Here is a 115,343-nt window from a genome sequence, read left to right on the forward strand (position 1 = left end):
ATCGACAACTGCCAATTTAAAAGTCAGCGTGTAATCGCGCTGACTGCGTTTCGAGCCCGTATCCATTGCACCCTCCTGATAAAAGGTCAGAAGGTGTAAACCTTATTCAGGACGAGACAAAAGATACAAAAAAGCCGCAGCTGACTGCGGCTTTTGTTTTTCGGTTGTTCCCCCAAACACCTCAAAATCAGTCGGACGGCAGTTTTGGGAGCCTGCTTGGCGATGCTCTTCTCCTGTGATTTGACCCGGTGCCCCAAGTGCCTCAAACCCCAAGCCGTGACATAAACACCCAGTACTGAGACCCCTTCAGTCAGACCTGAAGCTTTCTCGACGCCACTACCGGGTATTCGAGCCTGCCGAGCGACAATTCAAACTCACTCAAAAAATCACTCAACTCGGACTTCTTCAGAGACAAAACAAAACGAAATTGCGCGCCGTCATTTCGCTCAATGACCACGCCGCGATCGCGCAAACCTAGCCAGCCATGCTGAACATAGCCGGAAATGGCTTTGATGTCCGAGCGGGGTATCACGCTGGAATAACGCTCTGAACCCATCTGTTTCTCGACCGTGACACCCAACGCATCAAAGCCTACGCGCACATTGCCTTCGTCAGGACTGTCGGTATCGACTTGAGCGTTAGCCTCCGATTTTTCTACCAGTTTGATGATCACTATCACAAACACAACAACGGCCACCACACCGAGCAGCACGTAAACAACAGGATCGGAAAATGCAGACCGTCCAAACACATTCGCGAGCACGGTACCCACGACAATAACGGCGGACATCCACGCTGTACTCGACTCCATCAGCTTCCAGACCTTACCGAATGGTTTGATGTACTCCTCATCAGGATGCACATAAACCGTCTGGATAATATTCGCCGGAATTAACTCACTCACAGTTGACACTCCCTTTCTTCGAATCCATTTCGCAACACGTGATAACCAGCATTCGCCAGGGGGCCTTCCAGGCCGCTTGAGGCAAGCAGAGAGAATTCGTCCTGTACGAAAAAAGTCATTCAACGACCATTAGAAAAAGCCGCGATCACCGCGGATTTTTCACACCAACCCCGATTTATTTAGGCTCCGGTTTCTGAAACGCATACAGATGCTGACGCACTATCCCGCCGGGCAACTCCTTGCCAAACACGCCATAACGCACCGGCCACTCCTTCGGCGGCAGCTTGAACGTGCCGAACAGCATGTCCACCAGCGGCGTGTGGATCGCGTAGTTCTTGTAGATGTAATCCTTGTGCCGCGCGTGGTGCCAATGGTGATAGCGCGGCAGCACGATCACGTAGTTCAGCCAGCCGCCATCAATCCGCACGTTGGCATGGGCCAGCACTGCCTGCACGCCGACGAGGATTACATAGGCATTCAATGCTTGCGGCGCGAAGCCCAGCAGCATCAACGGCACCAGCACGCCGGTTCGGGTCAGCAGGATTTCAATGAAGTGCACGCGCGAACCGGCGAGCCAGTCCATGTGCGTGCTCGAGTGATGCACGGCGTGCACGCGCCACAGCCACGGCACCACGTGATACAGGCGATGCAGCCAGTATTGGCCAAGGTCGGCCACCAGCACCGCGAGGAAAAATTGCAGCACAATCGGCAAGCTCTGCACGCTCGCCTGCAAGTCCGGCGACATCGCCCAACCGGCGACGTAACTCGACGATGCGGTGATGAAGATCAGGATGAATTGCACCAGCATATGGCTGACGAAAAAGTAGGTCAGATCGGTGCGCCAGTGTGGGCGCAGGATGTTCTGCTGGGGATCCTTGGAGTAGAGCTTTTCCAGCGGAATGAAGACGATGGCAGACACCAGCAAGGCCAGGACGAACCAGTCCAGCCCCAGCGAATAAGGCGTCTGGCCGATCGCGTTGATCTGCACATCGGTGCCGCCGAGAAACACCGCCAGGCCCGATGCAACCAACCCGGTGATCCCCAGGCGTTTGCGCTTGTTCAGCAGAATGTTCAGCGTGCCGAGGCTGAACGACAGCACCAGCCCGAGCAGCAAGGTCGTGCGCGCGAACTGCTCGTCGTAGACCTTGCGCAGTTCGGCGGTGGTCAACCACTCAGGGAACAGAAAGCACAACACCGCCAGCAGGCTCAACAGGCCGAGAGTCGCGGAGATATAGCCGCTGACCCGCCCCTCACCGAATTTGAAAGGCGCGTTGCCATGCCGCTGAAAATAAGACTTGAGTCTTTCCATTACTGATCTTCCATGATTCAAAGAAACGTTGTGCAGTGAGTGACGCAGGCACACACAAAAAAGCCACGAATGTCGTGGCTTTTTTGCGGGTTATTGCTTGGGCGGTTCAGCCGGTTTGGCTGGGTCACCCGGCTTCGGCGCCGCGTCGTCGAACAGGTTCAACCGTTCGCGCAACTCGTGCGCTGGCACCGGTTGCTGATCGGCCGGCAGGGCGTTCGGGTCGACCGGGGTGGCCGGAGCCGCGCCGTTCTGGCCGTCTTCTGCCGGCTTCGCGGCGTCGGCACCTTGTGCACCTTCGATGGCCGCCTGAGCCTTCTTGGTCAGCACCACGATGTCGATGCGGCGGTTGACCGGGTTGAACGGGTTTTCCTTGTCGAAAAGCGCCGACGAGGCGTAACCGACAACACGCGCCACTTGCGCATCCGGATAACTGCCGGCAATCAGCGCGCGGCGTGCAGCGTTGGCACGGTTGGCCGAAAGCTCCCAGTTACCGAAATCACCGCTGCCAGTGTAAGGCTTGGCATCGGTGTGGCCGCTGATGCTGATCTTGTTCGGCACTGCTTTGATGGTGTCAGCCATGGCCAGCAGGATGTCTTCGAAGTACGGCTTCAGACGCGCAGAACCTGAGTCGAACATCGGCCGGTTTTCTGCGTCCATGATCTGGATGCGCAAACCGTTCGGGGTGATTTCGAACAGGATCTGATCCTTGAATTTCTGTAGCTGCGGGTTCTCGTCGACCTTGTTCTGCAATTCTTGCAGCAGCAGTTCCAGGCGTTCCTTCTCGACCATTTCGGCCATGCCTTCAACTTGCTCGGTATCGACCGTGACCTTGTCCGGTTGCGGCTGGGACTTCACCTCAGGGTTGAGGGTGTTTTCCGGCGCCAGGGTCGGCGTGCCGCCCAGGTCGATGATGTACGGCGTGCCGCTCTCGGAGAAACCGACCGGGTCTTTGAAGTAGCCGGCGATCGCGATCTTCTGTTCCGGGGTCGCGGTGGACAGCAGCCACAACACCAGGAAGAACGCCATCATCGCCGTGGCGAAGTCGGCGAAGGCGATTTTCCACGCCCCGCCGTGATGCCCGGCAGCAATGCGCTTGACGCGCTTGATGATTATCGGCTGGTTATTTTCCATGACTTAGCGACCGCGAACCGCTTGTTCCAGCTCGGCGAAGCTTGGACGGTGCGCCGGGTACAGAACCTTGCGCCCGAACTCGACGGCCAGCGACGGCGGCATGCCGGAGGCCGAAGCCACCAGCGAAGCTTTAATAGCTTCGTACACGTTCAGCTCTTCCTTGGCATCGTGCGCCAGGGAATGCGCCAGCGGGCCGAAGAAACCGTACGCCGCGAGAATACCGAAGAAGGTACCGACCAGTGCCGCACCTACGTGCAGACCGATGGACTTCTGATCGCCTTCACCGAGGGAGGCCATGGTTACCACGATACCCAGTACCGCCGCGACGATACCGAAACCGGGCATGGCGTCGGCAATGCCGTTGACCGCGTGGGACGGATGCTCGAGATCTTCCTTGAGGCTGTACAGCTCCATGTCGAACAAGCCTTCCAGCTCGTGCGGAGCCATGTTGCCGGAGGACATGATGCGCAGGTAATCGCAGATGAACGCGGTCATGCGTTCGTCTTTGAGCACTGCCGGGTACTTGGCGAAGATCGGGCTCGCAGCGGCATCTTCGATGTCGCCCTCGATGGCCATCATGCCTTCGCGACGGCTCTTGTTGAGGATCTCGTAAATCAGACCCAGCACTTCCAGGTAGAACGTGTGGCTGAAACGCGAACTGAACATGCTCAGGGATTTCTTGAGCACGTGCATCGTCATATAACTGGGGTTGGCCTGGAGGAAAGCGCCGAGCGCGGCACCGCCGATGATCAACACCTCGAAAGGCTGGATCAGAGCAGCAATCTTGCCGTGGGAAAGCACGTATCCGCCGAGCACGCTCGCGAATACGACGATGATGCCGATAATTTTAGCCATAGGTAGAAAGTACTTATTTAAGTCGGGTTCAAGGTCATATTCGGAAGTTAAAAAATCTCTTCTTCTACTTATCGGCAAAACTGCGCCAGACTATAGCCAGTTCAGGCGAAAAGCCAATTTAGCCCGTGCCGGGCGCGTCTACAGCAGATGAAGATCCCGTCCAGACATGGCTAATGAAACGAACGTCCCACACCCGACACCGACCACGCTCGAAGGCTGGGTCAAGCTGCTCGACAGTGTTCACTTGCCAGTGCCGCAAGAAGCGCATGACCGGGTTTGCCGGGCAATCCGCGATGACCGCAGCTCGCTGCGCGACATCGCCGATCTGATGCAGGACAGCCCAGCGTTAGCCTTGAGCATCATCCGTGAGGCCAATCGTCACACCCACGGCAGCATGAGCGGACCGGCGGAAAATCTCGAAGTAGCGATTAATCGCCTCGGCCTGGCGCGCACCGAAGAGCTGCTCGCACGCCTGCCCGCAGAACCCAACAAACAGATTCCCCAAGCCCTGCGCCAATTGCAGATGGTCAGCCAGCACGCCACGCAACAGGCCAACGGTTTTTTCGCCAGTCGCCTGGCGCGGCTGTGGCAGGACATTCATTGGGGCAGTTTGCTGTTTCTCTCGCCGCTGTGGCCATTGGCACTGACCCACCCCAGGTTGCTGGAAGAATGGGAGCTGCGGGTTATCCACAAGGGCGAATCGGCGCACACGGTGGAAAAGCAGTTGTTTGGCGTGCGTCTGCTGAAGATCGCCGAGGCGCTGGTCGAAATCTGGCGTCTGCCGATCTGGGTCCAGCAAGGCTACAAACTGTTGCTCAGTGAACAACGGGAACTGGTCAAAGTGCTGCGCATCGCCCGGGATGTCGATCACCCGTTGCGCCAGCAAAATCGCCTTGACGACGATCCGACCCTGCGCCGCTGGCTCAATCAGCCGGCCAACACTGTGCTGCTGGCCAACGGTCTGGCGCTGTCGGCGCAACAGGCTTGGGACAGTCCGCACAGTGAGCGCTGGCAATATCTGACCAGTCTCTATCTGCAGATCTCGATGGATGAGGTGCAACAACAGTTGCACCAGCAAGCCGCCAACAGTGCCCGTCAGCACGCCATGCCGGACCTGTGGCACCCGGCGGTTGCGCTGCTGTGGCCGTTGGGTGTTCGACGCCTGCCCGCCGGGATGTTGCCCGCTGCCGCGCCGACTGCCGACGATTTGAGCGCGTGGCGCAAGCAATGCGCCGAACTGCTGGCCGAGCCAAGCCGCTTCACCAATGCCATGAGCCTGACCGTCGCTGCGCGCGATGCACTGGTCGCCAGCGGCATGCGCCGCGTGATGATCCTGATGGCCGACCGCACCCATTCCAATCTGCGCGTGCATCAAACCTCGGGTTTGCCCAAGGACGCAGCGGCGCTGAATTTTGTCGTCAGCCAGAGCAAGGTCCTGCAACGGCTGCTCGCACAACAGGCGCAGGTACGGATCACCCCCGAGAACAACGCCCAGTTTTCCGCGCTGCTGCCGCCGAGCCTGCGTACGCTGTTTCGTGGCGAGCATCTGTTTCTGCGCTCACTGGTCAATAACGGTCGAGTGATCATGATCGTGGTTGCCGATCAGGGCGGCGGGCCGTTTGCCGACATCAGCGTGCAAGCCTTCGGCAAAACCGCGCAGTGCATCGAGAAAGCCCTGCACAGCTTTAGCCAGCGCGGCCAATGACAGCTACAATCGTTCCCCTTTGTGCTCTGGAGACCTCACATGTCTGACTTCTCTGGCCTGTCGCTGGTGATCGAGCCGAGCGACCTGCTCGCGCGCCTCGACGCCCGCAACCTGATTCTGGTCGATCTGACCAGCCCGGCGCGCTATGCCGAAGGGCATCTGCCCGGCGCGCGGTTTGTCGATCCCAAGCGCACCCAGCTCGGCCAGCCGCCGGCGCCGGGCTTGCTGCCGAGCAAGGAAAAACTCGAAGAACTGTTCGGCGAACTCGGCCATCACAAAGACGCCGTGTACGTGGTCTATGACGACGAGGGCGGCGGCTGGGCCGGGCGCTTCATCTGGCTGCTCGACGTGATCGGTCACGACAAATATCACTACATCGACGGTGGTCTGCCGGCATGGCTGGCGGAAGGTTCGCCGATGTCGATCCAGATTCCTCCTGCGGTTGGCGGCCCCGTAGCCCTGACCCTGCACGACGAACCGACCGCCACCCGCGAATACTTGCAAAGCCGTCTCGGCGCCGCCGATCTGGCGATCTGGGATGCGCGCGGACCACTGGAATACTCGGGCGAAAAAGTCCTCGCCGCCAAGGCTGGACACATCCCCGGCGCGGTCAATTTCGAATGGACGGCAGGCATGGATCAGGCCCAGCAGTTGCGCATCCGCAGCGACATGCCGCAGATCCTCGAGAAACTCGGGATCACCAAGGACAAAGAAATCATTACCCACTGCCAGACCCATCACCGGTCCGGTTTCACTTATCTGGTGGCCAAATCCCTCGGTTATCCGCGGGTCAAGGGCTACGCTGGTTCCTGGGGCGAATGGGGCAACCACCCCGACACGCCCGTCGAGCTTTAAGGATTTTCAAGGACAGTCATGAAAGAGCGTTTATTTATCATCAGCCAATACCTGCTGCCGCATCACCTGCTGTCGCGCCTCGCCGGCTGCGTTGCCGAGTGCCGTGTGCGCTGGTTCAAGAATGCCTTCACCACCTGGTTTGCCAAGCGTTATCAAGTGGACATGTCGCTGGCGCTGGTTGAAGACGTGACGGCTTACGAGCACTTCAACGCCTTCTTCACTCGCGCACTGAAAGACGGCGCACGTCCACTGGACCAGACGCCGGGCGCGATCCTCAGCCCTGCCGACGGCGCGATCAGCCAGCGCGGTCCGATTGAACACGGCCGCGTGTTCCAGGCCAAGGGCCACAGCTTCAGCGTGCTGGAATTGCTCGGCGGTGATGCGGCAAATGCCGCGCCGTTCATGGGCGGCGAGTTCGCCACTGTCTATCTGTCGCCAAAGGACTACCACCGCGTGCACATGCCGCTGGCCGGCACCCTGCGCGAAATGGTCTACATCCCCGGCCGGATCTTCTCGGTGAACAAGACCACCGCGGAAAACGTCCCGGAGCTGTTCGCGCGCAACGAGCGTGTGGCGTGCATTTTCGACACCGAGCGTGGGCCGATGGCCGTGGTGCTGGTGGGCGCGATGATCGTGGCATCGATTGAAACCGTATGGGCCGGGCTGGTCACGCCGCCGAAGCGCGAACTGAAAACCTTCCGCTACGACGAAGCCGCGCGGGCGCCGATTCATCTGGAAAAAGGCGCGGAGCTCGGTCGCTTCAAGCTGGGATCCACCGCGATCGTGCTGTTCGGGCCGGATCAGGTGAAATGGGTTGAAGAACTGGGCGCAGGTGCGCCAGTACAAATGGGTCAAGCCTTGGCACTGCCAAGCGCCTGAGCCTGTTGATCCGCCCCGGCGCACGTCTGCGCCGGGGCGGACACGACCTGAGTGGCGCCGTTACTCTATCTGTCCACGGAAGCCGATTGGCCCTTCGTTGGCGTAGGTATTGGTGCCGCTGAGGTTTTTACCGCCGTCACTCGAGGTGACGCTCAACGCGATAACGTTCTGGTTATCCCGTCCGCCGATCACCCACTTGCCGCCCGGATGCCATGGAGCATCGTTGCCGCCCCACTGATTCTCGACCGTGTACTGGTTCTGGCCGGTGCGTTGCGCCTTGAAGCCAATGGGACCTTCGCCGGCGTAAGTCATGGTGCCGGTGAAGCTTTTGCCGCCATCGCCAGACTTGATATCAATCGCGACGACTTTCTGGTTGTCCCGCGCGCCCAGCACCCAGTCTCCGCCCGGATGCCAAGGTGCCGAACTACCGCCCCATTGATTTGCCACTACGTATTTAGACATGAACCTCATCTCCTTGAAGTTTTCCGAAACCTGCCCGAAGTAGCGGCAGGCCGTGCAACCGTGCGTTTCCGATCGCACGCCTGAAAGCCTAGTAGCGCTCGCCGACTGGCATCCGGCCAGCAGACCAACGGTTAGAATGTCTGACAATATCCGGCGAACCAGACCACAACTGCTAGAGTTTCCAGCAATGCCCAATTCGCCGCCGGAGCCTTGCACGGCATGAGTGAGCCTAAATTCCAACCCGCGCTACGCGCCCCCACTCCGACGCAGTTGCGCCTGTCTTTCTGTGAAGCTACCCCGCGCGACCTCAAGCGCTGGATCGCCCAACTGCCCAAGGCCAACATCGGCGAAACCGCGCGCCAGCTCTACCAGGGGCTGGGCGAACTCAATCAACTGCTCACGCCTAGCGACAATCGCCTGCATCTGCTGGAACTGTTGCGACCCGAGGTTTATTACGTCTGCCAGCATCTGGAGCGGCATTTTTTGCATCAGGCGATTGTGCTGGACGAGCGCTCGCGCAAGATCAGTAACCTGTGTCAGGCGCTGCAAAGTCATCTGGCGATTGGCTACAAGCAGATCGTCATGCGCATTGCGCCGAAGTATTCCAAGGACCGCGCCGCGCTGGTGAGTGAGGCATTGCAACGCGCGGCGCATGCGCTCAAGGGCCAACTGGTGCGCGCCACTCAGCTATATACCTCAGCGCCAGAGCATCTGTGGTTTGAGCTGCATCAGTTGTATCGCACAGCATGCGGCTTGCAGTTGCAACATCGCCGGGTGCGCGACGAGTTGGCCAGCCTGACCGGCGAACTGAGCCTTGAGCAAACCTATATCGCCGCCCTGCTGCTCGGCAGTGCGCGCTGCAATCAGCTACGGCAGAACCAGATCGCGCGCCTCGCCGAAGTGCTGGAACCGTGGAGTGGCTGGCTCAAGCTGTATCCGGGCAATCCGGGTGACGGCTTGTTCGCCATTTCGTGGGAGATCGATGCAGGTCCGCGTTATCGCAGCATGTTCCGCAGCGAGCAGTTGCCGGGGTTGCTCGGTCTCGATCCGCAGCCGCTGGTGAATGCCATCGAAGCGCATTTATTGCATCAGGACACGACTACGCCGCTGCCAGTGCCGAATGGCCTGAGCCTCGACACCCTGCAACACCTGCACGCGACTTGGGGTCAGGCCGCCGAGCGCAGTTTTCAGCGCACCGTCGGCCAAGGCAGCCTGACCGTGTGCGTCGGCATGAGCGCCCTGCACTTCTACCTCGGCGGCGAACGCAGCTTCAGCGACACGCTCAAACATCCCGGCGCCCGCCCCGCGAACTTCAGCCAAACGGTGACCCAAGGCGAGAAGGACAGTTGGAGTCAGGCGTTCGACGCCGCGCCGCAGAGCAAAACCGATGAGTTTTTGCCCTACGAAGAAATTCAGTACGAACAACTGATCGACAACGAAGGCAACGCCGACAGCCCGGCGCACTATCCGACCTATGCCTTGCCGGTGCTCAATCACAGCCCCGGCGGGTATTGCGTGGGTTGGCCGAACGAAGTACCGGCCGAATTGCAGGCCGGGGAAATGCTCGGGATTCAGGACACGGTCAGTCAGGGCTGGAGCATTGCCGTGGTGCGCTGGATTCGTCAGGTGCGCGGTGGCGGGACGCAAATGGGTATCGAACTGGTGGCACCGCATGCCCAGCCCTGCGGGTTGCAGCTTGTGCGGTCGAGGGATGATCACAGTCAGTACTTACGGGGTTTGTTGTTGCCGGAGATTAGTGCGATTGACTTGCCGACGACGTTATTAGCGCCACGTTTGCCGTTTCAGGAGGGCAGCAAGGTGTTGATCAATACCTTGGGAGAGGAGCACCGCGCGGGGCTGGATCGACGGGTGTCGAGCACGCACAGTTTCAATCAGTTCGCCTATCGCTCGCTGGAGGCCGCGCAGAATGGCGCAAGCGAGGAGGATTTTGATTCGTTGTGGAAATCACTTTAAAGCGTAAACACGAATTATGTGGCGAGGGAGCTTGCTCCCGCTGGACTGCGCAGCAGTCCCCTTCTTTGAATTGAAGAGTGGGGCCGCTTCGCGACCCAGCGGGAGCAAGCTCCCTCGCCACAGAGGCCAGCTCAGATCTCAGAGCTGCCCGTCACGATCGCGAAAACCCAGCAGATACAACACGCCATCCAGCCCCAAGGTCGAAATCGCCTGCTTCGCCGACTGCTTGACCAATGGCTTGGCGCGGAACGCCACACCCAACCCGGCAATCGCCAGCATCGGCAAATCATTCGCACCGTCGCCGACCGCGATGGTCTGCTCCAGACGCAAGCCTTCCTTGTGCGCCAGCTCTCTCAGCAGATCAGCCTTGCGCTGTGCATCGACAATCGGCTCCACCGCGACGCCCGTGACCTTGCCATCGACCACTTCCAGTTCATTGGCGAACACATAGTCAATGCCGAGTTTGGCCTGCAATTGCTTGGCGAAATAGGTGAAGCCGCCGGACAGGATCGCCGTCTTGTAACCGAGGCGCTTGAGTTCAGCGAACAGCGTTTCCGCACCTTCGGTCAAACGCAGCGACGCGCCAATCGAATCGAGCACGCCGACGTCCAGACCTTTGAGCAGCGCCAGACGTTCTTTGAAACTGGCACGGAAATCCAGTTCGCCGGCCATGGCCCGCTCGGTGATTTCCGAGACCTGGTCGCCGACGCCGGCGGCCTTGGCCAGTTCATCGATGACTTCGGCTTCGATCAGGGTCGAGTCCATGTCGAATACCGCCAGACGGCGGTTTCGGCGGAACAGCGAATCTTCCTGGAACGCGATATCGACGTTCAATTCCTGCGCCACGCTGAGGAATTCGGCACGCAGCGCCTGCGGATCAGCCGCTTCGCCACGCACGGAAAACTCGATGCAGCCCTTGCCCTGGTCAGCCGGAGTGTCCAGCGGCATGCGTCCCGACAAACGGTCGATATGGTCGATGTTCAGCCCGTATTTGGCGGTGATTGAGCTCACAGCCTGCAGTTGGCCGGCAGTCACTTTGCGCGTCAGCAGGGTGACGATGTGACGCTTTTTGCCCTGATTGCCCACCCATTGCTGGTAATCCTCTTCGGACACCGGGGTGAAGCGCACTTGCTGATCCAGCTCGTAGCCCTTGAACAGGATGTCCTTGAGCACCGACTTGCCTTGCTCGGAGTCAGGGATTTCCACGAGGATGCCAAACGACAAGGTGTCGTGAATTACCGCCTGACCGATGTCTAGGATGTTCACACCACCCTGGGCCAGAACGCCGGTAATGGCCGCAGTCAGACCCGGACGGTCGACTCCCGTGATGTTAATCAGGACGATTTCGCGCAACGCGCACCCCCGCAACTGGAAAAAAACCGCATTCTACCCACTTTCAGTGACCATCGGGCACCGCCAGCGCTTTGCCGGTCTAGGGCCTGTCGCTATACTGCGCGTCAACTTCACGGACAAGAGCCGAGCTCAGTGAACCGGCCCACGCCAGTTAAAACCGATAACTTCTTTCTGCTGATCTTCCGTGCACTGCGTCATCGCCGTGTACCGATTGCATTACGCATTGCCAGCCATAACGTGATCCTGGTCGCTCTGGCCCTGGTGATCTATGCCTGCGTGATGGGCTTGCAGTTCAAGCAGGCCATGCACGAGCAGGCCGATGCGCTGGGCGAAAGCCTGACCACGCAGACCGCCACCTCCGCCACTGAGCTGCTGGTGTCCAACGACATCCTCAGCCTCAACGTGCTGCTCAACAACCTGACCAAGAACAAGCTGGTGGCCCACGCCGCCATCTATAGCGTGGATAACCGCATCCTCGCCGAATCCGGTCAGCGCCCCAAGCACAGCCTGCTGGGCGAAGCCGAGGGCATGTACGAGAGCAAGATCACTTTTCAGGACGTGACTGCCGGGCAACTGCGCATCAGCCTGGACATGGATCAGTTCCAGCAGCCGATGACCATCAGCCTGCAAAGCATGGGCATCCTCAGTGCGATTCTGTTGGCGCTGTCGCTGGCCCTGAGCCTGCGTCTGGGCCGGCACATCTCCACGCCGCTGCTGCAATTGCGCGTCTGGCTGCGGCGGATCGACGAATACACGCCGGGCATTGAACGCCAGGACGAAATCGGCGATCTCGCCCGTCAGTTGCACGCCAACTACGCACCGGAACCGACGGTAGTAGAGCCCGAACCGGAACCGGAATTCGAAGATGACGACGTCGAGCCGGAATTCGAAGTGCGCAACCTGCGCGACCCGAGTTTCGACGAGAGCCGCCCGCTGGCCGCGAAGAAGCCTGCACCGCGGCATGTGGTCAGCACCGTTGAGGACGACGATGACGAAGACCCGTTCGCCGATCTGCGCGACGAGTCGCTGAACAGCACGCCGCAACCGGCTGTGCGCCGCCCGACACCGAGCGTACCGCAACACACGGCGGTGCTGGCGGTGCAACTGGGTTCGCAGGAGCAACTGCGCCGTCTGCCGCGCGCACGCCTGGATGAGTTGCAGGAGCGTTATCGCGACTGCCTGGAACAGGCTGCTTCGCTGTATCAGGGCGAGATCGAAACCCTGAACGACGGCAGCACGCTGATGCTGTTCCACACCGAAGACAGCGGCGACGATTACCTGACCAACGCGATTTGCTGCGGCGAACTGCTGCGGGCGCTGGGCCATCAGTTGCAGATCGAAGTCGCGGACAGCGGCATTACCCTGCAATTGCAGTTGGGCCTGACCCTTGGCGATGAGTTGTTTGGCATGAGTCAGATTGACCTGCTGCTGACTGACTCTGCGCAGGATGCCCTGGCGCTGTCGCAACACAGCCGCAATCTGCTGCTGGTCGAGCGCAAGATCGGTGACGACGCGCTGATCCGTCAGCGTGCGCGGATCCGGCCGATTGCCAGCCCTGAAGGGGCTTGCTGTGTGGAGCGGTTGATGGAGCCTTATCCGTCGATGCTGGAGCGGCAGTTGGCGCGCATGCACGAGCGCCGGGCCTGACGGTTTGCCCTGTATGTGAAGAAGCCCGCAGATGAGTGATTGTCTGCGGGCTTTTTTGCGTAGTGGGTTTGAGATTGTGCTCGACCTTGAACAGCCCCTCACCCTAGCCCTCTCCCATAGGGAGAGGGGACTGACCGAGGTGTCTCGCGTCATACATCGACCTGAAAGATCGTGTCGATTATGGATTCGGCACAGCACATCCAGGTCGATGAATTTCTAAAGCATACCCCATTCAGTCCCCTCTCCCTCTGGGCGGTCCGACGTTTCGGGAGGGCTAGGGTGAGGGTAGCTCTTGATCTTCAATCCCCAGAAACAACAAAGCCCGCACAAGGCGGGCTCTGGTTTGACTCGATCAACGCTTAGAAGCGAAACACTTCCATATCCGTGCGAATCGGCGAAGCCATCGGAATCTTCGGCTGCTTCTCGGCTTCCGCCGCCGGCGCTGCCGGTTTCGGTGCCGATTTACGTGGGGCTTCAGCAATTGGAGGCTGATTGGCCAACGGCTTCAGCGCCACCGACAACTGTTCGGCCAGACGCTGCAACAATACGCCTTGCGCCTGAACCTGAGCCGCCGTTGTACCGGCGTGCTGCTCCTGCAAATGGATAATGCGGTTATCGCGCACCTTTCCACGACGATCGATCAAGCGCCACTGGGCGTCGAGAATCGCCGGTTGCTTCTGGCCCGAATCCAGACGCGTGATCGTCAGCAATACCTGCACATCCGGAGTGAATCCCGGCGTAGCCGGCGACAGCACAACGCGTTGGCTGTCCAGATGACCAGACACCTGACGCAGCAACAGCTGATCGATATCCGACGACAGGCTACCCGCCCAACGACCGTCCATCGAAGCTTGCAAACTGCCGTCCGGCTGACGCTGCAACAGGGTTTCGCGCTGCAGATAGTCGGCCAATACCACTGGCCCCAACAAAACTGCCATGCCCGCGCTTTGCGCAGGCTGAACCGGACTTCCGCTGTCCAGTTGATACAGCGACACCGGCTGGTGAACGCTGCAACCCGCCAGGCCAAGAACGCCCGCGAGCAACAAAATAAGTGGAAGGCGCAGCGCAGTCATCATCCCGTCCAGGTGGCCGCCACAAAGCTGACCACAGTGAAAATACTCAATAAATATGAAGAACGCTCGGCCACGCCGGCGCTTGAAAGGCCATATCATCCGTGAATATGCGTTCCGACTCCAGCGCCAAAGCGTCGATCTACGCGTTAAATCGTAGATCGAGCCGTCTAGGACGCCTGATTGAGGTTTTCGACGAGCAGCGCATCGACTCGCTGGAAGCCACGTGGGAGTTTATTACCACGTCGACCGCGCTCACCTTTGTAGTGCTCGAGGTCGTCGGCCTTCAGCGACAAGGTACGTTTACCGGCCTGCAGCACCAGCGTGGCGCCTTCCGGCAGGACCGCGATGTCCGTGACATATTCTTCGCGACTGGCCACCCGCTCACCGGAAATGCCGATGATCTTGTTGCCTTTGCCTTTACCCAATTGTGGCAGGTCGCTGATTTTGAAGATCAGCAGGCGACCTTCGGTCGTGACCGAGGCCAGCCAGTTGTGTTCACGATCAGCCACTGGGCGCGGCGCAATCACTTTGGCGTTGTTCGGCAGGCTCAACAGGGCTTTACCCGCCTTGTTTTTGGCTTGCAGATCTTCGCCTTTAACCACGAAGCCGTAACCGGCGTCGGAGGCGATCACGTACAACGAGTCCTCTTCCGGCATCAGCACGCACTCGAACGTCGCGCCCGGCGGCGGCGTCAGACGGCCGGTCAAAGGCTCGCCCTGACCGCGTGCCGATGGCAGGGTGTGAGTGGCCAGCGAGTAACTGCGACCTGTGGAGTCGATGACCACGGCGGACTGGTTGGAGCGCCCCGCCGCCGAGGTCTTGAAGCCGTCACCGGCCTTGTACGACAGGCCAGTGGCGTCGATTTCGTGGCCCTTGGCCGAGCGGATCCAGCCTTTTTCCGAGAGCACAACGGTTACTTTCTCGTTCGGCAGCAGATCGTGCTCGGTCAGCGCTTTGGCTTCGGCGCGCTCAACGATTGGCGAGCGACGGTCGTCGCCATAGGTTTCGGCGTCCTTGATCAGCTCGGTACGCACCAGTTTCTTCAGCTTGGCTTCGCTGCCCAGCAGGGCTTGGAGTTTGGCTTGTTCCTTGAGCAGTTCATCCTGCTCGCCGCGCAGCTTCATTTCTTCCAGTCGTGCCAACTGACGCAGACGGGTTTCAAGAATGTATTCGGCCTGGATATCGCTGAGGGCGAAACGCGCGATCAGCGCGCTTTTCGGATGTTCCTCGGTACGGATCAGGTGGATCACCTCATCCAGGTTGAGGTAGGCAATCAGCAAACCGTCCAACAGGTGCAGGCGGCGCTCGACCTTGTCGAGGCGGAATTGCAGGCGCCGGCGCACGGTCTGCACCCGGAATTCCAGCCACTCGACCAGCAACGCGCGCAGATTTTTCAGCTGCGGCTTGCCGTCCAGACCGATGATGTTGACGTTGACCCGGTAGGTCGACTCCAGCTCGGTGCTGGCGAACAGGTGCTGCATCAGCGCTTCGTGATCGACGCGGCTGTTGACCGGAATGATCACGATGCGGCACGGGTTTTCGTGGTCGGATTCATCGCGCAGGTCGGCGATCTGCGGCGCTTTCGACGGTTTGGCCTGCATCAGCGCGGCGATTTGCTCGAGCACTTTGGCCCCGGAGACCTGATGCGGCAGCGCAGTGACGATGATGTCGCCGTCCTCGACGTGGTACACGGCGCGCATGCGCACCGAGCCCTTGCCGGTTTCGTACATTTTCAGCAGGTCGGCGCGCGGGGTGATGATTTCCGCTTCGGTCGGATAATCCGGCCCTTGAATGTGTTCGCAGAGCTGTTCGACCGTGGCTTTCGGCTCATCGAGCAGGCGCACGCAAGCGGTGGCGACTTCGCGCAGGTTGTGCGGCGGCACATCAGTGGCCATACCCACAGCGATGCCAGTGGTGCCATTGAGCAGGATGTTCGGCAAACGTGCCGGCAACACCAGTGGTTCCTGCAGGGTGCCGTCGAAGTTCGGCCCCCAGTCTGCGGTGCCTTGGCCGAGCTCGCTGAGCAGCACTTCGGAATAACGCGACAGGCGTGCTTCGGTGTAACGCATGGCGGCGAAGGACTTGGGATCGTCCGGCGCACCCCAGTTGCCCTGGCCGTCGACCAGCGTGTAGCGATAGCTGAACGGCTGGGCCATCAGCACCATCGCTTCGTAGCACGCCGAGTCACCGTGCGGGTGGAACTTGCCGAGCACGTCGCCGACGGTACGCGCCGACTTCTTGTGCTTGGAATCGGCATCCAGCCCCAACTCGCTCATGGCGTAGATGATACGCCGCTGTACCGGTTTCAGACCGTCGCCGATATGCGGCAGGGCACGGTCCATGATCACGTACATGGAGTAGTTGAGGTAGGCACTTTCGGTGAAGTCAGCCAGCGATCGGCGTTCTACGCCATCCAGGCTGAGATCAAGGGAGTCGCTCATGCGGGCCTCATCGGTTCGTTGTCTGGCGCAGCAGCATGGTGCCACCGCGCTGGGTAAATTCAAGTTTGTTCAGGGCGCTCATGCCGAGCAGCACCTGATCGCCATGCAGGCCGGGCGCGACCAGTGCGCGGACATCCCGCAGCACGATGTCGCCCAGTTGCAGGCGGTCGATACGGGTGCGATAGCCCTGGCTCAGGCCATTGGCCGTGCTCAGGGTCACACCGAAACCTTCTTCCAGCTTGAGGCTCTTGGCCACATCCGCCGGGATTGCCACGTCGGTCGCGCCGGTGTCGAGCATGAACTCGACCGGCTGACCGTTGATCTTGCCACTGGCGACAAAATGCCCTTGGGCATTGCCCACCAGTTTCACTTCGATAAAACCTGCGCCCTGCTGCGAACTGACCACCTCGTTCGGATTTTGCTGGCGCTGCTCCCAGTCACCGAAAAACCGCGTGGCGAGAAACAGCCCTGCGCACCATGCCAGAATCATCAGCACCCGACCGGCGCGCTTGCCCGGCGGTTGCTGGCTCATGGCTTGGCGCTCCAGCCACCATCGGGGGCGGCGAAACGCCAGACAATCGGCCGGACCTCGCCATCGGCGCGCGGGCCGAAATTGTTGTCGACGCCGATCCACGCGCCGTCAGCATCGACGATCAGCGCTTCTTCCAGCCCGTAGTTCTGTTTATAGCGGCGATTTTCCTGCAACAGCTCGGCGGCGTACGACCAGCAACGCTCGACCTTGGCGGTTTGCGCATCGCGCCGGCAAATCTGGAACGCGTTGCGGTCAAGGGTGAACAGCTTGCCGTTGAACAACGAAATATCGGAAAAATCCCGGTCGACCGCTTTGGCATTGGGGAACTGCGGCGGCTGCATTTCCTTGCCGCCCTCGCTGAGCAGTACACAACGTCCGTCGCAATCCCACACTGTCTGCTGGCGCTTGATCAGCAACACGCCACGACTTTGCCGTTCGGCGGCCAGCCACATCTGATCACCAGCCGGGTTGATCGCCAGTCCTTCGAATATTGCATTGAATTTCAGCAGCATGCCGCTGGCCCGCGCTTCGCGCACCAGCATCGGCGAGATCTTCAGCCAGTTGACCGGGCCGCTGACCGGCACTTGCAAAACCGCCGCCTGGCCTTCGCTGACGATGTAGCGATTGCCGGCGCTGTCGCAGCTGATGCCTTCGAAATCCAGATCACCGCCACGCACGAACGACGCCGCCCAGTTGCGCGAACGCAACCCCCACGGCAAACCGGTTTCCGGCACTTCGGGAACGTCGATGTGCACGGTTTCGGCCTGCCAGGTGGTTTGCCGGGTGTCGAGACGATAGATCTGATCATCGTCGCGGTCGGACACCGTCCACAACTCGTTGCCGCACAGCGCAAGCCCCGAAAGATTGCCGCCGCGCATGCCGTCCACCGGGTGCTCGGACAGCACGCGCAACTCCGGCAGCGGTTCGGCCAGTGCCGAAACCGAGGTCAGAAGTAACGCACACGCCAGGGCCAGGCCAACCCGCATCAACCAAGAACCTCGGCCAGGTTGCCTTTGGATTCCAGCCACGACTTGCGATCACCGGCGCGTTTCTTCGCCAGCAGCATGTCCATCATTTCCGCAGTCGCCGGGTAGTCTTCCAGGGTCAGCTGCACCAGACGCCGGGTGTTCGGGTCCATGGTGGTTTCGCGCAGTTGCGGCGGGTTCATTTCACCCAGACCTTTGAATCGGGTGACTTGCGGCTTGCCGCGTTTTTTCTCGGCCACCAGCCGGTCGAGAATGCCGTCGCGCTCGGCTTCGTCGAGGGCGTAGTAAATTTCTTTGCCCAGGTCGATGCGGTACAGCGGTGGCATGGCGACGTAGACGTGACCGGCATCCACCAGTGGACGGAAATGCTGGACGAACAGCGCGCAAAGCAAGGTTGCGATGTGCAGACCGTCGGAGTCGGCGTCGGCGAGGATGCAGATCTTGCCGTAGCGCAGTTGGGCGATGTCGGCTGAGCCTGGATCAACGCCGATGGCCACGGCGATGTTGTGCACTTCCTGGCTGGCGAGCACTTCGCTGCCGTCGACTTCCCAGGTATTGAGGATCTTGCCGCGCAACGGCAGGATCGCCTGAAACTCTTTGTCCCGCGCCTGTTTCGCCGAGCCGCCGGCGGAATCACCTTCGACCAGGAACAGTTCGGAGCGCATCGGATCCTGTCCGGCGCAGTCCGCCAGTTTGCCCGGCAATGCTGGCCCGGCGGTGACGCGCTTGCGCTCGACCTTCTTGCTCGCCTTGAGACGGCGACCGGCGTTGTTGATCGCCAGTTCGGCCAGCGCCAGACCGGTTTCCGGGTTGGCATTGAGCCACAGGCTGAACGCGTCCTTGACCACACCGGAGACGAACGCCGCCGCCTCACGCGACGACAGACGTTCTTTGGTCTGGCCGGAGAATTGCGGTTCCTGCATTTTCATCGACAAGACGAAGGCAATGCGTTCCCAAACGTCTTCCGGCGCCAGCTTGACGCCGCGCGGCAGCAGGCTGCGGAATTCGCAGAACTCGCGCATTGCATCGAGCAGGCCCTGACGCAGGCCGTTGACGTGAGTACCGCCCTGCGCGGTCGGGATCAGGTTGACGTAGCTTTCCTGCACCGCGTCGCCACCTTCCGGCAGCCACAGCAGCGCCCAGTCGACGGCTTCTTTATTACCGGCGAAAACCCCACAGAACGGCTCGTTCGGCAGACGCTCGAATTCGCTGACCGCGTCCACCAGATACGAGCGCAGACCATCTTCGTAATGCCACTCGATTTTCTCGCCGGTGCTCTTGTCTTCGAAGCTGACCAGCAGGCCCGGGCACAAAACCGCCTTGGCCTTGAGCACATGCTTGAGGCGGCTGATGGAGAATTTTGGCGAATCGAAATACTTCGGGTCCGGCGCGAAGTACACGCTGGTGCCGGTGTTGCGCTTGCCCACCGCGCCCACCACTTCCAGCTCGGTGGCCTTGTAGCCGTCGGCGAAAGTCATCTGGTATTCGTTGCCGTCGCGTTTCACCCGCACGCGGACTTCGGTGGACAAGGCGTTGACCACCGAAATACCCACCCCGTGCAGACCGCCGGAGAACTGGTAGTTCTTGTTGGAAAACTTGCCACCCGCATGCAGCTTGGTGAGGATCAGCTCGACGCCCGACACACCTTCTTCGGGGTGGATGTCGACGGGCATGCCACGGCCATCGTCGCTGACTTCCAGCGAGTGGTCGGCATGCAGGATGACCTGCACCGATCTGGCGTGGCCGGCCAGCGCTTCGTCGACACTGTTGTCGATGACTTCCTGGGCAAGGTGGTTCGGCCGGCTGGTGTCGGTGTACATGCCCGGGCGTTTGCGCACCGGGTCGAGGCCCGAGAGGACTTCGATGGCGTCGGCGTTATAGGAGCTAGCGCTGGGAGTGGCCATAGGGTCTCGTCGTCAATGATTCAGTGAAATTGGGGCAAGATTTCACAGTGCGGTGAAATCGATTGCCTGATACAGATCGGCGCCAATGCCGGCAAAACTCAGCAGCGCCGGAATTTGTCCGGCGAAATTTTGAAAACTGTGGTCGCCGCCGGCCTGAATGCGCAAGGCACATGCCCGGTAATACTGCTGGGCGAGGCGATAATCGAGGGTTTCGTCCCCGGTCTGCAACCACACCTGAAACCGCTGCGGATCCTGCGGCGCCGGCACTTCCAGTTCGGCCAGAGCCGTAACGTGGTCGTGGGTCAATTCCCAGGTTTCATCGGTATACAGGTTTTTCTGCGTGCCCAGATAGCCGTCGAACATCCGGTGCGGGCTGACCGCCGGGTTGACCAGCAAAGCTTTCAGGCCATGGCGCTCGGCCAGGCAGGTCGCATAGTAGCCGCCGAGGGAGCTTCCCACCAGTAATGGCCGGTCGAGCTCGGTGATTGCTTGTTCTAACTGACCGATGGCTTCGCGCGGATGGTGATGCAGCGCCGGGATGCGCAATTGATCGCTCAAACCCAGCTGCTTCATCACCTCGACCAACTGACAAGCCTTCTTCGATGTCGGGGCGCTATTGAAACCATGGATGTAGAGGATCGAACCGGACATTTGAGCTCCCTGGGCGTCGGTTGGAAAGAGCGGAGTTTACAGGGAGTCGCGCCAGGATGGGCCATGCAAATGATGCGTGGGGCAGCTCCTACATGGAGGCGTCAGTAACCGTTGGAACCGTAATCGACGGTAAATTCGAAATCGGTCACGCGCTCGACGCCGGTTTCGATTCGGCCATCGGGCATCAGACGCAACCAGCGATACCCTGGTTTCTGATCGCCGACCTTGAAATCCTCACTCCCCGGCTCGAACTGAATACAGGTCGAAGGTGAAGCCATCAAGCGCACGCCATTGCGCTCGCAGTCAATCTCCTGATGCACATGCCCCCACAACACCGCCCGCGCCTGCGGAAAGCGATCCAATACTTCGAAAAATGCCTCGGGATTGCGCAGGCCGATCGGCTCCATCCATGCGCAGCCGATCGACACCGGATGATGATGAAAGCACACCAGATGATGGCGCTCCGGCGCCTCACTCAGCGAACGCGCGAGCAATTGCAGCTGTTCATCCTGCAAATACCCCGGCACCGAACCCGGCACCGCCGAATCAAGCAAAGTCACACGCCAGTTGCCGATATCCACAACCGACTCGAGCAATGCGCTGTGCACGGCGGCGACTTCCATGATCTGTGGTTCGTCGTGGTTACCGGGGATCCAGCGGGCGGGAGCGTCGATCTGTGCAGTCAATTCTCGAAACAGCTGGTAAGACTCCAGCGTGCCGTCTTGCGACAGATCACCGGTGGCCAGAATCAGATCAATCTGCGGTTGTTGCGCAAGCACCAGCTCAATGACCTTTTGCAGGCTGTCGCGGGTGTTCATGCCCAGCAGCGTACCGTCCGGCTCGGCATACAAATGGCTGTCAGAGATTTGCACCAGCAACGCGGCATCGGCGGTGGTCAACGTGGATACGCTCGGCAAGGCGCTCTCCCAAGGCTGCAACGGGTCTGGATAGGTGCGGCAATTATGCTGGGCGACAAGCGAAAGAGGAAACCACCGAACCGGGCACAGTTCACAACTCGCAGTTATCGAACCGCCGCGTACTCATGCCCGCAGGCCAGGCAGTGACTCAGCCATTCCCCGAGGAACAGATTGAGCTGTGCCTTTTCATCCGGCTGGTGCATCGCCGCGTTCGGGTAAGGATAGACGCCGCGAAAGCGTCGTGCATGCTCGGCGCTGACCACTTCGGCCATGCGTGCGTCGTGATAGACCTGCACTTCCAGTCGTGGCACCGGCAGCCATGGCAGGCTGTGTTCCTGACGCACTTGCAAAGTGGTGGTGTACGGGCAGGTTTGCAGCACTTCGAGGGCCAGCACGCCGAGCATTTGCTCGCCTTGGGAAACGGCAATGCGCCGCGCTTCGGGATCGCTGCGCATGTCCGGCAACAGTCGCATCAGGCGCGCGTAATTAGCCTCGCAGGCGGCTTGCAGCCCCACGAGGTCAACCCGATAGCGATCGCGCAACTTGTTTACAACCATAGCCCCCTCACTTCGGCGCGATTGAGCGCCAGCCACTGCAAGGCGATGATGCTCGCCGCGTTGGCAATCCGGCCGTCGCGTACGGCCTGCAAGGCATCTTCGAATGCCCAGACCGTGACGCGGATATCTTCTGCCTCTTCCTCCAGCCCATGCAGGCCGCCAACGCCGGTGGTCTCGCAACGCCCCAGGTACAAATGCACGAATTCGTTGCTGCCGCCCGGCGACGGGAAATATTTGGTCATCGGCCACAGGGCCTTGATGTTCAGCCCAGCTTCCTCCTGCGCCTCGCGGTGAGCAACTTCTTCCGGCTCTTCATCCTTGTCGATCAGACCGGCGACCAGCTCGATCAGCCAGGGGTTGGCCGTCTTGCCCATCGCGCCGACACGAAACTGCTCGATCAGCACCACTTCGTCGCGCTGCGGATCGTAAGGCAGCATGCACACCGCATCGTGACGCACGAACACTTCACGGTTGATCTCGCGGCTCATGCCGCCGTCAAACAACTCGTGGCGCAAGTGCAGGCGATCGAGCTTGTAGAAGCCCTGATAGCAATTCTCGCGGCGCACGATGTCGATGGTGGTCGGAGTAGCGTTGGCAAAATCAGTCATGAGCATCCTCGTTTACTGCAAATCCGTGACGCGGCTGCCTGGTGTTGCTGGCAACCTCGACTTCGCGCCATCCTAACGCGCCCGAACCGTTTGATGCAGCCCCTTTACCGTGATCGGGATGGACGGTGGAGCCGAAACCCACTCTAATTAGCTTAGTGGCGAACTGACTGCTTCGTTGAGAGTCGAAGCGGTAACTTTTTGCCTTCCCCTGCTTCAGAAAGGACGCCCATGTCGCTTTTCAAAATTGCCTCCGTGGCCGCCATCGCCCTGACCCTGGGCGCCTGCGCCAGCCTGTTTCAGCCCAATCTGCGCACGCCGCTGGAAACCACCCGCGATGCGTCGGAACAACTCAAACCTGGCTGCTCAAACCCTGATTGCCCGCTGGTGAATATCGATACCCTGCGCTTCCCGGCCGAACCTGCGCTGGACGGCATCATCGAAAAACGCCTGCTGCAAATGACCCGCACCGACGCCAATGCTCCGGTTGCGCCGACACTGGCTGCCTATCGCGAGCAGTTTCTGGCGAACGCCGGCCCGCGCAACAGCATTTATCTGCAAGCGAAAGTACGTGAGCAGCATGACGGTCTGGTGATCATCGAACTGTCGAGCTACCTCGACACCGGCGGTGCGCATGGCACGCCGGGCCGCGGCTTCATCAACTATTCGCGCCAGCAGCACAAGGTGCTGAACCTGTCGGACATGTTGCTGCCGGGTCAGGAAGAGGCGTTCTGGAAAGCTGCGCAGGTTGCGCACAACAGCTGGCTGATCAGCACCAAGCTCGATCAGGAAGCCGAGTTCATCAAGAGCTGGCCGTTCGTGAAAACCCCGCACGTGGCACTGACCTACGGCGGAGTGATCCTCAAGTACGAAGTGTCGACTATCGCGCCTTACGCGCTGGGCCACATCGAACTGAAGATCCCTTATCCACGTCTGAACGGCATCCTCAAGCCTGAGCTGTTCCCCGGCCGTAACTGAAGGCTCGACCGAGCACAAGTTGCAGCAGCCCTGCCAGCACCAGCGCCGGCAGGGTTGCGCCGACATCCGGATACAGATTGGCCAGCACGTGATAGGTGCTTACCCCACCCAGCCAGGCCAACAGCGCCGGCCAGCGCAATGCGGCCGATGCGACCTGACCGCTGCGTTTGCGCAAGATGAAGTGATCCACCAGCACCACGCCGAACAGCGGCGCAAACACCGAACCGATCAACAGCAGGAAATTCTGGTACTGCGCCAGTGGCGCCAGCAGCGCGATCAAGGTGCAGATCACGCCGATGGCCAACGCCAGATGTTCAACTTTCGCGCGCAACAGAATCCCGCTGGAAACCGCTGCCGAGTGAATGTCGGCGAAGGCGTTTTCCGACTCGTCGAGCAGGATCAACAACAACGGAATCCCCAGCCCCGCACCGGCCAGTGCCAGTAGCAGCGCGTTGACTTCACCGCTCGGCGCAAACGCCAGCGTGTAGGCCACGCCGAGGCTCATCAGCCAGAAGTTGCCGATGAAGAAACCGATGGCGGTGCCACCGAAAACATTCTTCGCACGTTTGCCGAAACGCGAGTAATCAGCGATCAGCGGCAGCCACGACAGCGGCATCGCAATCGCAATGTCGAAGCCCACGGCGAACGGCATCGAACCGTCACCGGAGCGCGCCCAGATTGCGGCCAGGTCAGCTTTGGCAAACAGGTTCCAGGTCAGCCAGATGCACGCGCCCAGCAGCAGCCAGATACCCCACTTGCGCAGGATCTGCCGCACGAATGTCAGCGGGCCGCTGACGGCGAGCAAGGTCGCCAGCGCGCCGAAAAACAATGTCCACAGCACTGGGTTCGACCACAGCGAACCTTCGCTGAACGCACGGGTGCCGAGCAGGCTGGCGGCGTCGCGCATGACGATGATCTCGAACGAGCCCCAACCGATCAGTTGCAGCAGGTTGAGCACGGCCGGCAGGCTCGCGCCTTTTGCACCTAGACTGAGTTTCAGTGCGGCCATCGACGACAGGCCGGTGTCGCTGCCGATCACGCCGACGGCGGCCAGCAGCAATACGCCGACCAGCGTGCCGAGGAAAATCGCCAGCAACGAACCCGACAGGCCCAGACCCGGCGCCAACAACGCGCCGGTCTGCAATACCATCAGGCCGATGCCGAGGGAAAACCATAGGGAAAACAGATCTCGACCGCCGAATACCCGCTTGGCGGCGGGCACGGCGAGATCGGGGGAATAAGTGCTGGGTTGAATGCTCAAGGGTGTTATCTCAGAGGGACATTTGTTGTTTTTTTCAATCGCCATCGCGGGCAAGCCCGCTCCCACAGGGTCCTCGCTGATCACAAATTTTGTGGCCAACGCGGAACACTGTGGGAGCGGGCTTGCCCGCGATGACGGCGGTGATGTCACCGCCGCACGCAGGTCAGATCAAACCTTCTTGTACAACTGACTACCTTCCTTTTTAAACCGCTCAGCCTGCTCTGCCAGTCCCTGGGCAACCTCGGCGTCGACGGTTTCGATACGCTGGTTGGCCGCGTACTCGCGGACTTCCTGAGTGATCTTCATCGAGCAGAATTTCGGCCCGCACATCGAACAGAAATGCGCGACCTTGGCCGAGTCCTTCGGCAGGGTTTCATCGTGATACGAGCGCGCGGTGTCCGGATCCAGGCCGAGGTTGAACTGGTCTTCCCAACGGAATTCGAAACGCGCCTTGCTCAAGGCGTTGTCGCGGATCTGCGCGCCCGGGTGCCCTTTGGCCAAGTCCGCGGCGTGGGCGGCGATCTTGTAAGTGATGATCCCGGTCTTTACGTCATCCTTGTTCGGCAGGCCCAAGTGCTCCTTCGGCGTCACGTAGCAAAGCATCGCGCAACCGAACCAGCCGATCATCGCCGCGCCGATACCCGAAGTGATGTGGTCGTAACCCGGCGCAATGTCGGTGGTCAGCGGGCCGAGGGTGTAGAACGGTGCCTCGTCGCAGCACTCGAGCTGCTTGTCCATGTTCTCTTTGATCAACTGCATCGGCACGTGGCCCGGGCCTTCGATCATGCATTGCACGTCGTGCTTCCAGGCGATCTTGGTCAGCTCGCCGAGGGTTTCCAGTTCACCGAATTGCGCTTCGTCGTTAGCGTCGGCAATCGAGCCCGGACGCAGGCCATCGCCCAGCGAGAAGCTGACGTCGTAGGCCTTCATGATTTCGCAGATGTCGTCGAAGTGGGTGTAGAGGAAGTTCTCTTTGTGGTGCGCCAGGCACCACTTGGCCATGATCGAACCACCACGCGAAACAATGCCGGTCACGCGCTTGGCGGTCAGCGGCACGTAGCGCAGCAACACGCCGGCGTGGATGGTGAAGTAGTCGACGCCCTGCTCTGCCTGCTCGATCAGCGTGTCGCGAAACAGCTCCCATGTCAGGTCTTCGGCAACGCCGTTAACTTTTTCCAGCGCCTGATAAATCGGCACGGTGCCGATCGGCACTGGCGAGTTGCGGATGATCCACTCGCGGGTTTCGTGAATGTGTTTGCCAGTGGACAAATCCATCACCGTGTCCGAACCCCAGCGAATGCCCCAGGTCAGTTTCGCCACTTCTTCTTCGATGGAAGAACCGAGCGCACTGTTGCCGATGTTGCCGTTGATCTTCACCAGGAAGTTACGGCCGATGATCATCGGTTCCAGTTCGGTGTGGTTGATGTTGGCCGGAATGATCGCGCGACCGCGGGCGATCTCGTCACGGACAAATTCGGGTGTGATGATTTTCGGCACGCTGGCGCCGAAGCTGTGGCCGGCGTGTTGCTGGTCCAGCAGCCCGGCAGCGCGGGCCTCTTGCAGCTTCATGTTTTCGCGGATGGCGACGTATTCCATCTCGGCGGTGATGATGCCCTTGCGGGCGTAGTGCATCTGGCTGACGTTGGCCCCGGCTTTGGCGCGGCGCGGGTTGTTGACGTGGGCGAAACGCAGCTTGGTCAGTTCGGCATCGGCGAGGCGTTGCTGGCCGAAGTTCGAGCTCAAGCCGGGCAGACGCTCGGTGTCGCCACGGTCGTCGATCCACGCCGAACGCACATCGCCCAGGCCTTTGCGCACGTCGATCACCACGTTGGGATCGGTGTACGGGCCGGAGGTGTCGTAGACGGTGACCGGCGCGTTGATTTCGCCGCCGAAGTCGGTCGGGGTCACATCAAGGGAAATTTCGCGCATCGGTACGCGGATGTCCGGGCGAGAACCCTGAACGTAGACTTTTTGCGAACGGGTGAACGGCTTGACCGATTGTTCGTCGACCTTGGCCGAGTCACTCAGGTTGATCGCGTTTTTAGAATTTGTAGTCATCACGGGCTCTCCAGACAGCATCCAGGCAGTGGATTGTCGGAGCAGAACCTGAAAGGCACGGACGCACCAGGACTGGTGCTGTGCATCGTCGTCGAGCGTTCGATTGTCGAACAATTTCCCGGACGAAGCACAAGAGGACTCGCCGGGTGACGAGAAATCTTGTTCCCTACGCAGGCGCTAACCTGATCAGGTTCAACGGGATCCGAAATTATTCGATCTCAGCCTCATAGCAAGGCACCCCGACAAGAACCCGGCCAGTCTAGACACAACCGGCAAAGAACGCCAACACCGTGGCATACACCATGATGAATGGCGCAATTAGCGGATTGTTGCGATGCGCGCGCGCAACTACACTCGCTACGCCATGCTGCGCCTTGACGCTGCGCGGGCCGCGTCTTACCTTTGGCGCGCGGATTACTTCCATAATATTCATGCTAGGGATCGCCTCATGCTGCGCAAACTTTCACTGGCTGTTGCCGTGTCGTGTGCCTCCACCGCAACGGTCTGGGCAGCAGAAGCGCCTTTATCGACCAAGACCGATCTGGTCAGCGTTTATCAGGAAGCGGTCGACAACAACGCCGACCTCGCTGCCGCCCGCGCGCAGTACGGCGCACAGAAAGAAATCGTGCCGCAGGCACGCGCCGGGTTGCTGCCGAATCTGTCTGGCGGTGCCGAAGTTGCCGACGTGCGCACCGCCATCGATCAGCCCTCGGCTGTGGCAAATCGCAGCGCGCATTCGTATCAGGCGACCCTCGCCCAACCATTGTTCCGTGCAGACCGCTGGTTCCAGTATCAGGCGGCCAAGGACGTCAACGAACAGGCTGCGCTGCAACTCTCGGCCACCGAGCAGAACCTGATCCTGCAAAGTGCTGAAAGCTATTTCAACGTGCTGCGCAGCCAGGACAACCTGGCCTCGACCAAGGCCGAAGAAGCCGCGTTCAAACGTCAGCTCGATCAGTCCAACGAACGCTTCGATGTGGGCCTGTCGGACAAGACCGACGTGCTGCAATCGCAGGCCAGTTACGACACCGCGCGGGCCAACCGGATCGTTGCCCAGCGTCAGGTTGATGATGCGTTTCAAGCGCTGATCACTCTGACCAACCGTCAGTACAACTCGATTCAGGGCATCGTCCACACCCTGCCGATCTTGCCGCCGGTACCGAACGACGCCAAGTCGTGGGTCGACACCGCTGCCAGACAGAATCTCAATCTGCTCGCCAGCAACTACGCGGTCGCCTCCGCCGAACAGACGTTGAAGCAGCGCAAGGCCGGGCACTTGCCGACCCTTGATGCAGTGGCGAAGTACGAGAAAGGTGACAACGATAATTTCGGCTTCAGCAACCCGAATGCATTCGGCACGCCGTATGGCGGCAACGTCGAACAGCGCACGCTGGCCTTGCAAGTGAACATCCCGATCTACAGCGGCGGCCTGACCAGCTCGCAAGTGCGCGAGTCCTACTCACGCCTTGATCAGACCGAGCAGCAGCGCGAAGGTCTGCGCCGTCAGATTGTCGAGAACACGCGCAATCTGCATCGCGCGGTCAACACCGATGTCGAACAGGTGCAGGCGCGCCGCCAGTCGATCATCTCCAACCAGAGCGCGGTCGAAGCCACGGAAATCGGTTATCAGGTGGGTACGCGCAACGTCGTCGACGTACTCGATGCGCAGCGTCAGCTCTACACTTCGGTGCGCAACTACAACAACACCCGCTACGACTATATCCTCGACAACCTGCGGCTGAAGCAGGCGGCGGGCACGTTGAATCCGGGGGACTTGCAGGATCTGGCGCGCTATCTGAAAGCCGACTACAACCCGGACAAAGACTTCCTGCCACCGGATCTGGCCAAGGCTGCAGCCGAACAGCTCAAGGCCCGACCTTAAAAGCAAATTGCGAACGGCATCCTGTGGCGAGGGAGCTTGCTCCCGCTGGGCTGCGAAGCGGCCCCATTATCTAAGACACCGCGTCGTCAAGTTTTGCGACTGCTGCGCAGCCGAGCGGGAGCAAGCTCCCTCGCCACAATAAGCGTTTCAAGCGGTTATTTGATCAACCTGCCCAACCCATCCAGCAAGCGCTGCAACGCGCCCTGATTGCGGCGCATCACGCTCAGTCCGGCTTCGGCCATGCGCTGCGCATCGCGTGGCAGTTCGAACAGCCGCTGCACTTCCACCGCCAAACCTTCGGCATCATCCACTTCAACCAACGCCCCGGCGCTGCGCAGTTGCGCGGCGATGTCGAGGAAGTTGAACAGGTGCGGGCCGCAGATCACCGGTTTCGCCAGTGCCGCCGGCTCCAGCAGATTGTGCCCGCCGTTCGGCACCAGGCTGCCGCCGACGAATGCGCTGTCGGCCAAGGCATACAGAAACAGCAACTCGCCCATGGTGTCGCCGAGCAGCACCGAAGTGCCGGCCTCGACGTTAACGCCGGTCGAACGACGCACCGTCGCAAAGCCTTCGCGCTGGCACAACTCAAACACCGAGTTGAAACGCTCCGGATGACGTGGCACCAGAATCAGCAGCGCATCGGGATGATTGGTCAGCAAACGACGATGCGCCGCCAGCACCACTTCGTCTTCACCTTCGTGAGTACTCGCGGCAATCCACACCGGGCGCTCCTGCGCCTGCCACTGCCCGCGCAATTCAGCAGCGCGTTGCAACAGTTGCGGGTCGATGGTCAGGTCGAACTTGATCGAACCGGTAACCTCGACCGTTTCCGTGCGTGCGCCCAAATCGCGGAAGCGCTGGGCCTCGGCTTCGGTCTGCACGGCAAACAGGCTCATCTCGGCGAGCATCGGCGCGGTGAGTTTGCTGAAGCGGCCATAGCCTTTGGCTGAACGCTCGGACAAGCGACCGTTGGCCAGCGCCACCGGAATTCCGCGTTTGGCGCACTGATGAATGTGGTTGGGCCAGAGTTCGGTTTCCATGATCACCGCGAGTTTCGGCTGCGCACGATCGAGAAAACGCGCCGCCGCACACGGCAAGTCGTACGGCAGATAGCAATGTTGAATGCGTGGCTCGTTGGCGAACAACGCCTGAATCCGCTCCGAGCCGGTCGGGGTCATGCAGGTCACGGTGATCGGCAACTGTGGATAACGTTGCAGCAAGGCGCGAATCATCGGCGCCGCCGCGATGCTTTCGCCGACCGACACCGCGTGCACCCAGATGCCGCCCGGTTGAAGCGCCGGCATCCCGTAGGAAAAGCGTTCGCCAATCCGCTTGGCGTAGGCCGGCGCCTTGCGCGAGCGCAGCCACAGCCGAATCGCCACCAATGGCAGCCCCAGATAAAACAGCGCGGTGTACAGAGTTCTATTCATGGCGGCGGAGTTTATCGACTTTTCTCGCCAATCGCGCGCAAGTGCACGGCAAAACGCTCAGCCAGCCAACGGGCGGCTGGGCCCAGCGGCTCGTCACGGCGCCAGACCAGTTCGACCACCAGCGCCGGCGGCGTCCATTCGCTGTCCAGTTCGACCATCAAGCCCTGATACGCCGAATACTGCACCACATGCCGTGGCAGCCACGCCCAACCCAGATCGCGCACCAGCCATTCGGCCATCACGTAAAAACTGTCGGCACGCCAGACTTGCGGGCTGGCCGGCTCGCTGCCGGGGTAGACGCTGGTCTGGGTCGACATCAACAGTTGCCGATGTTGCGCCAGTTGCTGGCAATTGACCGCCGACTGCTTGGCCAACGGGTGATTGATGCCACACACCGTGACCATCTCCACACTGCCCAACACGCGACGCTCCAGCGCTTCGGGAATTTGGTCGTGATAGAACAGCAGCCCGAGATCGGCGCGGCGCTCGACCAGTTTGCGCGCGACTTCACCCTGCGCGGCGCTGGTCAGTTGCACTTCCAGGCTGGGAAACTGCTCGGCCAGCGCGCCGAAGCTTTCCACCAGCGCCTGATACGGCATCGCTTCGTCTTGCGCGACGCGCAACTGCGCTTCCTGGCCGCGCAGCATCGCCATCGCCCGGCCATTGAGACGCTCGCACTGGCGCAGCACCTCGCGCGCTTCTTCGAGCAATGCTTCGCCCGCTTCGGTAAGGCTAGGCTGACGCCCGCTGCTACGCTCAAACAGGCTGACACCCAGATCGTCCTCGAGCATGGCAATCGCGCTGCTGATCGCCGACTGCGCTTTGCGTTGCTGACGCGCCACGGCAGAAAACGAACGCTGCTCGGCGACGGCGATGAATACGCGTATCTGATCGAGATTCCACTGCATGCTCATGCGACAACCCATCTTTCAAACAGATAGGTAATGACTTTACCGCATCTGAACAATCTCTAGAATGCCGACCTCAGAAAGCAACGTTTCACACGAGGATTGAACATGAACGCTTACGCCTACCTGGCCATCGCCATCTGCGCCGAAGTAATGGCCACCGTTTCGATGAAAGCGGTCAAAGGCTTCAGCACGCCGCTGCCGCTGCTGGTGGTGATTGTCGGCTACGCCATCGCGTTCTGGATGCTGATCCTGGTGGTGCGCACGGTGCCGGTGGGTGTCGCTTACGCGGTGTGGGCCGGGATGGGGATTGTGATGGTCAGTATTGCGGCTCTGTTTATTTACGGGCAGAAGCTGGATGTGCCGGCGATGTTGGGCATGGGGCTGATCGTGCTTGGCGTGGTCGTCATCCAGCTGTTCTCGAAAACCGCGGGGCATTAAAAGCAGCTTCGGGTTGCAGCTTGCAGCTTGAAGCTTGAAACTTGCGACTTCTTCAAATCCCGAGGTCGCTGCATGCCATCCGTTATTTCCACCGACGTGCTGATTGTCGGCGCTGGTGTCGCCGGCCTCTGGCTGAATGCGCGCCTGCGCCGTCAGGGTTTTTCGACCGTGCTGGTGGAAAGCGCCAGCCTCGGCGGCGGGCAGAGCGTGAAGTCCCAGGGGATTATTCATGGCGGCGCCAAGTACGCGCTGCACGGCGCGTTGACCGGCGCATCCGAAGCCATCGCCGACATGCCACGCCGCTGGCGTGAAGCGCTGGCCGGCGACGGCGAACTCGACCTGAGTGGCGTGCGTCTGTTGTCTGAAGCGCATTATCTGTGGTCGCCGGGCACGCTGGCCGGCAATCTCACCAGTTTCTTCGCCAGTAAAGCCGTGCGCGGGCGGGTCGATCAGGTCAAGGGCGAGCAACTGCCGCCAGCGCTGCAAGACAAGCGTTTCAAGGGCAAGGTCTACCGACTCGCTGAACTGGTGGTCGACGTGCCGAGCCTGATCGAGCGCCTGGCGGATCTGGCCGGTGACGGTTTACTCGCAGGGCAAAATATCGAACCGTTGCTTGATGGCGGTTTATTGGTCGGCCTCAGAGTCGACGGCCGCGAAATCCGCGCGCAACGTATCGTCCTCAGTGCCGGCGCTGGTACCGCAGCGCTGCTGGAGGCGCTGGGCTTGACGCACCCGGCGATGCAACGCCGACCGCTGCACATGATCATCGCCAAAGGCCCGAGCCTGAAACCGCTGTACGCGCATTGCCTGGGTGGCGGTACCAAACCGCGCATCACCGTGACCACGCACCCGGCCGCCGACGGCCAGTGGGTCTGGTATCTGGGCGGCGACATCGCCGAGTCCGACGGTGTGGCGCGCACGCCTGCCGAACAAATCGCCACCGCGCAAAAAGAGCTCGGCCAGTTGCTGCCGTGGATCGACCTGAGCACCGCGCAATGGGCAACCTTGCGCGTCGACCGTGCCGAGCCGCTGCAAACCGGCCTGACCCGCCCCGACAACGCATTCCTCGCCGAAGAAGGCCGACTGCTGGTCGGCTGGCCAACCAAACTGGCGCTGGCGCCGGACTTCGCTGATCGAGTCTTCGCATCCTTGCAACGCGACGGTATCCAGCCGAGCCAGCCGACCCCGCTGCCGGATCTGCCAAAACCACCAATGGGCGTTCCTGCCTGGGATCAATTACTGCCATGAGCCTGCCAACCCTGCACGAACTGCATCGCCCGTTGGGCAGCACCGGTCTGCTGGTTTCGCCGCTGGGTCTGGGCACGGTCAAACTCGGTCGCGACCAAGGCGTGAAATACCCCAATGGTTTTCAGATCCCCGACGACGACACCGCGCGCATGCTGCTCAGACAGGCGCGCGAACTCGGCATCAACCTGATCGACACTGCGCCGGCTTATGGCCGCAGCGAAGAACGCCTCGGCCCGCTGTTGCGCGATCAGCGTCAGGACTGGGTGATCGTCAGCAAGGTCGGCGAAGAGTTTACCGATGGGTTGTCCAGCCACGACTTCAGCGCTGCCCATACACGGATGTCGGTGGAGCGCAGCCTGCAACGTCTTGAAACCGATTTTATCGACCTGGTGCTGGTGCATTCCGATGGCAACGACCTGGCGATTCTGAATGACAGCGAGGTCTACGCGACCCTCGCTGCACTGAAGGCCGAAGGCAAGATCCGTGGCTTCGGTTTCTCCGGGAAAACCGTCGAAGGTGGCTTGAAAGCACTGGAGCAGGGCGATTGCGCGATGGTCACCTACAATCTGAACGAACAGAGCGAGAAGGCAGTCATTGACTATGCTGCTGCCCACGGCAAGGCCATTCTGGTGAAGAAAGCCTTGGCCAGCGGTCACGTTTGTCTGAGCCCCGGTGTCGATCCGGTGCGCGCCAGTTTCGAGTTGTTGTTCCAACAGCCCGGCGTAGCCAGTGCTATTGTCGGCACGATCAATCCGCTGCACCTCGCCCACAACGTTGCGACCGTTGCTCAAGTCCTTCGTGGTCACTGACGCCGCTTCGCGGCCTTAAGCTGGAGCCGACATGCCGCGCACGCTCATCAGAAAGAACCCGAGCAACTTCAAGACCCTGCCACTGTTCGTCGAAGCGACCCCCGAAGGCCTGACTTACCAGAGCGTCGGCATGCCGCTGAATTTCTCCCAGACTTTGCAACGCAGGCGTCCGGTCACGGTGCCGGACGCCGAGCGTTTTGCGCTGGAACTGGCCAACCTCGGCGTTTCGGTACGCCTGACCCTGCATTGGCAGAATCGCGATTATTGGGTGCTGGTGCGCCAGCGCCGGCAGGATCGCGGCGACGTGGTGTTGAAGCTGATTTCCGGTTACGTGCCGGCGCATGAACTCAATCTGCCGTTGCACACGGCGATCCAGGAGGTCGCTGAAGAATGCCTGCTGGAAACCCCGGAAGGCTGGCTCGGCGGGCGCTTCAAAGACACCTGGCTGCCAGCGCCCTACGCCACCGCCCTGCACTATCGCGAGGCGTTGCCGTTTCGCCTGACGCCGCTGTCCGGCTCGGCGCGTCCGGTGCGCTGTGCCAATTTGCAATTGATCGAGCGGCCGCGTGCCTATGTGCACTTGCCGACCGCGTCATTGCAGTTGATCTACGACTTGCGGCTGGACGTACCCAAGGAAGCCAAGAACCTCAGTCTGTTCCACGTCGATGAGCGACTGGAGGGCGACCAACTGGTCGCACGGCTTGATCGCAAGCGGCCGGATCTGTATCTGATGCCCTTGCAGGACGGTCAACCGCTGGCCGAGCTGTACACCCTCAAGCGCGACAAGCTCACGCCGGCCAGCACCCGTGGGCTGTATCTGGCCGAGAGCTTCGCCGCTCAGCAAGGCTGGGTGGTGCGCGAGGAGCGCATTCGCTGGAAAGACTGGCTGGTGCAACAAGGTTTCGCCGCGCCCAAAGTCACACGCCCGGGACTCAAGCAACTGAGCATCAAGGCGTTGCGAATGGTGGGGCTGGTCAAGAAGTGACGCGGCTTGACGCTAGCCGTTGCGCAGCTTGTCGAGGCCGGTACGTAACCGGGCAAACAAGTGGAAATAGCGATTCTCGCGCTTGCCCATGCCACGTTTGGGCGAGAACGATTCCTCGGCAAACGCGCCAGTAATGCGCACCCGCGAGGCCTGGGTGGCCATGGTGCAGACCTTGGCGTCAGCCTGTTGCAGCGCATATTTGAGCAAGCGTTCGGAGTGCAGCTTTCTGCCAGTGGCTTTGCAGAATTCGAATATTTTCTCGACGCGTTTGCCATACGCAACGTAGGTGTCGCGACCGCAAATGGCAAAACGGTCGTTGAGCCCGCCCCACCACTGCCAGTCCGGAATGTAGGCATTCAGCCGCCGGGCTTCCGGCTGCTTGAAGACATACGCCGGAAGCGCTGTATGGAAGAAATTGTCCGGCCGTACGAACACGACGAAATCCGGATTGAACGACTCCATCATGGTGGTCACGGCGTGCAAAGAATTGAGTTGGTAGATCAGGTTGCGTAGCGATGCGTAATCATCCGCCCAGGTATCGCCCTGCGCCTTGACCTGTTCAAAGTCCCAACGCTCCAGCACGCCGTCGGTTGAGGTCAGCGTGCCAGTCATCGACTCGAAGACCTGATAGTTGTCAGCGCTCAGCTCGCCGCGCTCATCGGAGCGGGTGTTCTGAATCTGGTCGATTTTGTACAGGTGATAAAAGCATTTGACGTTGCTGTCCGCAGGCAGTGACGCCAACACCTTCTCTTGAATGGAAGGGAAACATATCTGCGAATTTCTCGGAATCCCGAAAAAAGCCACCGCAATATTCAACACTGCACAGCACCTTGATCACGTCATTCGGGCCGGTTTTCGATGCCTTGCCAGGCGCGAACCGGGGATTGTCTATTTGCGGCGAAACAGCTTCTGCCACCAGCGTCGCGGTTGCAGCGGAACAACGATCACATCGGATTTCTGCAGCCAGTCGCGCTCGTAATCCCAGGCATGTCCGCCCCAGAGTTTGCCGGCCTCGTTGGAGAATCCGAGCGTCATCAACTGATAGGCATAACCGCTGTGACTGCGTAGCCAGTTGAGCAACACCAGCGTATTGAAGCCGGTTGACGGGCCGACGTAGCGCTTGCCGCCTGGCCGCTCGACCGGGTAGTTCCACAGCGGCGGCAACGGAATGCGATCCCAGTACATGGCCACTCGCGGCAACGGACACATCGGTGCAGCACAACCGACCACCAGCGTGAAGCAACGCTCGGCCGCCCGCTCGAAGAGCTGCTGCACATCCGGCGCGTAAGGCAGACCAAAAAAATACGCGTCTGGCGCGTTGAAACCATGCACGAACAGATTGACGCTCTGCTCATTGAGCAAAGGTGCCTTGATACAGTTGTTGAAGCTGACCACTACGTCGTTAGCACCGATGTCGAGCGCCTGAAAGTCCGCGAGGGTAATTGCAGGATTATTGGCGATCAGCACCACGCGAGCAGCTCGCTGCAAGCATGCCCGCAATTCTTGCGGCAATGCTTCCAACACCGACTGGTGACCGCCGGGCAGTGCATCCAGCGCCATGTGTTCGGCAGCCTGCGGCGATAGCTCCGTCATCTAGACCGGAACCTTCATGCCGTAACGCCACTTCACCCACAACCGCACGAGCGCGGAAGGCGGCTGCCACGGACGCATTTCGCGCTGGATCTCGCGGGCAAGCGTCTGACCGACGCGGGCGAAAGAGTAGCGGCTTTGCGCGAACGCCTGACCATTGGCGGCGATCCGCTGTGCGAGCTCGGGATCGTCCTGGAGCATTTTGATCTTTTCCACAGCCTCGGCTTCGCTGCGATAGAACACCGTGTTGTGCATGTCTTCAAAACCGAGCAGGCGGTCTTCCTCGCCCTGGCTCCAGGCCAACAGCACGCAACCGCAAGCCATCGCTTCGAAGTTCTTGATCATGAACTCGTTCATGCCGATATCGGCACTGACGAAAATCTTGATGCGATTGAGCGTTTCCAGATACTCGGTACCCGACTTGGTGCGGGTCACCAGCATGCCGGTACGCCGGGAAAGCGCCTCCAGCAACGCCTTGCGCTGGGCGTACTCGGTGCTTTTCAGGCTGCCAAGGAAACCGATGGGGATGTCGCGCTCGACGCCGGTATTGCGCAGCATCTGCTCGTCGTAGCCCTTGGAAACGAACACCGTGTCGATGCCTTCAGCCTGCATCCGCTGCGCCACGACCGCCCCGGAAACCACGGCGCGGCAGCTCGGCAGGCGCTTGTACAGACGCGAGTAAACACGCCGGTACTTACTCGCTGGCATGTAGTTCTGGTAGGCATCGTGTTCAAGAAAGACCAGACCGGGGATGCACTTGAGCACCCGCAGTTGCGGGGCCAGGCGTTTGACCCGGGAGAAAATCACCACACGATCGAAGGTCTGATAATCAACCGAGGCAAGAAATGGCCCCAGGTTCATCTGCTGCTGTTTGCTCAAACGGAAGATCAAACATTCGTCACAGTTCTGCTGCGCAATTTCGTAGAGCCGATCCAGAATCACACGCTGTTCGTCCATGACCAGAAGCATGACTTTCATAGTTTATTGACCACGCTACAGAGGCAAGCAGGTGCGCCGCCGCCGAAATTGCCTACATGGCGATTCCCGAGGCGAATCTGATTCGCACGCTGCGCGCTGTGGTAAAGATCCATGAGATCAACGACTGCGAATTTTTTCGACGATCGCAGTCGTCGAGCTGTTTGCTACAAGCCCGAGCACCGCAACGGTACCACCATAGGCTGTCACGATATCCGCACCCACTACCTGATCGACGCCATAGTCTCCGCCCTTGACCAATACATCGGGTTTTACTTCGCGCAGCAGATTTTCCGGGGTGCCTTCCGGGAAGCTGATGACCCAGTCCACGGCGCCCAGACCTGCCAGAACGGCCATGCGCCGGTCGACGCTATTGATCGGTCGGCCTGGCCCTTTCAGGCGGCTGACCGAGGCATCGTCGTTGACCGCGACAATCAATCGATCGCCTTGGGCCCGAGCCTGCTCGAGGTAGGTCACATGACCGGCATGGAGGATGTCGAAACAACCGTTGGTGAACACGATGCGCTCGTTGTGCGCACGGGCATCGGCCACTGCCTGCAGCAGTTGCTCCAGACCCAGCACGCCACGCTCGGAACCTTCTTCGCGCTGAATCGCACGGCGCAGTTCCGGAGCGCTGATCGCCGCCGTACCGAGCTTGCCGACCACGATGCCCGCCGCGAGATTGGCCAAGGCCACCGCATGCGGCAGTTCTTCGCCAGCGGCAATCGCTGCGGCCAGAGTGGAAATCACTGTATCGCCAGCACCGGTCACGTCGAATACTTCACGCGCACGTGCCGGCAAGTGCAGAGCGGGATGATCCGGACGCAGCAAAGTCATACCGTGTTCGCCACGCGTAACCAGCAGCGCGCCGAGGTCGAGATCGTGCATCAGCGTTGCGCCCTTGCTCACCAGTTCGTGTTCATCGGCGCAACCGCCGACGATGGCTTCGAACTCGCTGAGATTGGGGGTGATCAGGCTGGCACCACGGTAGATCGAGAAGTCCTTGCCCTTCGGATCGGCCAGCACCGGAATGCCTTTGGCGCGGGCAACCTGAATCAGCGCCTGATGGTTTTTCAGAGCGCCCTTGCCGTAATCGGACAACACCAACACTTTGATGCCTTCGAGCAGTTCGTCAACCTGTGCACCAAGTGCCAGCGCGTCAGTGGCGAACGGTTCTTCAAAGTCGATACGCAGCAATTGCTGGTGCCGGCTCATGACCCGCAGCTTGACGATGGTCGGCTGGTGCGCAATGCGCTGGAACAACGCGCGCACGCCCGCGCCCTTGAGACTGTTGCTCAGGCTGTCGGCGGCTTCGTCATCGCCGGTCACACCGACCAGCGAGGCCGGCGCACCCAGCGCGGCAATGTTCAAGGCAACGTTGGCGGCACCGCCTGGACGATCTTCGATTTGCTCGACTTTAACGACCGGAACCGGCGCCTCAGGGGAAATCCGTGAGGTTCCACCATGCCAGTAACGGTCGAGCATGACATCGCCGACCACCAAGACAGGGGCTTGATCGAATCGCGGCATGGACAACTTCATGGAGCAACCCACATACAAAATGAACAGGGGCGCGATATTAACACAGGGTGGGCGCAGGCTTGCGTGCTGGCTGCAACAGGATGAAACAGGTGGTTTTTTTGTGCACTTTTTGAGCACGGAGCGTCTTGGAAAGAATCGCCGGGCGCATTGCACGCCCGGTGATTTCGGGTCGGATCAGGCGATATCTACGGCAGGAGCGTCGAGGCCCATGGCATTTAGCCGCGCGTAATAGCCGTTTTGTGCCAGCAGTTCATCATGGGTGCCGCGTTCGACGATCCGGCCCTGATCCATGACCAGAATCAGATCGGCCTTTTCGATGGTCGACAGACGGTGGGCAATCACCAGCGTGGTGCGGCCCTTCATCACTTGATCGAGTGCAGCCTGAATGTGCCGCTCGGATTCAGTGTCGAGGGCCGAGGTGGCCTCGTCGAGAATCAGCAGCGGGGCATTCTTGAGCAGCGCGCGGGCAATCGCCAGACGCTGACGCTGACCACCGGAGAGCAATACACCGTTCTCGCCGACCTGAGTATCCAGGCCTTCCGGCAGTTGCGCGATGAAATCCATGGCGTAGGCATCACGCGCGGCTTTTTCGATGTCTTCGCGCGGTGCACCGGCCAGATCGCCATAGGCGATGTTGTTGGCCACGGTGTCGCTGAACAGCGTGACGTGCTGGGTCACTTGCGAGATGTGGCGGCGCAGGTTGAGCAGCTTGTATTGCTCGACTTCCACACCATCGATCAGGATCTCGCCCTTGTCGTGGTGGTAGAAACGCGGAATCAGGTTGGCCAGGGTCGATTTACCGCTGCCCGAACGTCCGACCAGCGCGACCATCTGCCCCGGTTCGACCGAGAAGCTGATGTCGTCGAGCACCTGCCGCTCGGTGTCCGGATAGGTGAAGCTCAGATTGCGCACCTCGAGACGACCGGTCACCGCATCGCGCTCGACCGTACCGGTGTCGACTTCCGGGGCCACGTCCAGTTGCTCGAAAATGCTTTCCGCCCCGGCCACGCCTTTCTGGATGGTCGAACTGACTTCGGACAACTGGCGGATCGGTTTCGGCAACAGGCCGGCCAATGTGATGTAGGCAACCATGTCACCCGCCGAAGCGTCGCCACGCAGATACAGCACGAGGAACATCAGCACCGCCATGGCGCTGTAGATCACCAGTTGCAGCAGCGGCGTATAGATCGCCCCGGTGCGGGTCATGCGCAGCTGTTTATCGGTGTTGCCCTGGCTGGCGTCGAAGAAGCGCTTCTCTTCATAGACTTCGCCGCCGAAGCTGCGCACCACGCGATAACCCTGAATGGTTTCCGATGCGACGTGGGTCACATCGCCCATGGCCGCCTGGATTTTCTTGCTCTGTTTGCGGAATTTCTTGCTCGCGGTGCGCACCATTATCGCAATCAGCGGCAGGATCGCGACCATCACCAGCGTCAGCTTCCAGTTCATGAACAGCAACGAGGCGAACAGGAAGATCACCGTCATGCCTTCACGAATCACGACCTTGATCGCATCCGTTGCCGCCCCCGTGACCATTGTCACGTTGAAGGTGATACGGGAAATCAGATGACCGGAGTTATGCTTGTCGAAGTAGCGGTTCGGCAGCACCAGCAGGTTGTTGAACAACTGCACCCGCAAGTCGTGCACCAGACCGAGAGAAACCTTGGCGAGGAAATAGTTGCCCAGATAAGATCCCAGCCCCTGCCACGCGGCAATCAGGATGATCAGCAGCGGAACGGCCTGCAACAGTTGCAGATCACGCAGGTACGGCACGCTCGGGAACAGCACCGCTTCGGGATTGGACAGGCCATCGACAAAGTACTTGAGGATGTAGCCGAGCATCGGCTGCGTCGAAGCGAAAATCAGGAAACCGACGATGCTGATCAGGAACAGACTGATGTACGGCCGGACATAGCCGAGCAGGCGGAAGTAGATTTTCAAGCTCGAAGGGCTTGCAGCGGGACTGGAGTCGGTCATATCACGCGAAAGGTCGAGAAAAAGGACGCTGACTTTAGCACAGCTTCTTCGGGGTTCTGGCAATCGGGCAAAGGCTGTTATTGTTAGACGTCTTTTTCAGCATCAAATAGCCATCATCGAAATGGCCGATCAACTTCAGGATTGAATCTCACAGCATGCAATCTCGCGGCTTCAGCAATACGTCCAATCGAGTTTTCGATTTCATCAGCCTGTGGATTCTGCCCATCGGTTATTTCTTGCTCTTGTGCGCGCTGTTCTTTCTGCCGGGCCGCAGCCTGCATCACAAGCTGTTTTATGGCTTGTTCAGCATCCCGACGCTGATTGCCCTGTGCCTGCGCCCGCGGGCGTTGAAAGAGTTGTTGCGCGAACCGATCTTCATCGCGTTGCTGACCTTCGCCGCATGGGCTTTGCTCAGCCTTGCCTGGGGGCCGAGTGAAGAATCGGTCAGCGGCATGGTCAAAGCGCCCTTGCACACCATCATGCTGTTCGTCGGCTGCTACCTGCTGGTGCGCTATTGCAATGACATCCTCGCGCCCTTGCTGTTCAGCGCCGCGCTGGTCGCATTGATCGCCACGATCTGCTTTATCACCCAATTCATCTACCACCACGAACCCGGCACGCGCCTGGTCGGCGGCGGGGCGTTCGACAATCCACTGCTCAGTTCGCACATGTTCGGGTTTTTCTGTGCCTACTGGCTCAGCCTGAGCATGACCTGCAAGCACAGCCGTGTGCTGTGGCTGAGCGTGCCGGCGATGCTGATCATGTTTGCCGCAGTCATCGGCACCGGCTCAAGAACCCCGCTGGTAGCACTGACCATGGCCGCGCTCTGGCTCGGCTTTATCTGCTGGAATCGTCGCTCTCTGCTGCTGTTGGGTACATTGGCCGCCAGCGGCATCGCGGTGATCGCGCTGTTCTCGAAAATGCTCATCGAGCGCGGTGACTCCTATCGCTTCGAAATCTGGCAGATCGCCCTGCAAAAGATTGCCGAACATCCATGGATCGGACATGGCTACAACGCCAGCCTGGCGATTGATCCCGGCGTCGGTTACAGCTTTGAAGAGCCACACAGCTTTGCGCTGGGCGTGCTCTATTACGTGGGCATCCTCGGCCTGCTGCCGTGGTTGTTTTTCCAGGCTTGGGGTTTGCTCAGCAGTTGGCGCCAGCGTGTGCAACCGTTGCTGATCATTGCCTCGACCTGGCTGGTGTTCGGCATCGGCGCCGGTCTGACCGAGGGCGGCGGGATCATTTCGCGGCCCAAGGAGCACTGGTTTCTGCTGTGGATTCCACTGGCGCTGATCGCAGCGCTGAGCATCAATCAGCGCGCACGGCGCTTGCTGGCAATGCCGGTACAAAAGCTTGCGCCGGCCGATCTGCAACGCCTGAACAGCGATGCCCAGGTGATCGAAGAAGACGGCCTCGGCCCCAAAGTGCTGCGCCTGGTTGACGGCAGTTTCCTCAAACTGTTCCGCCGCCGCCGCTGGTACACGTCGGGCAGTTTCAACCCGTATTCCGAGCGTTTTGCCGTTAACAGCGAGCAGCTGCGGACCATGGGCATTCCGACGCCACAGGTGCTGAATCTGTATCGCCTCGAGGACGGCAGCAGCGCGGTCCATTACCAGCCACTGCCGGGCCACACGTTGCGCCAGGTTCTGCAAAGCATCACAGCACCAGCGGTGCGCGGCGCGCTGGTGGAACGCTTCGGCAAATTCATGGCGCAGTTGCATGAGCAAGGCGTGTATTTCCGCTCGCTGCATCTGGGCAATGTGCTGGTTCTGGAGGATGGTGAGTTCGGTCTGATTGATCTGGCCGACCTGCGGGTCTACCCGTCCCCCCTGAGCCTTTCGTTGCGCCAACGCAATCTGCGCCACATGCAACGCTACACCGTGGACAAACGCTGGCTGTTCGAAGAACACCTTGATGCGTTGCTTGAAGGGTATGCCGTAACGGCGTCGAAATCAGCTGTGGATAACTTGCGCAGGCAAGTCCTGGCTGGCAGCACCCCAGCCCCCGTCAACTGATCGCGCGCGGGGTTAGCCTCAGTCCTTTTCCAGTGGTGAAAAGTACAGGCGCCCCAATCCACGCCAGGTCTTCTTGTTCCACGCGCGAAACGGAATCTGCGCCAGCAGTTCACGCGCCATTGCGCGGTCGCGGTTGGCGAGTTTGAGGAACATCGAACTGAGAAACTTGTAGCGCACTTCGTCGTACAGCGGATGATCGCTGAACAACGCGTAGGTGCGCAGAATGTTGTCAGTCATGAAACGGTGATTCTTGTAGGAGTTGGAGGCGTGCTTGCGATAGCGCGCCATCACCACGCTCAAGCCATCAATGAAATACCCGGCGCGAGTGACCTTCAATTCGATCAGCAAGTCCTCCAGGCGAATCGTCGGATCAAAACCGCCGACCTTTTCCAGCGCTTCACGACGGATCATCAGCGTCGGCGCCGGCGGATAGGGTTTGCGCTCGAGAAACATGTCGTCGAAATCGATGCGGCGGAACGGCACGTCACGGCGCTGACGCTTCTCCGGATACAAGTTGCCTTCGGCGTCAATCAGCTCGATGTTACCGGCACAAATGCCCACCTCAGGCTTGCCGTCCATATGCGCGACCTGGATGGCGATGCGGTCTGGGTACATGATGTCGTCCGAACCGAAGGGGACGATCAGGCTGCCTTTGGCACGTGCGATTGCACCGTTGAGCGTGTTGGTCAGGCCCTGATTCTCTTGCACTCGAAAATCGAATCCGTGCAACGCCTGCAAAGCCGTGATGCGCTCGACGCTGTCGTCCTGCGAACCATCGTCGACCACCAGCAACTCGATGTTTTTGTAGCTCTGGTTGATGACGCTGAGGATGCTTTCTTCGATATACGGGCCATGGTTGTACGACGCAATGATGACCGTAACGATGGGTTGTGTGTCGCTCATGGGCGTTCCTTGCGAGCTTGCTCGAGGCCGGAGTCAATCAGATCCAGGTACTCCTGACGGAACACCTCTATGTCGTGCTGTTCCTGCAGATAGCGGTAGGCTTGAGCGCCCTTGGCCTTGAGCTCTTCGTCAGAGAGCGCCAGATATGTGTCCAGCGCTGCGACCAGACTCGGTACGTCTTTGGGCGTAATCGCCAGACCGCCAGCGCCTTCGATCAACGGCACCATTGCCGGCACATTCGAAGCGATCACCGGCAAGTGCCCGCTCATGCCTTCCAGCAACGCCAACCCCAGGCCTTCAGCCAGCGACGGCATGGTCCAGATATCGAATGCGCGCACGTATTGCAGGGCGTTTTCCTTGAAGCCCAGCAAGTGCGCACGTCCCACCAGACCAAGCTGCTCGATCTCGGCCGCCAGCGGCGCCTGCAGGCGCCCGGCACCGATTATCGCCAACTGCGTGTCGGGGTATTTGTCTTTAAGTGCGGCGAAAGCCTGCAACAGATAGGTATGACCTTTGACCGACACCAATCGCCCCAGCGCGCCGATCAGACGCACATTCGGATCGATGCCGAGCAACTCGCGAGCGCGCTCACGGCTGTGCTGCAAACCTTCGGCCTGCTCGATATCAATGGCGTTGGTGATGGCCCAGGTGTTGGCGTCGGTGAAACCGCACTTGCAGTCCAGCAGGTACTGCTTGACCGCGGGCGAGACGCCGACGAAACGCCAGTGCCGATCAATCAGACGTTGCGTCTGACGGCGCCGGTAGAAGCGGTCGTATTCGCCAAAGCCGTGGGAAATGCCGATGCACAGCGGCACTTTCAGCCAGCGATTGAGCGTGAGCATCATGTTCACCGGTTTGAAGCGATTGCAGATGACTACGTCGAATTTTTCCTGACGACAGAATTTGTACAGCGCCCACATCGCGCGCAAACGCAGGCCCTTGAGCGACTTGTCGGAAAACTCGAAATACACCGAACGGTCGGCCCGGCTGACAGCCTCGCCCGGCCCTGGTTTGCCGCGCAGAAACGCTGCGGTTACCTCAAAGCGATCAGCCGGCAGGGCTTTGACAATCTGCTCCGCGAGGTCGGCGAAATCATGGGCTTTGACGTTGTAGTCTGGCTGCAGCTGCAGAACCTTTGACCGTTGACTCATAAATCTCCCCGGTGAAAACCCGTTGCATCAATGATCCAGGCGGGATCGGCAGCAATGCGCCTGATCTCGGCCGGATCGGGTTGAGGTAACCGCGACCATTCGTTGCGCTTCCAGCAGACGAAATGGAAATACGGAAACCGGCGATCGCCATCGCGATCGTTGCTCAAATTGCCATTGCGCCAAAACCAGCGGCGCGGAAAATCATCGGTGCCATCGTGCCACTTGATGCAGCCCCCGGGTGTACTGAATGCCTCAGTGAACTCGCTGCGGCGACGCCACGGATTGAACTTGCCCACCAGAGTGAACAGCGGCTCGGGAAAATTCTTGCGCCAGAGAAAAATTCGACTGAATGCTCCTTCATCCAGCGCATGGTGCTCTTGATCGGTAAACCGCAGCCGCCAATTCTTTATCTTCATGAACAGCTCACGCTTGCGCGCCGTGTTGCGCATCAGGCACAGATGCCCGGCAACCCGTCGTTCATGGGTCGAAAACAGGTCATATCCGGCCAGTCGATCAGGCGTGAAGTAACTTCGCAGGTCACCGTATACGAGGTCAATATCGCCGAATGCCCAAAAGTCATAGCCTTGCAGTCGATCGGCATGGATGTGGCCAAGCGCAGGCTTGATGTCGCACAGCTTGTAAGCCGCCCGAGGGGCGAAATCAATCCCCAGCCGTTTTGACACCAAGCCGCAGTAATCGTCGAACGTCATGGCCTCGACCGTGACGTTGGGCGGCAGATTCGGCGGTGTACCGCAGTCACTGAACAGCAGCCAATCAATGTCGGCATTGTGCCGGCAACTTTCAAGGAAGAACGGCATCCAGAATGGCCACTGGCCAAAATACGGAATCAGAAACAGAATCCGAGGGTATGGACTAATCACAGTAAATCACCGGCGCTATCAAACACACGTCAATGCTAAGCCGCGAATGGCTTCAATTCTGCTTCACAGGTGTTTCACCATGCTTCAAAAGCCAGAACAATTCATGGCGTCTGACGGCTTTTCTGAAGAATTCGTTCTCGCCGTACACCGACGGTGCCCTGCAAGCCAGAAAACGCTGGAATAACCGGCGCAAGCGGCGCTTGAAAGGTGCCGGCGGTTGCAGGTCATGCATCATGCCCAGCGCCATGGCTTTATCGCGTTGCTGCTCGATTGATAACGGCAAACACAACGGCTGCATCGCTACCGATGCGTCAAACGCCGGTGGCAGTGCGATGCCTTGCCCGGAATCACCCATCGGCCAGCGGTCGTTGTCGTGCAAATGATTGGCGTAACCCAGCAGCGTCGGCTGCCAGTCGAGACCGCTGAGGGCTTCGAGCACAGCTTGTCGGGCACAGATATGGTCGGGGTGCGGATCAAGTGTCGGGTGCGGCAACACGAGCACATCCGGACGTGCCCGGATCAGCACTTCGCGCAAGTCGGCCAGCAGATTGTTCCAGGTCGGTGCGCCGTCGGCATCGCCGGGCAAGATGAACGGATTGAGTTGGCGAAACAGTCGCGTGTCGTTCAAATCGGCTTCGCGCGAGCCCACTGCTTGATTCGGCGCGGCCTGCATCGCCGCCAGTTGCAGGCAGAAATAGCCAAGCTGTACGCAGTTCTCCGGCGGCACACCGGCCCAGCGCGGCACCGCAAGGCTGTCCCAGGCACGCAGCCGGCCCTTGAGCCGTGCCGCCTCGACCTGGTTCAGGCCGAGCTTTTGGTAGTGCTCGGCTTCGATCTCGCCGGCCGTCAGGGTGACGATCCAGGCGTCATCGGCCTGGCTGTACAAACCGTAAGCGGCGAGCTCGGCATCGTCGGCGTGGGGTGCGATGACCATGACTCGCTGACGGCGGTAGTCCGGCTGTTCCAGCGCCCACAGGACGGGTTCGCCAGAGACTCGGCAATAGCGCCCGCGCAGGCGCAGCTGACCTTGCGACAAGGCCTGCGCCTGACCGCTGAGGTTCAGATAACGCAAACCGTTAACGCCTCGCTCGAAGGTCTGCACGTCGGAATTGGTTCCGCCGATCAACTCGACGCGCGGATCGAGAAAACGTCCGAGCCAAGAGCTTTTCACCCGCACGGCGAGAATCAGCGTGGCATCGTCGACCAGCATCACGCCCTCGTCCAGGCGCAATTGCTCACCGCTCAAATGCACTTTCGGCTGCGGGGTATAGGGAGGAAAGCTGTATTGGTAATCGTCTTTAGGCGAATAGAACAAATGGTCGGCAAACCACGCTTCATGGGCGATCCAGCCGACGACTGCCAGCACCAGCGGCAACCACCAGACGACCAACACACCGAGGGCAATCAACCCGACCAGCGCAATCAACAGACCGATACGCTTGTTGCGACGGTGACGCTTGAGCAGTTGCTGTTTGCGGCTCATGGGCTGACTCATACGGTGAACACCGGCACAGGATTGCACCAGCGATCCTTGTATTCACGGTCGGCGCGACCAAAGGAAAAACGCAGCGGCTTGTTCAGCGCGCGGGCATGTTCCCAGGCGCTTTGCGTGTTGAGGAAACTCAGTACGCTGCCGGGGCTGAACTCACGGGTTTCGGGATCGACGCCGCCATTGATGTACTCGACGCTGATCCACTCGGCGGCTTCGACGCGATACACCAATTGGATCGCAATCGGCACATCGTTGAGGAAAATCACCGAACCGATCAACAGTTCGCGCAACAGCTCGATGACTTCAGCCATGCGCGCCGCGCCAGTGGCAGGAAAGCCCCAACGACGCTGAAACAGATCGCAGTAGATCGCTGCCAGTTCACTGCTGGAAAATTCGCTGACCGGTCGCACCACACCGCCGGCCTCTTCCAGCAGACGCAATTCGCGGCGCTGGTTGTAGCGAAACTTCTTCGACAGTTCTTCGGGAGTTCGGGCCATCGCCAGTTGTTCGGTCTGCGGTTTGAGACCGCTGAAGCGAGTTTCGTTGAGTTGCGACAGGTAGCGCCCGCGATGACGCAGCGGTGCCTGAGCGTCAGCGGCGGCCGGCAGGATCAGCTCGGCGTTACCGAGATCAAACAGCCCCTTTTTGCCATTGCGCTTGAGCACGTCCTTGGACAGTGCCAGATCGCGGCCCCAGGTCGGGATCGCGGCTTGCATTTCGCCCTGCAGCTCCCAGGCCAGATAACGCACCGGAATGCCGGCCAGATCCGCCAGACGCTCAACCACCATAGGATGGGTCGCGACGCTGCCGCCAAAACGCTGCCAGGCCTGCGCATAAGTTGAGGCGTCGACGAGCGACCAGCCACGTTCACGCCAGCCTTGAAATCGGTTGAGCATCAGCCCCTCGGTGCCAGATCGGTAACTTGTGGCAAATGCCAGAAGATTTCGCGCACCGCGCGGTCGGAAAAGCGCTCACGCAGGCGATCGAGCATCATTTCGGCACACTGCCGACGTTGATGATCGTCCATCGCGGCCAGATGCTGCAGCCCCTGAGCCAGGCGTTCGGCATCGCCGACCGGGAACAGAATGCCCACGCCTTCGGCCACTTCCCTGGCCCCGGAGCACGCCGTGGCGAGCAACGGCACACCGGCGGCCATGGCCTCCAGCAGCACCATACCGAACGGTTCGTGATCGGAGCTCAGAGCGAATACATCGAAGGCGCGGAAGTAGATGCGCGCTTCCGGTACCTGACCGAGAAACAGCACCCGGTCACCGATACCCAACTCGCGAGCCAGCTCTTTGAGGTCCTGCTCCAGACGTCCGATGCCAAGGATCACCAGTTGGCTATTGGCCGGCAGACCGGGCAATGCCGCGGCGAAACCATGCAGCAACGTGGTCTGATCCTTGTCCGGATGCAGGCGACCGACGTTGCCGACAATCCACGCATCCGCTGCCAGACCGAGGGTCTCGCGCGCTTCGCGAACTGACACCTGACGGGTCTGCAGCGCTAGCACATCGATGCGGTTGTACAGGGTCTGGATACGCTCCGCCGGCCACTTCGGCAAGCAGCGCCGCATGTTGTCGCGCACCGAATCGGACACGCCCAGCAGGCTCAGACGCTTGCGAAAGAACTGCGCGAACAATCTGCGCGTGCCGCGTTTGTAGTCGTCAAACGCGTGATGCACGCCAATCACCGGCAGCGAGGTGCCGAGCAAGGCGATGTAGGTCGGCTTGAAGCGATGGGCGATGCAGAAACTGAAATTGCGTGAAGCGGCGATCTTGCGCAGATCGCCAATGGCCCCCAGCTTCAGGCCACGAATGGCCTTGGAGCTGTATTCCATGAATAACACTTCATCGGAAGCGCAGGCCGCGGCCACCTCGCTATCAGCCGCCCCCGTCAGGAAGACCGTGGTGACCCGATAGCCGGTGCCGACAAACAGGCTGGCATACTGCCGCGCGCAGTCCAGGAACGGCCCGTCATAGCCGTGGCAGAACTGCAACACATGGCGTTCAGCCGAGCGTGTCATAAGCGTTTGCGCCCTCTTTGACCACCAAGATGTCTTCCATGATCAGATACTGTAGATCGGAACCGAAGAACATGTTCAGCGCATCGGTCGGTGAGCAGATCATCGGCTCGCCACGGCGGTTGAGCGAGGTGTTCAGCGACACGCCGTTACCGGTCAGCACTTCGAGCGCTTTCATCATGTCGTAGTAGCGCGGATTGTATTCGCGCTTGAGCACCTGAGCCCGGGACGTACCGTCTTCATGGACAACTTCCGGCACGCGGGTCTTCCACTCTTCGGCCACTTCGAACGTGAAGGTCATGAACGGTGCAGGATGATCGATCTTGATCATCTGTGGAGCAACGGTGTCGAGCATCGACGGGCAGAAAGGCCTCCAGCGCTCGCGGAACTTGATCTGGTGGTTGATGCGGTCAGCCACACCGATTGCGCTCGGGCAACCAATGATCGAGCGACCGCCCAAGGCACGCGGACCGAACTCCATGCGGCCCTGGAACCAGGCTACCGGGTTGCCGTCGACCATGATTTTGGCGATGTTTTCCGGCATGTTGTCGAGCTTGCGCCAGGCCGGCTTGCTCGCATGACGCGCGCAGGCAGCGATCACGTCTTCGTTGCTGTACGACGGGCCGAGGTAGACGTGTTCCATCTTCTCTACCGGTACTCCGCGAGCGTGCGACACGTAAGCTGCCGCGCCAACCGCAGTGCCGGCATCGCCGGACGCCGGTTGCACGAACAGTTCTTTTACGTCGTCACGCGCGATGATTTTCTGGTTGAGCTTGACGTTCAACGCGCAGCCGCCGGCGTAGGCCAGCTTGCCGGTTTCCTTGAGCACGTCGCCCAGGTAGTGATCGATCATCTGCAACGAAATTTTTTCGAACAGCGCCTGAATGCTCGCCGCGTAGTGGATGTACGGCTCGTCGGCGATGTCGCCTTCGCGCTTCGGTCCCAGCCACTCGATCAGCTTCGGCGAGAAGTAATAGCCTTTGCCCTTCTCTTTGTAACGACGCAGGCCGATGACGTTGGCGTAGTCGGTGTTGATCACCAGCTCGCCGTTTTCGAACGAGGCCAGACGCGAAAAGTCATATTTGCTGGCGTCGCCGTACGGCGCCATGCCCATGACCTTGAACTCGCCATCGAGCATATCGAAACCGAGGAACTCGGTGATTGCGCCGTAGAGGCCGCCGAGGGAGTCCGGATCAAAGAATTCCTTGATCTTGTGGATCTTGCCGTTCTCGCCGTAACCGAAGAAGGTCGTGGCGTATTCGCCCTTGCCGTCGATACCGAGAATCGCGGTTTTCTCTTTGAAACCCGAGCAGTGGTAGGCGCTGGAAGCGTGAGCCAAGTGGTGTTCAACTGGCTCGATCTTGATTTTTTTCGGATCGAAGCCCAGTTGCTCAAGGCAGAAGACGATCTTGTTGCGATAGCGCTTGTAGCGACGATTGCCCATCAGGATCGCATCGAGGGCGCGATCCGGGGCGTACCAGTAACGCTTGGCGTACTGCCAGCGCGCCTTGCCGAACAGGCTGATCGGGGCGAAAGGAATCGCCACCACGTCAACGTCGGAAGGCTTGATGCCGGCTTGTTCCAGGCAGAACTTTGCCGATTCGTAGGGCATGCGGTTCTTTGCATGTTTATCGCGTACGAAGCGCTCTTCCTCAGCCGCCGCGACCAGCTTGCCGTCGATGTACAAGGCTGCGGAAGGATCATGGCTAAGGGCGCCGGACAGGCCAAGAATCGTCAATGCCACAGGGGTCTAGCCTCTTTAGTCTGCATTCAGGCGCAAGGCGCCTCGAAAAATAATGTGCCCTCGCACCGGGCGAGTGACAGCTAAAGGGCGGGATTATAGCGTAAACGTGGCTGGAATAATCCTGTGCGAATTGACCCAGGCTCTTCAATCCGGCGAACCCCGTCCTAGCGGGCTATCCGCGACCCACGCGCCAATAAATGCTGATGCTCCCATCCACCGTCTGGCGATAGATTGTGTACGGCAGGCACGCCGTGTCGAGTACCCCGGACAGGGTCAGGTCAAGCAGGACGACGGGGACCAGAATGCCCGTGGGATCGGGAGGCGCATGCAGCAGACAGAAACCGTGGGCCAGACCGCTGTAAACGCGCGGAATGGATTGGCAGTAGGTTTTTTGTTTTCTCAGACTTCGCGTAGCGCCTTCATCATCCTGCAACACCGTGACGGCGGTGCCGCAGCCGGATAAAGCCCAGGAAAAAGCGCCGATGGTTACAGCCGTTTTTATGCTCAAGATTTGCCCTCCACAAACGTTGGGGCAAATTAGCATCGGGCCTGAAGGAGGGGCAGTTCATGGGTTCTGTAGAGGCTGTAGGACAAGTCACAAGGATTTGTCGCCACATGCCCCATCAGAATTTTTTGCGGAATGGCCCTACAGGCATGCGAGATAAATCACGCAGCGCCCGACACATCCTTGGGCAAACGCTGATCAATCAGTTGATACAACGCGCTGCTCTCCGGCCAGTTACGCATGAACCGCGCGCGATCCCTGGCATACGCCGGGGCAAAGCTGCCAACGGAGCCGTGCTGGCACATCGAATCCAGATCGATAAGCGCCCAGCGATCCTCGTGCCAGAACAGGTTGTGGCCCTTGAAATCGCCATGGCTGATGCGCTCGGCAATCAGCCGCGCGAACAAGTTATCCAGCGCCAGCAATTCATTTTCCGGGGCATCGCCGTTTTCCACGTACGGCGCAAACCGCTCGATGATGTCCGGCCCCGGCAGATATTCCGTCACCAGGTAAGCCTTGCAGCGCAGCCAGAAAAACCGCGTCTCCAGCACCGCCAGCGGTTTCGGCGTGGCGATCCCGAGGAAGGCCAGGCGATTGCCTTCACGCCACGAATGCCAGGCGCGGCTCGGACGCCAGAAACGTTTGAGCCAATGGGCGAACCCCTTGATGTTGTAACGTTTGATCACCAGCGCGCGACCGGCCACTTCGACCTTTCCGACGCTCGCCGCGCCGCCAGTCTTGTACAGGTGGCCCTGATCGAGCAAGGCATCGGCCTGCTCGAGCACCGGCAGCATCGCCGCTTGCTCTTCGCGGCGAATCGCGCGCAATCCGAACGCGCCGCGCTGGACACTGAACAGCGTGCATTCACGCCCGACCTTGATCAGGTAGTCGCGCAAACGCCAGGCGCGGACTTTGTCGATCTGCTTCTGCAAGGCTTCCAGCGGCAATGCATGCTCGGCGTTGCTCAGCAGGTAATGCACGAGCAGTTCTTCGGTGAACGGTTCCAGCGCCTTGGGCAACTGGGCGAAAAACACCCCGAGGTTTTCCAGCACTTTCTGTCGCGACAACGGTTGGCCAGCGCTTTCGGCGCAGATACCGGCACCGTCGATCAAGTACAACTGACCGCCGTGGCGCAGCAAGTTATCCAGATGCAGATCTTCCTGCCACAACCCTTTGCCGTGCAGTTGAGCAATAGCGCCAAGGGCTTCGGCCAATACGGCTGTTTGCTCATCTGCCAGCACCGGCAATGCTTCGACTTGCTGCCAGGCATCACCCAGACTTTCCGCGTTTTCGAGGAATTCGAACAGCAGCCAGCCGCCCTCACCGTCCTTCAAACCATCGGCCAATAGCAGCGGCGTGGTCAGGCCCTGCGCGGCCAGCAGTTTCACGCCTTGCAGTTCACGCTGAAAATGCCGCGCGGCTTTGCCGCCCACTAGCAACTTGGCCAGCACCGGGCGCCCGCGCCACACGCCGGCACCGACGTAACGCTGGCCCGGCAATACCCGCAGCAGGCTGAGCAACTGCAAATCCGCCGTGCCCGCCGCATCCGCCAACGAGACAGTCAGCGGCAGACTCGGCGTGCGCCCGGCGTTTTTCAGGTCGGACAGCTGCATCAGCGCGCCCTCTTGTAGCTGCGGCGCGCGGTCAGCCGCGTGATCCAGCTGTCGACCAGCGAACTGTCGGTCGATTGCTCGAGGTACACCGCCAGCAGCTCACGCTGCTGCGCTTCGCTCCACTGCGGCGCACGCCGCAGTAGCGGTTCAAGATCCTTGACCCGATCACGCTGACCGAACAGCAATGGCCGGGTTTTCTCCAGATCGATCAGCTGCGCCCGATAGCCCGCGCCATCGGCCTGCAAGAAAATGTGCTTGGGATAAAAACAGCCATGCACCTGACGCACACCGTGCAGATACCGCGCCAGTTGACCGCAGGCCGTGAGAATCGCCGATTGCTGCGCAGCGCTCAGACTCGACCAGCGCTGCAACAGCGAATCAAGATCGTCCCAGCCATCGAGGGCACGGGTCAGCAGGATCGCGCGGACTTCGCCTTCGACTTTGCGCTGACCGAAGAACACCGCTTGCAACGCTGGAATCCCGAGCTTTTTGTAGCGACTGATGTTGCGAAATTCCCGGGCAAAGGTCGGCTCGCCGAACGGCGCATGCAAGGTGCGGGTCAGATAATTGCTCTGGCGCTTGAGGTAATAGGCGTGACCTTCAACCTCGAGGCGAAACACGCTGCTCCAGCCTCCGCCGGCGGTGTTCGGCTCATCCACCGCTTCGAGCTGTTTGGCCCAGAGTGCGTCGAAGGAACCGAGGCCGTGGCGCTCAAGCAGCGCTCGGTCTTCAGCGGCGAGAAAATCAGTCATTCGCGTCCCTCGAAAAATCTCACTACGTGACGAATGCGTTTCTTGTCGGCGGCATTCAGTCGGTCACGCTGGCGATATTGCAGGTAAAAGCGCAGGCGCTGGGTACTCGACAGGTGATATTTGGCCACCTTGTCGAGGCAGGCCAGATCCTTGGTGATCCGGTACTTGAGCCAGAACCCGCGCCAGAAATCGCCGTTCGGGCAGTCGATCAGAAACAGCTGTGCCTGATCGTCGATCAGCAAATTGCGCCATTTCAGATCGTTGTGCGTGAAGCGATGGTCATGCATCACGCGGGTATACGCGGCCAACTGGCGGCTGACACCATCGACCCAGGCCCGATCCTTGAGTTTCGGATCATTGCGGTCGGCCAGCGCCGACAGGTCTTCGGTACGCGGCAATTCGCGGGTGATCATCGCCCCACGGTCATACGCCATGCCGTTGCGTTCCAGGCCCCAGGCGACAACCTCGGCTGTGGGAATGCCCCATTTGGCGAAACGCTTGAGATTCTGCCACTCCATCTTCACCCGAGGTTTGCCCAGATAACGGCGCAAGCCTTTGCCGGCACCGACGTAGCGCTTGACGTAATAATTGACGCCATTGCGCTGTACGCGAATCACCTCGGACAGCGGATCCCAGGTCAGGCGCTCGCCCTGCAACGCGAACACCGCTTCAAGGCTACCGAAATCTTCCGCGAGGTCGCTGTACTCAGGCTCTAAAGTCCAACCGGCCATCAGAGCGCATCCCCATAACGCTGTTTGCGCGCATAAAGCTTGTTGGCCTTGCCTTCGAGCCAGCTCAGCAGCGCTGCTTCTTCCGCCAGAATCTGGCGTAGCGGCTGCTGGAAATAGCCTTGGAGAAAACGCAGTTTGTCGCGGCGAGTCAGACCGATGTCCAGCGCGGAAAAGTACAGCGCGGCCAGATCCTTGTTGCGCCAGCGCTGTGTGATCTTCGTGCGGGTCTGGGCACGGTGCAGGTCGATCACCGAAAGCTTGAAGTCTTCAGCCGTCACCGGTTTGTCGGTGTGCAGCAGGAAGTGGCAGATGTAGCAGTCGCGATGGTTGACCCCGGCGCGGTGCATCATGCCGGTCATGCGTGCGACTTCGGCGATCAGTGCGCGCTTGAGTTTCGGCTGCGGCGGCTGCTTGATCCAGTCGATGCTGAAGTCTTCGAGGCTGACGGTCGGTGCCAGTTCTTCGGTGACAATGAACGAATGCTGATCCGCCGGGTTGCTGCCCTTCTCGCCGTATGCAACGGCGGTCATGGTCGGCACGCCGACTTCCTGCAAACGCTGGATCGCCTTCCACTCCTGGCCCGCGCCGAGCACCGGCAGCTTGGCGGTCAGCAGATTTTTGAAGATTTCGCCCCAGCCAATGCCCCGGTGGATCTTGACGAAAAATCCGTTGCCGTCGACTTCCGTGCGCAAAGTCCGCCGAGCTTCCAGCTCGCGGTACACCTCGCCCTGCAAGCCCTCGACTTCCGCGAACGGATCGCGGCCAGCCCAGAGGCTCTTGAACGGTTCAGCCAGCATCAACTTCATTTAAGCGTGCTCCGCCAGAATCACATCGGCCGCGTGCTGCGGCATGCTGTAGAGGTCGGCCGTCTCGGCAAAAGCCAGACCGTTGCGGCTCCAGGCCGCCCGTGCAGCGTCGTCGTGCAGCATTTCGCTCAGGTATTGCGTGAGCTGTGCCTGATCGAACGGTTCGTCCAGCACTCGCCCGGCGTCGGCCTCGGCGATGTAATGGGCGTAACCGCAGACCGCGCTGACCAGTACCGGCAACCCGGCGACCAGCGCTTCGAGCAGCACGGTACCGGTGTTTTCGTTGTACGCCGGGTGGATCAACAGATCGGCGCCGAGCAGAAAACGCGGGATATCGCTACGGCCCTTGAGGAACGTCACGTTATCGCCGAGCCCCAGCGTGGCGCTCTGCATCTGGAACAATTTGGGGTCATCCTGGCCGATTACAAACAGCCGGGTGCGTTTCTTCAGTTCAGCAGGCAGCGCGGCCAGTGCTTTGAGGCTGCGATCAACGCCTTTGGTCTTGAACCCGGAGCCGATCTGCACCAGCAGCAGCTCGTCGTCTTTCAGATTGAATTCGGCACGGAACCCGGCACGAATCTCGTCGGCATCCGCTGGACGGCGACGATCCTGAGCGATGCCCGGCGGCAGCAAATGGAAGCGTTCCAGCGGCGTGTCGTAATGCTTGATGAACAGCGGCTGCTGCACTTCGGAAATCATCAGCACTTCGGTCTTCGCGTCTTTGGCGAACACCGCGCGCTCGTACTCGGCGAAATGCCGGTAGCGGCCCCAGCGACGGTACAGCGAGTTACGCAGATTCTGTGCCTTGTCTTCGAAGCAGCCGTCGGCGGCGTAATACACGTCCAGTCCCGGCATCTTGTTGAAGCCGATCAGACGATCCACCGGACGCTTGGCCAGATCAGCCTCCATCCACGCGCTGAGTTTTTCGTTACGGCGGTGATTGAAGAACGCCTTGACCGGCGCCACCAGCACTTCGAAACCGGGCGGCACGTCGCCCTCCCAGATCAGCGTGTAGACGCGAATCTTGTGGCCGCGCTGTTGGCATTCGAGGGCGATGCGCATGAAATCGCGCTGCAGACCACCGAACGGGAAATATTTGTACAGGACAAAAGCCAATTGCATCAGCGCAGCTCCTCAGCCATTAACAACCTGCTCAGACGGCTGGCGACACGCTCGGGATTCAGACGCGTGAAGCACAGAGGCCACTCGCGTTTCAGGTCAAACTGACTGGCATCCTGCGTGGTCGGTTGATACGTACATTTCTTTTGCAGGCACGGCGCGCACGGTAAGTCACTGCCGAGATGAATCTGCAGCTTGCCATAGGCGCCGGTCAGGCCCGGATTGGTCGGGCCGAACAGGGAAATCGTCGGCACATCCAGCGCAGCAGCCAAGTGGCCCAGACCGGTGTCCACCGCCACGCAAGCCTGCGCGCCGGCCAAGACTTTACCGACCCCGGCCAGATTGAGTTTCGGCAGCACTTCGGCGTGTTTGAAACCGGCAGCGATGCGGTCGGCGCGGGCCTTCTCCAGCGGATTGCCCCACGGCAACTTGATGCCGACGCCGAGGTAGCCGACGCGTTCGGTCAGCTCGCGCCAGTAGGCTTCCGGCCAGTGTTTGGTGTCCCACGTGGTGCCGTGCAGGAACACCACGTAGGCACTCTTGCGTGGCAACTCGACCAGAGGTTCGACGTTGAGGCCGTAATCGCCCAAGCCTTTCGGCAAGTCATAGCCCAAGGCAATGGCGAACAACTGACGCACACGTTCAACCGCGTGCTGACCACGCGCCACTGCCAGTTTGCGGTCGTAGAACCGCGCAGCGATTGGCTCCCGCGCCGAGCCTTTATCCAGACCGGCCACCGGGGCTTTGACGTAGCGCGTCAGCCAGGCGCTTTTCAGCAGGCCCTGGGCGTCGATTACCAAGTCATATTTCTGCGCGCGTACCGCTTGCTTGAAGCGCTTCCACTCGCCGCTGGTGATGGTTTTCCAGAGGTTCTTGCGCCAGCGGCGGATCGCCACCGGAATCACTTTGCCCACGGCCGGGTGCCAGGTCGGAATCTCGGCGAAGCCTTCTTCCACCACCCAGTCGAACTTGATTCCGGGAATGGCCCGGGCGGCGTCGGTCAGCGCCGGCAACGCGTGAATCACGTCGCCCAGCGATGAAGTCTTGATCAGCAATATGCGCAAACTATTGAACCTCGACCACAGAGCCCTGCAAACGCTGCAAGGCTTCGTTGACCGCGTCCGGCATCAGCTGGCGCAGGCAGTTGTAATGGCCGAAACGGCAAGTGCGCTCGAAGCACGGGCTGCAATCGAGACCCAGGCGCACGATCTCGACGTGCTCGGCCAGCGGCGGGGTGAAGCCCGGCGAAGTCGAACCGTAGACCGCCACCAACGGACGATTCAGCGCAGCGGCAACGTGCATCAGCCCGGAGTCGTTGGAGACTACCGCGTCGGCGCAGGACAGCAGATCGATCGCCTCGGCCATCGATGTATCGCCACTGAGGTTGACCGATTCTTCACGCAAGCCAGGAATCAGCCGCGCGCGGATTTCTTCACCAACCGCGTGATCGTTCTTCGAACCGAACAGCCACACCTGCCAACCCTCGCGAATGCGCGCTTCGGCAACCTTGGCGTAATGCTCGGACGGCCAGCGCTTGGAAATACCAAACTCGGCGCCGGGACACAGGGCCAACACCGGACGGTCGAGGCTCAGACCGAACTTGGCCAGCGCGGCCTCGCGGCTCACCGGATCGATTTGCAGGCTTGGACGCGGATACGGTTTCGGCAGCTCGGCGTTCGGCTCATACGCCAATGCCATGAAGCGTTCGATCATCAGCGGATAGCGCTCTTTGTCGAGGGTGCGCACGTCATTCAGCAAGCCGTAACGGAATTCGCCGCGCCAGCCGGTGCGTTTGGGGATACCGGCGAAGAACGGCACCAGCGCCGATTTCAGCGAGTTCGGCAGCAGAATCGCCTGGTCATACTGGCCGCGCAGGGACTTGCCGATGCGTCGACGCGTCGCCAGTTCCAGCGCGCCGTGGCCGAGCGGGAAGCTCAAGGCCTTGCGCACTTCAGGCATGCGCTCGAGGATCGGCCGGCTCCACTCGGGGGCCAGTACGTCGATCTCGCACTGCGGGTGGCGTTGCTTGAGACACTGAAACAGTGTCTGCGCCATCACCATGTCACCGACCCAACTGGGCCCAACGATCAGAATATTCATGTGGTTTCCAAAAACGAACCGGGGAGGCCAATGCCTCCCCGCCGCGAAAATCAGCTTAGCCCCAGCTCACGCCAGATTCGCATTACCTGGCGCCGTTCGTCCGCGAACTGGTCGCCCGGTATTACCCCGGGATCCTTCTGCAAGGCCTGTCGGTGCGCGGCGGAGCGGTAGGCTTTGTAGGCCTCGCGCAACAGACTGGCATCTTCGGCAGGCATCAGCCCTTCGTGTTCCAGCTCTTCCAGAATGCGGATATTGTCGCTCCAGCGCAGTAACGCCGGGTGGGTCTGCGACCACGCCAGGGCCGCGTATTGCACCATAAATTCAATATCGACGATACCTCCGGCATCCTGCTTGAGGTCGAACGGCGCCGTGGCCTCGAAGGCGTTCGCCGCCGTACCGGCAGCGGTGCTCTTGCTACCGAGGTTGCCGCGCATCTTGGCGCGCATCTCGCTGACCTCCTGTTGCAGCTTGGCCAGATCGCGCGCCTTGCCCAACACTTGCGCGCGAACCTTCTCGAACGCCTGGCCGACATCCTGACTGCCGACCAGCACCCGCGCCCGCACCAGCGCCTGATGTTCCCAGGTCCACGCTTCGTTTTCCTGATAGCGCGCAAACGCGCCGAGCGAACTCACCAGCAACCCGGACGCCCCGGACGGGCGCAGACGCATGTCCACTTCATACAACTGCCCGGAGTTGGTCTGCGCCGTCAGCAAGTGAATGATCCGCTGCCCCAGACGCGTGAAGAACTGCGCGCCGTCGATAGGCTTGGCCCCGTCGGTTTCCGCCTGCGGATCGCCATCGTGGATAAACACCAGGTCCAGATCCGAACCATGCCCCAACTCCAGACCGCCGACTTTGCCGTAACCGACAATGATGAAGCCGGGGTCGCACAAGGTGCCGTCGGTGCGCAGCGGCGTGCCGTACTTGGCCACGGTCTGACGCCAGGCCAAGGCCAGCACTTGCTCGAGTATCGCTTCGGCGAGCCAGGTCAGGTAATCGCTGACTTTCATCAACGGCAGGCTGCCGGCGATTTCCGACGCGGCGACGCGCAAACGGTGCGCCAGTTTGAAATGGCGCAGCGCTTCCATCTGTTGTTCGAGGTCGTCTTCGGGAATCCGCGTCAGGCGTTCGCGCAACTCGGCGGCCAGTTCCGGCGCCAATGGTGGCTTGAACAGCCGACCTTCATTGAGCAACTCATCGAGCAGCAGCGGGAAGCGAGTGATTTGTTCGGCGATCCACGGACTGGCCGCACACAGCGTCAGCAAACGCCGTAGCGCACCGGGGTTTTCCGTGAGCAGCACCAGGTAAGCCGAACGCCGCGCGACCGCTTCGACCAGCGGCAACACGCGCTCGAGCACCAGATCCGGGTTGTCATGCTCAACCGCTTGAGCAAGCAGACGCGGGATAAACGCATCGAGACGCTCACGCCCCAGCCGCTGCATCGCGCGCAATTGCGGACTGCCGCGCAGGCCCGCCAACGCTTTCAGCGCCTTGCTCGCATCAGCGAAACCGCCCTCCTCCAGTTGTCGGCAAGCGGCCCCTTCGTCCTGCGCTTCTTCCCACAGCGGCAGCCATTCGCCGCCGACCACCACTTCGCTTTCGGTGCCTTGTTCCTCGTCGGGATCAGCGATCACCTGAGCGAAGTGCCAGGCCACGCGCCCGCGCCAGAACATCAGTTTTTCGTGGAACGCATCCCAGCTGTCGAAGCCGAGCATGAAAGCGATACGCGCCTGATCCTGCGCGCCGTCCGGCAGCATTTGCGTCTGCCGGTCAGCAATCGCCTGAATCGCGTGTTCGGTGTAACGCAGAAACTCGTAACCTTCGCGCAACTCGCTGATCACCGCCGGCGGCAGATAACCCTGCCCCTCCAGCGTGCTCAATACCTTTAATAGCGGACGCTGTTGCAGACTCAGATCGCGTCCGCCGTGGATCAACTGGAACGCTTGGGCGATGAATTCAACTTCACGAATGCCGCCAGAACCCAGCTTGATGTTGTCGGCCATGCCTTTGCGCCGCACTTCCTGCTGGATCAATTGCTTCATGGTGCGCAGTGCTTCGATAGCCGAGAAGTCCAGATAGCGCCGATAAACGAACGGTCGCAGCATCTCTTGCAACTGCGCACCGGCGACTTGATCACCGGCCACCACCCGCGACTTGATCATCGCGTAGCGTTCCCAGTCGCGCCCTTGATCCTGGTAATACTGCTCCAGCGCGTTGAAGCTCAACACCAGCGCACCGGAAGACCCGTACGGCCGCAGGCGCATGTCGACGCGGAATACAAAGCCATCGACGGTGATCGGATCGAGCGCTTTGATCAGGCGCTGGCCGAGACGAATGAAGAATTCCTGATTATCCAGCGCACGTTTGACGCCGACGGTTTCGCCACCCTCGGGGTAGGCGAAAATCAGGTCGATATCCGAAGAAAGATTCAGCTCGACCGCGCCGAGCTTGCCCATGCCGAGGATGACCATTTGCTGTGGCTCACCGCTGCGGCGGCCGGTCGGTGTGCCGAATTGCTGGCAATGGCGGCTGTACAACCACTTATAGGCTTGATCGATGCTGGCGTCGGCCATGTCCGAGAGATCACGGCAGGTCTGCACCAGATCGGCCTGGCGCGTCAGGTCGCGCCAGATGATCCGCACCTGATGCCGGGCGCGCTGACGGCGCAGGACGCGACCGAGTTCGTCTTCGGTCTGCGCGGCACTCACCGCAGCAGCGATCTGGCCGCACAACTCACCGGGCGCGAACGGCCGGTCAAGTTCGCCGGACTGCACCAGCGCGAGCAACATCAAAGGGTCACGAACACTCTGTTCAATCACGAAATCGCTCGCAGCGGTGACACGCTCGAATTGCGCCCAGCGCTCAGGCGTCCACAATGCGAAGCCATGATCGTCGTCCAGCGCGGAAACCGCCGCGTGGAACGACTGCGCAGATCGGCTGACCAATGGCAGGAGAATGGCGGGCAGTTCGGCAAGCACGGGCAGGGTCATGGTCTATCCTTGATCGGCGTGTAAATGGCCGCTTGTAGTGAATGGCGGAAACCCGCTACGCGATGGACTGTCGAACAAAAGTTAGAAATAGCTGATTTTTCTTCTTCTTTGGCAGCCAGCATCAATCTTTCACCTTTTGCGGATGGAAAACGACCAACCTTAACGATTATTCTCACAACGCAGTTGGAGGCCAGAAGCCTTTCATCTGTAGTTTTACTACTCGTCTATACATGCGAAAGGCTGAAATGCCGGAAGATTTGTAGTAAAACTACACGCCGCCGGAACAACCAGTCGGCAATCCAAGAATTTTAAATCGTCTGCCCACAAGGCCAGTCGCAAACTCAGGCAACCGATTCTGGAAGCCTTTCCGCCCTGGAGCAAGCCATGCAAGACCTCGATCCCGTCGAAACCCAGGAATGGCTGGACGCCCTGGAATCGGTTCTCGATAAAGAAGGCGAAGACCGCGCTCATTATCTGATGACCCGTATGGGTGAGCTAGCAACCCGCAGCGGTTCGCAACTCCCGTACGCCATCACCACGCCTTACCGCAACACCATCCCCGTTACCCACGAAGCACGCATGCCTGGCGACCTGTTCATGGAACGCCGCATTCGCTCGTTGGTGCGCTGGAACGCGATGGCCATGGTAATGCGCACGAACCTGAAAGATTCTGACCTGGGCGGTCACATCTCCAGCTTCGCTTCCAGTGCGACCCTGTATGACATCGGCTTCAACTACTTCTTCCAGGCCCCGACCGAAGAACACGGCGGCGACCTGATCTACTTCCAGGGCCACACCTCGCCAGGCGTTTACGCCCGTGCATTCATGGAAGGCCGCATCACCGAAGACCAGATGAACAACTTCCGTCAGGAAGTTGATGGCAATGGTCTGTCGTCCTACCCGCACCCATGGCTGATGCCTGATTTCTGGCAGTTCCCGACCGTTTCGATGGGTCTGGGCCCGATCCAGGCGATCTACCAGGCACGCTTCATGAAGTACCTCGAAGCCCGTGGTTTCATCCCTGAAGGCAAGCAGAAAGTCTGGTGCTTCCTCGGTGATGGCGAGTGCGACGAGCCGGAATCGCTGGGTGCAATCTCCCTGGCCGGCCGCGAGAAGCTCGACAACCTGATCTTCGTCATCAACTGCAACCTGCAGCGCCTCGACGGCCCGGTTCGCGGCAACGGCAAGATCATCCAGGAACTCGAAGGCGTGTTCCGTGGTGCTCAATGGAACGTGACCAAAGTCATCTGGGGCCGTTTCTGGGACCCTCTGCTGGCCAAAGACGTCGACGGTATCCTGCAACGTCGCATGGACGAAGTCATCGACGGCGAGTACCAGAACTACAAAGCCAAAGACGGCGCGTTCGTCCGTGAACATTTCTTCAACACGCCAGAACTCAAGGCGATGGTTGCTGATCTGTCCGACGACGAGATCTGGAAACTCAACCGTGGCGGCCACGACCCGTACAAGGTCTACGCGGCGTACCACGAAGCGGTCAACCACAAAGAACAACCGACCGTCATCCTGGCCAAGACCATCAAGGGTTATGGCACCGGTGCCGGCGAAGCGAAAAACACTGCGCACAACACCAAGAAAGTCGATGTCGACAGCCTGAAGTTGTTCCGTGATCGTTTCGACATCCCGGTCAAGGATGAGGAGCTGGAAAACCTGCCGTTCTTCAAGCCGGAAGTCGGCAGCGCAGAAGCTCGCTATCTGAGCGAGCGCCGCACGGCCCTCGGCGGTTTCGTGCCACAGCGCCGCGCCAAGAGCTTCAACATCCCGACGCCGCCACTGGATACCCTCAAGGCTATCCTCGACGGTTCGGGCGACCGTGAAATTTCCACCACCATGGCTTTCGTGCGGATTCTCGCGCAACTGGTCAAGGACAAGGAAATCGGCCAGCGCATCGTACCGATCATCCCGGACGAAGCCCGTACCTTCGGTATGGAAGGCATGTTCCGTCAGTTGGGCATTTACTCCTCCGTCGGCCAGCTCTACGAGCCAGTCGATAAAGACCAGGTGATGTTCTACAAGGAAGACAAGAAGGGCCAGATTCTCGAAGAAGGCATCAACGAAGCGGGCGCCATGAGCTCCTTCATCGCTGCCGGTACTTCGTACTCCAGCCACAACCAGCCAATGCTGCCGTTCTACATCTTCTACTCGATGTTCGGCTTCCAGCGCATTGGCGATCTGGCATGGGCCGCTGGCGACAGCCGTACCCGTGGTTTCCTGATCGGCGGCACCGCCGGCCGTACCACCCTGAACGGTGAAGGCCTGCAACACGAAGACGGTCACAGCCACATGCTGGCCGCGACCATCCCGAACTGCCGCACCTATGATCCGACCTACGGCTACGAGCTGGCGGTGATCATTCAGGACGGCATGAAGAAGATGACCGAAGAGCAACAGGACGTCTTCTACTACATCACCGTGATGAACGAGTCGTACCAGCAGCCAGCCATGCCGGCCGGTGCCGAAGAAGGCATCAAGAAAGGCATGTATCTGCTGGAAGAAGACACCCGCGAAGCCGCGCACCACGTGCAACTGATGGGCTCCGGCACCATCCTGCGTGAAGTGCGTGAAGCAGCGAAGATCCTGCGTGAAGAGTTCAACATCGGTGCCGACGTATGGAGCGTTACCAGCTTCAACGAACTGCGTCGCGACGGCCTTGCCGTTGAACGCAGCAACCGTCTGCACCCGGGCCAGAAGCCGCAGCTGAGCTACGTCGAAGAGTGCCTGAACGGCCGTAAAGGTCCGGTCATCGCCTCCACCGACTACATGAAACTGTTCGCCGAGCAGATTCGTCAGTGGGTACCGTCCAAGGAATTCAAAGTCCTGGGCACCGACGGCTACGGCCGCAGCGACAGCCGCAAGAAACTGCGTCATTTCTTCGAAGTTGACCGTCATTTCGTGGTGTTGGCAGCCCTGGAAGCACTGGCTGACCGTGGTGATATCGAACCTAAGGTGGTGGCTGAAGCCATCGTCAAGTTCGGCATCGACCCGGAAAAACGCAACCCACTGGACTGCTGAGGAGAACCCCTGTGAGCGAACTCATTCGCGTACCTGACATCGGCAGCGGTGAAGGTGAAGTAATCGAATTGTTTGTGAAGGTCGGCGACCGTATCGAAGCCGACCAGAGCATCCTGACCCTGGAATCGGACAAGGCCAGCATGGAAGTGCCGGCCCCGAAGGCCGGTATCGTCAAGAGCCTGAAAGTGAAGCTGGGCGATCGCCTGAAAGAAGGCGACGAACTGCTTGAACTGGAAGTCGAGGGCGCCGCTGAAGCGGCTCCGGCGGCCAAGGCGGAAGCAGCTCCGGCTGCTGCACCTGCACCGGCCGCGCCTGCTGCTGCACCTGCTACCGCTTCGGTTCAGCAAGTGCACGTGCCGGACATCGGCTCGGCCGGCAAGGCACAGATCATCGAGATTCAGGTCAAGGTCGGCGACACCGTCGCAGCTGATCAATCGCTGATCACTCTTGAATCCGACAAGGCCAGCATGGAAATTCCATCGCCAGCCGCTGGCGTGATCAAGGCCATCAGCGTCAAGCTCAACGATGAAGTCGGCACTGGCGACCTGATTCTGGATCTGGAAGTGGCGGGTGCTGCGGCGCCTGCTGCGGCCGCTCCGGCTCAGGCTGCTGCTCCGGCTGCTGCTGCCGCGCCGGCTCAAGCTGCCGCGCCTGCTGCACCGGTTGCCGACAGCGTTCAGGACATCCACGTCCCGGACATCGGTTCGGCTGGCAAAGCCAAGATCATCGAAGTTCTGGTCAAGGCTGGCGACAGCGTGACAGCCGATCAGTCGCTGATCACCCTGGAATCCGACAAGGCCAGCATGGAAATTCCATCGCCTGCCGCCGGCGTGGTGGAAAGCATTTCCGTCAAACTGGATGACGAAGTCGGCACCGGCGACCTGATTCTGAAACTGAAAGTCAAAGGCGCCGCTCCGGCTGCTGCTCCGGCACCTGCCGCGGCTGCACCGAGCGCACCTGCGCCAGCCGCTGCTGCTCCTGCTGCCGCCGCACCTGCGGCTTCCGCTGCGGTTGCTGCTCCTGCCAAGCCAGGCGCCAAAGTTCACGCCGGCCCAGCCGTGCGTCAACTGGCGCGTGAGTTCGGCGTTGAGCTGAACGCTGTCGGCGCAAGCGGTCCACACGGTCGCATCTTGAAAGAAGACGTGCAGGCTTACGTCAAGGCCATGATGCAGAAGGCCAAGGAAGCACCGGCCGCTGCTGCCGGCGCAACCGGTGGCGCAGGCATCCCGCCGATTCCGGTCGTCGACTTCAGCCGTTTCGGCGAAATCGAAGAAGTGCCGATGACTCGTCTGATGCAGATCGGCGCGTCGAGTCTGCACCGCAGCTGGCTGAACATTCCGCACGTAACGCAGTTCGATTCGGCTGATATCACCGAATTGGAAGCGTTCCGTATCGCGCAGAAAGCCGTTGCAGAGAAGGCTGGCGTCAAGCTGACCATCCTGCCGCTGCTGCTCAAGTCTTGCGCGCATATGCTCAAGGAACTGCCGGACTTCAACAGTTCGCTGGCGCCAAGCGGCAAAGCGATCATCCGCAAGAAATACGTGAACATCGGCTTCGCCGTCGACACGCCGGATGGCCTGCTGGTACCGGTGATCAAGAACGTCGATCAGAAAAGCCTGCTGCAGCTTGCGGCTGAGGCTGCTGCGCTGGCTGCAAAGGCCCGCGACAAGAAGCTCACCGCTGACGACATGCAAGGCGCCTGCTTCACCATTTCCAGCCTCGGCCACATTGGCGGCACCGGCTTCACGCCGATCGTCAACGCGCCGGAAGTGGCGATCCTCGGTGTTTCCAAGGCAACCATCCAGCCAGTCTGGGACGGCAAAGCCTTCCAGCCGAAACTGATGCTGCCGCTGTCGCTGTCTTACGATCACCGTGTGATCAACGGCGCGGCTGCCGCACGCTTCACTCAGCGTCTGAGCAGCCTGCTGGCGGACATTCGTACGATCCTGCTGTAAGCCGATCGGCCCTCCGGCAACGGAGGGCCAATCGCGTTCCACGTTTTCGAGCGCCACACGCTCGCACCTCAACCCCGCCAGTTTGGCGGGGCTTTTTTTGCCTGTAATAAAGACCGATCGAATTTTTCCCACAAGCTGTGCTGAATTCGGCCACAGCCCAAGTCCCCTTCGCGTCGATATTTTTCATGCGCACACAACTAACCTTGGCGCAACTAAGTTACCGCCGACAATAGTTGGGAAACTGTAACTTTAACTTATATCAATTCGAATGGATTCGAACATGCTCAAGCCCACCGTCGGCCCGATTATTGGCCACACCACAACTAATCAATCGCGAATTTTTATACGCGGTGAGTTTCAATTAAATACCGCAGTGTTCGGTGGAATTCGTTACCGGGTATCCGGAACGCAACAGTGGCTGAAAGCCCCGTTCGCAAAACTTGAGTTACTGCGCGACATGTCAGCCGTTATCCTGCTCGACAAATTAACCGCCGACACCGACTACGAATACCAGGCAGGCTGGTTTAGCCCGATGAGTCCGACCCACACTGTGGACAGCGTGATGGAGCTGCCGCTGCAATGGCCTCGCGAGGTTTATCGCCTGCGCACCCGCGCCACTGCGATCACGCAACCGCGCGCTTATATCCTCGGCTCGTGCCGCTACCTGCGTCTGACGGCGGGAATCCCGTCACTGCCGCACTTGGGCGACCGTATTTTTTCATCCATCGGCCAATTGATTGAAGGCGCCCAGCCACCAGTCAGCGCGATCATGATGACCGGCGACCAGATCTACGTAGACGATCTGAACCTGATTGCGCCGGATCGGGAATATAACGAAATTCTTAAAAAGTACCGCGCAGCGTTCTCCCAGCCCAACATTCAACGCTTGATGTCCGGCACGCCAACTTACATGATTCTCGATGATCATGAGATAGAAGATAACTGGCCGGTCAATGCCCACAAGTCCGACGCTTCGTTGTTCCGTAACGCAATGACGGCTTATGAGATATATCAAGCCAGTCACAGTCCGGCCTGCGCGGTTACTTCCAACGGACAAGTTGACCAGGTATTAAAAAACTATTGGTATCAGTTCAGCGATGGAGATATCGAATGGTTTGTCACTGACAGTCGCACCCGGCGCAACTTGGCGCAAGATGACCGCCGGATTCTGGACGAAGAACAGGAGCAAGCGCTGTGCCAATGGCTGATCGAAAGCCCGGCACGGGTCAAGTTTGTAGTCACCAGTGTGATGTTTTATCCGGATCGCAAACTCCACGGCGATGACGCGTGGAAGAGCTTTCCCGCGCAACGCTTGCGCCTGCTGGAAGTGATTCGTACCCATCGACTGAAGAACGTAGTGTTCATCTCCGGCGATGTGCATGGCTCACTGACCTCGCGCCTGACCCACAGCGCAGACCCGAACTTCGAAGTCCATACCATCGTTTCCTCGCCGCTGCACAACAGCAAGTTGCTGCCCTACGCCAAAGCCTCGACATTTATCCTCGATCAGCCTTTGGCGCTAACGGCCGACGGTGACTATCGGCATGAGCTGACCAGCGCAGTGGTGAGTCAGGACAATTTTGCCCACATGCTGGTCGATGCCGGGCAGATCCGCGTGAACTACCATGATCGCGATGGAAAACAGCTGCAATCAATCAAGATAGATCTGCGCTGAATCGTGCGAGATCGAAGCATGTTTCGCTGATTTCAGCCAACCGCTGGAGAAAACCCGAACGCAGCCGACACATTCTTATAGCACTTGGCCTTCATCACTCTTGTCAGTCAGTGCCGCAATGATGCAACCTTGCCGCAGGCAAGAGTAATGAGGGCGAGAGCCCGGCGCGTTCAGCATATATCCAAGCGAGTTCCCTCAATGAAGAGCCAGCCCGATGCCGCCAGCCGTATGGTGGCCGAGGTAGTGACGCAGTTGCCCGTGCCTTCGCGGCTCGGCATGCTGCGTTTCGAGCGCTTGAATGAGGCGAGCTGGGCGATGCTGTTTCTCGACCCCAACTGCGAGCGTCAGTTTGGTCAGCCGGCGGTTGAGCTATGCGCTCTGGTCGGTTCGCCCTACGCGAGTCTGATGGAGCCGGAAGCGCGTTATCAATTGCACGACGCCATCCAGCAGCAACTCGCCGCCAGCCCGCATTACATGGCGCGCTACACCCTGCACACCCCGGCCGGCGCACTGAATGTGCTGGAACTGGGCGAAGCCTACAAACAACACAATCGTCATTTGCTGCGCGGTTACCTGATGGTGGTCGATGCGGTGTTCGATGCTGCGCCAGCGCCACCCTCGCTGGATCTGGAAACGCAGAATTCGCGCCTGCAAATCGCCCTCGAACTCAACCAGCGCGCCCAGCAGGAACAGTTGCAACATCTGGAGCGCGTGCGCGCGCAACAGGATCTGATCCTGCTCTTGGCCCGTCAGCGCTACAGCAGCCACAACTCGCTGCAGGAAGCCGCCGAACTGATCACCCGCTGCGCCTGCGACATCTACGAAATCGACTGCGCCAGCCTGTGGAATCTTGAAGATCAGCGCCTGATTCCGATCTCGGCCTATCATCGCGCCACGCAGGAATACATTCTGCCGGACGTGATCGACGTCAGCGGCTTCCCCGACTACCTGGACGCACTGCACAGCAGCCGCGCCATCGACGCCCACAACGCGATGCGCGACCCGCGTACCCGGGAAATGGCCGAAGCCCTGCGCCCGCGCGACGTCAACGCCATGCTCGATGCGAGCATCCGCGTCGACGGCCAAGTGGTCGGTGTGCTGTGCCTGGAACAAACCGGCGCCACTCGCGCCTGGCAGTCCGACGAAATCGCCTTCGCCGGCGAGCTGGCCGACCAGTTCGCGCAAGTCATCAACAACCACAACCGCCGCACCGCCACCAGCGCCCTGCACCTGTTCCAGCGTGCGGTCGAGCAAAGCGCCAACGCGTTTTTGCTGGTCAACTGCGACGGCGTGGTCGAGTACGTCAACCCAAGCTTCACCGCGATCACTCAATACACCACAGACGAAGTCCACGGCCAGCGTCTGTCGGAGCTGCCGGCACTGGAAAACCTCAGCGAATTGCTGTTCGACGCGCCTTCGGCGCTGGCCAAGAGCAACAGTTGGCAGGGCGAATTCAAGAGCCGCCGCAAAAACCTCGAACCGTACTGGGGTCAGCTGTCGATCTCCAAGGTCTACGGTGACAACCGCGAGCTGACGCATTACATCGGCATCTACGAAGACATCACCCATACCAAACTCGCGCAGCAGCGCATCGAACGTCTGGCGTACACCGATAACCTGACCAACCTCGGCAACCGGCCAGCGTTCATCCGCAATCTGGACGAACGCTTCGCCCGCGACAGCGATTCGCCGATCAGCCTGCTGCTGGTGGACATCGATAATTTCAAGCGGATCAACGATAGCCTCGGCCATCAGACTGGCGACAAATTGCTGATCAGTCTGGCGCGGCGTCTGCGCAACAGCCTCAGCCCGAGCGGCAGTCTGGCGCGCTTCGCCAGTAACGAATTTGCCGTGCTGCTGGACGACACCGACCTTGTGACGGGTCAGCAGATTGCCAATCAATTGCTGGCGACCCTCGACAAACCGATGTTCGTCGACAACCAGTTGATCAGCGTCACCGGCTCGGTCGGCCTGGCGTGTGCGCCGCTGCACGGGCGCGACCCGCAAACGTTGATGCGCAACGCCGGTCTGGCCCTGCACAAGGCCAAGGCCAACGGCAAACATCAGGTGCAAGTGTTCACCGAAGCGCTGAACGCCGAGGCCAGCTACAAGCTGTTCGTCGAGAACAACCTGCGCCGCGCCCTGACCCAGAACGAGCTGGATGTGTTCTATCAGCCGAAGCTGTGTTTGCGCAGCGGCCGCCTATTGGGCATGGAAGCGCTGTTGCGCTGGAACCACCCGGAGCGCGGCATGATCCGCCCGGATCAGTTCATCAGCGTCGCCGAAGAAACCGGTCTGATCATCCCGATCGGCAAGTGGATCGCGCGTCAGGCGTGCCGCATGAGCAAAGCGCTGACTGCGGCCGGGCTGGGCAATCTGCAAGTGGCGATCAACCTGTCGCCCAAGCAGTTCTCCGATCCGGACCTGGTCGCCTCTATCGCCAATATCCTCAAGGAAGAAGCGCTGCCGGCCAATCTGCTCGAGCTGGAGCTGACCGAAGGCCTGCTGCTGGAAGCCACCGAAGACACGCACTTGCAGCTCGATCAGCTCAAACGTCTCGGTCTGACCCTGGCGATGGACGACTTCGGCACTGGTTACTCGTCGCTCAGCTATCTGAAAAAATTCCCGATCGACATCATCAAGATCGATCGCAGCTTCATCCACGAAATCCCGGACAACCAGGACGACATGGAAATCACCTCCGCCGTGATCGCCATGGCGCACAACCTGAAACTCAAGGTTGTGGCCGAAGGCATCGAGACCGCCGAACAGTTGGCATTCCTGCGCCGTCACCGTTGCGATGTCGGCCAGGGCTACCTGTTCGACCGGCCGATCCCCGGCGCCGAGCTGATCCAGGCACTCAAACGCTACCCGCGCGGCCCGCTCTGCCTCTGAATTTGCGCCGCACATTTGAATAGTGCGAAATCGGGCATCATTCGGCACACTGGCGGTCTGATTTTTTACATTCAACCTGACTGAGAGGACTGATCATGGTTCTGCGCTCGGAAATTCTGGTGAACAAAAACGTGCTCCCGACTAAAGATCAAGCTCTGCCTGGCCGCGAAACCGCGATGACCCTGCCGGAAAATCATTTCGTTTTCACAGACACGCCGCTGCTCGGCCCGTTCTTTCAAGACGTGGATTTTGCGATTTTCGGTCTGGGTTGTTTCTGGGGCGCGGAACGCCGCTTCTGGCAGCGCGAAGGCGTGGTCAGCACCGTGGTCGGTTACGCCGGCGGCTTCACACCGAACCCGACTTACGAAGAAGTCTGCTCGGGCCTGACGGGTCATGCTGAAGTGGTGCTGGTGGTGTTCGACAAGGACAAGCTCAGCTACGAAGCGCTGTTGGCGATGTTCTGGGAACTGCACAACCCGACGCAGGGCATGCGTCAGGGCAATGACATCGGCAGCCAGTACCGTTCGGTGATCTACGCGACCTCGCCGCAGCAACTGGACGCGGCTTTGAAGAGCAAAGAAACCTATCAGGCTGAACTGAGCAAGGCTGGCCTGGGTGAAATCAGCACCGAGATCGAGCAGGCGCCGACCGTGTATTTCGCCGAGACATATCACCAGCAGTATCTGGCGAAAAATCCGGAAGGTTACTGCGGGATTGGCGGCACGGGCGTGTGCATGCCACCGAGCCTAGCGGGGAATTGACCTAAAACTGTGGCGAGGGAGCTTGCTCCCGCTGGGTCGCGAAGCGGCCCCAAAATCGGTACATGCATTCTTTCAGGAAGAACCGCATCTCCGGCTTTACGACTGCTTCGCAGCCGAGCGGGAGCAAGCTCCCTCGCCACAGATTCTGTTGATCAACTCTCAGCAATCAACCAATCCATCTGCCAACCGCCCTGCGTCTGCCCAAGTTTTTTGGACAACCACGGCAACAGCTCACGCAATTCTTCCTCCAGCCCCCACGGCGGATTGGCAATCGCCATTCCTGAACCGTTCAGACTGTTCGGCGTATCCAGCGGATGCACCAGCAGCTCGACCCGCAACAGTTTCGGCGCGCCAGTGCCGGCCAGATCCTGATAAAAACGCCGCAGCGCACGCTGATCCTTCACCGGATACCAGATCGCCGCCACGGTTTGGCGCATCCGGCCAATTGCCTCTTTCATCGATGCTGCACAACGCTGCATTTCATCGAGCTGCTCGAACGGCGGATCGATCAACATCACCGCGCGCTTCTCCTGCACCGGCAACATCGCCCGCGCGACATGCCAGCCCTCGCCCAACTGCACTTTGACCCGGCGATCACCGGCCATGTTGTCCTTGAGCAGCACGCCGTCTTCCGGGTGCTTCTCGTTGAGCATCACCCGATCCTGCGGCCGCGTCAGACGCCGCGCCAGCTCCGGCGAACCCGGGTAATAGCGCAACTGACCATCCGGATTCATCTCGTGCAGCACCTGCATGTAATCAGCGGTCAGCGCCGGCAGATCCGGTTGATCCCACAAGCGCGCGATGCCTTCCAGGTACTCGCCGGTACGGTTGGCCTGATCGCCCTGCAAGTCATACAGACCGATACCGGCGTGACTGTCGAGATAGGCAAACGGCTGCTCCTTGCGCGCCATCAGGGCGAACAGGCGGGTCAGAGTCAGGTGTTTGAACACATCGGCGTGATTGCCGGCATGGAAGGCGTGACGATAATTCATGATTGCTCCTGCGCAGGGCGGGAAGTTTACCTTTTACCGCGCGGCAAGTCAGGGGTTGGGGGCTGAGTGGCCAGTCTTGCTACCGCGTACATCCTCGAGGAGCCCCTCACCCTAACCCTCTCCCAAAGGGAGAGGGGACTGACCGAGTTGATCCCCCGGCTTACATCGACCTGAAAAATCACCGCGACCTCAGGCTTGGCCAAGCCAAGTTCACCATCGAAGCCGCAGGTCGGCGTAGGTCTCCCAAACACCTCGGTCGGTCCCCTCTACCTCTGGGAGAGGGCTAGGGTGAGGGCCACGATCGAAAGCCTTACACTGGCCGAACAATCCAGACAGGAAGTCAAAAAACATGCACCGCCTGATCATTCCCTTAGCGTGCCTACTCACATCAGCCCAAACCCACGCCAACGAAAACCACACCGAACAAGCCCGCCAAACCCTGAAAAACTACGGCTTGAGCCAATGCATCCTGGCGCCCTTCCCCGAACCATCCGAACTGAAAAAAGACATCAGCCTGTCCGCCGGAGCCTATTCCTTCATGGGCAAAGGCATGCACACAGTCCTGCAGAATGAAGACACGCTGCAAGACCTGCACGATCCCTACGGACAAACCAGGGCTTACGTCCTCGCAGCCTACGAACAGACGCACTCGGCCAGCAAATACTCAAATCAGAAAGTCGTCTTCCACGCATGCCTTGAGGTCTACAACTCCAAAGCCTTCGACAGCTTCATCAAGACCCAAGACCCTTACATTTCCAAATAGGACGAGCTACCCACTGGGCTTGGTTTTGGTCTGGGTTCAGTAATGAATAAGCTCATCCCGGCAAACCTTATTGATGCCGAACGCTGACCGGTTTCAGACAAGCGGCAACCTTTTTCAATGATTTACACCCCATACCTGTCAACTTTGACAGTATCCATATCGCCGGAAAACGACGCTTAATCAGTCGACTGAACGACTAGTCGTCAACGCTCGGGCAGTCTCAATCACTCTCGAAAAGGTACTCACAAATGCCTATGCCTATTACCACCACAACGGGAACCGGCACCGTTGCTTCAATAACCGACTTCTCAACTTTCAACCCACTCTTGGAAGATAAAGGGATGAATTGGGCTTTCGCAATCGAAGTAACGCCCGACGATGGTGGTGGGAACTCGTGTGCAGAGACGCATACATCACTTCAAGTCGCCGTCGGCGACAAAGTCAGCTATACGATCACCCATAGCCTCAGGGGAAACCGCATAACTGCGGTGACAAAAATCCCCTGAAGGTGAATCGGTCACGATGGAACCCGGTGGCGAGTGGAGATATCCGCTCGCCACAAAGTGTTCTCATCAGCCCCGCAAGCGTTTGCCGATCACATCCAGCACATCACACCCATCACGCAACGGGATCACGCAGAGCTGGGCGAAGTCGCTCAGGATGACGGAGTCGCACTCGACCGAGCCGCGCATGCACATGTTTTCCAGCACCTGAATCACCGCGCGGATGCGGTAGTTGGCGGCGTCCATCAGGATGTCGAGCGGGACGTGGGTGTCGACGAACAATGCGGGCATGTCGCTGCAATTGCCGGTCAAGGCCATGAAGCGGTTGTTCGGATGGGGGATGATTTTTTCGTAGGGTGGATCGGGTTTCAATGTTTTCACTGGTTTGACTCCTAACGTAAGAAGAGGAGCCGCCAACTTTTACTTCCACGCATTAGGTGGCGGCTGTACGCAGGTGTGGAAGACCGGAACGTTAGGCACCCGGCGCACTCGAGAGCGCCCCGCGCACAGCCACCATAAAACTCAAACGATAAAAACGCCTGACTGGTACAGCTTGCTGCGCCTAACAATAAAAGGGCTTCCACGCCCTGTCACCGAATTTGCGGTGACAGCCAAAAGACTATCCCTCCCACCCCGCGCCCACCAGTTCACGCAAGCCGCCGCAACTCGCAGGAAACTTCCGACAGCTTCGCCCGGAAATTTCATTCTGACTCGTCCCGCAAGTAGTCCAGCAACGCTGAATCCGACGATTCGTCCGACGCCGCAACCGCAAAAAACCTGACAACCTTGCTGCGCAAAACATTGTCGGAAAACGCCTCGAACAATGCTGGATGCTCCTCGCTCAACCACTGCAAGGCATTGGCGATCCGCGCCTCATCACCGAACTCCGCCAAGAGCTTTTCCGGCACCTGCCACCAAGGAAAAACCCGGCCCGAAGCCTGCGCTCTGCCGCCAATCTCCAGCGCTTGAGCATTGATCAAAGCATGTGAAATCACCGGCAATAACTTGCTCGCATCCACATCTTCTGACTGCAAGATCGGCAGCAAAAACCGCCCATCCCAAAACCGGAAAAACACCGATTTACCGTCGGGCATCAACACCTGAGTGAGGCTGCGAAAATGCTCGACCACCACTTCAAGACTCGCCGACGAAACCGCCAGCCAACCCCAATCGCGAGACTCCGTCGTCGCCACCCAATCCAGAAACTCACTGTCGGTGGCGACAATTCCCACGTAGGGCATGACTGCATCCCACTCGCTGTAAATCGTGTCCGCCCAGACTGGCTTCGGCATCTGCGCAGCCAATGGCCAAGCTTTCAGGGGATTTGCTCCACTGGCGCTGCTGAAAATCGCAAACAATTGTTCCGCCGATTTCAGCGGTTCGTTCTTCAACCATTGATCAGGCTGCACAGACACCCTCCTTGCAACGCTCACACTCTTCACAAAACGGCGCATCGCCTTTCAGGCTCATGATTTGCGCGGCAGTCAGCATCGCGGCCGGCGCAGCCAGCAGTTTTTCCGGCAAACCCGGCACTGTCGGTGCCGCGCTCATGGCCGTCATTGGCGCACCGCCGACAACGATCGGCACACTACTGAAGATTCCGCCGGGGCCGATGTTGATCCACTGCCCACCCGCCTGAATCGTCGCGCTGGCGCCGCCGTCGATCACCACTTGCTGACCGGCGCTGACGTGGAATTGCCCACTGGCGCTAAGCGCCTGACTGTTCACGCGGATGTGCCGGTCGCCGGTTACCGTGAGGTGATCGTCCTGCTTCACTTCGGTCTGACGCTGACCGTGGGTGATGCGTTGTTCGTCGGCTTTCAATTCATGTTTGGCGAGGCCGGTGACGACGATGCTGCGCTGGTTGTCGATCTGCACTTGTTGATCGTTCAACACGTGCTGCGTCCAGTTGCGCTGGGCGCGCAGGTAGATTTCCTCGGCGCCCTTGCGATCCTCGATACGCAATTCGTTGTACCCGCCGCCGCCGGGACTGCTCTGGCTGCGGAAAATACTCCGGGTTTTGTCGGCTGGCAGATCCAGCGGCACCGGGGTTGCGGCGTTTGGCAGGCAACCCATGACCAGCGGTTTGTCGGCATCGGCGTCGATGAAGCCGACCAACACTTCCATGCCGACCCGTGGAATCAGCACGCTGCCGTAGCGGTCGTGCGCCCAACCCGTTGCGACACGCAACCAGCAACTGGAATGTTCATTGAGTTCGCCGTCGCGATCCCAGGCCAGCTGCACCTTGACCCGACCGTACTCGTCGCAGTGGATTTCACTGTCTTTCGGGCCGGTGACCACGGCCGGTTGATAGCCGAGCATGCGCGGTTTTTCCGGGCCGAGTGGCGGGCGGAAGAACACGGCCCACGGCGTGGCGAGAAAGGTATTACGGTAACCACGGAATTCTTCCCCGTCGCTGGTGACCGATTCCTCGAGCACTTGCGGCTGTCGCCCACGATGCTCGATGGCGGTGAGCAGCCACAGGTCGTTCAAGTCCTGGCGCGGATGCTCGGTCAGTTGCAGAAAATGTCCGCTGACCAAAGCGGATTGATCGCTACGGCCCTCGGCCTGACGGTAGTCGGCGACATGTCGCTCAAAGCTGCGTTGCGCCAATTGTTTACCAGTTTCGCGCTCGTTGAATTGGCCGGGGAAGTGGTAGTCCTCCAGCACCGGACGCTGCTCGCCATCGACTCGACTTTCCATCAGCAGACGCGGCTTTTCGAAGTTGTAGTCGCGTCGGGTGACCACGCTGGTGCGGGTCTCGACCCGAACCGTGAAGCGCTTGATCGCCGGCGCCGCAGCAGCCATGCCGCTGCCCGGCAGATACAGGGTCGGCTCGGCCAGACGCGGGAATACGGTTTGATCGTCGCCGAACACCAGCATGTGACCATCGCTGCTGTGCTGGAAGTGGAAGTGAATGCCGACCTCGACACACAGGCGCTGAATGAACGCCAGATCGCTCTCGGCGTACTGCACGCAATACTCGCGCGCCGGGTAGTCGCTGCCGAGGCGAAACTCGAAGGCGTCACGCAGGATCGCGTGGTCCTTGAGAATCTGCGCCACGATCTGCGGCACGCTCTGGTGCTGAAAAATCCGCTGATTGATGCGGTGCCCGAGATAGGCCAGACGCGGAACCAGGCTGACGTGGTAGCGGGTCAGGCGCTTACCGGAATCGCCCTGCCCGACTTGATAAATCTGACCATGGATACCAGAACCTTCCTGGTCGAAACTCAGAAACGCCTGACAGTGCAGCAGGCTTTCCAGATCGAGGTCCGGCCGCTCGCTGACCAGTTCAAGGTCGAAACGAAAAGGTTGGCTGATGGCTTCCTTGCCCGTGAACTCAAGGACTTTGAGGTCAAACTGAGCACCTTCGACGGTCAACGTGAAACGCGGTTGATTGGCAGGCGCGAACATCCGATGTCTCTCTGCAGAATGAAGGCGGGCGATTCTGCATGAGGGGCAAGGGGTGCAGGTTAGGTGACTGAAAAATCAGATTTGCCCTACTAAAAACTTCGAATTGTCCTGCGTGAATCAGCGCATTCAACTACAGACACGTCCGTCAGAAATATCGCAGAACCTTGTGGGAGCTCCAGCGTTGATCAGAAATCGTACACAATAAAAAACGGCCCGCCTCCAGTAGGAAACGGGCCGTTTTCTTGTCAGTAAAAGCTTTGAGCGTTAGCTCAGCGCGATCACTTGTTCAGGTTGTAATCTTTTTCCGCCGCGTCGAAGCGCTGCACCATGCCGGCAGTCGGCTGGCCCAGTTTGCTGACGAAGTAGATCGCCAGGCTGGCGAAGATGAAGCCCGGGATGATTTCGTACAGACCCAGCAGTTCGAAGTGCTTCCAGACCACAACGGTGATCGCGCCGACGAGGATGCCGGCCAGTGCGCCGTCGCGGGTCATTTTTTTCCAGATGACCGAGATCAACACGACCGGGCCGAACGCCGCGCCGAAACCAGCCCACGCGTAGCTGACCAGACCGAGGACACGGTTTTCCGGGTTGGACGCCAATGCGATAGCGATCAGTGCTACCAGCAGCACCATGGCGCGACCGACCCAGACCAACTCGACCTGGGAGGCGGTTTTGCGCAGGAAGGTTTTGTAGAAGTCTTCAGTCAGGGCGCTCGAGCACACCAGCAGTTGGCAGCTCAGGGTGCTCATGACCGCAGCCAGAATGGCCGACAGCAAGACACCGGCAATCCATGGGTTGAACAGGAGCTTGGCCAGTTCGATGAACACGCGCTCAGGGTTTTCGGTCACCGGACCTGCAACTTCCGGGTGCGCCGAGAAGTAAGCGATACCGAAAAAGCCTACAGCTACGGTGCCAGCCAGGCACAGGATCATCCAGGTCATGGAGATGCGACGTGCCTTGGCAATCGATTTCACCGAATCCGCGGCCATGAAACGCGCCAGGATATGCGGTTGACCGAAGTAGCCCAGACCCCAGCCCATCAGCGAAACGATGCCGATGAAAGTAGTGCCTTTGAGCATGTCGAAGTTGCTTGGGTCCTGTGCTTCGATCGCCAGGAATGTGGTATCGACGCCGCCGGTAGCCAGCAGGACGATGATCGGCGTCAGAATCAGCGCGAAAATCATCAGGGTGGCTTGTACGGTGTCGGTCCAGCTCACGGCCAGGAAACCGCCGATAAAGGTGTAAGCAATCGTCGCCGCAGCACCGGCCCACAGCGCAGTCTCGTAGGACATGCCGAAGGTACTTTCGAACAGACGGGCGCCAGCCACGATGCCGGAAGCGCAGTAAATGGTGAAGAACACCAGAATCACAACCGCCGAAATGATCCGCAGCAGACCGCTTTTATCTTCGAAACGGCTGGCAAAGTAATCCGGCAGGGTCAATGCGTCGCCGTTGTGCTCGGTCTGCACACGCAGACGACCGGCAACGAACAGCCAGTTGAGGTAGGCACCGACGACCAGACCGATGGCGATCCAGCTTTCGGACAGACCGGACATATAGATGGCGCCCGGCAGGCCCATCAGCAACCAGCCACTCATGTCGGAGGCACCGGCAGACAGCGCGGTAACGACGCTGCCCAGGCTGCGACCGCCCAGAATATAGTCAGAAAGGTTGTTGGTGGAGCGATAGGCCATCAAGCCGATCAGCACCATTGCTGCGATGTAGATCACGAATGTGATCAGTGTTGGATTGCTTACGCTCATTGAGTTACGCCCTGGCATTGTTTTTATGTAGCGGCGGTGGTGAACCGCTCGCAAACGACGACGTTTGACAGACGATCCGGGATACCGCGCGTTTAAGACTGATGTTTCCCCAGGAAAGCCATCAGCCGGTGCGAGAGGGATAGCCCGGTTGCACCTTGGGCGCGAATGCTATGCAACAAATGAAATGAGGTGCAACCACTTTCACGAGAATAAGTTGCACCTAGTCGGAAATATCTGACAAAGGTCGTTTTTTGCTCCCTTTTAGCGCAGTCATGGCGCTTTGCTAGAAGCAAAAGCACCAAGCAGGGGCGGCACTTTCGTACCAGAAATTAATTCCTGACGAGCTGCAGAACTTTCCGACAAAAAAGGGTTGCACCCGGTTGCACCTCTTTCAGCGCACGGCTAATCTTGCCGCCAGCTGCTGCCACGCAACTGTGGCACCTATGAGGATAAAAATATGGCTACCACCACCCTTGGGGTCAAACTTGACGACCCGACCCGCGAGCGCCTGAAGGCTGCCGCGACCTCGATTGATCGCACGCCGCACTGGCTGATCAAACAGGCAATTTTCAATTACCTGGAAAAACTCGAGGGTGGTGCAACCCTGACCGAGCTGAACGGTTTGACCGCCAAGGACGCCGACGAGGCGGGCGAAGTGCACAACGATCACGCGCACCAGTGCTTCCTCGAATTCGCTGAAAGCATCCTGCCGCAATCGGTACTGCGTGCCTCGATCACTGCCGCTTACCGTCGCCCGGAGCCGGAAGTGGTGCCGATGCTGATCGAGCAGGCGCGTTTGCCTGCAGCGATGGCCGAAGCCACCAACAAACTCGCCGCCTCCATCGCAGAAAAACTGCGTAACCAGAAAAGTGCCGGCGGTCGTGCAGGCATTGTTCAGGGTCTGCTGCAGGAATTTTCCCTGTCGTCTCAGGAAGGCGTGGCGCTGATGTGCCTGGCCGAAGCGCTGTTGCGCATCCCGGACAAGGGCACCCGCGATGCACTGATCCGCGACAAGATCAGCACCGGCAACTGGCATCCGCACCTGGGCAACAGCCCTTCGCTGTTCGTCAACGCTGCCACTTGGGGCTTGTTGCTGACCGGAAAACTGGTCGCCACCCATAACGAAGCCGGCCTGACTTCGTCGCTGAGCCGCATCATCGGCAAGAGCGGCGAGCCGATGATCCGCAAGGGCGTCGACATGGCCATGCGCCTGATGGGCGAGCAGTTCGTCACCGGCGAAACCATCGCCGAAGCGCTGGCCAACGCGAGCAAGTTCGAAGCCAAGGGCTTCCGTTATTCCTACGACATGCTCGGTGAAGCGGCGCTGACCGAACACGACGCGCAGAAGTACCTCGCTTCGTACGAACAAGCCATTCACTCGATCGGCAAAGCCTCCCACGGTCGTGGGATTTATGAAGGCCCGGGCATTTCGATCAAGCTGTCCGCACTGCACCCGCGCTACAGCCGCGCCCAGTACGAACGCGTGATGGACGAGTTGTACCCGCGCCTGCTGTCGCTGACCTTGCTGGCCAAGCAATACGACATCGGCCTGAACATCGACGCCGAAGAAGCCGACCGTCTCGAACTGTCGCTGGATCTGCTCGAGCGCCTGTGCTTCGAACCGCAACTGACTGGCTGGAATGGCATCGGTTTCGTGATTCAGGCTTACCAGAAGCGTTGCCCGTACGTGATCGACTACGTGATCGATCTGGCACGCCGCAGCCGTCATCGTCTGATGATCCGTCTGGTAAAAGGCGCGTATTGGGACAGCGAAATCAAGCGCGCCCAGGTCGAAGGCCTGGAAGGCTATCCGGTCTACACCCGCAAGGTGTACACCGACGTTTCCTACATCGCTTGCGCACGCAAACTGCTGTCGGTGCCGGAAGTCATCTACCCGCAATTCGCCACGCACAACGCTCACACCCTGTCGGCGATTTACCACATTGCCGGTCAGAACTATTACCCCGGCCAGTACGAATTCCAGTGCCTGCACGGCATGGGCGAACCGCTCTACGAGCAGGTTGTAGGCAAAGTTTCCGAAGGCAAGCTGAACCGTCCGTGCCGCGTGTACGCTCCGGTCGGCACCCACGAAACCCTGCTGGCGTATCTCGTACGCCGTTTGCTGGAAAACGGCGCCAACACTTCGTTCGTCAACCGCATCGCCGACCAGTCGATTTCAATTCAGGAATTGGTAGCCGATCCGGTAGCTCAGATCGAGCAGATGGCGACCGTGGAAGGTGGCTTCGGCCTGCCGCACCCGCGTATCCCGCTGCCGCGTGACCTGTACGGTTCCGAGCGCGCCAACTCCAGCGGCATCGACATGGCCAACGAACATCGTCTGGCATCCTTGTCCTGCGCCCTGCTGGCCACCGCGCACAACAACTGGAAAGCTGCGCCGATGCTTGGCTGCGCTTCCAGCAACGAACCTGCGGCCCCCGTGCTGAACCCGTCAGATCTTCGTGATGTGGTCGGTCACGTACAAGAGGCCACGGTCGAAGACGTCGACAATGCGATCCAATGTGCACTGAACGCTGCACCGATCTGGCAGGCCACTCCGCCAGCCGAGCGCGCTGCGATTCTGGAACGCGCTGCTGATCTGATGGAAGGCGAGATCCAGCCGCTGATGGGCCTGCTGGCGCGTGAAGCCGGTAAAACCTTCGCCAACGCCATCGCCGAAGTCCGCGAAGCCGTCGACTTCCTGCGTTACTACGCAGTGCAGGCGCGCAACGATTTCAGCAACGACGCCCACCGCCCACTGGGTCCGGTGGTGTGTATCAGCCCGTGGAACTTCCCGCTGGCAATCTTCAGCGGTCAAGTCGCCGCCGCACTGGCCGCCGGTAACCCGGTCCTGGCCAAACCGGCCGAACAGACTCCACTGGTCGCTGCGCAAGCCGTGCGTTTGCTGCTCGAAGCCGGGATTCCCGAAGGCGTGCTGCAACTGCTGCCGGGTCGCGGTGAAACCGTCGGCGCCGGTCTGGTGGGTGATGAGCGCGTCAAAGGCGTGATGTTCACCGGCTCCACCGAAGTTGCGCGCTTGCTGCAACGCAACATTGCCGGTCGCCTCGACAACCAGGGTCGTCCGATTCCGCTGATCGCCGAAACCGGTGGCCAGAACGCGATGATCGTCGACTCCTCGGCACTGACCGAGCAAGTTGTGATCGACGTGGTTTCGTCGGCCTTCGACAGCGCCGGTCAACGTTGCTCGGCGCTGCGGGTTCTATGCCTGCAGGAAGATTCCGCTGATCGCGTCATCGAAATGCTCAAGGGCGCGATGGCTGAATCGCGCCTCGGTAACCCGGAGCGTCTGAACGTGGACATCGGCCCGGTGATCGACGCCGAAGCCAAGGCTGGCATCGAGAAGCATATCCAGGGCATGCGCGACAAAGGTCGCAATGTGTACCAGGTCGCCATCGCCGACAGCGAAGAGGTCAAACGCGGCACCTTCGTCATGCCAACGCTGATCGAGCTGGAAAGCTTCGACGAATTGCAGCGCGAGATCTTCGGCCCGGTGCTGCACGTGGTGCGCTACAAGCGTAAAGAGATCGACCAGTTGATCGCACAGATCAATGCGTCCGGTTACGGCCTGACCCTCGGCGTGCACACACGTATCGACGAGACCATTGCCAAGGTCATCGACAACGTCAACGCCGGCAACGTGTACGTTAACCGCAACATCGTCGGTGCCGTGGTCGGCGTGCAGCCGTTCGGCGGCGAAGGCTTGTCCGGTACTGGCCCGAAGGCCGGTGGCCCGCTGTACCTGTTCCGCCTGCTGTCGACGCGTCCTACCGATGCCATCGAACAATCCTTCGCTCGCGGTGATGCTGCCGTGGCACCGGACGTGCGTCTGCGTGACGCCATGAGCAAGCCGCTGACCGCACTGAAAGCCTGGGCCGACAGCAACAAGTTTGCCGACCTGAGCACCCTGTGCGTGCAGTACGCTGCGCAATCGCAGAGCGGTATCACCCGCATGCTGGCCGGTCCGACCGGTGAGAAGAACAGCTACGCAATTCTGCCGCGCGAGCACGTGCTGTGCCTGACGGACGTTGAAGGTGATCTGCTGACGCAACTGGCTGCGGTATTGGCCGTAGGCGGTTCGGCGGTATGGCCGGAGTCCGACATCAGCAAGGCATTGTTCGCACGCTTGCCGAAGGAGATTCAGGCGCGGATCAAACTGGTTTCCGACTGGAACAAGGACGAAGTGGTGTTTGATGCGGTTCTGCATCATGGCCATTCCGACCAGTTGCGTGCGGTTTGCCAGCTGGTTGCCAAGCGTGCCGGTGCGATTGTTGGCGTTCAGGGCTTGTCCCAGGGCGAGACCAACATTGCGCTGGAGCGTCTGGTGATCGAGCGCGCGCTAAGCGTTAACACTGCTGCGGCGGGTGGTAATGCCAGTCTGATGACGATCGGTTAACAACGATCAATCAGCGGTAGTAAAATGGGCGCCCTCATCGGCGCCCATTTTTTTGGCCTGTCTATCACCAGCATCAATCATCCTGTTCAGCCTTTATTGGTAAGCCTAGACTCGGTCCATTCCAAAAAAAGGTAGGCCGCCATGTCCGAGACGCTGCTCAGTTCCCGCAATCTGGCTTTCGAGCTGTACGAAGTCCTCGATGCCGAGGGCCTGACCCGGCGTGAGCGGTTTGCCGAGCACAACCGCGAGACCTTCGACGCGGCCATCGGCACGGCGCGTAACATCGCCGAAAAGTACTTCGCACCGCACAACCGCAAGGGCGACGAGAACGAGCCGCGCTACGAAAACGGTCAGGCGATTCTGATTCCTGAAGTCAAACCGGCGGTGGATGCCTTCCTCGAAGCCGGATTCCTCAACGCCGCGCGAAGTTTCGACGCGGGCGGCATGCAACTTCCTACGCTTCTCTCCCAAGCCTGCTTTGCGCATTTCCAATCGGCCAACGCCGCATCGACTTCGTACCCGTTCCTGACCATGGGCGCGGCCAACCTGATCGAAAGCTTCGGCACTGACGAGCAGAAGCAGCGCTTCCTGCAACCGATGATCGACGGGCGCTTCTTCGGCACCATGGCCCTGACCGAACCACACGCGGGTTCGTCGCTGTCGGATATTCGTACACGCGCCGAGCCTGCGTCTGACGGCACCTATCGCCTCAAGGGCAACAAGATCTTCATATCCGGCGGCGATCACCCGCTCTCGGAAAACATCGTGCACATGGTGCTGGCCAAACTGCCGGACGCGCCGGCCGGTGTGAAAGGGATTTCGCTGTTCATCGTGCCGAAGTTTCTGGTCAACGATGACGGTAGCCTCGGCAAGCGCAACGACGTGTTGCTGGCCGGTCTGTTCCACAAGATGGGCTGGCGCGGGACCACTTCGACAGCGCTGAACTTCGGCGATAACGGCGAGTGTGTCGGCTATCTGGTGGGCAAGCCGCATCAGGGCCTGAGTTACATGTTCCAGATGATGAACGAGGCGCGCATTGGCGTCGGCATGGGCGCAGTGATGCTCGGTTATGCCGGTTACCTGTACTCGCTGGAATACGCCCGCGAACGTCCGCAAGGTCGCGTGCCGGACAGCAAAGACCCAAGCACCGCGCCCGTGCCGATCATTCAGCACGCGGATGTCAGACGCATGCTGCTGACGCAAAAATCCTACGTCGAAGGGGCGTTTGACCTCGGCCTGTACGCGGCGCGGTTATTCGATGACACCACGACACTGGAATCCGAAGCCGAGCGCAAACAGGCGCATGAGTTGCTGGATCTGCTGACGCCAATCGTCAAATCCTGGCCATCGGAGTTCTGCCTCAAGGCCAACGAACTGGCGATCCAGATTCTTGGCGGCCACGGCTATACCCGCGAATACCCGGTGGAGCAGTATTACCGCGACAACCGCTTGAACCCGATCCACGAAGGCACCCACGGCATTCAGTCGCTGGACTTGCTCGGGCGCAAACTGGCGCAGAACGGTGGTGCTGGGCTGAAGCAGTTGATCCGCTTGATCGCCACCACCGCCGAGCGCGCCGTGGCATACGAATCCTTAACCGCATTGCGCGAGCCGCTGGAGAAGCTGGTGGCGCGTTTGCAGACCGTGACCATTGGCCTGCTGACCGACCTGGCGCAGGGCAAGGTCAACAGCAGCCTGGCGAATTCGGCGCTGTACCTGAAAGTGTTCGGGCACACGGTGATTGGCTGGCGCTGGCTGGAGCAGGCAATTCGGGCGGAGGAAGGGTTGGCTCGGGGGAATGTGGCGGATGCTGCTTTCTATAAGGGCAAGTTGCAGGCCGCGCGGTATTTTCTGACGTGGGAAGTGCCGGGTTGTCATCATGAGCTGGCGTTGCTGGAGGCGCGGGATGATACGTGCCTGAGCATGCAGGATGAGTGGTTCTGATCACAGTCATTCAGTGCTGCTGAAATCCAATCGCTGGCAAGCCAGCTCCCACAGGGTATGTGTTGGAACACCATTTTGTGTCCAGCGCGAAACCTGTGGGAGCTGGCTTGCCAGCGATGGCGTCAGCACAGTCGCCGCACTATTCAGCCAAGTTTGAACCCACCCATCTGCCGCGCCAGATCATCCGCCAGCCGCTGCAACATCTGACAATCCTCGCGACAAGCCCTGACCTCCCCGGCCGTCGCACGCGCCAGATCAGAAATCCCCTGCACGTTGCGGTTGATCTCTTCGGTCACCGCCGACTGCTCTTCCGTCGCCGTCGCCACCTGATGGTTCATGTCGCTGATGCGTTCAACCTGCCCGGTAATCGCCGTCAACGATGCCCCGGTGCGCTGACTCGATTCGACGCCAGTACCCGTCGCAGCCTGCCCGGTGCGCATCGATGAAACCGCATTTTCCGCGCCCTGCTTGAGGCTGCCGATCATCTGCTGGATCTCGTCAGTCGAGGCCTGCGTGCGCCGCGCCAAGGTGCGCACTTCATCCGCCACCACGGCAAAACCACGACCCATGTCCCCGGCCCGCGCTGCTTCAATTGCCGCATTGAGCGCCAACAGATTGGTCTGCTCGGAGATCCCGCGAATCACCGCCAGCACCTGATCGATCGACGCGACCTGATGCGCCAACTCACCCACCGCGCCAGCCGCCAAGCCAATCTCATCCGACATGCTTTCAATATGCCGAATCGAGCCGCCGACCACTTCGCGCGCTTGCATTGCTTCATCGCGCGCGGTCTGTGACGCCAGCGCCGCATTGCCGGCGTTCTGGGCGATTTCCTGCACGGTCAGGCCCATCTCGTGAACGGCGGTGGCGACCATGTCGGTCATTTCCTGTTGGCGACCTGAGCGCTCGGCGGTGTTATCCACAACCTTGGCCACTTGCACGACGGCGATGCGCAAGCGTTCGCTGGTCGCCAGCACTTCGGCGATCATCCCGCGTTGGCTGTCGAGGAAGCGGTTGAAGCCTCGCGCAAGATCACCGAGTTCATCGGCGCGACTGGAATCTAACCGGTGAGTCAAATCTCCCCCACCGCTACCGATTGCTACCAGCGCGGCTGTTACCTGACGAATCGGTCGCACCAATCCCTGAGCCAACCAGACCACCAGTGCCAGACACACCAGTGCCACCACCAGGCCAATCCCGCTGCTCATCCACATCGCTCGCCGGGCTTCGGCGTAGATCTGCGACTGCGGCACTTCGGCCACCAGCGTCCAGCCCAGATCGCGCAATGGCAGGCTGAACGCGAGAAATTCCTCGCCGTCGCGCTGGAAGCTGCTGTTAGCGGATTTTTTGTGGCCCATAAGTGCTTGCGACGCCTCGGCGCCAACCTGCTCACTCAAGGTGCGCTTGCCACTGAATTGCGCCTCGGGATGGACCTGGATCAAACCGTCGGAACGCACGAGATAGACCTTGCCGCGCTCGCCGAAGCTGAAGTTGTGAATCAGCTCCGACAGCTCCTTCATGCTCAGCCCAAGCCCGGCCACACCGACTACTTTACCGGCCTGCTCGACCTTCAAATCAATGAACAACGCGAGTTCACCAGTCGCCCCGTCGTTGTCGATATTCAGGGTGCGCGGCTGATTGCTGTCGAGGAAAGAATAGAACCAGGCGTCGGCCGGCTTGGACCGGCTGAGGGTGCGATCCAGGCCTTTTTCGGTGAAGTAATGATTGGAGTCAGTGCCGACGATCAGCGCAGTGAAGGCTTTGTGTTCGGCGCGGATGCCTTCCAGATACTGCACGAAGCCCGCCGTCTTGCCGACGTCTTCACCTCCGGCCAGCCAGTCACGCACCATGCTGTTGCTGGCGATGTCCTTGGCGGCAGTGAGCGGTTGAACGAGGATTCGTTCGATGTCATTGCGCGTCGCTTCGATGCTCGACGGCAGGGCTTGATCGACCAGATAGCTCTGGGCGAGGCGGTTGACCACGAGGGTATAAATGCCAACCACGATCAGAATGCTCACCAGCAGCGCGGTGCCCATGCTGAGGATCAACTGCCACTGAATACTGCGACGCCAGAACTGCATGGAGCACCCCCAAAGAATAAGAGGCTGAAACACTGCAACAGCCGTGCCGATTGTATACAACCCTATCGACAATCTTACTCTTTGGTTGTGCGCAATCCATCAACCCTGATTGATGGTCTTGGCGATGGTCTCGACCGTGGCGCTGACTTGCTCTTGGTAACGCTCGAGTTCCAGCTGATGCTGCTTCTTCATTTCGATCTGCTGCGAGCACAGATTCATCGCCGCCAGCACCAGCAGACGATCACCGATCAGCGTCGGGTATTTGCGTTTGGTGTCGGCCAATGCAGCCTTGAGCATCAATGCGGCATCCAGCAGGGTCTGTTCTTCCCCGGCCGGTGCCTTGATCGAATAGTCCTCCCCGAGAATCGAGACGACTTTTACCCCTGCTGTGCCGTGGTTCATGCGCTGACCGGACCGGCGTTGACGCGATCAACCAGGGCTTGAATGCGCGCGGCGGTGGCGCCGTGTTTTTCTTCCTGTTCCATCAGGTTGAGTTGCAGGCTTTCGTTTTCATCCTTGGCCTGGGCCAGTTCCGTGGACAGGGTCTGGTTGGTTTGCGTAAGGGTCTGGTTCTGTTGCACCAGGTCGCTGACGAGCTGTTCCAATTGGCTGAGGGATGCTTCCAACATGATGAATTCCAAGCAATTTCAAAGGGCGCGTACGATAAAGAAAAGTCGCCGTGGACGCTAGGGATAAACCGGCGCAAAGCCTTGATTTTCCTGACGACGGACCGTTCTTGCGAGTGTTAAAGACTGTGATCTGCCGATCTGGTTCCTGCACTTCGTCGATCCGGCCCGGATGCGACAAAAACGCGCACGGACTAAAGAGTTCGTTTTCAAGACCGATAAGTCATCCATCAGCAGTATTTGCCCGCATGGATGCGGCCCTCTTCGGTATCCGCCCCATGTCCCTTCGCAATATGAATATCGCGCCCCGCGCGTTCACCGGTTTCGCCCTGATCGGCGGCCTGATGCTGATCCTCGGGGTGTTTGCCCTGAACCAGATGAGCAAGATCCGCGCGGCTGGCGAAGACATCGCCAATGAAAGCGTGCCGTCGATCAAGGCTATCGATGAATTCACTCAACTGACGTTGCGCTTGCGAGTGCTTTCCTATCGCTTGCTGATTAACCGTGAACCGGACGTGCAGCAGAAAACCATCGAGCTGTTCGATTTGCGCAATCGCCAGATCGCCGATGCGCAAAAAGCCTACGAACCGCTGATCGATGGCCCGCAGGAACGCGCGGCGTACGACCAGTATCGCCAGTTGCTCGACCAATACCGCCAACTTGAAGACCGGATGAAATCCTTGTCGCGCAACAATCAGGTTGATGAACTGCGACAGATGCTCAACAGCGATTTGCTGAGTAACTCCGAAGCAGTGAACACCGCGCTGACGCGTCTGCTGGAGATCAACACTCAGCAGATTGCCGAGACCAATCAAGGCGCAAGCGACCAGTTTTCGATGTCGTTCGATCTGGTGGTGGGTTTGCTGCTGATCGCTACCGGCCTGACGATTCTGTTTGCCTGGCTGCTGACCAATAGCATCACCCGACCGATCGGCAAGGCCCTTGAGGCCGCGGAAACCATCGCCGAGGGCAATCTGACCCAGCCAATCCATGTCGATGGTGAAGATGAAGCCGGACGTCTGCTGGCGGCCATGGCCAAGATGCAATCGAAACTGCGCGACACCTTGCAGCGCATCTCCGGCTCGGCCACCCAGCTTGCGTCTGCAGCGGAAGAGCTGAACAGCGTCACCGACGAAAGCGCCCGTGGCCTGACTCAGCAGAACAACGAAATCGAACAGGCCGCAACCGCGGTCAACGAAATGACCAGCGCCGTGGAAGAAGTGGCGCGCAATGCGGTCAGCACCTCGGAAGCGTCGAAAAACGCTACCGCTTCGGCCGGTGATGGTCGCGATCTGGTGCAGGAAACGGTCAGCGCCATCGAACGCATGAGTGTCGACGTGCAGAGCACCGCAAGCCTGATCGGCGATCTGGCCAACGAATCCCGTGATATCGGCAAGGTGCTGGATGTGATTCGCGGTTTGGCGGATCAGACCAACCTGCTGGCGCTGAACGCCGCGATCGAAGCTGCACGTGCCGGTGAAGCCGGGCGTGGGTTTGCCGTGGTAGCTGACGAAGTGCGTGCCTTGGCCCATCGCACGCAGCAGTCGACCAGCGAAATCGAGCGCATGATCGGCAGCATTCAGAGCGGTACCGAGCATGCTGTGGATTCGATGCGTAACAGCACTGAACGCGCTGAATCGACGTTGAACATTGCACGTGGCGCCGGCATGTCGCTGGACACAATCAACACGGCGATTGTCGAGATCAACGAGCGCAACCTGGTGATCGCCAGTGCCGCTGAAGAGCAGGCGCAGGTGGCGCGCGAGGTTGATCGCAATCTGGTGAACATTCGTGATCTGTCGGTGCAATCGGCGACCGGGGCCAATCAGACCAGTGCGGCGAGCAATGAGCTGTCGCGACTGGCGCTGGATCTGAACAACATGGTTGGGCGGTTTAGCCTTTAAGATCAAAGGCTAACCCCCTCACCCCAACCCTCTCCCCCAGGGGGGCGAGGGGGAAAGGGGGCAGATCTTCAGCGTTCCAGAGATTTCTGCCCGACGCGAAATTTTTTTTACAAGCCTGAGTTAGACGCGGTATTTCACGTCGGCGTAATTCGAACATCCACCGCGGTCAGTCCCCTCTCCCCCCGGGAGAGGGTTAGGGTGAGGGCAGCAATAGCCAGCCGAGCCCATCACTCGAAAGCGCCAACGCAAAAACCTTTTTGACAGCATCACATTTCAACAGGTTAGAATCGCTGGCACGCAGACTGCATGGTCAGTTTGTGCCCGTTTCCACGCTTCTGGAGTACTGCCTTTGAATGCGACGACCATCAACAGCCTGTTCTTGATCGGCGCGTTGCTGGTAGGTGCAAGCATTCTGGTGAGCTCACTTTCTTCGCGCCTCGGCATCCCGATTCTGGTGATCATCCTCGCGGTAGGCATGGCTGCCGGGGTCGATGGCGGCGGGATCATTTTCGATAACTATCCGACGGCCTATCTGGTCGGCAACCTCGCACTCGCGGTGATCCTGCTCGACGGTGGTTTGCGCACACGGGTTTCAAGTTTCCGCGTGGCGTTGTGGCCAGCCTTGTCGCTGGCAACGGTCGGGGTGTTGATCACCACCGGCCTGACCGGCATGGCCGCCGCGTGGCTGTTCGACCTGAACATGATTCAAGGCCTGTTGATCGGCGCGATTGTCGGCTCGACCGACGCCGCCGCGGTGTTCTCGCTGCTCGGCGGCAAGGGCCTGAACGAACGGGTAACTGCCACTCTGGAAATCGAGTCCGGTAGCAACGACCCGATGGCGGTGTTCCTCACCGTGACCCTGATCGACATGCTCGCCAGTGGTCAGACCGGCCTGCACTGGAGCCTGTTGACGCACCTGATCCGCGAGTTCGGTATCGGTGGCGTGATCGGTCTCGGTGGCGGCTGGCTGATGTTGCAACTGGTCAACCGCATCAACCTCGCGGCCGGGCTGTATCCGATTCTGGTGATTGCCGGCGGTCTGGTGGTGTTCGCGTTGACCAACGCCTTGCACGGCAGCGGTTTCCTCGCGGTTTACCTGTGCGGTCTGGTGATCGGCAACCGGCCGGTGCGCAGTCGTCACGGCATCCTGCACATGCTCGACGGCATGGCGTGGCTGGCGCAGATCGGCATGTTCCTCGTGCTGGGGCTGCTGGTCACACCGCATGATCTGCTGCCGATCGCCCTGCCCGCTCTGGGTCTGGCGCTGTGGATGATCCTGTTTGCGCGACCGTTGTCGGTCATGGTCGGGTTGTTGCCGTTCAAGGCGTTCCATGGGCGCGAGAAGGCGTTCATCTCCTGGGTTGGGCTACGCGGCGCGGTACCGATCATTCTGGCGGTGTTCCCGCTGATGGCCGGGCTGCCGAACGCGCAGCTGTACTTCAACCTGGCATTCTTTATCGTGCTGGTGTCGCTGCTGGTACAGGGCACGAGCCTGCCATGGGTGGCCAAACTGTTGAAGGTGACGGTACCGCCGGAGCCTGCGCCGATCTCGCGCGCGGCGCTGGAAGTACACGTCACCAGCGAGTGGGAGCTGTTCGTTTATCGCCTCGGCGCCGAGAAATGGTGCATCGGTTCACCCCTGCGCGAGCTGAAAATGCCCGAAGGCACCCGCATCGCGGCACTGTTTCGTGGGCAACAACTGCTCCATCCGTCGGGTAGTACGGTGCTGGAAGTCGATGATTTGCTGTGTGTTATCGGCCATGAACACAACTTGCCAGCCCTCGGAAAACTCTTCAGTCAGGCGCCACAACGCGGCCTCGATCTGCGCTTCTTCGGCGATTTCGTACTTGAAGGAGACGCCCAGCTCAAAGCGGTTGCCGCCCTTTACGGGTTGCCGGCCGAAGGCATCGATCCGGACATGACCCTGGGCACGTTCATCGCGCACAAAGTGGGTGGTGCGCCAATCGTCGGTGACCAGGTCGAGTGGAACAACACCCACTGGACGGTTGCGGTCATGGACGGGAACAAGATTGGCAAAGTCGGCGTCAGATTCCCCGAAGGAAGTCGCCCGGGCCCCGGTCTCTTCCTCTAAACTGCGTCCACTCTCACTTGCTCGACCGGTCTCTATGCCTAACCTGCGCTCCGTTTTCGCCGCCGCCCTGCTGGGCCTGAGTCTCACCGTCGGCCCGCTGTACGCCGCCGAACCGCCGTCCACTGCCACCGTACAGGCCAGCCTGGACAAGATCGCCGACAGCAAACTGCCGGAGGCTGATAAAAAGACTCTGCAAACCGTTCTGCAAAACACGCTGACCCAGCTCAATAATCAGCGTGACTACGAGCAGAAGCTGGTCGATCTCAAGCAGCAGTTGGCCAGCGCGCCGAAGGCAACCATCGAGAATGCTCGCGAGCTGACGCGCCTCAAGGCCAGCACGGTGATTCCGATTGCCCAGCGCTTTCCCAAGGAAAACATTCAGCAGCTCGAGCAGATTCTCACCGAGCGCTCGACCCAGCAAAGCGACCTGCAAAAAGCCCTGGCCGATGCCAACAGCCTGATCATCACCGCCCAGACTCGCCCCGAGCGGGCGCAGGCGGAGATATCCAGCAGCCAGACGCGCATTCAGCAGATCAACAACATCCTCAAGTCCGGCAAGGACAACGGCAAGGCCGTGAGCAGCGAACAACGCGACCTGCTCAACGCCGAGCTGGCAGCGCTGAATGCGCTGATTCCACTGCGCCGTCAGGAGTTGGCCGGCAACAACCAACTGCAGGATCTGGGCAACAGCCAGCATGACCTGCTGTCGGAAAAAACCGAGCGCCTCGACCACGAGATTCAAGAGCTGCAGACACTGATCAACCAGAAGCGTCTGGCCCAGTCGCAGGAAACCGTTACCCAGCAGTCGATCGAAGCGCAGAAGTCCGGCAGTAGTGCCCTGCTCGCGACTGAAAGTGCGACCAACCTCAAGCTCTCCGATTACTTGCTGAAAAGCACCGACCGCCTCAACGAAGTCACCCAGCAAAACCTGCAAACCAAGCAGCAGCTGGACAGCGTGACCCAGAGCGACGCGGCCCTCGACGAGCAGATCAACGTGCTCAAGGGCAGTCTGCTGCTGTCGAAAATTCTCTATAAGCAGAAGCAAGCGCTGCCGCGACTCAAGGTTGACCGCGATCTGGCGGATCAGATCGCTGATATTCGTCTGTATCAGTTCGACGTCAGTCAGCAGCGCGAACTGCTGAGCAATCCGGCCACCTACGTCGACACTCTGCTGGCCACGCAACCGCCGGAGCAAATTACACCGCAACTGCGCAAAAGCCTGCTGGAGCTGGCCAACACCCGTGCCGACCTGCTGGAACGCTTGAACCGCGAATTGAGCGCGATGCTCAATGAATCGATCACCCTGCAACTCAATCAGAAACAACTGCTGAGCACCGCGCAGAGCCTGCGCGCGACCCTCGATGAGCAGATGTTCTGGATCCCGAGCAACAAGCCGCTGGACACCGAGTGGATGCGCGGCGTGCCGGAGCGGCTGAAACGCCAGGTTGATACGTTGCCATGGACTTCCAGCCTCAGCGAGTTGGTTGATGGTCTGACTCAGCGCCCGCTACTGTTCCTGCCGCTGGCCCTGTTGATCGGCGCGCTGCTATGGCGTCGCAAAAGTCTGTACGGGCGCCTGAACAAGGTTCACCAGGACATCGGTCACTTCAAGCGCGACAGCCAATGGCACACGCCGCAGGCGATTCTGATCAACATCCTGCTGGCCATGCCGGTGGCGCTGGGCCTCGGCCTGTGCGGTCTGGCGTTGCAGATCGACGCCCGTGGGCAGAACGCCAATATGGGCGCGGCGCTACTGCAAATGGGCCAGGCGTGGCTGGTGTTCTACACCGCGTACCGGATTCTCGCGCCGGGCGGCGTTGCTGAATTGCACTTCCGCTGGGAGAAGCCGCAGGTCGAATTCCTGCAAGGCTGGGTGCGCAAACTCGGGCTGGTGGTCATGGCATTGGTAGCCGTGGTTGCGGTCGCCGAGTTGCAACCGGCGGCCTTGGCTGACGACGTGCTCGGTATGCCGGTGGTGTTGACTTGCTACGCCCTGATGGCGTGGTTGCTCAGCCGCTTGCTGATCAGCAGCCCGACCCACGAAAACGCCTCGCTGTTCCGCAAGACATTGGGCGTGATGTTCACCCTGCTGCCGATCGCCTTGTTCGTAGCCGTGTGCTTTGGCTACTACTACACCGCGCTCAAGCTCAGTGATCGCTTGATCAACACGCTGTACCTGCTGATGTTCTGGCTGGTGATCGAAGCCACCTTCGTGCGTGGCCTGTCGGTTGCGGCGCGGCGCCTGGCTTACCAGCGTGCGCTGGCCAAACGTCAGGCGGCGAAAGAGGCTGGCGACGGCGAAGCAATCATCGAAGAACCGACGCTGGACATCGAAAAGGTCAACGAACAATCCCTGCGCCTGATCCGTCTGGCGCTGCTCAGCGGTTTTATCGCTGCGCTGTACTGGGTCTGGTCGGATCTGATTTCGGTGTTCTCGTACCTCGACAACATCACCCTCTACGAATACACCAGCGGCACCGGCGCCAACATGAGCATGGTGCCGATCAGCATCGGCGACATGCTCGGGGCGCTGATCATCATCGGCATCACCTTCGCCCTGGCCCGCAACTTGCCCGGCCTGCTCGAAGTGTTCGTGCTGTCGAAACTCAACCTGGCGCAGGGCAGCGCCTATGCGACCACAACGTTGCTGTCCTACGTGATCGCCGGCATCGGCTTTGTCTCGACCCTGTCGACCCTCGGCGTGAGTTGGGACAAGTTGCAATGGCTGGTGGCGGCGCTGTCAGTCGGCCTCGGGTTCGGTATGCAGGAGATTTTCGCGAACTTCATCTCCGGCATCATGATCCTGTTCGAGCGCCCGGTGCGCATCGGCGACACCATCACCATCGGCAACCTGTCCGGCACCGTGAGCAAGATCCGCATTCGTGCCACGACCATCACCGACTTCGACCGCAAGGACATCATAGTCCCGAACAAAACGTTCATCACCGGGCAACTGATCAACTGGTCGCTGACGGACACCGTTACTCGAGTCACCCTCAAACTGGGTGTCGACTACGGTTCCGATCTGGATCTGGTCAAGGAGCTGCTGCTCAAGGCCGCCCGGGAAAACCCGCGCGTGCTCAAGGAACCGGAGCCGCTCGTGTACTTCCTCAACTTTGGCGAAAGCACCCTCGACCACGAACTGCGCATGCACGTTCGCGATCTGGGCGACCGCAACCCGGTGCTGGATGAGGTCAACCGCTTCATCAATAGCGAGTTCAAGAAGCAGCACATCAACATTTCGTTCCGCCAGATGGAGGTTTACCTGAAGAACCTGCACGGCCAAGAATACAAGTTGGTGCCAATCGAACCCGAAAGCAAAACCATTGTCGCCGTGCCCGACGAGCAGAAACCGCTGCAAGAGCCGCCGCCGGTCAAACTCGACTAACCCGGTCAGACCCAGCAGAATGCCCGGACATTCTGCTGGAGCCGGCCCGTGAAAGCCCTCGACGAACTGACCTTCGACAATCGTTTCGCCCGCCTCGGCGATGCGTTCTCGGCCCATGTGCTGCCCGAACCGATCGACAATCCACGCCTGGTAGTCGCCAGCCCCGCCGCACTGGCGCTGCTCGATCTCGGCCCGGCCGTGGCCGATACCCAGGAATTCGCCGAGTTGTTCGGCGGCCACAAATTGTGGGCCGACGCCGAACCGCGCGCGATGGTGTATTCCGGGCATCAGTTCGGCGGCTACACGCCGCAGCTGGGCGATGGTCGCGGATTGTTGCTGGGCGAGGTGTACAACGAGGCCGGCGAGCATTGGGACTTGCACCTCAAGGGCGCAGGGCAGACGCCGTTCTCGCGCATGGGCGATGGTCGCGCGGTGCTGCGTTCGTCGATCCGCGAATTTCTCGCTTCTGAAGCCTTGCACGGGCTGAACATTCCTTCTTCGCGCGCGGCCTGCGTGATCGGCTCCGACACTCCTGTCTGGCGTGAGAAGCAGGAACGCGCAGCGATGGTGCTGCGTCTGGCGCCGAGCCACATCCGTTTCGGCCACTTCGAATATTTCTATTACACCAAGCGGCCCGAACAGCAAAAGCTGCTCGGGGAGCATGTGCTGGCGATGCATTTTCCGGAATGTCTGGAGCAGCCGGAGCCTTATCTGGCGATGTTCCGCGAGATCGTTGAGCGTAACGCCGAACTGATCGCCAAGTGGCAGGCGTACGGTTTCTGCCACGGCGTGATGAACACCGACAACATGTCGATCCTCGGCATCACCTTCGACTTCGGTCCGTTCGCGTTTCTCGACGACTTCGACGCCAATTTCATCTGCAACCACTCCGATGATCAGGGTCGTTACTCGTTCAGCAATCAAGTGCCGATCGGACAGTGGAACCTCAGCGCCCTCGCCCAGGCGCTGACGCCATTCATCAGCGTCGACGCCCTGCGTGAAGCCCTGGGCCTGTATCTGCCGCTGTATCAAGCGCACTACCTCGACCTGATGCGCCGCCGCCTCGGCTTCACCACGGCAGAAGATGACGATCAGAAACCCATCGAGCAATTGCTGCAATTGATGCAGAACAGCGGCGTTGATTACACGCTGTTTTTCCGCCGTTTAGGCGAGGATTCAGCCGAGCTGGCAGTCGCCCAACTGCGTGATGATTTCGTTGATATCAAAGGCTTCGACGCTTGGGGCGAGCAGTACTTGGCACGGGTTGCGCGCGATGGCCTCAGCGATCAAGAAGCACGTCGTGCGCGGATGCACGCGGTAAATCCGCTGTACATCCTGCGCAACTATCTGGCGCAGAAAGCAATTGATGCGGCGGAGCAAGGTGATTACTCGGAGGTTCGGCGCTTGCACGCAGTGCTGAGCAAACCGTTTGAGCAACAACCGGGCATGGACAGCTACGCCGAGCGGCCTCCGGAGTGGGGCAAGCATTTGGAGATTAGTTGTTCTTCGTAAGGAGCAATCAGTCCTGCGGATCGATAGCACTGACGACGCGAGCAACAATGTCGGCCATCGTGACATCATCTAGACGCTCGATGAATTTGGCCGACCCGTCTCGTACACGCTCTTCGATATCGAAGCTGCGAACCTGATTGCAAACTGCAACGCCGTTGGTTTCGTGGCCAGAAACAACAACGGCAAGTCCCGAATTTCGACTGAAGTTTCCACCGCTGGTCACAGGGACAGTCATGCTGACGCCCAAAGCGTTGATTTCCCGAGGCGTAATGACTACAAAGCGGTGTCGATCCATCATTTCCCGCCCCGCCACCGGATTTGGATCGATCCAATAAACATCACCCCGCTGAGGGGGTTGCCTGCGTACCATCAACCCAACTCCCGACCAACAGGATCACCTTCGCGAGCTTCGGCCGTTTGGGCATTCAATACCTGAAGCGACTCTGACCCCTCAAGAAGTTCAGACAGGCTGTAACGCTTGCGTGCGGGAGGAGCCACCGGTCGTGCGACCAACTCACCATCGACCACATTCAATTCCAACTGCGCCCCGACTTCGAGGTGCAAGAGCTTCAGCAGTGTCGGCGGAATGGTGATGACAGCGGCACCGCCCTGACGACGTATTTTGGAGGTTACGGACATGACGTCACTCCGATCCGGAAAAATATGGCTATCAATTTCTTGATTAGTGCAACAAAAGTAGCACGCAGATATAAGCAAAGCGACATCCTCACGACAAGCGCAAAAAATTGAGTTCGCTAGCAGCCTAGTCATCGATTGGGAAATTCAACGCGCGTAACTGTTAGCAGTTGCAACATTGATAATTCACTCCTGCGTCACTACATCAGTTGCATAGACCTCCTCTTCAAGAGCCAATCATGACCAACCCACTCCTGATCCCCTGCCCCCACTGCAACGGCCTCAACCGCATCCCCGCCGAACGCCTCGGCGACGCACCCAAGTGCGGGCGCTGCAAGGCTGAGGTTCTATTGAGCAAGCCGTTCGAACTCAAGCAAGGCGATTACGCCAGTCAGATCAAGGGTGATCTGCCGTTATTGGTGGACGTGTGGGCGGACTGGTGCGGGCCGTGCAAGTCGTTTGCACCGGTGTTCGAGCAGGCGGCGGCGCAGTTGGCGGGCAAGTGTCGGCTGGCCAAGCTCGACAGCGAGGCGAATCAGCAACTGTCGGCGCAGTTGGGGATTCGCTCGATTCCGAGTTTGATTCTGTTCAAGAACGGTCGCGAAGTGGCGCGCCAGAGTGGGGCATTTCCGTTGCCGCAGTTGATGGCGTGGTTGCGTAGCCAAGGCATCTGACACAACACACCCCCCTGTGGGAGCTAGCCTGCTAGCTCCCACAGGGGGGTGTGGGGTAGCTTGAAATTCAGGCTTCGAGCAGGTTGTGCAGCTCGACAAACTGCTGCGTCAGCTTGTGCCGTGGATCGAGGTGGATCAGCGGCGTATTCGCCTGATGCGACTCACGCATGCGCACCGAGCTGGTGAGATACACCGGCAGCACCGGCAAACCCTCGGCAATCAACTCATCAAGAATCTGCTGCGGCAGGCTCGCCCGGGCCTGGAACTGGTTGACCACGATGCCTTCGACTTCGAGGCCTTCATTGTGGTCTTCCTTCAGCTCTTCGATTTCCGCCAACAAGCCATACAGGGCCTGACGCGAGAAACTGTCGCAGTCGAACGGAATCAACACACGATCTGCGGCAATCAGCGCCGATACCGCATAGAAATTCAAGGCTGGCGGCGTATCGAGGTAAATCCGATCGTAATCTTCCGAGAGTTCGTCGAGCAATTTACGCAGCTTGTTGATCTTGTGCTTGGCCTCAAGCTTGGGCTGCAAGTCGGCCAGTTCGGCAGTAGCGGTGATGATGTGCAGGTTATCGAACGGAGTTTCGTAGATATCCGCCTGATTCTTCTTCGAGAACGGCCCTGAAGACAGGGTCTGCTTGAAGAAATCGGCAATCCCCATCGGAATGTCGTTACCCGTGAGGCCGGTCAGATACTGAGTGGAATTGGCCTGGGCATCGAGGTCCACCAACAACGTGCGATAACCTTCGCTGGCGCTGACCGCCGCCAGATTGCAGGCAATGCTCGACTTGCCTACGCCACCTTTCTGATTGAACACCACGCGCCGCATGACAAAACCTCCGTGTATCAAAGAATGACCGAGTGTAGTTGCGCCCGGCATGGCTTCGCTACCTTCAACGACACGGACTACAGAGTCAGGCGCAAATATCCCAATGTCTGCGGCGCCAAAACCGCCGTCAATCGATGAATTGGCCGACAGACAAACCCTCAGCGATCCGGATAATGGCCAAGTGACAGTTTTTCCCACGAACCACTCAGTACATTTCATTGGCCAAAATGTAACCAGCATTTGCTACACACCCGTCGCACCGGGATAATGCGCCACCCGGCGCCACGCGCCAGATCCAGTCAGCTGCGCCTTGGGCGACTCAGCGCGTCAATTTAAGCCCGCAGGGGCGGGATGAATGTCCGTGATCAACTTCAACATCGCCCAATGGCGCGCCTGGGCCCCCGGGCTCGACAGCGTGGACGCGTGGCAAGCCTGGAGCCGACAGCCGGTCGTGCTACAGAGCAGCGATGCCGCGCCCGATGTGTCGTTCCTCCCGGCCATGCAGCGCCGTCGTCTCAGCCGTCTGGCGCGCATGGCTTTCAGCGTCGGCTGGCCACTAGCCGACGGTCGGAAAGACCTGCCACTGGTGTTCATCTCCCGGCACGGCGAAACCCCACGCACTTACGAAATCCTCAGCGATCTGGCCAACGAACAACCACTGTCGCCGACCCAGTTCAGCCTGTCGGTGCACAACGCGATCATTGGTCTGTGGTCGATAATGCGCGGCGAAACCAGCGAAATGACCGCCCTCGCCGCGGCTGGCGACGGCCTGGAACACGGCATGCTCGAAGCCGCCGCGCTGCTCAACGAAGGCGCCCCCGCGGTGTTGTTGGTGATCACCGAGGAACAACCGCCCGCAGCTTATTCGGCGTGGATCGACGACGTGCCGTTCCCCTACGCTCTCGGCCTGTTGCTGACCCCCGGTACCGACTGGCGGCTGACCCTGAACAGCACCCCTGAAGCACTGTCCAAAGCGCACTGGCCCCACGCGCTGAATCTGCTGCCAACCCTGCTCGGCCAGCAAACCCACTGCCAACATGCCTGGAAAAATCGCGTATGGAACTGGCAACGCAACCCGTGACCGGGAAAACCCGCGACGCCTACTACTGGCGCCTGCTGGCCACTGCCGCAAGCTTCGTGCTGTTCGGGCTCGGCGGTCTGTGCCTGCGCGTGCTGGTGTTTCCGCTGCTCGGCTGCCTGCCCGGCGATGCGCGCAAACATCGCGAGCGGGCACGCTGGACGGTCAGTCGGCTGTTCTGGTTTTTCGTACGGTTCATGGCGCGTACCGGCGTGCTGACTTATGACATTCAAGGTGCCGAGCGGCTGGGTCGTCCGGGACAGATGATCATCGCCAACCACCCGTCGCTGATCGACGTGGTGTTCCTGATCGGCCTGGTGCGCCACGCCAATTGCGTGGTGAAGAAAAGCCTGTGGGAGAATCCCTTCACCCGTGGCCCGCTGCGCAGCACCGAATACATCAGCAACGACGGCAGCATGGACATGCTCGATAGCGCCGCACAGGCGTTGCAAAACGGCCAGACCCTGATCATTTTCCCCGAGGGCACGCGCACCCAGCCGGGGCAGGCGCCGGCCTTTCATCGGGGCGCTGCGGCCATTGCCCTGCGTGGTGCGAGAATCCTCACCCCGGTAGTGATCAAGGTCAGCCCGACCACTTTGACCAAGGCCGAACCGTGGTATCGCATCCCGCATCGCCGCGTGCACTTCAGTTTTCAGGTCGGGGCCGATATAGACCCACAGACCTTTGCCGCGCAAGGCCCTGCACCGCAGGCCTCGCGCAAGCTCAACGATTATTTGCATCAATTCTTTATCAAGGAGCTCGCCGAAGATGAGCGATCTGCACCGTGACATCAAACTGCTGATCATCGACGCCCTCGGCCTCGAAGACATCAGCGTCGCCGACATCGGCGACGACCAGACATTGTTCGGCGAAGGGCTTGGCCTGGATTCGGTCGATGCATTGGAACTTGGCCTGGCGATCCAGAAAAAGTACGGCATCAAGATCGACGCCGACGCCAAGGACACCCGCAACCATTTCTCCAACGTGGCGAGCCTTGCGGCATTCGTCACGGCAAAACAGGCAGCTTGAGACCGGACCATGCAAACTCGTGACGATATTTTCAACACCCTGCGCGATGCCTTGGTCGAGCTGTTCGAACTGGATCCGGCCCGTGTGAGCCTGGAATCCAACCTGTATCAGGATCTGGAAATCGACAGCATCGACGCGGTCGACCTGATCGACCACATCAAACGCCAGACCGGCAAGAAAATCGCCGCCGAGGAATTCAAATCGGTGCGCACCGTCGGCGATGTGGTCGAGGCGGTCTACCGTCTGGTTCATCCGGCCGCATGAGTCGACTGATCGGCCTCGGCCTGCTATTGGCCGGGCTGCTGTACCCATTTGCGGTGTATTTCGGCATGGAGCACTTCGCGCCGTGGCAGTTCGGGTTGCTGCTCGGCAGTCTGTGGCTGGCCCGCGCGCTGACCGGCGAGCGCAAACCCGGCAGTCTGTGGATGGCCGTTGTAGCAATCGTGTTCTGCGTACTGCTGGCGCTGTTCGACAACCCGCTGTTGCTGCGTTGGTACCCGGTGCTGATCAGCGCTTTCATGTTGGCGCTGTTCAGCCTGAGCCTGAAATACGGCCCGCCGATGGTCGAGCGCATGGCGCGTCTGCGTGAACCGCAGTTGCCAGCTATCGCAGTGCGCTACTGCCGCAAGGTCACCGTGGCCTGGAGCATTTTTTTCTTCTGCAACGGTTTGTGCGCCGCCCTGCTCACGCTATGGGCACCGCTGAACTGGTGGATGTTGTACACAGGCCTGATCTCCTACGGATTGATCGGCCTGATGTTTGCCATTGAATGGCTGATACGACAACGGGTAAGAGGTCACCCATGAACTGGATAAAACTTGAGCTGCTGTTGCTCAAGGCACTGCCGTCGCGCGCGGTCACCGACGCGCCGGCACTTGACCATGCACAACTGCGCGAACAGGCCCTGAGTCTGGCCGCTGGTCTGCAAGCTCAAGGCGTACGGCGTCTGGCACTGCATCTGGAAGATGCTGTCGATCTGGCCGTCGCCTTGCTCGGAGCCTGGCGCGCGGGTGTCAGCGTGTTGCTGCCTTCCGACCTGCAAGCGCAAACGCGCCAGCGCTGGTCGGGTGAAGTCGATCTGTGGCTGACCGATCAGGCCGGTGACGCGCATCTGAGCGATTTTCAGCAGCCACCATTGGCTGGTGCTGAGCTGGATCTCGACCACTGCCAACTCAGCCTGTGCACCTCCGGCTCGAGCGGCGAGCCGAAGCGCATCGACAAGACCCTGCGCCAACTGGCCAATGAAGTTGAAGCCCTGGAACAACTGTGGGGCGCCGAGCTTGGCCAAGCCTGCATCATCGGCAGCGTCGCCACTCAACATATTTACGGTTTGCTGTTCCGCGTGCTGTGGCCGCTGTGCGCCGGGCGCCCGTTCGTGCGCAAGCAACTGGCATTCCCCGAAGACCTGCAACGCGCCAGCCGCGAATACCCGGCCTTCGCCTGGGTCGCCAGCCCGGCGTTGCTCAAGCGCATGGGCGACAACCTCGACTGGCCAGCCTTGAGCAGTGTGCGTCGGGTGTTTTCCTCCGGCGGCGCGCTGCCGGCGGATGCCGCGCAAAGCCTGCATCAGCGTCTGGGCCAGTGGCCGACGGAAATCCTCGGCAGCTCGGAAACCGGCGGAATCGCCTGGCGTCAGGGCGCACAACTCTGGCAGCCATTTGCCGACGTCAAGCTCACTCAGGACGACGACGGTGCACTGCTGATCGCCTCGCCGTATCTGCCTGCCGGGCACATCGAACACACCGCCGATGCTGCACGCATTGCGCACGATGGTCGTTTCGAACTGCTCGGTCGCCTCGACCGGATCGTCAAACTCGAAGAAAAACGCATCTCCCTGCCGATGCTCGAACACGCCTTGGTCGCCCACGACTGGGTCGCCGAAGCGCGCCTTGGCGTGGTCCAGGAAAACCGCGCATCCCTCGGGGCGTTGCTGGTGCTCAGCGAGTCCGGCCTGTTTGCCCTGCGCGAGCACGGCCGCCGCAGCCTGACCGAAGCCCTGCGCCGCCACTTGAGTCAGCACTGCGAAGCTCTGGCCCTGCCCCGCCGCTGGCGTTTGCTGCGCCAGATGCCGCTGAACACTCAGGGCAAACTGCCGCAGTCCGAGGTCGAGGCACTGTTGCTGGCGCCGCGACCTAAAGCGGCGCAAGTGCTTGAGCAAAGTGAAACTGATGGTGAATGGAACCTGCAACTCAGCGTTCCGCCAGATCTGGCGTACTTCAGCGGCCATTTCCCCAAAGCCCCGGTGCTGCCGGGCGTGGTGCAGGTCGAATGGGCGCTGAATCTTGGTCGACAGTTGCTCAACCTGTCCGGCGCGTTTGCCGGTATGGAAGTGCTGAAATTCCAGCAACTGGTACGCCCCGGCGATGAAATCCAGTTGCATCTGCGCTTCGATCCGGCACGCGGCAAACTGTATTTCACCTACCGCAACGACACCGCCACCTGCTCCAGCGGCCGCATATTGCTGGAGACAACTGATGAGTAACCTGTGGCGAGGGAGCTTGCTCCCGCTGGGTTGCGCAGCAGCCCCAAAGTCGTCCGGCGCGATATCCAGGGCGAGCGCTTCGCACTCGAGCGGGAGCAAGCTCCCTCGCCACAGGGGGGGTGTATTCCATGCATAACCCGTGCGCTGTTATTCCGGTCTACAACCACGAAACTGCAATCACCATGGTGGTTGATGCGCTGCTCGCACAAGGTCTGCCGTGCATTCTGGTGGACGACGCGAGTACACGGTCGTGCGCGCGGGTGCTGGATACGCTGGCCGAACGCGAGCAGGTTTATCTGGTGCGCCTCACGGTCAATCAAGGCAAGGGCGGCGCGGTGATGACTGGCCTGCGCGAAGCGGCGCGACTGGGTTTCAGCCATGTCTTGCAGGTGGATGCCGACGGTCAGCACGACTTGCACGACGTCGCGCGCTTCCTCGATGAATCCCGCGCTCATCCCCAAGCGCTGATCTGCGGTTATCCGCTGTACGACGCCAGCGTGCCCAAGGGCCGTTTATACGCGCGCTATCTGACGCATGTGATGGTGTGGATCAATACCCTGTCGCTGCAGATACGCGACTCGATGTGCGGCTTTCGCGTGTATCCGCTGCCACCGACCCTGGCCTTGATCGACTCGGCGCGGATCGGCAAGCGCATGGATTTCGACTCCGACATTCTCGTGCGTCTGGCGTGGCGCAATCAGCCGATGCGCTGGCTGCAAACCAGCGTGCATTACCCGCTGGATGGCGTGTCGCACTTCCGGATGTTCCACGACAACGTACTGATCTCGAGCATGCACACCCGCCTGTTCTTCGGCATGTTGCTGCGCTTGCCGCTGATCCTTTGGCGACGGTGGCGTACATGAGCGTCGAGACTGATAAAAAGCACTGGGCCGACCGCGAAGAGCGCGGCAGTTTCCTGCTGATGAAATTTACCGCGCTCGCCGCCAAACTCCTCGGGCGCCGCCTGCTCAGTCCCCTGCTGTACGGCATCGTCCTGTACTTTTTCCTGTTCGGACGCACCGCGCGGCGCAGTGCCTGGCAGTATCAGCAGCGCCTCGCCGACTTCAACGCGCGCAGTGATTTGCAGCCGAGCCATTGGCGGGTGTTTCGCCAGTTCATGGCGTTTGCCGATTCGATGCTCGACAAGCTCGATGTGTGGAACGGCAAACTGAAGATCGAACAAATCGAAATCATTGATCCGGCGCTGCTGCGTACACAGTTGCGCGGCAGTCGCGGGCAACTGTTGGTTGGCGCGCATCTGGGCAATCTCGAAGTGTGCCGGGCGCTGGCGGAACTCGGTGAAAAGGTCACGATGAACGTGCTGGTGCACACCAAGCACGCCGAGCAATTCAATCGCCTGCTGGGCGAGGCCGGGGCGACCAATCTGCGCCTGATTCAGGTCAGCGAACTCGATCCGGTAATCATGCTCCAGCTGCACGAACGCCTGGAGCGCGGCGAGTGGCTGGCGATTGCCGGCGACCGTGTGCCGCTGCACGGCGGGCGCAGTGTGACGGTGGACTTTCTCGGCCATCCGGCGCCGTTCCCGCAAGGCCCGTGGCTGCTCGCCGGGCTGCTCAAATGCCCGGTCAATCTGCTGATGTGCCTCAAGCAGCCCGACGGCCACTATCGCCTGACCCTCGAACCGTTCGCCGACGCCGTTGTGTGGAAGCGCAGCGACCGCGAGCAGGTCATTCATCAGTGGGCGACCCGCTATGCCGAGCGCCTGAGTCACTATTGCCTCGAAGCACCGCAGCAATGGTTCAACTTTTACCCTTTCTGGAAGACCGATGACCACGCCAAACCATGAGCCGGTAACCTTCGGCGAACGCCCTTTGCGCATCGAAGACGTGCTGGCCCTGGCCAACCGTCAGGCGCCCGTGCAGTTGCAGAACGACGCCGATTACCGTGAGCGCATCGCCAAAGGTGCGCGGTTCCTCGATTCGCTGCTGGACAAGGAAGGCGTGATTTACGGCGTGACCACCGGTTACGGCGATTCCTGCGTGGTTGCGGTGCCGCTGCACCACGTCGAGGCACTGCCGCGTCACCTCTATACCTTTCACGGCTGCGGGCTGGGCAAACTGCTCGACGCCCAAGCCACTCGCGCAGTCCTCGCGGCGCGTTTGCAGTCGCTGTGCCACGGCGTGTCCGGGGTGCGAGTTGAGCTGCTGGAGCGACTGCATGCCTTTCTCGAACAGGACATCCTGCCGCTGATCCCGGAAGAAGGCTCGGTCGGCGCCAGCGGCGATCTGACGCCGCTGTCCTATGTCGCCGCGACCTTGTCCGGCGAGCGCGAAGTGATGTTCCGCGGCGAGCGTCGACAGTCCGCTGACGTGCAGCGCGAACTCGGCTGGACACCTCTGGTATTGCGTCCGAAAGAAGCACTGGCCCTGATGAACGGCACCGCAGTGATGACTGGCCTCGCCTGCCTGGCCTTCGCCCGCGCCGATTACCTGCTGCAACTGGCCACGCGCATCACCGCGCTGAACGTGGTGGCGCTGCAAGGTAATCCGGAGCACTTCGACGAGCGTCTGTTCGCTGCCAAGCCGCATCCGGGGCAGATGCAAGTGGCCGCGTGGCTGCGCAAGGATCTGGCCATCGACGCCCCGACCGCGCCGCTGCACCGCTTGCAGGATCGCTACTCGCTGCGCTGCGCCCCGCACGTACTCGGGGTATTGGCCGACAGCCTGAACTGGCTGCGTTCATTCATCGAGATCGAACTCAATAGCGCCAACGACAACCCGATCATCGACGCCGAAGCCGAGCGCATATTGCACGGCGGGCACTTCTACGGCGGGCATATCGCGTTCGCCATGGACAGCCTGAAAAATCTGGTGGCCAACGTCGCCGACCTGCTCGACCGTCAGCTCGCATTGCTGGTGGATGAACGCTACAACCACGGTTTGCCGAGCAATCTTTCAGGCGCCAGCGCCGAGCGCGCAATGCTCAACCATGGCTTCAAAGCGGTGCAGATCGGCACCAGCGCCTGGACCGCCGAAGCGTTGAAAAACACCATGCCCGCCAGCGTGTTCTCGCGCTCCACCGAATGCCACAACCAGGACAAGGTGAGCATGGGCACCATCGCCGCACGTGATGCGATCCGCGTGCTGGAGCTGACCGAACAGGTCGCCGCCGCCACCTTGCTCGCAGCCAATCAAGGTGTGTGGCTACGCAGCCGCGATGCTGACGCGCGGCCGCTGCCACCGTCACTCGCCGCCATGCACCAAGAGCTGGCCAAAGACTTCCCGCCAGTCATTGAAGACCGTGCGCTGGAAGGCGAACTGCGCCTGTGCCTGCAACGCATCGCCGAGCAACACTGGAGGCTGCATGCGTAGCGCCGGAGTGTTGCACGCCGACACGGAAATCCTCGTGCCGTTTTTCGACGTCGACACCATGCACGTGGTCTGGCACGGCCACTACGTCAAATATCTCGAAGTAGCGCGTTGCGCGCTGCTCGACAAGATCGGCCACAACTACACGCAGATGGTCGATTCCGGTTATGCGTGGCCGGTGATAGACCTGCAATTGCGCTACGTGCGCGGCGCGGTGTTTGGCCAGAAGCTCAACGTGCGCGCCAGTCTGGTGGAGTGGGAAAACCGTCTGAAGATCAATTATCTGATCACCGACGCGCAGACCGGCGAACGCCTGACCCGCGCCAGCTCGGTGCAAGTGGCGGTCGAAATGAACAGCCGCGAAATGCAGCTGGCTTCACCCAAAATATTTACCGATGCCGTGGAAAGGATGCTGCGATGAACCTGTTTTTGAAGTCCCTTGGGGCGGTGGCGCTGTTGGCCATGTCGTCGCTGGCGCAGGCCTTTGACCTGCAACAGCTGAGTGCGCAACTGGCCAAACCGGACGTGATCCACGGCCAGTTCATACAGGAAAAACACCTGCGCGCCCTGCCCCAGCCGCTGCTCAGCAAGGGCAGTTTCGTGCTGGCAAAAAACCACGGCCTGCTGTGGTTGTTGAAAACCCCGCTGCAACAGGACTACCGCATCAGCGCCAAAGGCATCGCCCGCCGCGACGCCAACGGCTGGCAACTGCTGCCGAACAAGAGCGCCGGTGCCGAGCAGAACCGTTTGTTCCTCGCCGTGCTGCAAGGCGACAGCACTGGCCTGCAAAGGGATTTCGAACTGGCCCTGAGCGGCGACGCGCAGAAGTGGCACCTGACCCTGACTCCGCGTTCGCTGCTGCTCAAACAAGTGTTCAACCAGATCAACATCGACGGCGGCGAACTGGTGCAAACCATCGAACTGCTGGAAACCCAGGGCGACAGCACCCTGCTGCGCATGCAGGACAGCACTTCCAGCCAACCATTGAGCGACGCGGAGCAACATGACTTTGCTGAGTGAACGCAGGCTGCCCTGGCTGTTTTTGATCCTGCTGCTGGCAGTCGCTGCGCTGGGCGTCTGGCAGTGGCGTGACGGCGCGCCGTTGTCGGCGAACTTGATGGAGCTGGTGCCCGGCACTCACCCGGACGCCCTCGAACTGCGCGCCGAACAACGCATGCAGGAGCCGCTCAACCGCGAAATGCTGGTGCTGGTCGGTCATGCCGATCGCCAGCAAGCGGTGGCGATGGCTCAGACCCTTGGCGAACAATGGCAGTCGAGCGGGCTGTTCGAGAAAGTGCAGTGGACCCTCCAAGCCGATCTGCCGGCCCTGCGCACGCAACTGCTGCAAGGCCGGTTGGCGATGCTTTCGGCCGATGATCGACAACTGCTCAGCGAACATCCCGACGCGTTCATTCAGCAACGCGTACAAGCGCTGTTCGATCCGTTCACCGGGTTCAGTCTGGTACCGAGTCAGGACGACTGGCTGGGCCTCACCGGACGCATCCAGAACAGCCAGCCGCAACATGGCGCGGTGCAACTGGACATTGGCAGCGGCGCGTTGATCGCCGACGCCGACGGCAAGAGCTGGGTGCTGCTGCGCGCACGCACCACCGGCAATGCGTTCGACATGAACCTGCCGCTGCAAGTCGCCGCGCTGCTGCAACACAGCCGCGAAGACGCCGCCAAGGCTGACGTGCAATTGCTTGCTGCCAGCGGTCTGCTGTATGCGGCCAATGGTCAGCAGCAAGCTACTCGGGAAATGACCTGGGTCGGTGGCGGTGCGACTGTGGGCATTCTGTTGCTGCTGTTGCTCGCATTCCGCCGTTGGCGGGTGCTGCTGGCATTCGTGCCAGTGCTGGTCGGCATGCTGTTCGGCATGGTCGCTTGCGTGGCACTGTTCGGGCATATGCACGTGATGACGCTGGTGCTCGGTTCAAGCCTGATCGGTGTGGCGGTGGATTATCCGCTGCACTATCTGTCGAAGAGCTGGAGCCTCAAGCCGTGGCGCAGTTGGCCGGCGTTGCGCCTGACGCTCTCCGGACTGACGCTGAGCCTGATCACCAGCGCCATCGGTTATCTGGCGTTGGCCTGGACGCCGTTCCCGGCGCTGACGCAGATCGCAGTGTTCTCTGCCGCCGGTCTGCTCGGTGCCTATCTGTCGGCGGTGTGCCTGTTGCCGGCGCTGCTGAACAACATCGAGCTGCGCCCGGCGCAATGGCCGCTGACCTTCGCCGAACGCTTGATCCAACTGCGCGAAACCCTGCTCCAACACGTCAAGACTCCGGTGTTGCTGGCATTGCTGATCGCGTTCTGCATCGGCGGTCTGCTGCAACTGGAAAGCAAGAACGACATTCGCCAATGGGTCGGAGCGCCGCAACAGCTGACCGATGAAGCGCAGGCAATCGCGCGCATCACCGGTTATCAGCCGACCAGCCAGTTCTTCCTCGTGCGTGCGGCCAATCAGCAAGAGTTGCTGGAGCGCCAGGCAGCGCTGAGCGAACGCCTCGATCAACTGGTCAATCTCGACAAGCTGCAAGGTTATCTGGCGCTCAATCAACTGGTGAGTCCGCCGAGTCAGCAGCAACAGGTGCGCGATGCGCTGAACAAATTGCCGCAGTTCTGGCAGCCGCTGCTTGACCTCGGCGTGCCACTCGCGGCGCTGCAAACCGAGTTGCAACAGTTGCAGAACCTGCCGCTGGAAGACATCGACGCCGCACTGGCCGGCCCACTCGGCGAACCGTACCGAACCCTGTGGCTCGGCCCGACCGACGATGGCGTGGCGGCCATGGTCAGCCTGCAAGGCCTGAACAATCCGGCGCTGCTGCGAGTGCAGGCGCTGGACTTGCCCGGCGTGATGCTGGTGGATCGCCTCGGTGATCTGAACAAGGTCTTCGCCGAAACCCAGATCAGCGCCGCCGAACTGAAACTCGCCTCCTGCGTGCTGATCGTGCTGGTGCTGATGCTGCCGTTCGGCCTCGGCGGCGCAGCACGAATTGTTGCCCTGCCGTTGCTGGCAGCGTTATGCAGTCTGGCCAGCCTCGGCTGGCTGGGTCAGCCGTTGACGCTATTCAGCCTGTTCGGCTTGCTGCTAGTGACGGCGATCAGCGTCGATTACGCAATCCTCATGCGCGAGCAGGTCGGCGGCGCGGCGGTCAGCCTGCTTGGCACCCTGCTCGCGGCGGTCACCACGTGGCTGTCGTTCGGTCTGCTGGCGGTTTCGAGCACGCCTGCGGTGAGTAACTTCGGGCTGTCAGTGAGCCTCGGGCTAGCATTCAGCTTCATGCTCGCACCGTGGGCCGGACGCCATGCGGAGCCGGCAGCATGATGATTGTCGTGTTCTGGCTGCTGGCCCTGGCGTTGTTCTTTGTCGCGACCCGCGTCGGTCGGCACTTCGGGCTGATCCCGATTGTCAGCCAATTGCTGCTGGCGAGTTTCGGTTTGCCGCTGCTGATGTACTTCTGGATCGAACCGGGCTGGCAACTCAGCGGCGCCGAATTGATCAGCCCGACGTGGCTGAAAAATCTCTACAGCCTGAGCTTCGCGCTACTGCTCGGGCACATCCTCAGCGACGTGATCGACCTGGATCTGGATCGCCAGAGCGTGAAAATCGCCATCCCGAGTTTCGCCGTGCCGTTCGCCTGCGGGCTGGCCACGGCGTACTGGCTGCTGCCGGCGCAACCGTGGATCAATTCGTTGGCGATTGGTCTGGTGTTCGCCATTACCGCGATTCCAGTGCTCTATCTGTACTTGCGCCACATCGACTACCCGCCCGCTGCCACCCGGCGCCTGGTGCAGACTGCAATCCTGATTGATCTGACCTGCTGGACGCTGTTCGGTCTGGCTCAGGGCAGTCTGCATTTGAGCAGTTTGCTGCTACCGCTGGCGATGGCCTGCGTGCCGCTGATTCTGTATGCGCTGCGCGTGCGTCAGCCGCTGGTTTACAGCATCGGTTTCTTCGCGCTGCTGGTGGTCGCCGAACACTTCAAGCTCAACGCGCTGATTTTCGGCATCGGTTATCTGCTGTGCATGGCCGCGCTGAAAGTGCCGCTGGTGCTGCCGCTGCCGGCGCGCTGGATGAACCGTTTGCAGACGTGGATCGCGATCCCGCTGATCCTGACCTTCGGCATCGTGCAGATCGACGTGCACAGCGCCCTCGCCAGCCTCGGCGCCGGGCAATGGGCGGCGCTGTTGCTGCTGCCGATTGCTGGCAAAGTACTCGGCAACTGGCTTGGCCTCGGCTGGGCCGGTGCCTCATTCGAAGGCGCCAGCCGCTGGCGCGAAAGCGTGCTGCTGAACATTCGTGGCCTGAGCGAAATCGTTTTTCTCAATCTTTTGTTGCAGCAGCAACTGATCAGTCCGGCGCTGTACTTCGCGCTGATGCTGATGGGTCTGATCGCAACGCTGCTGCCGGCCGTGATCGGCCTGCATCGTGCCCCCCTGAACATCAGCGCCGTTACGGCCAGGAGCTCTCGTGTCAACCGTTGAAATGGAATCCCGTCAGGTTGTGATCATCGGTGCCGGCCCGTCCGGCGCCATCGCGGCCGCGTTGCTCAAGCGCAGGGGCCACGATGTGCTGGTAATCGAGCGCCAGCACTTCCCAAGGTTTTCCATCGGCGAAAGCCTGCTCAGCCATTGCCTGGATTTCGTCGAAGAAGCCGGCATGCTTGAGGCAGTGAACGCCGCCGGTTTCCAGCGCAAGAACGGTGCGGCGTTTGCCTGGGGCGAGCGCTACAGCGCGTTCGATTTCGGCGACACTTTCAGCGACGGCAAGCCGACAACCTTTCAGGTGCAGCGCGCCGACTTCGACAAGTTGCTGGCCGATCAGGCTGCGTTGCAGGGCGTGGAAATCCGCTACGGCGAGACCATCGTCAGCGTCGATTTCCAACGGCCGAAACCGCAATTGAATGTGCAGCGCGAGGACGGCAGCGAATACCTGGTCGAAGCCGATTTCGTGCTGGACGCCAGCGGCTACGGACGTGTGCTGTCGCGCTTGCTCGATCTGGAAGCGCCGTCGGACTTCCCGGTGCGCCAGGCGGTGTTCACCCACGTCGAAGATCATATCGATCCGGCGATTTTCGACCGCGAAAAAATCCTCATCACCACGCATCCCGAGCATCGCGACATCTGGTTCTGGTCGATCCCGTTCAGCAATGGCCGCTGCTCGATTGGTGTAGTCGCCGCCGCAGAACATTTCAATGGACGCGATCAAGATCTGGACGCCTGCCTGCGCGGTTTTATCGCAGAAACCCCAAGTCTGGCCAAGGTTCTGGAAAACGCCGTATGGGACACCCCAGCGCGCACCCTCGGTGGTTACGCCGCCAACGTCAAAACCCTGCACGGCCCGGGTTTTGCGCTGCTAGGCAACGCGGCGGAGTTCCTTGATCCGGTGTTCTCTTCCGGCGTGACCATCGCGATGCGCTCGGCGAGCATGGCCGCCAGCGTCTTGAATCGTCAGCTGCAAGGTGAAACCGTCGACTGGCACAGCGAGTTCGCCGCGCCGCTGAAACGTGGCGTCGATACCTTCCGCTGCTACGTCGAAGGCTGGTACGCCGGGACTTTTCAGGACGTGATTTTCCATGAGCAAGCTGCGCCGGAAATCCGCCGCATGATCTGCTCGATTCTCGCCGGTTACGCCTGGGACGAACGCAACCCGTACGTCAGCGAAGCGCGCCGTCGACTGAAGACCATCTCCGAACTCTGTGCAAAGGACTACACATGAGCTACTTGAGCGACAGCTACGTCGAAGAGACCCGTTTCGGCTTGTGGTTCCTGCGCAGTCACACCTGGCAGCATCATGTTTTGCGCGTCGCGATTGATGATTTGCGTGGTTTGTTCAGCGAGGCGCCGCCGGTCAATCCGGTGCTGCTGGATGCGGGTTGCGGTCAGGGCAAGTCGTTCGGCCACCTGCGCCAGACTTTCGCCCCGCAGCATTTGATCGGTGTGGATGCCGATCCGCACAGCCTGCAAATGAGTGGTGAAGAAGCTGCGCGCCAAGGTCTGGATGTCGAATTGATCGGCAGCGATTGCGCGACCCTGAATGTGGCGGCCGCCAGTGTTGATCTGCTGTTCTGTCACCAGACTTTCCATCATCTGGTCGAGCAGGAAAAAGCACTGGCGGAGTTTTATCGGGTACTCAAACCGGGCGGTTATCTGCTGTTCGCCGAGTCCACCGAGGCCTACATTGATACGTGGGTGATTCGCTGGCTGTTCCGCCATCCGATGCACGTGCAGAAAAGTGCGGCGCAGTATCTGGGGATGATTCGCCAGCAGGGATTCGAGTTCAGCGAGCAGAACGTTTCGTACCCGTATCTGTGGTGGAGCCGTTCGAAGGATTTTGGCTTGCTGGAGCGTTTCGGGTTGCGCAAGCCGAAGCCGTTTGGGCAGCGGGAAGAGACGTTGGTTAACGTCGTGGCGCGCAAGCCGCTTGCGGGTGAGATCTGATGTACCGCAGTCGATCTATGCACACTGAACCCTGTGGGAGCTGGCTTGCCAGCGATTGCGGTGGGTCAGTTGAATTCAATGTTGGGTGTGCCGACGCTATCGCTGGCAAGCCAGCTCCCACAGTGTCCAAGGTGTGGCGGCTGTTTGTGGTTGGCGTTGTAATGTTGCTCAGTGCGTGCGCCAGTCAGGCGCCGCTGCCGGCGGGTAATCCGGATCTGCCGTTGCCGCTGCAATTGCATATCGAGCGCACGTTGGCCGAGCAGCGTCAGGACTGGCTGCTGGTGATCCAGCGCGAAGGCCCGGGCATCCGCTGGTCGATGATGGACCCGTTGGGCATTCCTCAGGCGCGTCAGCAACTGATCGATGGACACTGGCAGGCCGATGGTCTGTTGCCGCCAAATCCGGAAGCCCGAGAGCTGTTCGCTGCGCTGCTGTTCGCGCTGACGCCATCCGGTGAGCTGACGCGCAACTATCCGGCAGCGCACCAACAGGCCGGGCAACGCTCCCTGCCAGCGCGCTGGGATATCCGCTACTCACAACCGTTGAGCTTCGAATTGAATCTGCCCCAAGGCCCGCACTATCGCGTGTCGCCACTCGGTGAATCGACGCCATGACCGCTTACCTGAATGCCCTCGGCGTGATCTGCGCCCTCGGTCGCGACAAGCAATCCGTGGCGCAAAAATTGTTCGCTGGCGATTGCTCAGGCATGCGCCTCGAATCCGGCTGGGTGCCGGAGCGCGAGTTGCCGGTGGCCGCCGTGCATGGCGACCTCGCTCCGATTCCGCCAGAGCTGTCGGCCCAGCGCAGCCGCAACAATCAGCTGTTGCTGGAAGCGGCGTTGCAGATCCGCGACGACATCGACCAGGTGATCCACACCTACGGCCGCGAGCGCATCGGCGTTGTGCTCGGCACCAGCACGTCGGGCATCGACGAGGCCAGCCGTGGTCTGGCGCACTACATTCGCGACCAGCAGTTCCCGGCCGACTACGACTACCGGCAACAGGAACTCGGCGCCCCGGCAAATTTCCTCGCCGACTGGCTGCAACTGAGCGGCCCGGCCTATGTGATTTCCACCGCTTGCACTTCCAGTGCGCGCGCCTTGATGAGCGCCCAGCGCTTGCTCGATCTGGGCCTGTGCGACGCGGTGTTGTGCGGCGGCGTCGACAGTCTGTGCAAGCTGACGCTGAACGGTTTCTCGGCGCTGGAAGCAGTATCCGAGCAACGCTGCAATCCGTTCTCGGCCAACCGCAATGGCATCAATATCGGCGAAGCGGCGGTGTTGTTCGTGATGAGCAGACAGCGCGGCGACGGACCGGCCATCGCGCTGCTCGGTGCTGGCGCCAGCTCCGATGCGCACCATATTTCCGCGCCGGAACCGAGCGGTCGTGGCGCCCGACAAGCGATGCAAAAGGCCCTGAGTCGAGCGCATCTGCAAGCAACGCAAATCGACTATCTGAACCTGCACGGCACCGCGACCC

96 protein-coding genes, 3 pseudogenes and 1 riboswitch (1 of these 100 running past the window's edge) are annotated in these 115,343 nt (G+C 60.2%); of the genes and pseudogenes, 45 read left to right on the plus strand and 54 right to left on the minus strand.

Features of this window, described 5'->3' with window-relative positions; genetic code table 11:
• Positions 1-310: 310 nt before the first annotated feature.
• The 4 genes from ACP7BN_RS03215 to motA form a co-directional block, all read right to left on the minus strand.
• Entirely contained in the window at positions 311-904 is a 594-nt protein-coding gene (locus ACP7BN_RS03215; protein WP_426201594.1) for a hypothetical protein, read from the minus strand.
• Positions 905-1,079: 175 nt separating this feature from the next.
• Complete coding sequence (locus tag ACP7BN_RS03220) at positions 1,080-2,213, minus strand: sterol desaturase family protein (protein WP_426201596.1); 1,134 nt, start codon at positions 2,211-2,213, stop codon at positions 1,080-1,082.
• A 90-nt stretch (positions 2,214-2,303) separates the two neighbouring features.
• Positions 2,304-3,344: a flagellar motor protein MotB gene (gene motB / locus ACP7BN_RS03225; protein WP_426201598.1), complete on the minus strand. Its 1,041-nt coding sequence runs from the start codon at positions 3,342-3,344 to the stop codon at positions 2,304-2,306.
• A gap of 3 nt (positions 3,345-3,347) precedes the next feature.
• A complete protein-coding gene (motA, locus tag ACP7BN_RS03230; RefSeq protein ID WP_095187344.1) occupies positions 3,348-4,199 on the minus strand; it encodes a flagellar motor stator protein MotA in 852 nt (283 codons plus the stop codon).
• 166 nt (positions 4,200-4,365) lie between these two features.
• On the opposite strand from motA, the gene ACP7BN_RS03235 reads away from it, so the two are divergent.
• From ACP7BN_RS03235 to asd, 3 genes are read left to right on the plus strand one after another with little or no spacing between them, the layout of a single operon-like run.
• The gene (locus ACP7BN_RS03235; protein ID WP_426201600.1) at positions 4,366-5,904 is read left to right on the plus strand and encodes an HDOD domain-containing protein; all 1,539 of its coding nucleotides are present in this window, start codon (positions 4,366-4,368) and stop codon (positions 5,902-5,904) included.
• Positions 5,905-5,943: 39 nt separating this feature from the next.
• A complete protein-coding gene (locus ACP7BN_RS03240; RefSeq protein WP_426201602.1) occupies positions 5,944-6,759 on the plus strand; it encodes a rhodanese-like domain-containing protein in 816 nt (271 codons plus the stop codon).
• Between the two features lie 18 nt (positions 6,760-6,777).
• Positions 6,778-7,638, plus strand: coding sequence for an archaetidylserine decarboxylase (asd, locus tag ACP7BN_RS03245; protein ID WP_426201603.1), 861 nt, complete (start codon positions 6,778-6,780; stop codon positions 7,636-7,638).
• Positions 7,639-7,698: 60 nt separating this feature from the next.
• On the opposite strand, the gene ACP7BN_RS03250 is transcribed toward asd, so the two are convergent.
• On the minus strand, positions 7,699-8,100 hold the full coding sequence (locus tag ACP7BN_RS03250; protein ID WP_420646998.1) for a lectin OAA family protein: 402 nt from the start codon (positions 8,098-8,100) through the stop codon (positions 7,699-7,701).
• A gap of 219 nt (positions 8,101-8,319) precedes the next feature.
• Here ACP7BN_RS03250 and ACP7BN_RS03255 point away from each other — a divergent pair, with 219 nt between their 5' ends.
• Positions 8,320-10,074, plus strand: coding sequence for a molecular chaperone (locus ACP7BN_RS03255; RefSeq protein WP_426201605.1), 1,755 nt, complete (start codon positions 8,320-8,322; stop codon positions 10,072-10,074).
• Between the two features lie 138 nt (positions 10,075-10,212).
• Here ACP7BN_RS03255 and serB read toward each other — a convergent pair whose 3' ends face one another.
• Positions 10,213-11,427: a phosphoserine phosphatase SerB gene (gene serB / locus ACP7BN_RS03260; protein WP_420646996.1), complete on the minus strand. Its 1,215-nt coding sequence runs from the start codon at positions 11,425-11,427 to the stop codon at positions 10,213-10,215.
• A 132-nt stretch (positions 11,428-11,559) separates the two neighbouring features.
• Here serB and ACP7BN_RS03265 point away from each other — a divergent pair, with 132 nt between their 5' ends.
• Positions 11,560-13,074 (plus strand): AhpA/YtjB family protein, encoded by a 1,515-nt coding sequence (locus ACP7BN_RS03265; protein ID WP_426201607.1) that lies wholly within the window; start codon positions 11,560-11,562, stop codon positions 13,072-13,074.
• 359 nt (positions 13,075-13,433) lie between these two features.
• Here the strand turns inward: ACP7BN_RS03265 and ACP7BN_RS03270 are convergent, their stop codons facing one another.
• Entirely contained in the window at positions 13,434-14,147 is a 714-nt protein-coding gene (locus ACP7BN_RS03270; protein WP_426201608.1) for a PqiC family protein, read from the minus strand.
• Here ACP7BN_RS03270 and ACP7BN_RS03275 point away from each other — a divergent pair.
• Positions 14,076-14,252, plus strand: coding sequence for a hypothetical protein (locus ACP7BN_RS03275; RefSeq protein WP_426202215.1), 177 nt, complete (start codon positions 14,076-14,078; stop codon positions 14,250-14,252). The genes ACP7BN_RS03270 and ACP7BN_RS03275 overlap by 72 nt on opposite strands.
• A 62-nt stretch (positions 14,253-14,314) precedes the next feature.
• On the opposite strand, the gene parC is transcribed toward ACP7BN_RS03275, so the two are convergent.
• The 8 genes from parC to ACP7BN_RS03315 all read right to left on the minus strand — a co-directional run bounded on the left by parC (position 14,315) and on the right by ACP7BN_RS03315 (position 22,743).
• The gene (gene parC, locus ACP7BN_RS03280) at positions 14,315-16,588 is read right to left on the minus strand and encodes a DNA topoisomerase IV subunit A (protein WP_426201610.1); all 2,274 of its coding nucleotides are present in this window, start codon (positions 16,586-16,588) and stop codon (positions 14,315-14,317) included.
• A 7-nt stretch (positions 16,589-16,595) separates the two neighbouring features.
• A complete protein-coding gene (locus ACP7BN_RS03285; protein ID WP_426201612.1) occupies positions 16,596-17,120 on the minus strand; it encodes a retropepsin-like aspartic protease family protein in 525 nt (174 codons plus the stop codon).
• Complete coding sequence (locus tag ACP7BN_RS03290) at positions 17,117-18,106, minus strand: esterase-like activity of phytase family protein (RefSeq protein ID WP_426201613.1); 990 nt, start codon at positions 18,104-18,106, stop codon at positions 17,117-17,119. Before ACP7BN_RS03290 ends, ACP7BN_RS03285 begins: the two co-directional genes overlap by 4 nt.
• The gene (parE, locus tag ACP7BN_RS03295) at positions 18,106-20,010 is read right to left on the minus strand and encodes a DNA topoisomerase IV subunit B (RefSeq protein ID WP_426201615.1); all 1,905 of its coding nucleotides are present in this window, start codon (positions 20,008-20,010) and stop codon (positions 18,106-18,108) included. Before parE ends, ACP7BN_RS03290 begins: the two co-directional genes overlap by 1 nt.
• A 42-nt stretch (positions 20,011-20,052) precedes the next feature.
• A complete protein-coding gene (locus tag ACP7BN_RS03300; protein WP_420646989.1) occupies positions 20,053-20,661 on the minus strand; it encodes a YqiA/YcfP family alpha/beta fold hydrolase in 609 nt (202 codons plus the stop codon).
• Between the two features lie 101 nt (positions 20,662-20,762).
• On the minus strand, positions 20,763-21,578 hold the full coding sequence (gene cpdA / locus ACP7BN_RS03305; protein WP_426201617.1) for a 3',5'-cyclic-AMP phosphodiesterase: 816 nt from the start codon (positions 21,576-21,578) through the stop codon (positions 20,763-20,765).
• A 104-nt stretch (positions 21,579-21,682) separates the two neighbouring features.
• Positions 21,683-22,135, minus strand: coding sequence for a DUF1249 domain-containing protein (locus tag ACP7BN_RS03310; protein ID WP_426201619.1), 453 nt, complete (start codon positions 22,133-22,135; stop codon positions 21,683-21,685).
• A complete protein-coding gene (locus tag ACP7BN_RS03315) occupies positions 22,126-22,743 on the minus strand; it encodes an NUDIX domain-containing protein (RefSeq protein WP_426201621.1) in 618 nt (205 codons plus the stop codon). Before ACP7BN_RS03315 ends, ACP7BN_RS03310 begins: the two co-directional genes overlap by 10 nt.
• A 228-nt stretch (positions 22,744-22,971) precedes the next feature.
• Here ACP7BN_RS03315 and ACP7BN_RS03320 point away from each other — a divergent pair, with 228 nt between their 5' ends.
• The gene (locus tag ACP7BN_RS03320) at positions 22,972-23,718 is read left to right on the plus strand and encodes an RsiV family protein (RefSeq protein WP_426201623.1); all 747 of its coding nucleotides are present in this window, start codon (positions 22,972-22,974) and stop codon (positions 23,716-23,718) included.
• Here the strand turns inward: ACP7BN_RS03320 and cytX are convergent.
• The 3 genes from cytX to ACP7BN_RS03335 form a co-directional block, all read right to left on the minus strand.
• On the minus strand, positions 23,687-24,979 hold the full coding sequence (gene cytX, locus ACP7BN_RS03325) for a putative hydroxymethylpyrimidine transporter CytX (protein WP_426201624.1): 1,293 nt from the start codon (positions 24,977-24,979) through the stop codon (positions 23,687-23,689). The two genes, ACP7BN_RS03320 and cytX, sit on opposite strands and share 32 nt — an antisense overlap.
• 168 nt (positions 24,980-25,147) lie before the next feature.
• Complete coding sequence (gene thiC, locus ACP7BN_RS03330; protein WP_426201625.1) at positions 25,148-27,037, minus strand: phosphomethylpyrimidine synthase ThiC; 1,890 nt, start codon at positions 27,035-27,037, stop codon at positions 25,148-25,150.
• 146 nt (positions 27,038-27,183) lie between these two features.
• Positions 27,184-27,289, minus strand: a riboswitch (TPP riboswitch).
• Positions 27,290-27,296: 7 nt separating this feature from the next.
• Positions 27,297-27,470 carry a hypothetical protein gene (locus ACP7BN_RS03335; RefSeq protein WP_426201627.1) on the minus strand — a complete coding sequence of 58 codons (174 nt, stop codon included), beginning with the start codon at positions 27,468-27,470 and terminating at the stop codon, positions 27,297-27,299.
• Positions 27,471-27,485: 15 nt separating this feature from the next.
• Here ACP7BN_RS03335 and ACP7BN_RS03340 point away from each other — a divergent pair, with 15 nt between their 5' ends.
• Positions 27,486-28,919, plus strand: a complete 1,434-nt coding sequence (locus ACP7BN_RS03340) for a TolC family outer membrane protein (RefSeq protein WP_420646981.1) — start codon at positions 27,486-27,488, stop codon at positions 28,917-28,919.
• A gap of 155 nt (positions 28,920-29,074) precedes the next feature.
• Here the strand turns inward: ACP7BN_RS03340 and waaA are convergent, their stop codons facing one another.
• Positions 29,075-30,349: a lipid IV(A) 3-deoxy-D-manno-octulosonic acid transferase gene (waaA, locus tag ACP7BN_RS03345; protein WP_426201628.1), complete on the minus strand. Its 1,275-nt coding sequence runs from the start codon at positions 30,347-30,349 to the stop codon at positions 29,075-29,077.
• A gap of 11 nt (positions 30,350-30,360) precedes the next feature.
• The gene (locus tag ACP7BN_RS03350; RefSeq protein ID WP_426201629.1) at positions 30,361-31,263 is read right to left on the minus strand and encodes a LysR family transcriptional regulator; all 903 of its coding nucleotides are present in this window, start codon (positions 31,261-31,263) and stop codon (positions 30,361-30,363) included.
• Positions 31,264-31,365: 102 nt separating this feature from the next.
• Here ACP7BN_RS03350 and ACP7BN_RS03355 point away from each other — a divergent pair, with 102 nt between their 5' ends.
• The 4 genes from ACP7BN_RS03355 (at position 31,366) to ACP7BN_RS03370 (ending at position 34,740) form a co-directional block, all read left to right on the plus strand.
• Positions 31,366-31,698 (plus strand): DMT family transporter, encoded by a 333-nt coding sequence (locus ACP7BN_RS03355; protein ID WP_210702982.1) that lies wholly within the window; start codon positions 31,366-31,368, stop codon positions 31,696-31,698.
• Between the two features lie 72 nt (positions 31,699-31,770).
• Positions 31,771-32,946 (plus strand): NAD(P)/FAD-dependent oxidoreductase, encoded by a 1,176-nt coding sequence (locus tag ACP7BN_RS03360; RefSeq protein WP_426201631.1) that lies wholly within the window; start codon positions 31,771-31,773, stop codon positions 32,944-32,946.
• Complete coding sequence (locus ACP7BN_RS03365; protein ID WP_420651285.1) at positions 32,943-33,755, plus strand: aldo/keto reductase; 813 nt, start codon at positions 32,943-32,945, stop codon at positions 33,753-33,755. Before ACP7BN_RS03360 ends, ACP7BN_RS03365 begins: the two co-directional genes overlap by 4 nt.
• 31 nt (positions 33,756-33,786) lie before the next feature.
• Positions 33,787-34,740 (plus strand): metal ABC transporter ATPase, encoded by a 954-nt coding sequence (locus tag ACP7BN_RS03370; RefSeq protein WP_420646976.1) that lies wholly within the window; start codon positions 33,787-33,789, stop codon positions 34,738-34,740.
• A gap of 12 nt (positions 34,741-34,752) precedes the next feature.
• On the opposite strand, the gene ACP7BN_RS03375 is transcribed toward ACP7BN_RS03370, so the two are convergent.
• From ACP7BN_RS03375 to msbA, 5 genes are all read right to left on the minus strand, one after another.
• Positions 34,753-35,559 (minus strand): hypothetical protein, encoded by an 807-nt coding sequence (locus ACP7BN_RS03375; protein ID WP_420646975.1) that lies wholly within the window; start codon positions 35,557-35,559, stop codon positions 34,753-34,755.
• Between the two features lie 69 nt (positions 35,560-35,628).
• A complete protein-coding gene (locus ACP7BN_RS03380) occupies positions 35,629-36,333 on the minus strand; it encodes a hypothetical protein (protein ID WP_426201633.1) in 705 nt (234 codons plus the stop codon).
• Positions 36,334-37,308 (minus strand): glycosyltransferase family protein, encoded by a 975-nt coding sequence (locus tag ACP7BN_RS03385; protein WP_420646973.1) that lies wholly within the window; start codon positions 37,306-37,308, stop codon positions 36,334-36,336.
• A gap of 117 nt (positions 37,309-37,425) precedes the next feature.
• Complete coding sequence (gene hldE / locus ACP7BN_RS03390) at positions 37,426-38,847, minus strand: bifunctional D-glycero-beta-D-manno-heptose-7-phosphate kinase/D-glycero-beta-D-manno-heptose 1-phosphate adenylyltransferase HldE (protein WP_420646972.1); 1,422 nt, start codon at positions 38,845-38,847, stop codon at positions 37,426-37,428.
• Between the two features lie 174 nt (positions 38,848-39,021).
• Complete coding sequence (gene msbA, locus ACP7BN_RS03395; protein WP_426201634.1) at positions 39,022-40,824, minus strand: lipid A export permease/ATP-binding protein MsbA; 1,803 nt, start codon at positions 40,822-40,824, stop codon at positions 39,022-39,024.
• 155 nt (positions 40,825-40,979) lie between these two features.
• Here msbA and ACP7BN_RS03400 point away from each other — a divergent pair, with 155 nt between their 5' ends.
• On the plus strand, positions 40,980-42,842 hold the full coding sequence (locus ACP7BN_RS03400) for an O-antigen ligase family protein (RefSeq protein ID WP_426201636.1): 1,863 nt from the start codon (positions 40,980-40,982) through the stop codon (positions 42,840-42,842).
• Between the two features lie 18 nt (positions 42,843-42,860).
• Here ACP7BN_RS03400 and ACP7BN_RS03405 read toward each other — a convergent pair whose 3' ends face one another.
• From ACP7BN_RS03405 to ACP7BN_RS03485, 17 genes are all read right to left on the minus strand, one after another.
• On the minus strand, positions 42,861-43,745 hold the full coding sequence (locus ACP7BN_RS03405) for a glycosyltransferase (protein ID WP_420646969.1): 885 nt from the start codon (positions 43,743-43,745) through the stop codon (positions 42,861-42,863).
• The gene (locus ACP7BN_RS03410; protein WP_426201638.1) at positions 43,742-44,896 is read right to left on the minus strand and encodes a glycosyltransferase family 4 protein; all 1,155 of its coding nucleotides are present in this window, start codon (positions 44,894-44,896) and stop codon (positions 43,742-43,744) included. Before ACP7BN_RS03410 ends, ACP7BN_RS03405 begins: the two co-directional genes overlap by 4 nt.
• The gene (locus tag ACP7BN_RS03415) at positions 44,893-45,777 is read right to left on the minus strand and encodes a DUF6625 family protein (protein WP_426201640.1); all 885 of its coding nucleotides are present in this window, start codon (positions 45,775-45,777) and stop codon (positions 44,893-44,895) included. Before ACP7BN_RS03415 ends, ACP7BN_RS03410 begins: the two co-directional genes overlap by 4 nt.
• 52 nt (positions 45,778-45,829) lie before the next feature.
• Positions 45,830-47,260, minus strand: a complete 1,431-nt coding sequence (locus ACP7BN_RS03420; protein WP_426201641.1) for a PIG-L family deacetylase — start codon at positions 47,258-47,260, stop codon at positions 45,830-45,832.
• 8 nt (positions 47,261-47,268) lie between these two features.
• Positions 47,269-48,165 carry an antimicrobial resistance protein Mig-14 gene (locus ACP7BN_RS03425; protein ID WP_426201643.1) on the minus strand — a complete coding sequence of 299 codons (897 nt, stop codon included), beginning with the start codon at positions 48,163-48,165 and terminating at the stop codon, positions 47,269-47,271.
• The gene (locus ACP7BN_RS03430) at positions 48,165-49,295 is read right to left on the minus strand and encodes a glycosyltransferase (protein ID WP_426201645.1); all 1,131 of its coding nucleotides are present in this window, start codon (positions 49,293-49,295) and stop codon (positions 48,165-48,167) included. The genes ACP7BN_RS03425 and ACP7BN_RS03430 overlap by 1 nt, the downstream gene beginning before the upstream one ends.
• Positions 49,279-51,036, minus strand: a complete 1,758-nt coding sequence (locus ACP7BN_RS03435) for a carbamoyltransferase (RefSeq protein ID WP_420646963.1) — start codon at positions 51,034-51,036, stop codon at positions 49,279-49,281. Before ACP7BN_RS03435 ends, ACP7BN_RS03430 begins: the two co-directional genes overlap by 17 nt.
• A 172-nt stretch (positions 51,037-51,208) precedes the next feature.
• Positions 51,209-51,544 carry a YceK/YidQ family lipoprotein gene (locus ACP7BN_RS03440; protein WP_426201647.1) on the minus strand — a complete coding sequence of 112 codons (336 nt, stop codon included), beginning with the start codon at positions 51,542-51,544 and terminating at the stop codon, positions 51,209-51,211.
• A 158-nt stretch (positions 51,545-51,702) separates the two neighbouring features.
• Positions 51,703-53,154: a lipopolysaccharide kinase InaA family protein gene (locus ACP7BN_RS03445; protein WP_426201649.1), complete on the minus strand. Its 1,452-nt coding sequence runs from the start codon at positions 53,152-53,154 to the stop codon at positions 51,703-51,705.
• Positions 53,154-53,906 carry a lipopolysaccharide kinase InaA family protein gene (locus tag ACP7BN_RS03450; protein WP_426201651.1) on the minus strand — a complete coding sequence of 251 codons (753 nt, stop codon included), beginning with the start codon at positions 53,904-53,906 and terminating at the stop codon, positions 53,154-53,156. The genes ACP7BN_RS03445 and ACP7BN_RS03450 overlap by 1 nt, the downstream gene beginning before the upstream one ends.
• On the minus strand, positions 53,903-54,637 hold the full coding sequence (locus tag ACP7BN_RS03455) for a lipopolysaccharide kinase InaA family protein (RefSeq protein ID WP_420646959.1): 735 nt from the start codon (positions 54,635-54,637) through the stop codon (positions 53,903-53,905). The genes ACP7BN_RS03450 and ACP7BN_RS03455 overlap by 4 nt, the downstream gene beginning before the upstream one ends.
• Positions 54,637-55,443, minus strand: a complete 807-nt coding sequence (gene rfaP, locus ACP7BN_RS03460; protein ID WP_426201653.1) for a lipopolysaccharide core heptose(I) kinase RfaP — start codon at positions 55,441-55,443, stop codon at positions 54,637-54,639. The genes ACP7BN_RS03455 and rfaP overlap by 1 nt, the downstream gene beginning before the upstream one ends.
• Complete coding sequence (locus ACP7BN_RS03465; protein WP_426201655.1) at positions 55,444-56,565, minus strand: glycosyltransferase family 4 protein; 1,122 nt, start codon at positions 56,563-56,565, stop codon at positions 55,444-55,446.
• Entirely contained in the window at positions 56,565-57,626 is a 1,062-nt protein-coding gene (waaC, locus tag ACP7BN_RS03470; RefSeq protein WP_426201657.1) for a lipopolysaccharide heptosyltransferase I, read from the minus strand. The genes ACP7BN_RS03465 and waaC overlap by 1 nt, the downstream gene beginning before the upstream one ends.
• 1 nt (position 57,627) lies before the next feature.
• Complete coding sequence (gene waaF / locus ACP7BN_RS03475; RefSeq protein WP_426201660.1) at positions 57,628-58,662, minus strand: lipopolysaccharide heptosyltransferase II; 1,035 nt, start codon at positions 58,660-58,662, stop codon at positions 57,628-57,630.
• Positions 58,663-58,712: 50 nt separating this feature from the next.
• Entirely contained in the window at positions 58,713-61,652 is a 2,940-nt protein-coding gene (gene glnE / locus ACP7BN_RS03480; protein WP_426201662.1) for a bifunctional [glutamate--ammonia ligase]-adenylyl-L-tyrosine phosphorylase/[glutamate--ammonia-ligase] adenylyltransferase, read from the minus strand.
• Positions 61,649-61,774, minus strand: a complete 126-nt coding sequence (locus ACP7BN_RS03485; protein WP_426201664.1) for a hypothetical protein — start codon at positions 61,772-61,774, stop codon at positions 61,649-61,651. The genes glnE and ACP7BN_RS03485 overlap by 4 nt, the downstream gene beginning before the upstream one ends.
• Before the next feature lie 262 nt (positions 61,775-62,036).
• Here ACP7BN_RS03485 and aceE point away from each other — a divergent pair, with 262 nt between their 5' ends.
• From aceE to msrA, 5 genes are all read left to right on the plus strand, one after another.
• Positions 62,037-64,682: a pyruvate dehydrogenase (acetyl-transferring), homodimeric type gene (gene aceE / locus ACP7BN_RS03490; RefSeq protein WP_420646952.1), complete on the plus strand. Its 2,646-nt coding sequence runs from the start codon at positions 62,037-62,039 to the stop codon at positions 64,680-64,682.
• A gap of 11 nt (positions 64,683-64,693) precedes the next feature.
• Complete coding sequence (aceF, locus tag ACP7BN_RS03495) at positions 64,694-66,637, plus strand: dihydrolipoyllysine-residue acetyltransferase (protein ID WP_426201667.1); 1,944 nt, start codon at positions 64,694-64,696, stop codon at positions 66,635-66,637.
• Between the two features lie 280 nt (positions 66,638-66,917).
• On the plus strand, positions 66,918-68,312 hold the full coding sequence (locus ACP7BN_RS03500) for an alkaline phosphatase D family protein (protein WP_426201669.1): 1,395 nt from the start codon (positions 66,918-66,920) through the stop codon (positions 68,310-68,312).
• Positions 68,313-68,510: 198 nt separating this feature from the next.
• Positions 68,511-71,207, plus strand: a complete 2,697-nt coding sequence (locus ACP7BN_RS03505) for a putative bifunctional diguanylate cyclase/phosphodiesterase (RefSeq protein WP_420646949.1) — start codon at positions 68,511-68,513, stop codon at positions 71,205-71,207.
• Positions 71,208-71,302: 95 nt separating this feature from the next.
• A complete protein-coding gene (msrA, locus tag ACP7BN_RS03510; protein WP_426201672.1) occupies positions 71,303-71,968 on the plus strand; it encodes a peptide-methionine (S)-S-oxide reductase MsrA in 666 nt (221 codons plus the stop codon).
• Between the two features lie 152 nt (positions 71,969-72,120).
• Here msrA and ACP7BN_RS03515 read toward each other — a convergent pair whose 3' ends face one another.
• Entirely contained in the window at positions 72,121-72,960 is an 840-nt protein-coding gene (locus tag ACP7BN_RS03515; protein WP_426201674.1) for a 23S rRNA (adenine(2030)-N(6))-methyltransferase RlmJ, read from the minus strand.
• Positions 72,961-73,309: 349 nt separating this feature from the next.
• On the opposite strand from ACP7BN_RS03515, the gene ACP7BN_RS03520 reads away from it, so the two are divergent.
• On the plus strand, positions 73,310-73,723 hold the full coding sequence (locus ACP7BN_RS03520; protein ID WP_426201676.1) for a hypothetical protein: 414 nt from the start codon (positions 73,310-73,312) through the stop codon (positions 73,721-73,723).
• A gap of 248 nt (positions 73,724-73,971) precedes the next feature.
• The gene (locus ACP7BN_RS03525) at positions 73,972-74,229 is read left to right on the plus strand and encodes a hypothetical protein (RefSeq protein ID WP_426201678.1); all 258 of its coding nucleotides are present in this window, start codon (positions 73,972-73,974) and stop codon (positions 74,227-74,229) included.
• A gap of 66 nt (positions 74,230-74,295) precedes the next feature.
• On the opposite strand, the gene ACP7BN_RS03530 is transcribed toward ACP7BN_RS03525, so the two are convergent.
• From ACP7BN_RS03530 to putP, 4 genes are all read right to left on the minus strand, one after another.
• The gene (locus tag ACP7BN_RS03530; RefSeq protein WP_426201680.1) at positions 74,296-74,607 is read right to left on the minus strand and encodes a hypothetical protein; all 312 of its coding nucleotides are present in this window, start codon (positions 74,605-74,607) and stop codon (positions 74,296-74,298) included.
• A gap of 320 nt (positions 74,608-74,927) precedes the next feature.
• Positions 74,928-75,635, minus strand: coding sequence for a DUF4123 domain-containing protein (locus tag ACP7BN_RS03535; RefSeq protein WP_426201682.1), 708 nt, complete (start codon positions 75,633-75,635; stop codon positions 74,928-74,930).
• Positions 75,625-77,640, minus strand: a complete 2,016-nt coding sequence (locus ACP7BN_RS03540) for a type VI secretion system tip protein VgrG (RefSeq protein WP_426201684.1) — start codon at positions 77,638-77,640, stop codon at positions 75,625-75,627. Before ACP7BN_RS03540 ends, ACP7BN_RS03535 begins: the two co-directional genes overlap by 11 nt.
• Before the next feature lie 278 nt (positions 77,641-77,918).
• Positions 77,919-79,403, minus strand: coding sequence for a sodium/proline symporter PutP (gene putP / locus ACP7BN_RS03545; protein ID WP_420646942.1), 1,485 nt, complete (start codon positions 79,401-79,403; stop codon positions 77,919-77,921).
• A gap of 457 nt (positions 79,404-79,860) precedes the next feature.
• Here putP and putA point away from each other — a divergent pair, with 457 nt between their 5' ends.
• Both putA and ACP7BN_RS03555 read left to right on the plus strand, forming a co-directional pair.
• Positions 79,861-83,814, plus strand: a complete 3,954-nt coding sequence (putA, locus tag ACP7BN_RS03550; protein ID WP_426201687.1) for a trifunctional transcriptional regulator/proline dehydrogenase/L-glutamate gamma-semialdehyde dehydrogenase — start codon at positions 79,861-79,863, stop codon at positions 83,812-83,814.
• A gap of 141 nt (positions 83,815-83,955) precedes the next feature.
• Positions 83,956-85,758: an acyl-CoA dehydrogenase gene (locus tag ACP7BN_RS03555; RefSeq protein WP_426201689.1), complete on the plus strand. Its 1,803-nt coding sequence runs from the start codon at positions 83,956-83,958 to the stop codon at positions 85,756-85,758.
• A 143-nt stretch (positions 85,759-85,901) separates the two neighbouring features.
• Here the strand turns inward: ACP7BN_RS03555 and ACP7BN_RS03560 are convergent, their stop codons facing one another.
• The 4 genes and pseudogenes from ACP7BN_RS03560 to ACP7BN_RS03575 form a co-directional block, all read right to left on the minus strand.
• The gene (locus ACP7BN_RS03560) at positions 85,902-86,747 is read right to left on the minus strand and encodes a methyl-accepting chemotaxis protein (RefSeq protein ID WP_426202196.1); all 846 of its coding nucleotides are present in this window, start codon (positions 86,745-86,747) and stop codon (positions 85,902-85,904) included.
• Positions 86,748-86,768: 21 nt separating this feature from the next.
• Positions 86,769-87,839: pseudogene (locus tag ACP7BN_RS03565) on the minus strand (cache domain-containing protein); the annotation flags it as partial.
• A 99-nt stretch (positions 87,840-87,938) separates the two neighbouring features.
• On the minus strand, positions 87,939-88,241 hold the full coding sequence (locus ACP7BN_RS03570) for a cell division protein ZapA (RefSeq protein ID WP_420646939.1): 303 nt from the start codon (positions 88,239-88,241) through the stop codon (positions 87,939-87,941).
• On the minus strand, positions 88,238-88,468 hold the full coding sequence (locus ACP7BN_RS03575) for a hypothetical protein (protein WP_420646938.1): 231 nt from the start codon (positions 88,466-88,468) through the stop codon (positions 88,238-88,240). The genes ACP7BN_RS03570 and ACP7BN_RS03575 overlap by 4 nt, the downstream gene beginning before the upstream one ends.
• 341 nt (positions 88,469-88,809) lie before the next feature.
• Between ACP7BN_RS03575 and ACP7BN_RS03580 the strand changes: the two are divergent.
• The 5 genes and pseudogenes from ACP7BN_RS03580 to selO form a co-directional block, all read left to right on the plus strand.
• Positions 88,810-89,466 (plus strand): annotated as a pseudogene (locus tag ACP7BN_RS03580) (MCP four helix bundle domain-containing protein); the annotation flags it as partial.
• Between the two features lie 303 nt (positions 89,467-89,769).
• Positions 89,770-90,369, plus strand: a pseudogene (locus ACP7BN_RS03585) (methyl-accepting chemotaxis protein); the annotation flags it as partial.
• 349 nt (positions 90,370-90,718) lie between these two features.
• On the plus strand, positions 90,719-92,461 hold the full coding sequence (locus ACP7BN_RS03590) for a potassium/proton antiporter (RefSeq protein ID WP_426201692.1): 1,743 nt from the start codon (positions 90,719-90,721) through the stop codon (positions 92,459-92,461).
• Between the two features lie 34 nt (positions 92,462-92,495).
• Positions 92,496-95,849: a mechanosensitive channel MscK gene (gene mscK, locus ACP7BN_RS03595; protein WP_426201694.1), complete on the plus strand. Its 3,354-nt coding sequence runs from the start codon at positions 92,496-92,498 to the stop codon at positions 95,847-95,849.
• A 48-nt stretch (positions 95,850-95,897) separates the two neighbouring features.
• On the plus strand, positions 95,898-97,361 hold the full coding sequence (gene selO / locus ACP7BN_RS03600; protein WP_426201696.1) for a protein adenylyltransferase SelO: 1,464 nt from the start codon (positions 95,898-95,900) through the stop codon (positions 97,359-97,361).
• Between the two features lie 7 nt (positions 97,362-97,368).
• Here selO and ACP7BN_RS03605 read toward each other — a convergent pair whose 3' ends face one another.
• Entirely contained in the window at positions 97,369-97,731 is a 363-nt protein-coding gene (locus tag ACP7BN_RS03605) for a type II toxin-antitoxin system PemK/MazF family toxin (RefSeq protein WP_426201698.1), read from the minus strand.
• Entirely contained in the window at positions 97,731-98,000 is a 270-nt protein-coding gene (locus ACP7BN_RS03610; protein WP_426201700.1) for an AbrB/MazE/SpoVT family DNA-binding domain-containing protein, read from the minus strand. Before ACP7BN_RS03610 ends, ACP7BN_RS03605 begins: the two co-directional genes overlap by 1 nt.
• 236 nt (positions 98,001-98,236) lie before the next feature.
• On the opposite strand from ACP7BN_RS03610, the gene trxC reads away from it, so the two are divergent.
• Positions 98,237-98,671 carry a thioredoxin TrxC gene (trxC, locus tag ACP7BN_RS03615; RefSeq protein WP_426201702.1) on the plus strand — a complete coding sequence of 145 codons (435 nt, stop codon included), beginning with the start codon at positions 98,237-98,239 and terminating at the stop codon, positions 98,669-98,671.
• 67 nt (positions 98,672-98,738) lie between these two features.
• Here trxC and ACP7BN_RS03620 read toward each other — a convergent pair whose 3' ends face one another.
• The gene (locus ACP7BN_RS03620) at positions 98,739-99,506 is read right to left on the minus strand and encodes a ParA family protein (RefSeq protein ID WP_420646931.1); all 768 of its coding nucleotides are present in this window, start codon (positions 99,504-99,506) and stop codon (positions 98,739-98,741) included.
• Positions 99,507-99,861: 355 nt separating this feature from the next.
• On the opposite strand from ACP7BN_RS03620, the gene ACP7BN_RS03625 reads away from it, so the two are divergent.
• The 17 genes from ACP7BN_RS03625 to ACP7BN_RS03705 all read left to right on the plus strand — a co-directional run.
• Entirely contained in the window at positions 99,862-100,587 is a 726-nt protein-coding gene (locus ACP7BN_RS03625) for a beta-ketoacyl synthase chain length factor (protein ID WP_420646930.1), read from the plus strand.
• A complete protein-coding gene (locus ACP7BN_RS03630; RefSeq protein ID WP_426201705.1) occupies positions 100,563-101,372 on the plus strand; it encodes a lysophospholipid acyltransferase family protein in 810 nt (269 codons plus the stop codon). The genes ACP7BN_RS03625 and ACP7BN_RS03630 overlap by 25 nt, the downstream gene beginning before the upstream one ends.
• Complete coding sequence (locus ACP7BN_RS03635) at positions 101,353-101,613, plus strand: phosphopantetheine-binding protein (protein ID WP_426201707.1); 261 nt, start codon at positions 101,353-101,355, stop codon at positions 101,611-101,613. Before ACP7BN_RS03630 ends, ACP7BN_RS03635 begins: the two co-directional genes overlap by 20 nt.
• A gap of 9 nt (positions 101,614-101,622) precedes the next feature.
• Complete coding sequence (locus tag ACP7BN_RS03640) at positions 101,623-101,877, plus strand: acyl carrier protein (RefSeq protein WP_426201708.1); 255 nt, start codon at positions 101,623-101,625, stop codon at positions 101,875-101,877.
• Positions 101,874-102,419: a hypothetical protein gene (locus ACP7BN_RS03645; protein WP_420646926.1), complete on the plus strand. Its 546-nt coding sequence runs from the start codon at positions 101,874-101,876 to the stop codon at positions 102,417-102,419. Before ACP7BN_RS03640 ends, ACP7BN_RS03645 begins: the two co-directional genes overlap by 4 nt.
• Complete coding sequence (locus tag ACP7BN_RS03650) at positions 102,416-104,095, plus strand: AMP-binding protein (protein WP_426201711.1); 1,680 nt, start codon at positions 102,416-102,418, stop codon at positions 104,093-104,095. Before ACP7BN_RS03645 ends, ACP7BN_RS03650 begins: the two co-directional genes overlap by 4 nt.
• Positions 104,096-104,223: 128 nt before the next feature.
• Positions 104,224-104,958, plus strand: a complete 735-nt coding sequence (locus ACP7BN_RS03655; protein WP_426201713.1) for a glycosyltransferase family 2 protein — start codon at positions 104,224-104,226, stop codon at positions 104,956-104,958.
• Positions 104,955-105,902, plus strand: coding sequence for a glycosyl transferase (locus ACP7BN_RS03660; RefSeq protein WP_426201715.1), 948 nt, complete (start codon positions 104,955-104,957; stop codon positions 105,900-105,902). The genes ACP7BN_RS03655 and ACP7BN_RS03660 overlap by 4 nt, the downstream gene beginning before the upstream one ends.
• Positions 105,883-107,427, plus strand: a complete 1,545-nt coding sequence (locus ACP7BN_RS03665) for an HAL/PAL/TAL family ammonia-lyase (RefSeq protein ID WP_426201717.1) — start codon at positions 105,883-105,885, stop codon at positions 107,425-107,427. Before ACP7BN_RS03660 ends, ACP7BN_RS03665 begins: the two co-directional genes overlap by 20 nt.
• Positions 107,420-107,845 carry an acyl-CoA thioesterase gene (locus tag ACP7BN_RS03670; RefSeq protein ID WP_426201719.1) on the plus strand — a complete coding sequence of 142 codons (426 nt, stop codon included), beginning with the start codon at positions 107,420-107,422 and terminating at the stop codon, positions 107,843-107,845. The genes ACP7BN_RS03665 and ACP7BN_RS03670 overlap by 8 nt, the downstream gene beginning before the upstream one ends.
• On the plus strand, positions 107,842-108,444 hold the full coding sequence (locus ACP7BN_RS03675) for an outer membrane lipoprotein carrier protein LolA (RefSeq protein ID WP_426201720.1): 603 nt from the start codon (positions 107,842-107,844) through the stop codon (positions 108,442-108,444). The genes ACP7BN_RS03670 and ACP7BN_RS03675 overlap by 4 nt, the downstream gene beginning before the upstream one ends.
• Positions 108,428-110,749 carry an MMPL family transporter gene (locus ACP7BN_RS03680; RefSeq protein WP_426201722.1) on the plus strand — a complete coding sequence of 774 codons (2,322 nt, stop codon included), beginning with the start codon at positions 108,428-108,430 and terminating at the stop codon, positions 110,747-110,749. Before ACP7BN_RS03675 ends, ACP7BN_RS03680 begins: the two co-directional genes overlap by 17 nt.
• Positions 110,746-111,909 carry a sodium:proton antiporter gene (locus tag ACP7BN_RS03685; protein ID WP_426201723.1) on the plus strand — a complete coding sequence of 388 codons (1,164 nt, stop codon included), beginning with the start codon at positions 110,746-110,748 and terminating at the stop codon, positions 111,907-111,909. Before ACP7BN_RS03680 ends, ACP7BN_RS03685 begins: the two co-directional genes overlap by 4 nt.
• On the plus strand, positions 111,896-113,143 hold the full coding sequence (locus ACP7BN_RS03690; RefSeq protein WP_420646917.1) for an NAD(P)/FAD-dependent oxidoreductase: 1,248 nt from the start codon (positions 111,896-111,898) through the stop codon (positions 113,141-113,143). The genes ACP7BN_RS03685 and ACP7BN_RS03690 overlap by 14 nt, the downstream gene beginning before the upstream one ends.
• Entirely contained in the window at positions 113,140-113,865 is a 726-nt protein-coding gene (locus ACP7BN_RS03695; RefSeq protein ID WP_426201725.1) for a class I SAM-dependent methyltransferase, read from the plus strand. Before ACP7BN_RS03690 ends, ACP7BN_RS03695 begins: the two co-directional genes overlap by 4 nt.
• Positions 113,866-114,026: 161 nt before the next feature.
• Positions 114,027-114,479 (plus strand): hypothetical protein, encoded by a 453-nt coding sequence (locus ACP7BN_RS03700; protein ID WP_426202198.1) that lies wholly within the window; start codon positions 114,027-114,029, stop codon positions 114,477-114,479.
• Positions 114,476-115,343, plus strand: partial view of a beta-ketoacyl-[acyl-carrier-protein] synthase family protein gene (locus ACP7BN_RS03705; protein WP_426201727.1) — the 5' portion only. Its footprint extends 329 nt past the window's final position; 868 of the gene's 1,197 nt are visible here — the first part of the coding sequence; it begins with the start codon at positions 114,476-114,478; its stop codon lies off the right edge, out of view. The genes ACP7BN_RS03700 and ACP7BN_RS03705 overlap by 4 nt, the downstream gene beginning before the upstream one ends.

Origin of the sequence: Pseudomonas sp. TWP3-1, from assembly GCF_049896625.1 — a bacterium.
Classification (GTDB): Bacteria; Pseudomonadota; Gammaproteobacteria; order Pseudomonadales; family Pseudomonadaceae; genus Aquipseudomonas.

Excerpts from the sequence above, each read along its gene's own strand:
- ACP7BN_RS03680 (WP_426201722.1), top strand. The coding sequence starts at position 108,428 with ATGACTTTGCTGAGTGAACGCAGGCTGCCCTGGCTGTTTTTGATCCTG.
- ACP7BN_RS03235 (WP_426201600.1), top strand. The coding sequence starts at position 4,366 with ATGGCTAATGAAACGAACGTCCCACACCCGACACCGACCACGCTCGAA.
- msrA (WP_426201672.1), top strand. The coding sequence starts at position 71,303 with ATGGTTCTGCGCTCGGAAATTCTGGTGAACAAAAACGTGCTCCCGACT.
- ACP7BN_RS03320 (WP_426201623.1), top strand. The coding sequence starts at position 22,972 with ATGTCGCTTTTCAAAATTGCCTCCGTGGCCGCCATCGCCCTGACCCTG.
- ACP7BN_RS03255 (WP_426201605.1), top strand. The coding sequence starts at position 8,320 with ATGAGTGAGCCTAAATTCCAACCCGCGCTACGCGCCCCCACTCCGACG.
- ACP7BN_RS03555 (WP_426201689.1), top strand. The coding sequence starts at position 83,956 with ATGTCCGAGACGCTGCTCAGTTCCCGCAATCTGGCTTTCGAGCTGTAC.
- waaF (WP_426201660.1), bottom strand. The coding sequence starts at position 58,662 with ATGAATATTCTGATCGTTGGGCCCAGTTGGGTCGGTGACATGGTGATG.
- ACP7BN_RS03400 (WP_426201636.1), top strand. The coding sequence starts at position 40,980 with ATGCAATCTCGCGGCTTCAGCAATACGTCCAATCGAGTTTTCGATTTC.
- hldE (WP_420646972.1), bottom strand. The coding sequence starts at position 38,847 with ATGAAGTTGTCCATGCCGCGATTCGATCAAGCCCCTGTCTTGGTGGTC.
- ACP7BN_RS03335 (WP_426201627.1), bottom strand. The coding sequence starts at position 27,470 with ATGAATATTATGGAAGTAATCCGCGCGCCAAAGGTAAGACGCGGCCCG.
- motA (WP_095187344.1), bottom strand. The coding sequence starts at position 4,199 with ATGGCTAAAATTATCGGCATCATCGTCGTATTCGCGAGCGTGCTCGGC.
- ACP7BN_RS03540 (WP_426201684.1), bottom strand. The coding sequence starts at position 77,640 with ATGTTCGCGCCTGCCAATCAACCGCGTTTCACGTTGACCGTCGAAGGT.
- ACP7BN_RS03450 (WP_426201651.1), bottom strand. The coding sequence starts at position 53,906 with ATGACTGATTTTCTCGCCGCTGAAGACCGAGCGCTGCTTGAGCGCCAC.
- ACP7BN_RS03250 (WP_420646998.1), bottom strand. The coding sequence starts at position 8,100 with ATGTCTAAATACGTAGTGGCAAATCAATGGGGCGGTAGTTCGGCACCT.
- asd (WP_426201603.1), top strand. The coding sequence starts at position 6,778 with ATGAAAGAGCGTTTATTTATCATCAGCCAATACCTGCTGCCGCATCAC.
- thiC (WP_426201625.1), bottom strand. The coding sequence starts at position 27,037 with ATGACTACAAATTCTAAAAACGCGATCAACCTGAGTGACTCGGCCAAG.
- ACP7BN_RS03515 (WP_426201674.1), bottom strand. The coding sequence starts at position 72,960 with ATGAATTATCGTCACGCCTTCCATGCCGGCAATCACGCCGATGTGTTC.
- msbA (WP_426201634.1), bottom strand. The coding sequence starts at position 40,824 with ATGACCGACTCCAGTCCCGCTGCAAGCCCTTCGAGCTTGAAAATCTAC.
- waaA (WP_426201628.1), bottom strand. The coding sequence starts at position 30,349 with ATGAATAGAACTCTGTACACCGCGCTGTTTTATCTGGGGCTGCCATTG.
- ACP7BN_RS03695 (WP_426201725.1), top strand. The coding sequence starts at position 113,140 with ATGAGCTACTTGAGCGACAGCTACGTCGAAGAGACCCGTTTCGGCTTG.
- ACP7BN_RS03645 (WP_420646926.1), top strand. The coding sequence starts at position 101,874 with ATGAGTCGACTGATCGGCCTCGGCCTGCTATTGGCCGGGCTGCTGTAC.
- aceE (WP_420646952.1), top strand. The coding sequence starts at position 62,037 with ATGCAAGACCTCGATCCCGTCGAAACCCAGGAATGGCTGGACGCCCTG.
- ACP7BN_RS03310 (WP_426201619.1), bottom strand. The coding sequence starts at position 22,135 with ATGGTTGTAAACAAGTTGCGCGATCGCTATCGGGTTGACCTCGTGGGG.
- ACP7BN_RS03670 (WP_426201719.1), top strand. The coding sequence starts at position 107,420 with ATGCGTAGCGCCGGAGTGTTGCACGCCGACACGGAAATCCTCGTGCCG.
- ACP7BN_RS03610 (WP_426201700.1), bottom strand. The coding sequence starts at position 98,000 with ATGTCCGTAACCTCCAAAATACGTCGTCAGGGCGGTGCCGCTGTCATC.
- ACP7BN_RS03630 (WP_426201705.1), top strand. The coding sequence starts at position 100,563 with ATGGAACTGGCAACGCAACCCGTGACCGGGAAAACCCGCGACGCCTAC.
- ACP7BN_RS03290 (WP_426201613.1), bottom strand. The coding sequence starts at position 18,106 with ATGCGGGTTGGCCTGGCCCTGGCGTGTGCGTTACTTCTGACCTCGGTT.
- ACP7BN_RS03660 (WP_426201715.1), top strand. The coding sequence starts at position 104,955 with ATGAGCGTCGAGACTGATAAAAAGCACTGGGCCGACCGCGAAGAGCGC.
- ACP7BN_RS03385 (WP_420646973.1), bottom strand. The coding sequence starts at position 37,308 with ATGAAAGTCATGCTTCTGGTCATGGACGAACAGCGTGTGATTCTGGAT.
- trxC (WP_426201702.1), top strand. The coding sequence starts at position 98,237 with ATGACCAACCCACTCCTGATCCCCTGCCCCCACTGCAACGGCCTCAAC.
- ACP7BN_RS03650 (WP_426201711.1), top strand. The coding sequence starts at position 102,416 with ATGAACTGGATAAAACTTGAGCTGCTGTTGCTCAAGGCACTGCCGTCG.
- ACP7BN_RS03635 (WP_426201707.1), top strand. The coding sequence starts at position 101,353 with ATGAGCGATCTGCACCGTGACATCAAACTGCTGATCATCGACGCCCTC.
- ACP7BN_RS03285 (WP_426201612.1), bottom strand. The coding sequence starts at position 17,120 with ATGAGCCAGCAACCGCCGGGCAAGCGCGCCGGTCGGGTGCTGATGATT.
- mscK (WP_426201694.1), top strand. The coding sequence starts at position 92,496 with ATGCCTAACCTGCGCTCCGTTTTCGCCGCCGCCCTGCTGGGCCTGAGT.
- ACP7BN_RS03700 (WP_426202198.1), top strand. The coding sequence starts at position 114,027 with ATGTTGCTCAGTGCGTGCGCCAGTCAGGCGCCGCTGCCGGCGGGTAAT.
- ACP7BN_RS03270 (WP_426201608.1), bottom strand. The coding sequence starts at position 14,147 with ATGACTGCGCTGCGCCTTCCACTTATTTTGTTGCTCGCGGGCGTTCTT.
- ACP7BN_RS03485 (WP_426201664.1), bottom strand. The coding sequence starts at position 61,774 with ATGCTGGCTGCCAAAGAAGAAGAAAAATCAGCTATTTCTAACTTTTGT.
- ACP7BN_RS03575 (WP_420646938.1), bottom strand. The coding sequence starts at position 88,468 with ATGTTGGAAGCATCCCTCAGCCAATTGGAACAGCTCGTCAGCGACCTG.
- ACP7BN_RS03445 (WP_426201649.1), bottom strand. The coding sequence starts at position 53,154 with ATGCAGCTGTCCGACCTGAAAAACGCCGGGCGCACGCCGAGTCTGCCG.
- ACP7BN_RS03430 (WP_426201645.1), bottom strand. The coding sequence starts at position 49,295 with ATGACACGCTCGGCTGAACGCCATGTGTTGCAGTTCTGCCACGGCTAT.
- ACP7BN_RS03405 (WP_420646969.1), bottom strand. The coding sequence starts at position 43,745 with ATGAGCGACACACAACCCATCGTTACGGTCATCATTGCGTCGTACAAC.
- parE (WP_426201615.1), bottom strand. The coding sequence starts at position 20,010 with ATGGCCACTCCCAGCGCTAGCTCCTATAACGCCGACGCCATCGAAGTC.
- glnE (WP_426201662.1), bottom strand. The coding sequence starts at position 61,652 with ATGACCCTGCCCGTGCTTGCCGAACTGCCCGCCATTCTCCTGCCATTG.
- ACP7BN_RS03340 (WP_420646981.1), top strand. The coding sequence starts at position 27,486 with ATGCTGCGCAAACTTTCACTGGCTGTTGCCGTGTCGTGTGCCTCCACC.
- ACP7BN_RS03500 (WP_426201669.1), top strand. The coding sequence starts at position 66,918 with ATGCTCAAGCCCACCGTCGGCCCGATTATTGGCCACACCACAACTAAT.
- parC (WP_426201610.1), bottom strand. The coding sequence starts at position 16,588 with ATGAGCGACTCCCTTGATCTCAGCCTGGATGGCGTAGAACGCCGATCG.
- ACP7BN_RS03360 (WP_426201631.1), top strand. The coding sequence starts at position 31,771 with ATGCCATCCGTTATTTCCACCGACGTGCTGATTGTCGGCGCTGGTGTC.
- ACP7BN_RS03605 (WP_426201698.1), bottom strand. The coding sequence starts at position 97,731 with ATGGTACGCAGGCAACCCCCTCAGCGGGGTGATGTTTATTGGATCGAT.
- ACP7BN_RS03520 (WP_426201676.1), top strand. The coding sequence starts at position 73,310 with ATGCACCGCCTGATCATTCCCTTAGCGTGCCTACTCACATCAGCCCAA.
- ACP7BN_RS03365 (WP_420651285.1), top strand. The coding sequence starts at position 32,943 with ATGAGCCTGCCAACCCTGCACGAACTGCATCGCCCGTTGGGCAGCACC.
- ACP7BN_RS03370 (WP_420646976.1), top strand. The coding sequence starts at position 33,787 with ATGCCGCGCACGCTCATCAGAAAGAACCCGAGCAACTTCAAGACCCTG.
- ACP7BN_RS03380 (WP_426201633.1), bottom strand. The coding sequence starts at position 36,333 with ATGACGGAGCTATCGCCGCAGGCTGCCGAACACATGGCGCTGGATGCA.
- ACP7BN_RS03625 (WP_420646930.1), top strand. The coding sequence starts at position 99,862 with ATGTCCGTGATCAACTTCAACATCGCCCAATGGCGCGCCTGGGCCCCC.
- ACP7BN_RS03640 (WP_426201708.1), top strand. The coding sequence starts at position 101,623 with ATGCAAACTCGTGACGATATTTTCAACACCCTGCGCGATGCCTTGGTC.
- ACP7BN_RS03315 (WP_426201621.1), bottom strand. The coding sequence starts at position 22,743 with ATGACTGATTTTGCCAACGCTACTCCGACCACCATCGACATCGTGCGC.
- ACP7BN_RS03655 (WP_426201713.1), top strand. The coding sequence starts at position 104,224 with ATGCATAACCCGTGCGCTGTTATTCCGGTCTACAACCACGAAACTGCA.
- ACP7BN_RS03455 (WP_420646959.1), bottom strand. The coding sequence starts at position 54,637 with ATGGCCGGTTGGACTTTAGAGCCTGAGTACAGCGACCTCGCGGAAGAT.
- ACP7BN_RS03675 (WP_426201720.1), top strand. The coding sequence starts at position 107,842 with ATGAACCTGTTTTTGAAGTCCCTTGGGGCGGTGGCGCTGTTGGCCATG.
- ACP7BN_RS03220 (WP_426201596.1), bottom strand. The coding sequence starts at position 2,213 with ATGGAAAGACTCAAGTCTTATTTTCAGCGGCATGGCAACGCGCCTTTC.
- ACP7BN_RS03665 (WP_426201717.1), top strand. The coding sequence starts at position 105,883 with ATGACCACGCCAAACCATGAGCCGGTAACCTTCGGCGAACGCCCTTTG.
- ACP7BN_RS03425 (WP_426201643.1), bottom strand. The coding sequence starts at position 48,165 with ATGCTCAACCGATTTCAAGGCTGGCGTGAACGTGGCTGGTCGCTCGTC.
- rfaP (WP_426201653.1), bottom strand. The coding sequence starts at position 55,443 with ATGAAGTTGATGCTGGCTGAACCGTTCAAGAGCCTCTGGGCTGGCCGC.
- ACP7BN_RS03410 (WP_426201638.1), bottom strand. The coding sequence starts at position 44,896 with ATGAGTCAACGGTCAAAGGTTCTGCAGCTGCAGCCAGACTACAACGTC.
- ACP7BN_RS03620 (WP_420646931.1), bottom strand. The coding sequence starts at position 99,506 with ATGCGGCGCGTGGTGTTCAATCAGAAAGGTGGCGTAGGCAAGTCGAGC.
- putP (WP_420646942.1), bottom strand. The coding sequence starts at position 79,403 with ATGAGCGTAAGCAATCCAACACTGATCACATTCGTGATCTACATCGCA.
- ACP7BN_RS03240 (WP_426201602.1), top strand. The coding sequence starts at position 5,944 with ATGTCTGACTTCTCTGGCCTGTCGCTGGTGATCGAGCCGAGCGACCTG.
- ACP7BN_RS03465 (WP_426201655.1), bottom strand. The coding sequence starts at position 56,565 with ATGCAATTGGCTTTTGTCCTGTACAAATATTTCCCGTTCGGTGGTCTG.
- ACP7BN_RS03685 (WP_426201723.1), top strand. The coding sequence starts at position 110,746 with ATGATGATTGTCGTGTTCTGGCTGCTGGCCCTGGCGTTGTTCTTTGTC.
- ACP7BN_RS03355 (WP_210702982.1), top strand. The coding sequence starts at position 31,366 with ATGAACGCTTACGCCTACCTGGCCATCGCCATCTGCGCCGAAGTAATG.
- putA (WP_426201687.1), top strand. The coding sequence starts at position 79,861 with ATGGCTACCACCACCCTTGGGGTCAAACTTGACGACCCGACCCGCGAG.
- ACP7BN_RS03570 (WP_420646939.1), bottom strand. The coding sequence starts at position 88,241 with ATGAACCACGGCACAGCAGGGGTAAAAGTCGTCTCGATTCTCGGGGAG.
- ACP7BN_RS03525 (WP_426201678.1), top strand. The coding sequence starts at position 73,972 with ATGCCTATGCCTATTACCACCACAACGGGAACCGGCACCGTTGCTTCA.
- ACP7BN_RS03350 (WP_426201629.1), bottom strand. The coding sequence starts at position 31,263 with ATGAGCATGCAGTGGAATCTCGATCAGATACGCGTATTCATCGCCGTC.
- ACP7BN_RS03560 (WP_426202196.1), bottom strand. The coding sequence starts at position 86,747 with ATGATCGCCGAAGTGCTGGCGACCAGCGAACGCTTGCGCATCGCCGTC.
- motB (WP_426201598.1), bottom strand. The coding sequence starts at position 3,344 with ATGGAAAATAACCAGCCGATAATCATCAAGCGCGTCAAGCGCATTGCT.
- ACP7BN_RS03300 (WP_420646989.1), bottom strand. The coding sequence starts at position 20,661 with ATGTCCGGTTCGATCCTCTACATCCATGGTTTCAATAGCGCCCCGACA.
- ACP7BN_RS03505 (WP_420646949.1), top strand. The coding sequence starts at position 68,511 with ATGAAGAGCCAGCCCGATGCCGCCAGCCGTATGGTGGCCGAGGTAGTG.
- ACP7BN_RS03420 (WP_426201641.1), bottom strand. The coding sequence starts at position 47,260 with ATGAGCCGCAAACAGCAACTGCTCAAGCGTCACCGTCGCAACAAGCGT.